The sequence below is a fragment of the Mixta theicola genome (assembly GCF_002895925.1).
GTDB lineage: Bacteria > Pseudomonadota > Gammaproteobacteria > Enterobacterales > Enterobacteriaceae > Mixta > Mixta theicola.
In genome coordinates, this window is sequence record NZ_NWUO01000002.1 from 341,904 (window position 1) to 457,246 (window position 115,343).

Sequence of the window (115,343 nt, forward strand, 5' to 3'; positions counted from 1 at the left end):
TTAATCAGCATCGGTTCGATTTCGGGATCGTGACCGCGCCAGTCGTGATACAGCTGCTTAAGATCGCTGCTGTTGCCACGCGACAAAATCATATCGCGGAAGCGCTGACCGTTTTCACGCGTCAGGCCGCCGTGCTCTTTAAACCAGGCAAAGCCGTCATCCGCCAGCATCTCGGTCCACAGGTAGGCGTAATAGCCAGCGGCATAGCCGTTGCCCCAGATATGCTGGAAATAGCTGGAGCGATAGCGCGGCGGCACCTGCGGCAGATTAACCTTATCCTGCGCCAGCGCCTCCTGTTCGAAAGCATCGACATCCGGCTGCGGCTGTGCGGCGCTGAGGCTGTGCCAGTGCATATCCAGCAGCGCCGCCGCCAGCAGCTCGGTCATGTCGTAGCCTTTGTTAAACTTATCCGCCTTCAGGATTTTATCGTGCAGCGCCTGCGGCATCGGCTCGCCGCTCTGGTAGTGCCGGGCAAAATGCTTAAACACCTTATCGTCGCTGGCCCAGTGCTCATTAAACTGTGACGGAAATTCCACGAAATCGCGCGGGGTTTCGGTGCCGGAAAGGCTCGGATACTGCTGATCGGCAAACATCCCGTGCAGCGCGTGACCAAATTCATGGAACAGGGTGATCGCATCATCCCACGACAGCAGCGCAGGCTGACCCGCCGCCGGTTTGCTGAAGTTGGCGACGTTATAAATGACCGGCCTGGTTCCCAGCAGCTTCGACTGATCGACGAAGTTGCTCATCCACGCCCCGCCGCCTTTGTTATCACGCTTAAAGTAATCGGTATAAAACAGCGCCAGCGATTTGCCATCCTTATCAAAAACCTCATAGACGCGCACGTCAGGCTGATACACCGGCAGATCATTACGCGGCTTAAAAGTCAGCCCGTAGAGCTGGTTAGCGGCATAAAACACGCCGTTTTCCAGCACGTTGTTCAGCTCGAAATAAGGACGGATTTGTGATTCATCGAGATCGTATTTTGCCCGTCGCACCTGCTCGGCGTAAAAGGTCCAGTCCCAGGGGGCCAGTTTGAAGCCGCCCTGCTGCTGGTCAATCACCGCCTGAATATCAGCCGCTTCGCGCTGCGCGCGCGCCGTGGCGGCCGGGACGATATTGCGCATAAAGCCGAGCGCGGCCTGCGGGGTTTTCGCCATTTGATCCTGCAGTTTCCATGCCGCATAACTGTCAAAGCCCAGTAGCTGCGCCTGCTGCGCCCGCACCACGGCCAGACGCGCAATCAGCTGGCGCGTATCGTTAGCGTCACCCTTTTCCGCCCGCTGCCACGAAGCGTTAAATAACGCTTCACGGGTCTGGCGATCCGCCAGGCTCTGCAGTTCCGGCTGCTGAGTGGTGTTTTGCAACGCCAGCAGCCACTGATTTTTCAGGCCGCGCGCCCCGGCCGCTTCGGCGGCGGCAGCGATTTCGCCCTCGCTCAGCCCGGCCAGCGCCGCCTTATCTTTTACCACCAGGCCGCCCGCTTTGGTGGCCGCCAGCAGACGGTTGGTAAACTGGGTGCTGAGCGTCGCCGCTTCCTGATTCAGCGCCTTGAGTTCGGTTTTTTGCTCGTCGCTCAGGCTGGCCCCGGCCAGCTGAAACGACTGCCAGATAACCTCAACCAGACGACGCGATTCCGCATCCAGCTGTAGCTTATCGCGCTGCTGGTAAACGCTGTCGAGGCGCGCAAAAAGCTGGCTGTTCAGGTGGATTTCATCGTCCAGCGCCGCCAGTTTGGGCGCGGTCTCTTCATCGATTTTTTGCAGCTCGTCGTTGGTATTAGCGGAGGTCATGGCGCCGAAAACGTTAAGCACGCGCTTCAGCAACAGGCCGCTTTTCTCCAGCGCCACATAAGTATTTTCAAAGGTGGGCGGCTGCGGATCGTTCGCGATACGCGCCACTTCCTGCTGTTTCTCACGGATGCCCGCTTCAATCGCGGGAAGATAGTCGCTGTCCTTAATACGATCGAAAGGCGGTGCCTGAAAAGGCAGCGCGCTGGGCTGACTAAAGGGATTCTGCTGTTCGCCGGACATGGTCTTCTCCTGATCGTGGTTAGCCGTCGCACCGGCTGCCTGAGCTGCTCCGCTCAGCGCCAGGCCAATGGCCAAAAATAACACCGATAACCGCATATCCTTATTCTCCTGTTCCTTGCCTGTAAAGCAGAATCATAAGCGCAGTTAACCGATGGTGCCAGCGTTCTGCGTCTGCTGGTAAACGGCGATAATTTCCGCCGCGATCGCTACGGCAATTTCCGCAGGCAGTTTGCCCTTAACCTGCGGCAGCCCGACCGGGCAGCGCAGGCGCGCCAGCTGCTGCTGGCTGAACCCTTTGCCGCTCAGACGATATTCAAAGCGCTGACGTTTAGTGTTTGAACCAATTACTCCGGCGTAACGATAATCGTCGCGGCGCAAAATTGCCTCACACAGCGCCAGGTCGAGCGGATGATGATGCGTCATCACGACAAAATAGCTGCCTGGCGGCAGCTGCCGCACATAATCCACCGGCTCCTCAACCTGGCAGGCGGTGACGCCAGCGGGCACCTGGGCAAACTGCCCGGCACGCTGATCGATCCAGTGGATGTGACAGGGTAACGTCGCCAGCAACGTAACCAGCGCCTGCCCTACGTGACCGGCACCGAATACCGCAATCTGCGGCTGGATGTACAGCAGCGGCTCAAACAGAATGGTCGTGGCGCCGCCGCAGCACTGCCCCAGCCGGGCGCCGAGACTGAACTGCTCGCTGTGCAACCCTGCGCGCTCCTGCTTCAGCAGGTTGCGCGCTATCTCGATACATTGAAATTCCAGATGTCCGCCGCCGATGGTGAAAAACTGCCGATCCGCCGTGACGATCATTTTACTGCCGCGATCGCGCGGCACCGATCCGCGCTCGTTGAGTACCGTAATCAGCACGCAAGACTGACGCTGCGTCCGCAGCTGCTGCAGCGTTGCAACCCACTCATGTGGCAGCATTATTTTCTCCCGTCAGCCTGTCAACTGCCCAAAATACCCTTTCCGGCGTGGCGGGCGCGTCCAGATGCGGATGCAGGCGATAGTCAGCCACGCTGGCTATTGCGTCCTGTAGCGCGCTCCAGACGGAAATAGCCAGCATAAACGGCGGCTCGCCGACCGCCTTTGAATGAAATACCGTCTGCTGCGGGTTTTTACGGTTCTCCAGCAGCGTCACCCGTAAATCGGCGGGTACATCGCCAGCCGTGGGGATCTTGTAGCTGGCCGGGCCGTCGGTCATTAACCGTCCCTGACTATCCCAGACCAGCTCTTCGCAGGTTAGCCAGCCCATGCCCTGCACAAAGCCGCCTTCGACCTGGCCCACATCGATAGCCGGATTCAGCGAGGCGCCGACGTCGTGCAAAATATCCGCGCGTAGCAGGCGATATTCGCCGGTTAACGTATCGATCAGCACTTCGCTACAGGCCGCGCCGTAGGAGAAATAATAAAAAGGCTGACCGCGCCCCGCCTCCCGATCGTAATGAATGCCGGGGACGCGATAGTAGCCGGTGGCCGAAAGCGGCACCTGATTCAGCCAGGCCAGCTGCGCTACCTGACTAAAGGTAAAATGCTGCTGCCTTACCCGCACGATGCCATTGCTGAAGCTGACCTCCTGCGCCTGGCACTGGTGCAGGCGACACAGCATGTCGGTCAGGCGCTGGCGCAGAATTTCCGCCGCGTGCTGGGCGGCCTTGCCGTTAAGATCGGTGCCGCTGGAGGCCGCTGTTGGCGACGTGTTGGGCACCTTACCGGTATCGGTGGCGGTAATGCGGATGGTACTTATGTCGATCTGTAATACTTCCGCCACGATTTGCGCCACTTTGGTATGCAGCCCCTGTCCCATTTCGGTGCCGCCGTGGTTCAGCTGAACGGTGCCGTCGGTATAAATCAGGATCAGTGCGCCGGCCTGATTGAGAAAGCTGGAGGTAAAAGAGATGCCAAATTTCACTGGCGTCAGCGCCAGGCCGCGTTTCAGGATCGGGCTGGCGGCGTTAAACTGCCGCACCGCTTCCCGACGCGCCTGATAATCTGCGCTCTGCTCCAGCTGTGCGGTGATTTCATCCAGCAGGTTATCCTCAACCCGCTGATGATAATGGGTAATATTGCGTGTCTGCTGACCATAATAGTTACGCTTACGCACCGTGAGCGGATCCAGCCGACGATGGCGCGCAATGGCTTCGATAACCTGTTCAATCGCCACCATACCCTGCGGCCCGCCAAAGCCGCGATAGGCGGTGTTGGAGGCCAGATTGGTGCGGCAGCGATAGCCGGTGATGCGCGCATCGCCAAGATAGTAGGCGTTATCGGCGTGAAACATGGCGCGATCGACAATCGACCCGGAAAGATCGAGCGAATAGCCGCAGTTGCCTGCCAGCTCGATATTCACGCCGCAGAATACGCCGTCATCATCAAAGCCCACGTCATAGCGCACAAAGAAAGGATGACGTTTACCGGTAATGCGCATATCGTCGCGACGCGCCAGACGCATTTTTGCCGGTCGTCCGGTTTTATGCGCCGCCAGCGCGCACAAACAGGCGACGCCCGCCGCCTGCGTCTCCTTACCGCCAAAACCGCCGCCCATTCGCCGCATATCGATGGTAACGTTATTCATTCCGACGCCCATTACCGAAGCGACCAGCTTCTGGACTTCGGTCGGGTTTTGCGTCGATGACCAGACCTGAAATGAACGATCTTCACCAGGCGCGACCAGCGCAATCTGGGTTTCCAGATAAAAGTGCTCCTGTCCGCCAATATGAAACGCACCCTGAATGCGATGCGGCGCACGCGCCAGCGCCGCATCGGCGTCGCCGCGCTGATGTACATGCGGCTCCTGCACAAAATGGCGCTGCGCCAGCGCCGTTTCCACATCAAGAATCGCCGGCAGCGGCGCGTATTCAATGCGGGTGGCTTCTGCGCCCAGCCGCGCAGCCTCTTCGCTTTCGGCCGCCACAACCAGCACCATCTGCCCGACATAATATACCGTGTCGCGGGCCAGCAACGGATCGCCCGGCTCCAGCGGACCAATATCCAGCTCGCCGGGCACGTCGCGCCAGGTCAGAACCTCAATAACGCCGGGGATCGCATAGCAGGCGGCGGTATCGATATGCAGGATGCGCGCGTGCGCCTGCTCACTCAGGCGCGGGCAAAGATGCAGCAGGCCGGGAAAGGCTAACCGGTCATCAATATAGTGCGCTTCGCCGGTGACGTGCTTTTCTGCGCTCTCGTGTTGCTGATGGCGACCAACGCCGTTCTGCATACCGGCCAGATACTGCGCCTCCAGAACCTCTTGCTTAACCGGCGGACGATTATGAGACATAGCGGGATACCTCGCTTACGGCCAGTTCGCCGTTCAGCTGATGGAAATAGCGGCGCAGCAGGTTTTTCGCCAGCTGCATACGCCAGGCGGCGCTGGCGCGCGCATCGCTCAGCGGCTGAAAATCCTGTTCCAGCGCCCGGCAGGCGTTTTCCAGCGTGGCCGGTGAAAGAGGTTGTCCGATAAGCGCGGCTTCGCAGGCCGCGGCGCGGCGCGGGGTTTCCGCCATGCCGCCAAACGCCAGGCGCGCCCCGCTAATCACGCCGCCAGCATGTTTGATATTGAAGGCGGCAAACACTGCGGAAATATCATCCTCGCGCCGCTTTGAGACTTTCCAGGCGCGAAACTCAGGTGACAACGTCACTTTAGGAATATGGATGGCGCGAATAAACTCGCCCGTTTCCAGCGCTGTGCGGCGGTAGCCGAGAAAGAACTGACTGAGCGGCAGCTGACGCAGCCGGTCGCCCTGCTGCAAAATCAGCGACGCCTCCAGCGCCAACAGCATCGGTGAGCAATCACCGATCGGCGAGGCGTTGGCGATGTTGCCGCCCAGCGTGCCACGATTGCGGATCTGTAATGAGGCAAAGCGCTGCAGCATTTCACTAAATTCCGGGATGCTGGATCGCAGGCGCTGCTGACAAACGCTGAGCGGCACGGCAGCACCGATAACGATCGCATCCGGCGTTTCCTGCCAGTGCTGTAGCTCCTCTACCTTTTCCAGCGCAATCATCAGCGGCAGCTTTTGATACTGCTGGGTAATGCGCAGCGCGACATCCGTACCGCCCGCCAACAATACCGCCTGCGGATTTGCCAGATAAAAACTCGCCAGCTGCGCGCAGGTTTTCGGGATCACGCAGCGGCTGTTATTTGTGACAACGTCACCTGTTGACTGTTGCTGCAGCGCCTGCAAACGGGCAACGGTTTCCTGCTCGCGCTGGCTGAAGCTGTCAACTTCCGGCTGCTCGCAGGCGATACGCGCCGCTTCGATAATGGGCCGATAGCCGGTACAGCGGCACAGGTTTCCTGCCAGCGCGCTTTCCGCCTGCTGACGATCCCAGCCGCAGCTGTTTTTTTGCAGGACAAACAGCGACATGACAAAACCCGGCGTACAGAAGCCGCACTGCGAGGCGTGGCTGTTGACCATCGCCTGCTGCACGCTATGCAGCCGATCGCCCTGCCGCAGATCCTCCACGGTGATCAACTGTTTGCCGTCCAGCGCGCCGATTGGCAACAGACAGCTGTTAACCGTTTCATAGCGCATCTTGCCATCCACTACGCTGCCCAGCGTAACGGTACAGGCGCCGCAGTCGCCAGAGGCGCAGCCCTCTTTAGTGCCGCGACGCCCTTTTTGCTGACGAAGATAGTTCAGCACCGTGGTATTCGCATCAATCTGATGCTCGCTGACCCGCGTCTGGTTGAGCAAAAACTGAATCATACCGCCGCCTCCTCGCCTTGCCGATGCCAGGCACGCTGGCCGTTTACCCAGGTTTCGGCGATAGTGCGATCGTCGCCAAGCGTCATTAACACAAACAGCTTTTCCCAAATATCGCGGCTGTTTTGCCAGCGCATCCTCTGCAGCGGCGTAGCCGTTGGCTGCAGCACGACGAAATCCGCCTCTTTGCCGGGCATAAAGTTACCGATTAGATGATCCAGGCTTAGCGCCCGCGCGCCACCCAGCGTGGCGTGATAAAACGCTTCGCTGGCGTGCAGCTTATAGTTTTGTAGCTGATTCACTTTGTAGGCCTCGCCCAGCGTTTGCAGCATGTTAAAGGTAGTGCCCGCGCCTATATCCGTGCCGATCCCGATTTTTATCTGCTGCTGCCAGCTGCGTTGTAAATTAAACAGCCCGCTCCCAAGAAACAGGTTCGAGGTGGGACAAAAGGCGATGGCGGAATCGGTTTGATGCAGGCAGCGCCACTCTTCCGGCTCCAGATGTAAGCAGTGGGCGAAGACGCTGCGCGGGCCGGTCAGCTGATACTGATGGTAAACGTCGAGATAGTTCGCCTGCGCCGGGAACAGCTTTTTCACCCACTCCACCTCCTGTGGGTTTTCCGCCAGATGGGTATGGATCCAGGTATCGGGAAATTCCTGATGCAGCTGCGTTACCTTTTCCAGCAGCGCCGGCGATGAAGTGGGCGCAAAACGCGGCGTCAGCGCATAACCCAGGCGGCCGCGTCCGTGCCAGCGCTGGATCAGCGCGCGCGTTTGCTGATAGCTTTGCTCCGGGGTTTCCAGCAGATAATCCGGCGCGTTGCGATCCATCATCACCTTACCGGCGATGATGCGCATGGCGCGCTGTTCTGCAGCCTGAAACAACGCTTCGACCGATTCAGGATGCACGGTGCCGAAAATCAGCGCGCTGGTGGTGCCGTTGCTTAGCAGCTGCTGTAAAAAGAATGCGGACATTGCCGCCGCGTGCCCGGCTGAATGGTATTGCTCCTCAACGGGGAAGGTGTAGTTTTCCAGCCAGTTCAGCAGCTGCTCACCAAAAGCGCCCACCATTTCGGTTTGCGGATAGTGAATATGGCAGTCGATAAAACCGGGAACGATCAGTTTTCCGCGCCGATCGAGGATGAGGCACTCCGCTGGCAATGCGTCTTTTGCCTCCGGCCAGGGGCGCAGGCTGACGATCTTCCCCGCTTCGATCAGCAGCAGGCCATCCTCGATATAGCGCGCCCGTTGCTCGATCTCCTGCGGATCGCTGGCCGTGGCGGTAATATCGAAAAAGCTGCTGCGAATAGCATAGTTTTCAGGGGCTGGCATAAAGCTTCCTTAATCCAAATTATCGTTATGGCAGGTGAGCAGACGTTTAGCAAATTGCAAGAGTTATGCCAGCATGGGTTACCGTTAAATTCCCTCTAAATCAGTTTGTTAACGTTAATTTTCCGAAACAAAAGCGACTTAAACGATTGCGCAACCGCTTGCCTGGCCTAAGGCAGCTAATATTTCATCCACGCTGCCGGTCATGGGCAAAAAACGTCCGGGTTGTCGCCCTGAGCAGGCAAACTTTTGGTGCAGAGCGCACCAGCGCGGTGCTTTTTTCTTATCATTAACCGGTACTGGGCAGTAGCAGAGTGAAGTGCTATGGTGATCGGACTGGAAAATCTGTTGAGGAACAGTGAGATGATCATTTTTGTTACCGGCGCGACCGCCGGTTTTGGTCAGGCTATCGCCCGTCGTTTTATCGCGGCAGGACATAAAGTTATCGCCACCGGACGCCGTCAGGAACGCCTGGATGCGCTAAAGGCGGATCTGGGAGAAAACCTGTATACCCTGCAATTCGACGTGCGTAATCGCGCCGCGATTGATGCCGCGCTGGCGACTCTGCCCGACGACTGGCAACAGATCGATATTCTGGTCAATAACGCCGGGCTGGCGCTGGGCGTTGAGCCTGCGCATCAGGCCAGTATTGAAGACTGGGAAACCATGATCGATACCAATAATAAAGGGCTGGTTTATATGACCCGCGCGCTGCTGCCTGGCATGGTCGAGCGCAATAGCGGCCATATTATTAATCTCGGCTCGGTAGCCGGGAGCTGGCCTTACATGGGCGGCAACGTGTATGGCGCAACCAAAGCGTTTGTTCGTCAGTTCAGCCTGAACTTACGTACCGATCTGCACGGTACTGCGCTGCGCGTGACTGATATTGAGCCCGGCCTGGTGGGCGGCACCGAGTTTTCCAACGTACGCTTTAAAGGCGATGACAGCCGGGCGGAAAATGTCTATACCGGTACTACCGCCCTGACGCCGGAAGATGTCACCGAAGCGGTGTACTGGGTGGCGACGCTGCCAGCGCATGTGAATATCAATACGCTGGAGATGATGCCGGTCAGCCAGACAACCGCCGGGCTGAAAGTCGCCAAAGAGTCCTGATGCGCCGACTGACGCCAGACTGATGCAGAAACCACAAGGTTACTGGCGTCAAGCCCGATCGCCCCGATCGGGCTTGACGCGACGCGTTCAGCAGACTGACGCCGCCATCGGCCACATTTATCTCGCCGCCGACAACGCTACGCTTTTCCCCAGCCCGCCACGATAATCAACATGCCGCAAAAGGCGACCGCCGCGCCCAGCCAGTCCGTATAGCTTAAGCGTACGCCCTCCACCCAGCGCAACCACAGCAGCGCCGTAACCACATAAACGCCGCCGTAAGCCGCGTAAACGCGCCCGCTGGCGGCCGGATGCAGCGTCAGCAGCCAGACAAATGCCGTCAGGCTCAACGCCGCCGGAACCAGTAGCAGCGCCGATGCGCCCTTTTTCAGCCATAGCCAGGGAAGAAAACAACCCACAATTTCCGCGAGCGCGGTAAGAAAAAACAGCAGCGTGGTTTTGATCATACAAAGCTTTCTCAAAGCTAAACGAAGCGCCTGGCTCGCTGGTGAGTAAACAGACGGCGATGGTATACTAAAACCAACGTTACCTCATGGCAGGTTGCCATGAAAGATAAGGAACCGATGATGCAAATATTATCTAAACGTCTGGCTGCCGCCTTGCTCCCGTTTACGCTGTTCAGCGCCCTGGCGCTGTCGCCCGGAGCGGTACAGGCTCGCACCGATCGTGTGATTATTGAGAACGGAAACAACGCGTTAAGCAATGAGGAAGCGCGTCAGAATAAAGAACAGTGGGACGACACGCGTATGCTGCGCAAAAAAGTGAACAGCCGCGTCGAGAAAGAGTTTGATAAAACCGATCGCGCTTTTGATACCCGCGACGAATGTGAAAAAAGCTACAACGTTAATGCCTATTGGGAAGCCAATACCCTGCGCTGTCTCGATCGGCGCACCGGACGCCCCGTCACGCCCTGATCGCGCTTTACTGCTATAGTTACCGCTGGTTTTATTGCAAAAGGATGATGTGATGAGAGCGAAGAAGTGGATATTAAGCGCCCTGTTGGTTGCTGCTCCGCTGGCGGCCCAGGCGTCGTGCGAGTCGGTAAAAGCGGATATTAGTCAGAAGATCATTAATAACGGCGTACCTGAATCAGCTTTTACGCTGGATATTGTACCTAACGATCAGGCTGACGCCGCCGGTGGTCAGGTTGTTGGGCATTGTGAAAACGATTCACAGAAAATTGTCTATAAACGTATCGGCGTTGACGGTGAAACTAACGTGCCTGCCAATGCTGGCACCACGCAGGACGCGCCAGCTTCATGAGAGTCCTCAAGGCGCCCTTCCTTGGCGCCTTTTATTTAGTGGCCTTATTCCGGTCGGTGCCGCGGCATGGTCCAGGCGATAAACAGGCTGCTAACGGCAATGACCAGCGACACAATAAACACCCAGTGCAGCGAAGCGGCGATTTGCAGCGTCATCTGATGCAGGGTGCCGCCGTCTAACGCCTGCCGCCGCTCCGGCGACATAATTTGCTGCACCGGGTCCTGAGCATCAGGCAGGCGCAGCAGCAAATTATAATTTAACACCGCGCCCATAATTGCCGTGCCCAGAGCCGATCCCAGCATTCGGCTGAACATAATCGAAGCGGTGCAGATACCGCGAATAGCAAAATCGGCGCTGTTCTGGACCGATACCAAAAACGTGGTACTGGTCATCCCCATTCCTGTGCCGATCACGAAGGCGGCAAAGCCCGCCCGCAGCAGGCTGCTGTTGGCATGCAGCGTCAGCAGCAGCGCGGTGCCTGCGATCAACAACAGCGCGCCCAGCAGGGCGGTAAAGCGATAAGAGGTATGCAGCATCAGGCGCCCGCTAAGCGTACTGGCGAGCGGCCAGCCAATCGACATCATCGCCAGCGCGCTGCCCGCCTGCAGCGGCGAACCGCCGTTGATGCCCTGAATCCAGGTGGGCAAAAAGGCGCTGATGCCCATCATCGCCGCGCCGATGATTAAGTTTCCCGCGTTACCGGCAACAATGACCCGACTCCGCCAGATGACCAGCGGAAACAGCGGGGCCGCGGCGTTTTTTTCATGGCGCAGCAGAATAAAACCGGCGATCAGCGCCACGGCTAAAAACAGCAGCAGCCAATATCCCAGCGCTTCCGCCTGAAGCAACGCAACCAGCAGCGCGCTAACGCTCAGCATCAGCCAGGCGCTGCCGGAAACGTTCAGTCGTTGCGCCGACGGCTGTTGATGCGCCGGTAGCCAGCGCGTCAGCATCAGCATCGAGATAATCCCCAGCGGTACGTTAACCCAGAAAACCAGCGACCAGCTGAAATGTTGCACAATCCACGCGCCGGTAAGCGGGCCGATAATCGCTGAAATCCCCCAGACGCTGGACAGCCAGCCCTGAATACCGGCCCGCTCGCGAGGGGAATAAATATCCGCAACGATGGTAGAGGCGAGCGGCATAATCGCCCCCGCGCCCAGCCCCTGAAAGGCACGGAACAGAATAAGCCAGGTCATGCTGTGCGCCATCCCGCACAGCACCGAACCGAGTAAAAACAGCGAGGTGCCGATCAGAAACATGCGCCTGCGCCCCCAAATATCCGCCAGCCGTCCGTAGATCGGCACGCTTACCGCCTGGGTTAGCAGGTAAATGGAAAAAACCCAGCTAAACTGCGAAAAGCCGCCCAGCTGGGCAATAATGGTGGGCATCGCCGTGGCGACAATGGTGACTTCGATCGCCGCCATAAACATCGCCAGCATACAGGCGATTAAAATCCAGTGACGGTGCGCGACCGTCTGATGTTGAGCTTCTGACATGTTGTTCCTTCCTGTTAATGCACTAAGCGTAGCCCACCGCGTAACGCAGCGTGCATGCCTTTTAGTGACGTTGTCACTAAAAGTTTATTCGGATGCCTGCTGACCAGAAGCCGCTAAACGCGCGCTCTGCAGGCCCGCCAGGCAAAAACTATCCTGCTGGTTTTGCCGCTAAAACTGGCGAAGCCGTCTGAGCGCTGCTATAGATTTAAGACGCCACGTTTATTTTTGCTGATAAAGGCGTAAAAATCAGCAATTTATCTTTATCGTCCGGCTGCGCTGGCGGGAGCCTGTTTCTCCCGGCGTTATGCCCACGGATTAATATAACAATTGAGCCATCCTTCAGGGATGCGCTTCAGGTAATCACCAGGAGAACCCTGTTCATGCACTTTTCCTCCGCGATTAAGCGAATCATTCTGGTGCTGCTGGTCATGGCGCTGGTGGCTGCGCTGTTGGTTTACGGTGTCGGTCTTGATGTGATTAAAACGCGCCAGGTCGATTTAATTTATCTTGGCAGGCAACATCTCTGGCTGGTGGGCTGGTCAATGCTGTTCGCCCTGCTGGTCGGCATTCCCAGCGGTATTTTGCTCAATCGCCCTTATATGCGCCGCTGGGCGGAATATATCATGCAGATCTTTAACGTCGGCAATACGCTGCCGCCGTTGGCGGTGCTGGCGCTGGCAATGGTCGTGATCGGTATCGGCGACCGTCCGGCGATTATCGCCCTGTTTCTTGCTTCGCTGCTGCCCGTCGTGCGCAACACCTACGCCGGGCTGATTGGCGTGCCGGAATCGCTGCGGGAAGCCGCAAACGGCATCGGCATGACGAAAGCGCAGCGGCTGCGCCAGGTCGAACTGCCTAATGCCTGGCCGGTGATCCTTTCCGGTATCCGTATCGCGATGGCCATTAACGTCGGCACCGCGCCGCTGGCGTTTCTTATCGGCGCCAGCAGCTACGGCGAGCTGATCTTTCCCGGTATTTACCTTAACGACTTTCCCGTCCTGATTTTAGGCGCGGTCGCGACGGCGCTGTTTGCGCTGATTCTGGATATGCTGCTGGCGGCCCTGGGTCGCTGGCTGAGCCCGCACGCGCTGTAAAAGGAGCCTTATGATTATCCCTAACCTGACACGCGCGCTGCTGGCAGCGCTGATGCTCTGCCTTGGCACCGCGCAGGCTGCGCCGATTACTCTGGCCACTAAAGGCTTTACCGAACAGCATATTTTGTCGGCGATGACCACGCTGTGGCTGAATAAAAAAGGCTTTCAGGTGATCCCTAAAACCAATATCGCCGTTTCGATCGGACGCAGCGCCATGCTGAACAAGCAGATCGATATGACCTGGGAATATACCGGCTCCTCGCTGATTATTTTTAATCATATTACTACGCCAATGTCCTCAGAGCAGGCTTATCAAACGGTGCGGCGGCTGGATGGCAAGCTGGGTCTGGTCTGGCTTAATCCGGCGCCGATGAATAACACCTACGCTTTTGCCATGCAGCGTAAGCGGGCCGAAAAAGAGCATATCACCACGGTTTCTCAGCTGGTGGCACGTATTGAACAGATCCGTAAACAGGACCCGGACCATAACTGGATGTTAGGGCTGGACCTGGAGTTTGCCGGCCGCTCCGATGGCCTGAAGCCGTTGCAAAAAACCTACGGGCTAACGCTCGATCGCCCGCAAATCCGCCAGATGGATCCGGGCCTGGTATATAACGCCATTCGCGACGGCTTTGTTGACGCCGGACTGGTATATACCACCGACGGCCGGGTAAAAGGTTTCGATCTGCAAATCCTGAAGGATGATAAGCATTTTTTCCCCAGCTATAACGTGACGCCGCTGGTGCGTAAAGAGGTGCTGGAGGCGAATCCAGGCCTGGCGGAGGCGCTCAATCAGCTTTCCGCGTTGATCACCGATGATGCCATTACCGAACTCAACAAACGGGTCGATATCGATCATCAATCACCGCAGCAGGTCGCCCGCGATTTCCTGCGGTCTAAAGGCATGCTGTAAGGAGACGCTATGGATACGATTCATTATATGATCGGCAACTGGCCTCATCTCGTCGCCCTCACCTGGCAGCACCTGTGGCTGGTACTGGTGGCGGTCGGCTGCGCCATTCTGGCCGGGGTGCCGCTGGGCATTTTAATTGTGCGTTTTAAATGGCTGGCGACCCCGGTGCTGGGCGTCGCTACGATTGTGCTTACCATTCCGTCTATCGCTCTGTTTGGCCTGATGATCCCGGTTTTTTCGCTGATCGGTCAGGGCATTGGCGTGGTTCCGGCGATTACAGCGGTGTTTCTCTATTCCCTGCTGCCGATTGTGCGCAATACCCACACCGCGCTGGAAAGCTTGCCGCCTGGGCTGCGCGAAGCGGGCCGCGGTATCGGCATGACCTTCTGGCAGCGCCTGCGCTGGGTGGAAATCCCGCTTGCCCTGCCGGTTATCTTCGGCGGCATTCGTACGGCGGTGGTGATGAACGTAGGCGTCATGGCGATTGCGGCGGTAATTGGCGCTGGCGGCCTGGGCCTGCTGCTGCTGGACGGCATCAGCGGCAGCGATATTCGCATGCTGATCGCCGGCGCGCTGCTGATCTGCTTTCTGGCAATAATTCTTGACTGGCTGCTGCATCGCCTGCAGCTGGTGCTGACACCGAAGGGGATTCGATAATGATAAAGCTGGAAAACCTGACTAAAACTTTCACCCAGAAAAATGGCACGGCGCTTAACGCGGTGGATAATGTCAGTCTGCATGTACCGGCTGGAGAAATGTGCGTGCTGCTTGGCCCGTCCGGCTGCGGAAAAACCACCACGCTAAAAATGATTAACCGTTTGATCCCGGCGACCAGCGGCAAAATTACCATTAACGGTGAAGATACCAGCACCCAGGATACCGTTACCCTGCGGCGCAATATCGGCTATGTGATTCAGCAGATCGGTCTGTTTCCTAATATGACGATTGAAGAAAACATTACCGTGGTGCCACGAATGCTCGGCTGGGATAAAAAACGCTGCCGCGATCGCGCCTGCGAGCTGATGAATATCGTGGCGCTCGATCCGCACAAGTTTCTGCACCGTTATCCGAAAGAGATGTCCGGCGGACAGCAGCAGCGGATTGGCGTAATTCGCGCGCTGGCGGCGGATCCGCCGGTGCTGCTGATGGATGAGCCTTTCGGCGCGGTCGATCCGATTAACCGCGAGGCGATTCAAAACGAGTTTCTTGAAATGCAGCGCCAGTTAAAAAAAACCGTGATGCTGGTTAGCCACGATATTGATGAAGCGTTAAAGCTGGGCGATCGCATCGCAGTATTCGGACAGGGAAAAATCGTGCAGTGCGCCACGCCTGATGAGCTGCTGGCGAAACCGGCCAATGAGTTTGTCGGCTCTTTTGTCGGGCAGGATCGTACCCTGAAGCGGCTGCTGCTGGTGCAGGCTGGCGATGTCACCGACCAACAGCAAACCTTTACCGTTAAGCGTGCCACGCCGCTGTCGGAGGCTTTTGCCATTATGGATGATAACGATATGCGCTCTGTGACCGTGGTGGATAACGATGACCGCCCGCTGGGCTTTGTGAAACGGCGTGAAGCGCGCGGTGCCGGTGGCCGCTGCGAAGAGAAACTGCACAGCTTTACCGTGACCGGCAAGGCGGAGGAAAATCTGCGCGTGGTGCTGTCAAAACTCTATGAACACAATCTGGTGTGGATGCCGATTGTGGATGAGGAAGGCCGCTACAGCGGAGAGATTTCTCAGGATTATATCGCTGATTATTTGAGTTCAGGCCGTACGCGGCGCGCGCTCAGCCGCTAAACAAAATACGCGCCCGCAGGGCGCGTCAAAAAGCAGCGTTGCCTGCGCGGCGCATTTTCCCGGCGGCTCAGGCAACGGCCTGCGGCGGGAAAAGCGCCGACAGGTCGATATAGCCTGCCAGTTCGCGTTCTTCGGCGCGTGGCAGATAAGGCAGCTCGCCTAACAGCGGCGTCGGGATTTTCTCCTGCAGCACGTCGATAATTTCCGCGTAGTGCGCCAGCCCCGGATTGATTCTGTTCGCCACCCAGCCCAGCAGCGGCAGGCCATCGTTAATAATCGCCTGCGCGGTCAGTAAGGCATGGCTGATACAACCCAGCTTAATGCCGACCACTAACACTACCGGCAGCTGTTCCTGAATAACCCAGTCAGATAACGGACGCAGATCGTTCATCAGGCTGCGCCAGCCGCCGGTGCCCTCAATCACTACCACGTCAGCCTGCGCGTCTAATAACTGCAGGCCGCTGCTCAGGCGCGCATAGTCAATCGTTTCGCCGCGATGGGTACTGATTTCATCTTCAAGTAGCGTCACGGGATTGATCGCTTCATAAGGGACATCAAGCGTGGAGGCGCGATGCAATACCAGCGCATCTTTATTGCGCAGCCCGTCCGCCGTTATCTGGCTGCTTTTTGCTACCGGTTTATAGCCCACCACGGCCGGATGCGTTTCCGCCAGTTTTTGCATCAGGGCGCGTGTAACCACTGTTTTACCGACGGCGGTATCCGTACCGGTAACGAAAATACGACTCAGCATAGCAACACTCCGGCAGGCTGACGGCCTGAAATAGTTAAACTTTAATCATCGGTTTGTGTCGCACAGTGTAGGAAATCGCGCTTTTGCACAGCTTGCGTTAGCGCAATTTTTTAGTGATAACTGATATTAGATTAGCCCTGTAACAGTTTGATAAGTAATTCACCGTTGTACATGGCATTTTTTACCAGCGCGGCGCCGGGCATCGTGCCGACGTTAGGGAATTCCGTGGGTTCGACATGAATATCGGCGCTGTAGGCCGGCAGCGCCTGCTGACGAATTGACGCGCCGATTGCCGGATAAAGCACATCGGCGGCGCGGTTAAGCGGTGAACCAATCAGGATTTTTTCAGGATTAAACAGATTGACCATAATGGCCAGAATGCGCCCGACGCTGTTGCCAATACTTGTAATGATATTGCGTGCCAGCGGATCGCCATTCAGCGCCGCATCACACAGTGATTCAACCGTCAGCGGCTGATGATGCAGGATGGAGCTGAGAGAGGTCTGCATACGCTGCGAAGTCAGTTCCAGAATACTGCCGATGCTGGCCACCGTCTCCAGACAGCCATGATTGCCGCAATAGCACTGCTTACCGTACGCATCCACCTGAGTATGCCCAATTTCGACCAGCGAACTGCGGCTGTTATGCAGCAGGCGTCCGCCGGTAATCACGCCCGCGCCGACGTTATCATCAATCACGATTTGGATAACGTCGCTGGCCCCGCGCGATGCGCCAAACAGCGATTCGGCGATGGTCCATGCGCAGACATCATGCTGAATATAAACCGGCAGGCCGGTATGGGCGGCCAGTTCAGGCCCCAGCGGCATATCAGCGACGTGATAAAAAGGCATGCGATGAACCAGCCCCTTGCCGGTGTGAATAATGCCGGGCAAGGTAATGGCTATGGCGGTCAGGCGTTCAAGCTGGCGCTGATGGCGGATAAAAAACTGGTCGATTTCGAAGATAATGCGGTTTAACAGCGGCGTGTCGCTTTGAACAGGCAGCGGCCGGGTCTCTTCGGTAACCAGCACGCTGCTGAGATCGCGTAGGGCCAGGGTGATTTCACCGTTGCCGATACGAATAGCCAGGTAGTGCCAGGCAACGGTATCCAGAATCAGGCCGACCGCTGGCCGACCACGGCTGCCCGGTTCCTGATACTCCGTTTCCTGTACCAGGTGCGCTTCCAGCATTTCACGCACGATTTTGGTGATGCTGGCCGGTGCCAGTTGAGCCCGCCGGGAAAGCTCAATACGCGATATCGGGCCAAATTGATCGATCAGGCGATATACAGCCCCAGCGTTTGTCTGCTTGATCTGGTCAATATGACCAGGTTGACTGTCCGCTATCACTACCCCTGCTCCCACTTATTTTCGCGCTTCAAAATAAACCTGCTCAGGCTATGGTGGATGAGATATTAAGGGGCGTCAACTATTTGATTCGGTATGTGATTTACTGCACAAAAACAACGGATTTACCCTACCGGGGATTTTCTGCGGCGACGCTCACCTCTTCACGCAGTAACAGCGCTTTCATCTGGGACATTACCGCCGTGATTTCCCGCTGGCGCGACCAGACCAGCCACATTTCCGACCAGGCATCGGCCTCTTCCAGCGGTAACCACACCACGCCGTCCAGCTGCGTACGCCGAAAAGAGGCGGGCAAGATGGATATTCCCAGTCCGGTGGCGACCAGCCCAAGAATGGTCATCGCCTCGCCCACTCCCTGGGTAATATAAGGCTGGATTTGATAACGGTGCAGCAGCGCCATCGTTTCGCCATACAGCGCGGTGCCGCTTTGCGCATCGAAAAAAACAAAAGGCTCATTGCCCAGGGTGGTAACCGAGACGCTTTGCTGACGAGCAAGGGGATGCGCATGATGCACCACGCAACAAAGCGGTTCGCGCAGCAGCAACTGCCAGGCGAGCGTATCGGGTAGCGGCGTATTGCGCATGACGCCGAGATCTAATCGGCCATCGCTTAAGGGCGTTAGCTGTTGCCGGGTATTTATCTCTTGCATCTGAATATGAACCTGAGGAAAACGTTGACGAAAGGTAAACAGTGCATCAGAAACAGCGGTAATAAAAGGAGCCGATGAGGTAAAACCGATGCGGATTTCGCCCTCTTCTCCCTGATGTAAACGCGCGGCGCGGCTGGCCGCCTGCTCGACGTCTAATAAAATAGCACGCGCATCCTGCAGGAACTGACGTCCGGCAGCGGTTAGCTGGACGCTACGGTTGGTACGCGCCAGCAATGTTGCGCCAATTTGCTGTTCAAGCTGCTGGATTTGCTGGCTCAGCGGTGGCTGGGAAATGTTCAGCCGCAGCGCAGCGCGCCCAAAATGCAGCTCCTCCGCAACGGCGATAAAGTAACGTAGATGACGCAGCTCAATATTCATATTTAATAAGTATCAATCCAGATAATTAATATATTAGACAGTATAATCCGCCCGTTCCACAATTAAGCGGTTGAAGTTTAAATAAGGAACCTTTGTGGAACGCTCATCCCAGAGCGCGACGTTACCTGCTGACAGGGTTCAGCGCGTCTCGCCCGCTGTCGTAAATAAAAATCTCTATATCAAACGCGGCACGCCGCAGTTTATGCGCGTAACGCTGGCGCTGTTTTCAGCGGGACTGGCCACTTTCGCCCTGCTCTATTGCGTTCAGCCTATTTTGCCGGTGCTTTCCCAGGAGTTTGGCGTATCGCCAGCGGCAAGCAGTATTTCGCTTTCCATTTCAACCGCGTTAATGGCGCTGGGGCTGCTGTTTACCGGCCCGATCTCCGATGCGGTAGGCCGCAAGCCGGTAATGGTCATTGCACTGCTACTGGCGGCGATTTGTACCCTGATTTCCGCCACCATGAACAGCTGGCATGGCATTTTAATTATGCGTGCGCTGATTGGTTTATCGCTGAGCGGCGTGGCGGCGGTAGGCATGACCTATCTGAGCGAGGAAATTCATCCCAGCGTTATCGCCTTTTCGATGGGCCTGTATATTAGCGGCAACTCAATTGGCGGCATGAGCGGCCGTCTGCTGAGCGGCGTCATTACGGATTTTAGCTCCTGGCGCATGGCGGTGGCTTTTATCGGCTGCTTTGCGCTGGCCTCGGCGCTGATGTTTTGGAAAATCCTGCCCGCCTCACGTCACTTCCGTCCTGCCTCGCTAAAACCCCGCAGCCTGATGATTAACTTTCGTCTGCACTGGCGCGATCGCGGTTTACCGCTGCTGTTTGCAGAAGGCTTCCTGCTAATGGGCGCATTCGTTACGCTGTTTAATTACATTGGCTATCGCCTGCTAAGCGCGCCCTGGTTTCTCAGTCAGGCAGTTGTCGGCCTGCTGTCGGTGGTCTATCTGACCGGTTCATGGAGTTCACCTAAAGCCGGGGCGATGACGGCCCGCTTTGGGCGCGGCCCGGTGCTGTTTTTCTCAACGGCGCTGATGCTGGGCGGCCTGCTTATTACTCTTTTCAATTCACTGTGGCTGATTTTTCCGGGAATGATGCTGTTTACCGCCGGATTCTTTGCTGCCCATTCCGTCGCCAGCGGCTGGATTGGCCCACGCGCGCGGCGCGCCAAAGGACAGGCTTCTTCGCTTTATCTGTTTAGCTATTATGCGGGCTCCAGCGTGGCTGGCACGCTGGGCGGCGTGTTCTGGCACGCGTTTGGCTGGCCGGGCATTACGGCATTTATTGCGGTAATGCTGTTGTTAGCGCTGCTGGTTGCAGGTCGTCTGTACCTTAAGAAGCTGTAATTCATCCAGGCCGCCATTGCGCGGCCTTTTTTCTGCCTGACTGATGATTTCTTCGTTGCTGAATTGTGGTTTATAGAGTTAAATAAGTATGTTGTAACTAATTACGGGATCTGACAGGCCGTTTACCAGGAGTCGCCATGAGCCGCTACGATTTAGTTGAAGATTTGCGTCAGTGCGCTAATCAGCTTGATAAGGAACTTAGCGTTTTACAACAGCAGTTAACCTCACTGCCGCTGTTGGTTGGCCGGGTGTTTTCATTACCGCCGGTAGCAAAAGGCGCGGAACACGATCCGATTACGCAAATCAGCGTTACCCAACATTTGGGAGACGAAGCGCGTCAGCTCGCTCTGCAACATTACTGTCGTCTGTTTATCCAGCGTCAGTCAGAGAATATCAGCACCAAAGCCGCAGTACGGTTACCCGGCGCGCTCTGTTTTGAGGCCGACAGCCACCAGCATGCCCTTCTCCACCAGCAGGTTAATAAAATTAATCAGCTAAAGGCGCAGCTGGAACAGATTATTACCGTTGAGTCCGGGCTGCCAGGCGAAGCGCGCTTTGAGTTTGTGCATACGCATCTGCGTGGCCTGTTGACGCTGAACGCCTACCGCGCCATTACCCTGCTGGATGCGCCGGATAGCGTGCGCTTCGGCTGGGCCAATAAACACATTATTAAAAACGTAACGCCGCAGGAGATTGTCGATAAGCTGGAAAAAAGCCTGAAGGCGGGACGCGCGCAGGCGCCCTGGACACGAGAGCAGTGGGCAGAGAAAGTACAGCAGGAACTGATCGCGGTGCAGTCGCTGCCTGCAGGGGCAAAGCTGAAAATTAAGCGGCCGGTTAAGGTGCAGCCGATAGCGCGCATCTGGGATAAAGAGCAGCAAAAACAGACGCAGCTGGCCTGCCCTTCACCGCTGCTGGTGCTGTGCCCGGATCGTCAGCAGGTGCCGGTATTAGGCGAGCTGTTAAATTATGATGCGGAAAATATTAACCATCGCTATAAGCCGCAGGCGGAACCGCTGTGGCTGTTAATTCCCCGGCTACATCTTTATTGCGATCGGCCGGTAGGTACGGCATAACAGAACGAAAACAAACCCGTGGGCGAAGGCGAATAAAGGAAAGCGCAGCGGCTGAATTATGCTAAGCGTAAACACGGGAAAACGGGGCCATCAGGCCCCGCTGCATAACTTACTGTTTCATGCTGCCAACCATTTCTTCCGGTCGAACCCAGGCATCAAACTCTTCTTCCGTCAGATAACCCAGCTTCAGCGCAGAAGCTTTTAACGTCAGCCCCTCTTTATGCGCCTTTTTCGCAATTTCAGCCGCTTTGTCATAGCCGATATGGGTATTCAGCGCGGTCACCAGCATCAGCGACTCATTCAGCAGCTGCGTGATACGATCGCGGTTCGGCTCGATGCCAACGGCACAGTGATGATTGAAGCTGTCCATACCGTCCGCCAGCAGACGAATCGACTGCAGGAAGTTGTGGATGACCATCGGCCGGAAAACGTTCAGCTCAAAGTTACCGGAAGCGCCGCCAATGTTAATCGCCACATCGTTGCCCATTACCTGGCAGCAAAGCATGGTCATCGCTTCACACTGGGTCGGGTTAACTTTACCCGGCATGATAGAGCTGCCCGGTTCATTTTCCGGAATAGCGATTTCACCGATGCCGCAACGCGGGCCGGATGAGAGCCAGCGTACGTCGTTGGCGATTTTCATCAGCGAGGCCGCCAGTCCTTTGAGTGCGCCGTGCGCATGCACCAACGCATCGCAGGTTGCCAGCGCTTCAAACTTATTCGGCGCGGTAACAAACGGCTGTCCAGTCAGCGCGGCCAGTTCCTGCGCGACGCGCACCGCATATTCCGGATGCGTATTCAGCCCGGTGCCGACGGCGGTCCCGCCCAGCGCCAGCTCGGCTACGTGCGGCACGCTCTGCTCGATATGTTTCAGGTTATGTTCCAGCATTGCCACCCAGCCGGAAATCTCCTGACCAAGCGTCAGCGGCGTGGCGTCCTGCAGATGCGTACGGCCAATTTTAACGATCTCTTTAAAGGCTTCCGCTTTAGACTGCAGCGTTTGCTTCAGGATATTGAGCTGCGGAACCAGGTTTTCACGCAGGGCGATCGCCGCCGCCACGTGCATGGCGGTAGGGAAAACGTCATTGGAGCTCTGGCTTTTATTCACATCGTCATTGGGATGCACCAGGCGCGACATACCGCGCTCGCCGCCGAGGATCTCGCTGGCGCGGTTGGCCAGCACCTCGTTCATATTCATATTGGTTTGTGTGCCGGAGCCGGTCTGCCAGATAGCCAGCGGGAATTCAGCGGCGTGCTTTTCGGCCAGCACTTCATCCGCAGCCTGAATAATCGCCTGCGCTCTCTCCTGCGCCAGCAGGCCCAGATCGCCGTTAACTTTAGCGGCGGCGCGTTTGGTTAACGCCAGCGCATGCACCAGTTCGGCAGGCATTTTTTCTGTAGAGATGCGAAAGTGTTCCAGCGAGCGCTGCGTCTGCGCGCCCCACAGTTTATCAGCCGGTACATCAATAGGTCCCATTGAATCTTTTTCAATGCGGTTGGCTGCCATTACTTCTCTCCTTTAGCACAAACATATGATTTAAAAGGCCCTGACCTGTGCGTATCCAGCACAGCGGGCGTGGGCCATAGTGTGACATACAATAATTTAACATTATGCGAGCCAATCGTCCTTATTTGACTTGCATCCTGGTTTCGAAAACGCTTTCTGCTTTAATACCTGCGGTCAGCCGCCAGTTAAAAGGAGTCATAATGTTTAAGCTTCACAATTCGCTGCAAAACTATGCATGGGGCAGTAAAACGGCATTAACCGAACTGTATGGCATTGAAAACCCAACGCAGCAGCCCATGGCCGAGCTATGGATGGGCGCACATCCTAAAAGCAGCTCAATGATCGAGGTAAACGGAGAGCTGCGTTCGCTACGGGACCTGATCGAGGCGGATAAGCCGGGCCTGCTGGGAGAAAAAGTGGCGGCACGTTTTGGCGAGCTGCCCTTTTTATTTAAGGTGCTGTGCGCCGAACAACCGCTGTCGATTCAGGTTCATCCGGGCAAGCCCGCCGCCGAGGCAGGATTCGCGCGTGAAAACGCCGCGGGCGTTCCGCTGAGCGCGCCGGAGCGCAACTATAAGGACGCCAACCATAAGCCCGAACTGGTTTATGCCCTGACCCCTTTCCTGGCGATTAACGGTTTCCGTCCGCTTGCTGAGATCATTGCGCTGCTGCAGCCGGTTGCCGGTGCGCATCCGGCCATCGCCCATTTTTTGCAGCAGCCGGATGAGGCCAGCCTGGCCACGCTGTTTTCCTCTCTGCTCTCATTACGGCAGGAAGAGAAAAAACGCGCGATTGATATTCTTAAGGCTGCACTGCACGCACAGGAGGGCGAGCCCTGGCAGACCATTCAAAATATTGCCGAGTGGTATCCTGATGACAGCGGGCTTTTCTCGCCGCTGCTGCTTAACGTGATTGAGCTACAGCCGGGCGAAGCGATGTTTTTATTCGCTGAAACGCCGCACGCCTATTTACGCGGCGTGGCGCTGGAGGTGATGGCTAACTCAGATAATGTGCTACGTGCCGGATTGACGCCGAAACATATTGATATTGCCGAACTGATGGCCAACGTGAAATTCACGCCACGCACCACTGACAGCCTGCTTACCGAGCCGGTGCTGCATAACGATACCCGCGATTTCCCCGTTCCGGTCGATGACTTCGCCTTCGCTATTCATCAGCTAAACGCCACGCCGATTACGCTTAGCCAGCAGAGCGCGGCGATCCTGTTCTGTATTGAAGGCGAAGCCCGGCTGACGGGCCAGCAGCAGCTGACGCTCAGGGCAGGCGAATCCTGTTTTGTCGCCGCCGGCGAATCGCCAATAGCGGTTTGCGGTCATGGACAACTTGCCCGGGTTTACAACCTGCCAGGCTGACGGTTACGCCTGTAAATGCTATGATTATTCAATAAATTAATATCAGGCATTGATACCGGGAAAAGGATGAAACGATGAATAAGACGAAAATTGCGGTTGGCGTTGTAGTCGCGCTGGGAGTGGTCTGGACGGGCGCGGCCTGGCTGACGGGCAAGCAGATCGAAAGTCACATGGATCAGATAGTGCAAAACGCGAATGCGCAGTTGACGAAGCTTGCGCCGGACAGCCGTCTGAAAGTGAGTTATCAGAACTATCAGCGCGGTCTGTTTACCAGCCGTACGCAGCTGGTCGTGCAGGCCAGTTCGCAAACGGAAGATAATGCGCTGCTGAAGCCGGGTCAAAGCGTGGTGCTTAATGAAACTATCGATCACGGGCCTTTCCCTTTCGCCCAGCTGAAAAAGTTTAATCTGATCCCCAGTATGGCTTCGGTACACAGCGAACTGGAAAATACCGCCGCGTTGAAAAAACTGTTTGAGCTGACCAAAGGTAAATCGGTAATTGATGCGGATACGCGTATCGGCTACAGCGGCGCAACCGCCTCGGCGATTCGTCTGCTGCCGCTTGATTATCAAAACGGCAAAACCGGCGAGCGCTACGCCTGGAACGGCGGCACGCTGGACATCGACAGCGACGCCGACGGCGATCGGGTAAATTTCGACACCAATATCGACAGCGTGGCGTTGACGGTAAGAAACGAGGAAAATCTGCCGGTTCTGTTCACCCTGAACGGCATTAGCCTCGATGGCAAAACCTGGCTCAGCCCGCAGGGCGTACGCATTGGCGATCAGCATTTCAACCTGAAAAAGCTGACCACGGCGGTTAACGGCCAGGAAGCGGCGACGCTGGCAGGCATGGACATTAAAACGAAGTTTGATGCCAGCGGTAATACCGTTGCCGGCCAGGTGGATTACGTTATCGATAACGTGACGCTGGAAAAACACAGTTTTGGTTCCGGCAAGATGACCCTGAAGCTGTCGCAGCTTGATGGCCAGGCACTGAAAACGGCCTCAGATAACTATCGCAGCCAGATGCAGGCGTTGATCAATCAGCCCGGCATTCAGCAGGATCCCGTGCGTTATCAGGAAGGCGTACGTCAGATCCTGGCCGCTAACCTGCCGCTGCTGCTGAAAGGCGATCCGGTGATATCCGTGGCTCCGCTAAGCTGGAAAAACGATAAAGGGGAAAGCACCTTTAATTTGGCGGCGCATTTTAAAGATCCCGCTACCGCTCAGGGCGCAGCGCAAACCCCTGCCGAAGCGCTAAGCCGTATGCTGAAAACGCTGGATGGCAAGCTGGTAATTAATATGCCGATGGCGACCGAAATGATGAAGCAGGTGGCAATGGCGGAAGGCTATCAGGAATCTGAGGCCGATAAGCTGGCTGAGCAGCAGGTTAAAGGGCTGGCGGCGATGGGACAGATGTTCCGTCTGACGCAACAGCAGGATGATAACATCGTGACCAGCCTGCAGTTTAACGGGTCTCAGGTGACGATGAACGGCGAAAACATGCCGCTCGACGGCTTCCTCTCCCGTTATATGCTGGGCGCGCCAGCGGAAGCGCTGCCGGAGTAAGGCTAGCGCGCCGAATTTAACTCTTGCCAGGGCGACATTATGTCGCCCTTCTTTTTTTGCATCAGTGGCATTATTTTGCGCACTTCTTCTCAACCGTAAAAATAAATAGTTGCGTTCACTGGCTTATTTAATAACTATGCATTTCCATCCTCAGGATTGAGGTTACTTTCTGTTTAGCAGAAATAATAAAAAAGGAATAGCAAGTGAAAATAATAGCATCGATATTATTAGCTTTCTCTCTTTCCGCCTGCACCATTAAACCTTGTCCGTTATTAGATAAGCAAACTTCCGAACGGCTTGATGAGATAATCCAACAGCAGGTTATTCCGGCGCATAATAAAGCGCCAGGAGAAAAAATAGCCGATATTTCCGCAGCCTTTCTCGGTACGCCTTATCAGGAGAATACGCTAATGGGATCGGACAGCATCCCGGAGCAGCTGGTAGTAAATTTCAACGGCGTTGACTGTTTTACCCTGTTAGATTATGTCGCCGCGCTCAGCCACGCCAGCAGCCGCAACGACTTTTTCACTCAGCTGCGCCTTACGCGCTATCATCAGGGCCAGGTCAGCTTTACCCAGCGCAAACATTTTTTCTCCGACTGGTTTAGCCTGCCGCCAGTGAATGCGCGTGATATTACCGATAAGCTTAATACGCCTACCGTTATGGTAATTAAACAGCTTAATTTAAAAGCCGACGGCGTTTATTATCTTCCTGGCGTGCCGGTGACTCCTCGAACCATTCATTATATTCCGACTAATAATATTAATAAGGCGACATTACAGGCGCTACAAACCGGCGACTATCTGGGGATCTATTCGCCGCTGACGGGCCTGGATGTTTCTCATACGGGGATTGTGATTAAAAAAGATAACCAGGTCTGGTTACGCAACGCCTCTTCTTTGAAAATAAATAATAAGGTCGTCGATACGCCGCTGCTCTCTTATATTAAGTCGCGTCCGGGAATTGTCGTCGCCCGTCCGCTATAGCGCCAGCCCGTATCGTTTTAGCCTGCGGGCTGGCGATTTCAGGTTAGCCCGCTACGCGCTGGCGAATACGTTGTTTCTCTTCTTCGCTCAGGAAGGCGATGGTCAAACCATTTTCCTGAGCGGTACGAATATGCTCAGCCGACAGGCCAGCCTGCGGTGCGGCAACCTGGTACTCATGCGCAATTTCGATGCCCTGCACGGCCGGATCGTCGGTATTCAGCGTCGCGAGAATGCCGTGATCGAGGAATTTCACCAGCGGATGATGGGCAAGGTGCGCCACGGTACTGGTCTGAATATTTGAGGTCAGACAGGACTCAATACCAATGCGATGCTCGGCAAGGAAATCCATCAGCGCCGGATCTTCCACCGCCTTAACGCCATGTCCGATACGTTCAGCGCCCAGCTCACGAATCGCCTGCCAGATACTTTCCGCCCCGGCGGCCTCACCGGCATGTACCGTAACCCGGAAGCCCGCGTCACGCGCCCGGTTAAAGTGGCTAAGGAATTCACTACCGGGGAAGCCCAGCTCATTACCGGCCAGATCGACAGCGGTAATGCCGTCACGATGCGCCAGCAGCCCTTCCAGCTCATTCAGGCAGGCTTCTTCGCCAAACGTACGGCTCATAATACCAATCAGACGCACATCAATATTGTGCTGCTGGCAGCCAGCGCGCACGCCATCAATCACCGCTTCCACCACGCCGGCAATCGGCAGATTGTGGTTCATCGCCATGTAGCCTGGCGAAAAACGCAGCTCGGCGTAATGGATCCCGGCGCGTACGGCATCCTCAACGTTCTCCAGCGCTACGCGACGGCAGGCTTCCAGCGAACCCAGCACCTTCACGCCCCAGTCAAGTTTTTGCAGAAAACTCACCAGGTCCGGCTGGTTTTCTACTACCTGCACATGGGGACGCAGCGCCTCAAGGCTGTCGGCTGGCAGAGCAATATTAAATTCACGTCCTAAATCAAGGATGGTGGCTGCGCGGATATTGCCATCAAGGTGGCGATGAATATCGGTAAGCGGAAGGCGGGCGGCGATCATATGCACTCACTTTTAATCTTTAAGGTAAGGTGCAGAGTAGTATAAAAATAAGTTGCGCAACTATGCCAGATAATTGCGCAAGATGTTAAACCAACTGCTGATTAAATGGGCGTTGGGTAGTCCCGCGGCGTTTTTACTCCCCTGCTCGCTTTGGCAGCTGCCAGGTCTCCTGCGCCACCAGCGCGTCATGCGCGTCCTGGCTGCGGCGGCGAAAATCGCTGGGGCTGACGCCGACGCGTTTACGGAATACGCGGGAAAAATAGAGCTGATCGTCGTAACCCACTTCCCGGCCAATGGAAGCGATCGGTTCCTGAGTGGTTTGCAGCAGCAGCTTGGCGCGGATCACCCGCTGATCTTCACGCCAGCGCAGCAGATTCACCCCCATCTGTTCGCGAAACAGGTGCGCCAGCCGAGACGGCGACAGGCAAACGTGCTTCGCCACCGCCTCAATTTTTAGTTCGCCAGCCAGGTTGTTGGTAACGTACTGGCAGGCTTCAATAATGCGCGGATCGCGAATTTGCTGATGGGAACGCGGATCTTCTTCCACCGCCCGCAGCAGCAGCCGCTCCAGCAGATTCATCGCCAGCTCTTCGGCAAAGCGCCGCCCGGAATTATGGGTCTGTTCAATGCTGGCGAACAGGCGATCGAACTCGCCGCGCAGCGATTCCGACAGCCGCAGGCGGCCCACGCCGTTGGTTTCATCCTGCCAGCGCAGCCAGTCATGCCAGTAGGCGCGCGGACGGAAATAGATCCAGCGGTGATACCAGCAGTCGCTTTCCGGCGCCCGGCCATAATAATGTGGCGTTTTAGGCTGAAACAGCAGCATTTCGCCTGGCTCGCAGTCGAAAGAGACATCACCGTCAAATACCCGGCCCCGTCCTTTTATCGTCAGGTTGATAATGTAGCCTTTCATGCCGTGCGGACGATCGATACAGAAATCGAGCGCACCACCGGCGCTAATCGGCGTCAGCCCGGCCACCAGCCAGGCATTAAATGCATAGCCCGGCAGCAAAGGGTTGGGCTGTGACTCAATCGGTTGACGATGATACATAATATTCCTCGTAGCGAAGCGTCAGAATAGCGGGCAACCGTCAGGCTGCCCGCAACGATCAGGCCACTTTATGGCTCTGTTTGTAGCGGTCAAAAATTACCGCGGCCAACAGTATCAGACCGCGCACCACATACTGTGAGAAAGGTGAGATATTCAGAAGATTCATCGCATTCTCAACGGTACCGAGGATCAGCACGCCCGCCACTACGTAAGAGATTTTGCCAATCCCGCCTTTCAGCGATACGCCGCCCAGCACGCAGGCAGAGATAACGATCAGCTCATAGCCCAGCGAAGTCATCGGCTGCCCGCTGGTCATACGCGAGGCAAGAATGATCCCGGCTGCGGCAGAAACCAGCCCGGAGAGGATAAAGATGATGATGCGGGTACGCACCACCGGCACGCCCGCCAGGCGCGCCGCCTCTTCGTTACCGCCGATCGCCAGCGTATTGCGGCCAAAGGTGGTTTTATTCAGCAGAAAACCGAAGATGATCATGGTGCCAATGGTCAGCCAGATCGGCGCCGGCAGGCCGAACCAGTTGGCGTAGCCCAGCGCGAAGAAACGTTCATCCTCAATGCCCACCGCTTTGCCGTCGGAGAAGATATAGGCCAGGCCGCGCACAATCTGCATGGTCGCCAGCGTGGTAATCAGCGCGTTGATTTTCAGCTTAGCGATCACAAAGCCGTTAACAAAGCCGCAGGCCATGCCCAGCAACAGCCCGGCGCCGATGCCCAGCCACAGGCTTTCGGTCATATTAATCACCACGGCGGTGGTAACGCCCGCGCAGGCGATCACCGAGGCGACGGAGAGGTCAAAGTCGCCGGAGGCGAGGCAGAACAGCATACCGCACGCCACCATGCCGGACATCGACATCGCCAGACCCAGCCCTTTCATATTGATAAACGAGCCAAAGTTAGGAATAAACAGCACGCAGGCGATAAACAGTACGGCAAAAACCACCAGCATCCCGAAGTTATCCCAGATACGGCCCAACCGTAAACCGGAACGCGCTACCGGCGGCGTATTTGAAGTCGTGGAAGACATAGCATTACTCCTGCATCAGGCCACGGCGGCCGTCTGTTGCGTATTTTTCGGCATGGCAAGGCTCAGCGTTAGCTGCTCCGTTGCCTCATCATGTAACAGTTCACCGGCGATCTCGCCTTCGCGCATCACCAGAATACGATCGGCAAGGCCCATCACCTCCGGCAGATCGCTGGAGGCGAACAGCACGGCAATGCCCTGCTGCGCCAGCGCATAGATCAGGTTGTAGATCTCATGTTTGGCCCCGACGTCGATCCCGCGCGTCGGCTCATCCAGCAAAATGACCTTCATCTCCTCGGACAGCCAGCGGCCCAGAATCGCCTTCTGCTGGTTGCCGCCGGACAGGTTCATAATCAGCTGATCGGCGCCGGGCGTTTTGATATTTAACGAGCGGATATGCTTATCGGCGTTCTGCGATTCCCAGCGATGATCGATCAGGCATCCCGCCGTCAGGTTATTACGCCGGGCGGAAATATTGATATTATCGCGCACCGAATGGACCGGAATGATGCCGTCAGCTTTGCGATCTTCCGGGCAAAGCATGATCCCGGCGCGAATCGCGTCTGAGGGCTCGCTGATCGCCAGCGCTTTGCCATCCAACAGCACGCGCCCCGCCTTCAGCCGCGTGGCGCCAAACAGCCCTTTCATCAGCTCGCTGCGTCCGGCGCCGACCAGGCCAAACAGCCCCACGATTTCGCCGGCGCGTACGTTGAACGATACCGGCTTTCTGACGCCAACCGCATGGACGCCGTCCAGCTGTAGCCTCACCGGGCCATGCTCACGCGGCGCGTAGCCATAAACATCGCCCAGATCGCGCCCAACCATCGCCTGCACCAGCATGTCGTGACTGGTATTCGGCATATCGTCAAAGGTGCGCACGTAGCGCCCGTCTTTAAACACGGTAATCGCATCGCTAAGCGCAAAGATCTCTTCCATACGATGCGACACATACAGCACCACGCGCCCTTCCGCGCGCAGCTGATGAATAACGCGGAACAGCTGCTCGATTTCCCGCGCCGACAGCGAGCTGGTTGGTTCATCAAAGGCGATAATTCTGGCATTGCGCGCCAGCGCCTTGGCGATCTCCACCATTTGCCACTGCCCAAGCGACAGATATTTCAGCGGCGTATCGGGATCGATATCCATCCCTAAGTTTTTCAGCTGTAGCCCCGCCTCATAGCGCAGCAGCTTACGGTTGACCAGCCCGCCACGCTGCGGCAGCTGGCCGAGATAGATATTTTCCGCAATGCTCATTTCCGGTACCAGGTGCAGCTCCTGGTAGATAATGGCCACCCCGGCATTCAGCGCGTCGGTGGTATGGCTGAAGCTCACCGGCCTGCCCTGAATCTGAATTGCGCCGCCGCTGGGCTGATAGCTGCCGCTAAGGATTTTCAACAGCGTCGATTTACCGGCGCCGTTTTCCCCCATCAGCGCGTGCACTTCGCCTGCGCGACAGCTAAAGCTAATATCCTGCAGCGCCTTCACGCCGGGAAAAGTTTTACTGATGCCATGAAACGACAGAAAGGCTGAATCAGTGTTCATGGTGTCTCCGCTTTGCCTGTTCACTGTGAACGCCGGTTAACCGGCGTAAGATGATGACAACCTGCCGGCATAAAAAATGCGGGCCGGCTTACCGGGCGAGGTTCGCCGCCCGGTAATGACTCAATGCCTTACATCAGCCCTTTTTTCGCCAGTTCCGCCTTGAAGTTATCGCGGGTAATCAGCACCACATCCGTTACCTCGGTGAATTTCTGCGGCTCATGATTGTTGGTTACCCAGTCGTGCAGCATCTGGATACTTTTATAGCCATGCACATCGGGGCTTGGCAGCAGCGAGCCGTAGAAGCCGGTCGCCTGGCCTTTAGAAAGTTCACTGATGGCATCCACGCCGTTGATGCCGATACCGATAACATTGGCCGCCTTAAAGCTCTGCCCTTCGGTGGCACGCACGCCGCCAAGCACGGTGTTATCATTCATGCCGACGATCAGCCAGTTCTTCACTTCCGGATGCTGCACCAGCAGCGAGTTAGCGGCATCAAAAGCGCCGGGAATATCATTAGATTTGGTGGGAACCTGATAGATCTGTTTTTCCGGGAAACCGGCCGCCTTCAGCGCATCGATTGAGCCGGAAGTGCGGCGGCGCGCGGTATCCAGTTCGTTAGCCGTGATCGCCATTACCGCGGAGGTTTTCACATCCCAGCCGCGCTTTTGCATCTCTTTATACAGTTCCTGGCCCTGACGCTCGCCGATTTTGGTGGCCGCCATCATGACCAACGGCACGCTATCCATCGGCTTGCCTTTGGCGGTTACAAACTGATCGTCCACCGCAATCACTTTCAAATCGTAGCTGCGCGCTTTTGCCATAATCGCCGATCCCAGTTTGGGATCGGGCGTACAGATAACAAAGCCCTTCGCGCCGCTGGCCGCCAGGCTGTCGATAGCGTTCAGGGTTTTTTCGCCGTCGGGCACCGCGATCTTAATCACCTCAAAGCCCAGATCTTTGCCCGCCTTATCGGCGAACTTCCATTCCGTCTGGAACCACGGCTCTTCCGGTTGCTTAACCAGGAAGCCCAGTTTCATCGTCTCAGCGATAGCGGATTGTGACATAACGGCAGCCAGCCCGATGGCGGCTAACGCTTTAGTGAATTTGTGCATGTTGTTCTCCGGCGCAGTGTAATTTTTTCGTTGTGCGTAACGAAACGGTGTAAACGATACCAATCGGATTAAAAACGTTTTGAAAACGATAAATCAGGTAATTAGCTCGATGATTGTGCGTTACCTGAACAAACGCTGGGCTAGTTTTAGCGGGAAATGCCGTACGAAATGTAGAGCGGTATCACATAGCAAAACTATGACAAATTAATCCATAAATTCAGCAATTTTAACCGGAGGTTAACTTTTGATCGGCTTCACATAACCTGTAACGATGACAGAAAAATGCATATATGCAGCTGGCAAGGGCTAACCGAAAAACCGCCGCGCTTTTTAGTGTTAAAGCCTGCGATTGTTCATTAACAGGAGAGCCCGAATGCGTGCTGGTGCCATAACGATTGGTCTGGACTTTGGCAGCGATTCGGTTCGCGCCCTGGCAGTAGACTGCCAAAGCGGCGAAGAACTACAAAAAGAGGTGGCGCCCTATACGCGCTGGATGGCCGGTCAGTACAACGTGCCGCAGGCCAGCCAGTTCCGTCATCATCCGCTGGATTATATTGAAGCGCTGGAAAAAGCGATTTGCGGCGTGGTGGCGCGCCTGAGCGACGAACAGCGCGCCGCCGTCGTTGGCATTGGCGTGGATTCTACCGGCTCGACGCCGGCACCGATTGACCGTGACGGTAACGTACTGGCGCTGCGCCCTGAATTTGCTGATAACCCCAACGCGATGTTTGTACTGTGGAAAGATCACACCGCGATTGAAGAAGCGGAAGAGATTAACCAGCTCTGCCGCAGCGGCCAGTTTGAAGACTACTCACGCTATATTGGCGGCGTGTACTCCTCTGAATGGTTCTGGGCCAAAATTCTGCATGTATCCCGTGCCGACGCCGCCGTGCGCGACGCCGCCGTTTCCTGGATTGAGCTGTGCGACTGGGTGCCTGCGCTGCTAAGCGGCACCACCGCTCCGGCGGCTATTCGACGCGGACGCTGCGCCGCCGGTCATAAATCATTGTGGCATCCCAGGTGGGATGGCCTGCCGCAGGCGGCGTTTTTCGACGCGCTCGATCCAATATTGACCCAACAGCTGGATTACCCGCTGTTTACCGACACCTTTACCGCTGAGAAGCCGGTCGGCACGCTGACGGCGGAGTGGGCGCAGCGCCTCGGCCTCGCTACTTCCGTGGTGCTGTCCGGCGGCGCGTTTGACTGCCATATGGGCGCGGTTGGCGCCGGTGCCCAGCCTTATACCCTGGTAAAAGTCATTGGCACCTCCACCTGTGACATTCTTATTGCCGATAGCGAACGCGTCGGCAGCCGCGCGATTGAGGGGATCTGCGGCCAGGTTGACGGCAGCGTCACGCCGGGCGTTATTGGCCTGGAAGCGGGCCAGTCCGCCTTTGGCGATATGTACGCCTGGTTCAGTCGCCTGCTGAACTGGCCGCTACAGCTGGCCGCGCGTCAGCAGCCCGCGTTAAAACCACAGCTTGACGCGCTGTCGCAGGATCTGCTGCGCCAGTTAACCGATGCCTGGGTGGCGGATCCGCAGCTCGATCATCTGCCGGTGGTGCTGGACTGGTTTAACGGTCGTCGCACGCCGTTTGCCAACCAGCGACTGAAAGGCGTGATTACCGATCTTAACCTGGGCACCGATGCGCCCACCCTGTTCGGCGGCTTTATCGCCGCTACCGCCTTTGGCGCCCGCGCCATTATGGAGTGCTTTGAACAGCAGCAGATCCCGGTAGAAAACATCCTGACGCTGGGCGGCATCGCCCGTAAGTCCCCGGCCATTATGCAGGTGTGCTGCGATGTGATGAACCGACCGCTGGATATTGTGGCGTCCGATGAGTGCTGCGCGTTGGGCGCGGCGATCTTTGCCGCAGTGGCGGCGGGCGTTTATGAGAGCGTCCCCAGCGCCCAGCAGCAGATGGCCAGCCCGGTAGAAAAAACGCTGCAGCCCGACGCCTCACGCGTGGCGCGCTATCAGCAGCTTTATGAACGTTATCAACAGTGGTGTGCGACAGCTGAACCGAACTATGCCGCACGTCCCTCTTCCGCTATTTAAGGAGTTTTTATGCAACAGTTTGATTCGCTGAGCGTGTGGTTTGTGATTGGCACCCAGCATCTGTATGGACCGGAGACGCTGCGTCAGGTCGCCGATCATGCGCAGCAGGTGGTAGATGGGCTGAACCGGGAAGCGGGCCTGCCGGTAAAACTGGTACTGAAACCGCTGGTGAAAAGCCCGGACGAAGCGCTGGCGCTGTGCCGCGACGCTAACCATGACAACAGCTGCATCGGCATTATTACCTGGCTGCACACCTTCTCGCCGGCCAAAATGTGGATTGGCGGCCTGTCGGTGTTGACCAAGCCGCTGCTGCAGTTCCATACCCAGTTTAACGCGGAAATTCCGTGGGAAAGTATGGATATGGATTTTATGAACCTGAACCAGACGGCGCACGGCGGCCGCGAGTTCGGCTTTATCGGCGCGCGCATGGGCCTTTCCCACAGCGTAGTTACCGGCCACTGGCAGGAGAGCCAGAGCCATCAACGCCTTGGCAAGTGGATGCGCGGCGCGGCAGCGCGTCACGCCAGCCAGCAGCTAAAAGTGGCGCGCTTCGGCGACAATATGCGTGAGGTGGCGGTAACCGAAGGCGATAAAGTCGCGGCGCAGATCCAGTTTGGCTATGCGGTTAACGGCTGGGGCGTGGGCGATCTGGTCGATGTCATTAATCAGGTAAGCGATGGCGACGTTAACGCGCTGATTGATCAATACGAAAGCCAGTATCGGTTTAGCGCAGTCGCCGCCGTTAACGGCGAGAAACGTCAGAACGTGCTGGATGCGGCGCGTATCGAACTCGGCATGAAACGTTTCCTCGACGATGAAGGCTGTCGCGCTTTTACCACTAACTTCCAGACATTGCACGGCATGACGCAGCTGCCGGGCCTGGCGGTTCAGCGCCTGATGGCGCAGGGTTACGGTTTTGCCGGCGAAGGCGACTGGAAAACCGCCGCCCTGCTGCATATTTTCAAAGTGATGGCGGGCGATCGTCCTGGCGGCACCTCATTTATGGAAGATTATACCTACCATTTCTCGCCGGGTAACGAGCTGGTGCTGGGTTCGCATATGCTGGAGGTTTGCCCGTCTATTGCGAAAGAAGAGAAGCCGCTGCTGGACGTACAGTTCCTCGGCATCGGCGGCAAGGCCGATCCGGCCCGCCTGATCTTCTCAACGCCTGCTGGTCCGGCGGTGAACGCCAGCGTTATCGATATGGGCGACCGCTTCCGCCTGCTGGTGAACGTGGTGGACGCTATCGAACAGCCGCAGCCGTTGCCGAAGCTGCCGGTGGCTAACGCTCTGTGGAAAGCGCAGCCATCGCTGGCGACAGCATCTGAAGCCTGGATCCTTGGCGGCGGCGCGCATCATACCGTCTTCAGCCAGGCGCTGGACGCGGATGATATGCGTCTGTATGCCGAGATGCACGGCATCGAAGTGATGGTCATTGATAATGACACCACGCTGCCCGCCTTTAAGGATGCGCTGCGCTGGAATGAGGTTTATTACCGTCTGAACCGCTAGATTCGTCAACTGAGCACGCAGCCGCATCATCGATGCGGCTTTTTTATTGTCGCTCTTTGAATTAAGTCACCAGGGTGAGCAAGTAATATAATTTGCTGGTGATGCAAATATTTTTAACGTGATGACTGGCTAAATAAAAGGATTTTTACCATCGTAAGCTAAGGCAAGCTATACCCCTTATTTCGCATTGACTCCCCTGCGTTCACGATTTGGGTGCGCTGATATTTTACTTTGTCTTTTTATTGCAGCATATCCTTCCGCTGAAGTGGAATGTATGTAAATGCTCTTGCCGTTAAACAAACTATTAATTTCAACATTTATTAAATAATTGAAAATATCTCAAATTATTAATTCCCTGTATGAAATAAGACGAAATTAACTGTGCCGAATTAACGGGACAATCTTCCTTATTAGCGTTTAGCAGACCATCAAAATACCGCTCTTCATTTATTTGCCCTGTTGACTGCCTACTGGTACGTTGCGGAGCGGGGATAAGTTATTACCTCTACAGTATGTTGTAACTAATAAGCGAACTTAAAAAGCGCCCCGCCCAGAACGGTATCCTTTAGGCGGTAATCAGCCGTTAGATACCCTTCAGGCACGAGGCGCCGCTGCTACTGCTCCAGCCTGATACGCTTCACCGGCGCATTCTGCTGCCGATCCCATATTACCGTCAGCAGCCGCTGCAGCGCGATAAAGGCAAACAGCAGAATGCCGATAGCAATTTTGGTCCACCATGAACTCAACGTTCCGTCAAAATTGATCCAGGTCTGGATTAGCCCCTGAATCAGGACGCCGAACAGCGTACCCAGCACGGTGCCTACCCCGCCGGATAGCAGCGTGCCGCCAATCACCACCGACGCGATCGCATCCAGCTCTACGCCCATTCCCGCCAGTGCGTAGCCTGCCGAGGTATAGAGCGAGAAAACAATCCCTGCCAGCGTCGCCAAAAATGTGGACAGCATATAAATCTTCACCGTCGTGGCGCGGGTTGAAATGCCCATCAGCTGCGCCGAATGCATACTACCGCCGATGGCATAAACCTGATTACCAAAGCGGGTGCGATGCGCCAGCATAATCCCCACCACCACCACCATCAGCATGATTAACGCCATCAGGCTCAGGCGTCCTCCGCCCGGCATTTTCCACGCCAGGCTGGAAAGCATGCTGTAAAGCGGATGATCGATAGGCAGAGAGCTCTCCGCGATCAGATAGCTACAGCCGCGCAGAAAAAACATGCCCGCCAGGGTGATAATAAACGCCGGGATCTTCAGCGCATCGATCAGCCATCCCATCAGCGCCCCGAAAGCGGCGCCCGCCAGCAAAATAATGCTAAACGCCAGCCAGGGGGAAAGATGCAGATCGCCAATCGCTCTGGCCAGGAAGACCCCGGTAAAGGCGATCACCGCGCCGACTGAGAGATCGATCCCGCCGGAGAGGATCACAAAAGTCATCCCGACGGCGATAATGCCGAGAAACGCATTATCGGTAAGTATATTGCCAATCACGCGGGTGGAAGCAAAGCCGGGAAACTGCGTCAGACAAAACAGGTAGCCCGTGATAAACACCAGCAGCGTAATCATTAGGGGTAAATGACGTTTAAACATTTTTGCCTCGCCGTTTCAGTAATTGCAGAAAACGCGGCGACTGCAGCAGCAGAACCGCCATCACCACCACCGCCTTGACCACCTGATTGAGCTCCGGCTGAAAGCCGGAAAGCAGGATGCCGGTGTTCATCGCCTGAATAATCAGCGCGCCCAGCAGCGACAGCAGCAGATTAAAACGTCCGCCCATTAGCGAAGCGCCGCCGATCACCACGGCCAGAATGGCATCCAGTTCCAGCCACAGTCCGGCATTGTTGGCGTCGGCACCGCGAATATCCGCCGCGACAATCAGCCCGGCCACCGCCGCGCACAGCCCGCTGATAACATAGGCAGACATCACCACCAGCCAGCCGTTGACGCCGGCGTTGCGCGCGGCGCGCAGATTAATGCCCACGGCTTCGATAAACAGCCCAAGCGCGGTTTTACGCGTCAGCAGCCAGACCAGCAGCGCCACGATCGCGGCGATCCATACCGGCACCGGCAACAGCCCAAACGCGCCGCTGCCGATCCAACCCAGCGCATCGCTGTCAAAGGTGACGATTTGCCCCTGGGTAATCAGCTGGGCGATACCGCGCCCGGCCACCATCAGGATCAGCGTGGCGACAAACGGCTGGATTTTCAGCAGCGCCACCAGAATGCCGTTCCACAGGCCGCACAGCGCGCCGCTGCCCAGCGTAACCAGAATAACCACCGGCAAACTGTATCCTGCCACCGTTAAGGTTGCCGCCGTGGCACCGGCGATGGCCATAATCGCGCCAACGGAAAGATCGATGCCGCCGGTGGCGATCACCAGCGTCATGCCGATGGCCAGCAGCGCAACCGGTACCGCGCGGTTAAGAATATCGATCGGGCTGCCAAATAGCCGTCCATCCTGCAAATGCAGCACAAAAAAATTATGCGCCACCAGGCTATCGATCAACAGCACCAGAATCAGCGCTGCCAGCTGCGGCATACCGGGCGGGAATTTACGCTTCTGCATAGCGGGCTTCTCCGATAATACGTGGCCTTCAGGCATGTTGAGCTCCTCCATCCGCAATCGCGCTGACGATCGCCGCCACCGACAGTTTTTCCAGCGGGATTTCCGCCACCTGCTGTCGATCGCGCAGGATCACTACGCGATCGGCGTAGCCCACCAGCTCTTCCAGCTCCGAAGAGATCACCAGCAGCGCCAGCCCATCGGCGCAAAGCGACTCGATCAGGCGAATAATTTCCGCATGCGCGCCCACGTCAATGCCGCGCGTCGGCTCATCAAGGATCAAAAACTGCGGCCGGGTTACCAGCCAGCGGGACAGCAGCACCTTCTGCTGGTTGCCGCCGGAAAGCAGCTCGACGGGCTGTTCCTCGTTGGGAGTACGAATACCAAGCTGACGAATAAAGCGCTGGGCGATCTCGCTCTGTTCACGTTTGCTAAGCGGACGCAGCCAGCCCCGCTGCGCCTGCAGCGCAAGAATGATATTTTCCCGCACCGAGGCCGCGCCAATAATGCCGTCGGTTTTACGATCTTCGGGACAAAATCCCATGCCAAGCCGCGATGCCTGCGCCGGGCTGCGTATATTTTGCTTTTTACCGCGGATCGTCGCCGTGCCGCTGTCGGGCCGTCGAATGCCAAACAGGACTTCCGCCGTCTCGGTACGGCCAGAACCCAGCAGCCCCGCCAGCCCCACGGCTTCGCCCGGACGCACCTGCAGGTTAAACGGCTCAATGGCACCCTTTTTGCCGTAGTGTTGAAATTCCACCACCGGTTTTTCGCTGCGCAAGGTGCGCCCGGCACGCTGCAGCGCGGTTTGCAGCAGGTCGCGTCCCAGCATCAGCTTAATCAGCTCCAGCTGCGACAGCGTATGGGTTTCACGGGTGGCGATATATTGCCCGTTACGCAGCACGGTGATGCGATCGCAGACGCGATAAACCTGATCGAGAAAATGCGTCACGAAGATCAGGCTCATGCCTTTAGCCCTGAGCTGATTCATCAAGGTAAACAGCATTTCTACCTCGCTGGCATCGAGGCTGGCGGTAGGTTCATCAAGGATCAGCACCTGAGCAGAAAGGTCAACCGCGCGACAGATAGCGATGATTTGCTGCATCGCCACGGAATAGTGACCAAGCGGACGATTAACATCCAGTTCAAAGCCATAACGATTAAGCAGGCTGCGGGCGTCGTTGACCATCGTCTTACGATCGACCATTCCGAAGCGCTTAGGCTCGCGCCCGATAAACAGATTATCCGCCACTGACATATTCGGCAGCAGGTTCACCTCCTGATAAACGGTGCCGATCCCCGCCTGCTGCGCCTGAGCAGTATTGCGCGGCGTTATCGGCTGGCCGTTCAGTACAATCTCACCGGCGTCACGCTGATAAACGCCGGTCAGCACTTTAATCAGGGTAGATTTCCCCGCCCCGTTTTCGCCCAGCAGCGCCATAATTTCCCCGCGCCGCAGGCTGAAAGAGACATTATCCAGCGCCTTAACCCCAGGGAAGAATTTGCTGACGCCACGAATATCCAGCAGCCGATCTGTTTGCTCGTTCATAATGCGCCTCGGTAAATAAAAAGGCCGGCGCAGGCGGCAACGCCTGGCCGACGACAGCGGTTAAGCGCGGCTTAATAGCCCATATCTTTTTTCTTATCGAGTTGGCTTTGCGCATCGGCAGGCAGCCAGAGCCTGGTAACGGTTTTTATCACTTTCGGCGGCACGGTGCCGTTCTGCTTAAATTTCTCCAGCGCGTCAAATGCCGGGCCAGCCATATTTGGCGTTAGCTCAACGTTGGCGTTGGCTTCGCCTGCCAGCATCGCTTTATAAATATCCGGTACGCCATCAATTGAGCCGGTGAGAATATCTTTCCCCGGTTTTAACCCGGCTTCTTTAATAGCCTGAATCGCGCCGATGGCCATATCGTCGTTATGCGCATAAACCATGCAGATATTTTTTCCGTTATTTTCCGCCTTAATAAAGCTTTCCATTACCTCTTTACCTTTGCTGCGGGTAAAGTCGCCGGACTGCGAACGAATTATTTTGATATTAGGCGTACTGGCGATCGCTTCGGTGAAGCCTTTTTTACGATCGATCGCCACGCTGGCCCCCACCGTTCCCTGCAGCTCCACGACGTTACAAGGTTTGCCATTCATTTGTTTTACCAGCCAGTCGCCGATCAGCCGCCCTTCCAGCACGTTGTCCGCCGTGACCACTGACATATAAAGTGATTTATCTTTCACTACGATGGCGCGGTCGAGCAAGAATACCGGGATCCCCACATCCTTCGCTTCTTCCAGCACCGGCTCCCAACCGGTTTGCACCACCGGCGCAATAAAGATGGCATCCACGCCCTGCGCGATAAATGAACGTACCGCCTTAATTTGGTTTTCCTGTTTCTGCTGTCCATCGGCAATTTTCAGGGTAATGCCGCGCTTCGCCGCCTCGCTTTTCGCTACGCTGGTTTCAGCAGCACGCCAGCCTGATTCAGAGCCAACCTGGGAAAAACCAACGGTCATATCTGCCGCCAGCACCGGTGCGGCGAGCGCAGAGCTCACCATGGCTGAGATAAGTAAACGCTTCCACATAGTATTTATTCCTCTGGTGGGATTCAGATGTTCAGGTACAAAAGCCATTACAGCCTGGCGGATTCGGCTACGGCAGATTTCGACATACTTCACAAAATGCAATTAATTAAAAGGGTTACCTGTTTTCGGTTTGATAATTATGTGTAGTTAATATGGAAAAAACGCCTGAATTTTGTTAGCGCACCTGTTAAATAACTGTAATAAAGAGAAGCGGTTAGCGAGTCTGCGTTTTGGAACCGATTACAAGGACGTGTAAACTTTAGCCATCACCGTTGCCGTCAGATTCTTCCGGTTAAATAATGGATTTGTGATGATTCGCACAATGCAGAACCCTGTGCTTTTTAAAGAAAATGTTAAGGATTTGGGCTCGCATGCCTGTAATGTAAGGATAGCGAAATTTGTTGTGACAAATCCTGTGTCACTTTTCCCTTACCTGACAACCTTACAGCCCAATATTATTTGATGAGAAAAATCCCAGCAGCCGGTTCATTTTTCGATATACTCTTATGCGGAATCGTTTGCTCAGGCAGAGAAAGGCGATAAAAGGCTAAATCTAAATCTTAACTCTTTCTGAACAGCGCTATTTTCTGATTTTAACTATTTTTTACCCGGCGAGATCTGGACAGATGGCGCGGCCTCTCTATACTGAGTCGCTCAATCTTCTTTCCATTATTATGGTTATTATGACAGCGCAAGATTACCTGTTGAAATTTCGTAAAGTGAATACCTCAGAAAGCCTGGAAAAATTATTCGATCATCTTAATTACTCGCTGACTGACGATCGGGAATTAATGAATATGTACCGCGCTGCCGATCATCGTCGGGCGGAACTGGTTTCCGGCGGACGGCTGTTTAATTTAGGCGAAGTGCCTAAATCGGTTTGGCGCTACGTGGTTTAATCCTGCCTGTCTCCTTCCGCTTCTTTCCCCTATAATGCCCGCTCCAACAGGCGTGATTCGCTTGGGCAACGCCTGTCTCACGCCGCCGTTTGTCCTGTAAGGAATGTATGATGTCGTTAACTTCTTCCGCGCCGCTTCCTGGCGGCTGGCTGCTGCTGCCGCTCGCCTGGCTGATTTTAACCCTGTTAACCAGTGCGTTGGTGGTGGTGATGTATATTAGCGCCCTGTTTACTCCCGCGTGGCGCGAACTGCTGTTCAGCCACGATCACGCATTTCTGCTGCAGTGGGGATTATCGCTGGCGACCTCGCTGGCCGTCTGGTGTTACAGCGCCTGGGTAACATGGATTTTCTGTTTGCGTTCGCGCCGCCTGCCGCGCCATTACATTATCTGGCTGCTGTTGACGGTACTGCTGGCGTTAAAAACGTTTGCGTTTTCTCCGGTAGCCGACGGCGCAGCGGTGCGCTCTTTGCTGATCGCGCTGCTGGCGGCGGCGGTGCTGGTGCCCTATTTCAGGCGCTCCCGGCGGGTGAAAGAGACCTTTATCGCGCCGTAAACGCTGCCAAAATCTCCATAAATTTAATCCTGAGTGCTTTTGCTGATTTTTTAACGGCGCACTGCCGTTGTGATAGCGCCGGGAATATTTGATAATAAGCGGCTTTTATGACTCCGGGCGAAACGATGACCGATTACCTGCTTCTTTTTGTTGGCACCGTGCTGGTGAATAACTTCGTTCTGGTGAAGTTTCTTGGCCTTTGCCCTTTTATGGGCGTCTCCAAAAAGCTGGAAACGGCGATAGGCATGGGGCTTGCGACCACTTTCGTTATTACGCTAGCCTCGATCTGCGCATGGCTGGTGAACCACCTTATTCTGTTGCCGCTGGATCTGGTCTATCTGCGTACGCTCTCCTATATTCTGGTGATTGCGGTTACCGTACAGTTCACCGAAATGGTGGTGCGTAAAACCAGCCCGGCGCTTTATCGCCTGCTGGGTATTTTTCTGCCGCTGATTACCACCAACTGCGCGGTACTGGCGGTGCCTTTGCTGAGCGTTAACCTCAACCATACCTTTTTGCAGGCGGCGCTGTACGGCTTCAGCGCTTCGCTGGGCTTTTCGCTGGTAATGGTGCTGTTTGCCGGAATACGCGAGCGTCTGGTGCTGGCTAATGTGCCGGCGCCGTTCAAAGGTTCTTCTATCGCCCTGATTACCGCAGGCCTGATGGCGCTGGCGTTTATGGGCTTCTCCGGTCTGGTGAAATTCTGATGACCGCTATCTGGATAGCTATTATTGCAATTAGCGCCCTGAGCCTGATTTTTGGCGGGCTGCTGGGCTACGCTTCACGCCGCTTCAAAGTGGAAGCGGACCCCATCGTGGAACAAATCGATAATATCCTGCCGCAGAGCCAGTGCGGACAGTGCGGCTATGCCGGCTGTCGCCCTTATGCCGAAGCGGTTGGCAACAATGGCGAAGCGATCAATAAATGCGCGCCCGGCGGCGAGCAGACCATGCTGAAGCTGGCGGGGCTGCTGAACGTTGAGCCGCAGCCGCTGGATGGCGATGCCAGCGCCAAAGAGCCGGTACGTACCGTCGCCTGGATTGATGAAGCCAACTGCATCGGCTGCACCAAGTGCATCCAGGCCTGTCCGGTTGATGCCATCGTCGGCGCTACACGCGCCATGCACACCGTGCTGAGCGATGTTTGCACCGGCTGTGATCTCTGCGTCGCCCCCTGCCCGACCGACTGTATTGAAATGCGTCCGGTTGCCACCACGCCAGCCAGCTGGAAATGGGATCTGCAAACTATCCCGGTTCGGGTTATTCCTGTGGAACATCATGCTTAACCTACTGAATTTATTGCGTAAAGATAAGGTCTGGAACTTCGACGGCGGCATTCATCCGCCGGAGATGAAAACTCAGTCAAACGGCACGCCGCTGCGTCAGCTCCCGCTGGCGGACCGCTTTATCATCCCGCTTAAGCAACATATCGGTCACGAAGGTGAACTCTGCGTTAAGCCGGGCGATAAAGTGCTGCGTGGACAGCCGCTGACCTTTGGCATCGGCCGCATGCTGCCGGTGCATGCGCCCACTTCCGGCACGGTAGAGGCGATCGGCCCTCATATGACCGCGCACCCGTCCGGGCTGGCTGAAATTTCCGTCTTTATCGTTCCTGACGGCGAAGATCGCTGGATTGAACGCCAGACGCTGACGGATTATCGCCAGCTGTCGCGTGAAGAGGTGGTGAAACGTATTCATCAGGCGGGCGTGGCGGGCCTTGGCGGCGCGGGCTTCCCTACCGCGACCAAGCTGAAAGGCGGGCTGAACACCACCCGCACGCTGATTATTAACGCCGCCGAGTGCGAACCCTATATTACCGCCGACGATCGGCTGATGCAGGATTGCGCCGATGAGGTGGTGGAAGGCAGCCGTATTCTTGCCTGGGTTCTGCAGGCGGAGCGCGTGCTGATCGGCATTGAAGACAATAAGCCTGAAGCGATTGCCGCCCTGAAGCGTGCGTTGGGCGGCAGCAACGATCTGCAGCTGCGGGTGATCCCCACCAAGTATCCTTCCGGCGGTGCGAAGCAGTTAACCAAAATTCTTACCGGCAAAGAGGTGCCGCACGGCGGACGCTCGTCCGACATTGGCGTGCTGATGCAGAACGTCGGCACCGCGTATGCGGTTAAGCGCGCCATCCTCGACGGCGAACCCTTAACCGAGCGCGTCGTTACGCTGACCGGTGAAGCGGTGACCAGGCCCGGCAACGTCTGGGGCCGTCTTGGTACGCCCGTCAGCCATTTACTGCATCAGGCGGGTTTCCAGCCGCAGCCGCAGCAAATGGTGATTATGGGCGGCCCGCTGATGGGCTTTACCCTACCCGCGCTGGATGTGCCGGTGGTCAAAATCACCAACTGTCTGCTGGCGCCTGCCGTCAGCGAAATGGGTGCTCCCCAGCAGGAGCTCTCCTGTATTCGCTGTAGCGCCTGCGCCGATGCCTGTCCGGCCGGTCTGCTGCCTCAGCAGCTTTACTGGTACAGCCAGGGTGCCGATCACGACAAAGCGCGTGCTTACCATATTGAAGACTGCATTGAATGCGGCGCCTGCGCCTGGGTTTGTCCCAGCAACATTCCGCTGGTGCAGTATTACCGTCAGGAAAAAGCCGAACTGCGCGCGATCGATCTGGAAGCGAAGCGTACCGCCGAGGCGAAAGCGCGTTTTGAAGCGCGCCAGGCGCGTCTTGAGCGCGAGAAGCTGGCCCGCGAAGCGCGTCATACCCAGGCGAAGCGCAGCGTAAGCGCCAGCGAGCAGGATGAAATCGCCGCTGCGCTTGAGCGCGTGAAGGCCAGGAAAGCCGCCGGGCCTGTCGAGGTACAGGCGGGACAGGAACCCGACAATGCTGCAGCGATTGCCCAACGCGAAGCGCGTAAGGCGATGGCGCGCGCCCGTCAGGCGGAAAAACAGGCTGAAACCGAGCCGCTGTCGCGTCAGGCTGGCGATCCGCGTAAGGCCGCGGTAGAAGCCGCTATCGCCCGCGCGAAGGCGAAAAAAGCGCAGGCAGCAGAGGCGCAGAACGAGACGAATACGGAAAACCATAGCGTACCGGCAACCGATGCTACCGCGCCAGCCGCCGAGCCCGCTGCACCGGTCGATCCGCGTAAGGCCGCGGTGGAAGCCGCTATCGCCCGCGCGAAGGCGAAGAAAGCGCAGGCAGCAGAGGCGCAGAACGAGACGAATACGGAAAACCATAGCGTACCGGCAACCGATGCTACCGCGCCGGCCGCCGAGCCCGCTGCACCGGTCGATCCGCGTAAGGCCGCGGTGGAAGCCGCTATCGCCCGCGCGAAGGCGAAGAAAGCACAACAACAACAGCAGCAACAGCAGCAACAGCAGCAACAGCAACAGCAGCAACAGCAGGCGGACACGGACACCGATGCGGAAGAGCGTCGTAAGGCTGCCGTTGCCGCCGCCGTTGCCCGCGCTAAAGCGCGAAAAGCACAGCAGCAGAGCCTTGAGGATTAAATGTTTCGTATTGCAAGTTCCCCTTATACACACAACCATCGCGCCACCAGCCGCATTATGCTGCTGGTGCTGCTGGCAGCCGTACCGGGCATCGCCGTCCAGTGGTATTATTTTGGCTACGGCAATCTTATCCAGATAGCGTTGGCTACGCTGACCGCATGGGGCACCGAGGCGGCCATTTTGCATCTGCGCAAGCAGCCGGTATTGATAAATCTTAAAGATCACTCCGCCCTGCTGACCGCCGTACTGCTGGGCATTAGCCTGCCGCCGCTGGCGCCCTGGTGGCTGATCGTTATTGGCACCGCCTTCGCCATTATTATCGCCAAGCAGCTGTACGGCGGACTGGGACAAAATCCGTTTAATCCGGCGATGATCGGTTATGTGGTACTGTTGATCTCCTTCCCGGTGCAGATGACCAGCTGGCTGCCTCCGCAGGCGCTGCAATCCGTTACGCCCGGCCTGTTTGATTCGCTGAGCATGATCTTCACGCATCACACGCTGGCAGGCGATACCATGCAACAGCTGCAGCTGGGCGTGGACGGCATTAGTCAGGCGACGCCGCTGGATAATTTTAAAACCGGTCTGCGCGCCAGCCATAGCGCCGGGCAGCTGCTGGCTCAGCCGATTTATAGCGGCGTTATTGCCGGTCTCGGCTGGCAGTGGGTTAACGTAGCTTTCCTGCTGGGCGGGCTGTTTCTGCTGGTGAAGCGCACTATCCGCTGGCATATCCCGGTGAGTTTTCTGCTTTCCCTGTTGGTCTGCGCCACGCTGGGCTGGCTGTTTTCTCCGGCTACTCTGGCGTCGCCGATGATTCACCTGTTTTCTGGCGCCACCATGCTCGGTGCGTTTTTTATCGCTACCGACCCGATTACCGCCTCCACCACCAACAAAGGCCGCCTGATCTTTGGTGCGCTGATTGGCCTGCTGGTCTGGCTGATCCGCAGTTTCGGCGGTTACCCGGATGGCGTCGCGTTTGCGGTGCTGCTGGCGAATATCTGCGTACCGCTGATCGATTACTATACCCAGCCGCGCGTTTACGGCCACCGCAAGGAGTAAAGGATGCTGGATACCATACGTAAAAATGGCGTAAGGCTGGCGCTGTTTGCTGCCGTCACCACCGGCCTGACGGCGGTGGTTAATACGGTTACCCGACCCACGGTCGAGCATCAAACTGCGGTTCAGCAAAAAATTCTGCTGGATCAGGTGGTGCCGCCAGAGAACTACAATAACGTTATGCAGCAAGAGTGTTACGTTGTCACGGATAGCGCCTTAGGCAACGATAAACCTCATCGTTTATATATCGCGCGCAAAGACGATCGTGCGGTCGCGGCGGCGCTTGAGACTACCGCGCCAGACGGTTATTCTGGCGCGATTCAGCTGCTGGTCGGCGCAGATTTCCACGGCAAGGTGCTGGGCGTGCGGGTGGTTGAGCATCATGAAACGCCGGGCCTTGGGGATAAAATCGACCTGCGTATTTCCGACTGGATTACGCGCTTTAGCGGCGTTCAGCTGCGCGGCGCGCAGGATAACCATTTCGCAGTGAAAAAAGATGGCGGTGATTTCGATCAGTTTACCGGTGCGACCATCACCCCACGCGCAGTGGTTAACGCGGCTAAACGCGCTACGCTGCTTATAGAAACTCTGCCAGAGAAAATTTCTGCGCTACCCGTTTGTGGAGACGCTAATGAGTGAAGCTAAAAATTTATTAATCGGCGGCCTGTGGAAAAACAACTCCTCGCTGGTGCAGCTGCTGGGCCTCTGTCCGCTGCTGGCCGTGACCTCCACCGCCACTAACGCGCTGGGGCTGGGGCTGGCGACCACGCTGGTGCTGACGATTACCAATAGCGCGATTTCCGCCTCACGCCGCTGGGTGCCGTCGGAAATCCGTATTCCTGTTTACGTGATGATTATCGCCTCGGTGGTGAGCTGCGTGCAGATGCTGATTAACGCTTACGCCTACGGCCTTTATCAGTCGCTGGGGATTTTTATTCCGCTGATTGTCACCAACTGCATTGTGGTGGGCCGCGCTGAAGCGGTCGCCTCGAAAAGTTCTGTTCCGCTGTCGGCGCTGGACGGTTTTGCTATCGGTATGGGCGCAACCTGCGCCATGTTCGTGCTGGGCTGCCTGCGTGAAATTATCGGCAACGGCACCATTTTTAACGGTGCCGATCAGCTGCTGGGTGGCTGGGCGAAAGTGCTGCGTATCGAAGTGGTGCATTTCGATTCGCCCATGCTGCTGGCGATGCTGCCTCCGGGCGCGTTTATCGGCCTCGGCATGCTGCTGGCGGCAAAATATGTCATCGATCAGAAAATGAAGGCGCGGGCCGCAGCGCAGCAAAGCCTTGTGCCGGGCTCAGCCGGGAAAGCGGTGTGAATAAAGAAAAACGTTATCAGATTCTGTCACGACTGCGGGATAACAATCCTCATCCGACCACCGAGCTGCATTTTAACTCGCCTTTTGAGCTGCTGATTGCGGTGCTGCTCTCCGCGCAGGCGACCGATGTCAGCGTGAATAAGGCGACGGCCCGGCTGTATCCGGTCGCTAATACGCCCGCTGCGCTGCTGGAACTCGGCGTGGAGGGCGTAAAACAGTACATTAAAACCATCGGCCTGTTTAACAGCAAAGCGGAAAATGTGATTAAGACCTGCCGTATTTTGCTGGAGCAGCATCAGGGCGAAGTGCCGGAAGATCGCGCCGCGCTGGAAGCCCTGCCCGGCGTCGGTCGCAAAACCGCCAACGTGGTGCTGAATACCGCCTTTGGCTGGCCGACGATAGCCGTCGATACCCATATTTTCCGCGTTTGTAACCGCACCAATTTTGCGCCAGGCAAAAACGTTGAGCAGGTAGAAGAGAAGCTGTTAAAGGTGGTGCCCGCCGAGTTTAAAGTGGATTGTCATCACTGGCTGATTTTACACGGGCGCTATACCTGTATTGCCCGTAAACCGCGCTGCGGCTCCTGCCTGATTGAAGATCTGTGCGAGTATAAAGAGAAGGTCGATCTCTGACGACGGCGGCCGGAGCGCCCAAAAAAACCGATCGGCTTTCATTTATGCGGCGCGGCGGTAATTTATCCGCCGCCGGGCGCTATTGTCGGGCGTAAATCTATTGGTAAGAGAACCAGAAATAGATCTGCCCGGTTATAGCGGAAAGCAGATTATTAACGCTATTCCGGATCGCTTGAAGCCCTGCGCAGTTCCTGCATTTAATTCGTTAATCTGCCGCTTTAGCCGGGCATAATATATTTTTTTCCGGCTTTTACAGTTTAATAATTCATCAACGCTTATTTTTCTTCTTAAATTATTATGTTAAAGCGTGATCCCGCTCACGCCACAAGCGTTATCAATTAAGCCAGTTACGCAAGTTGTTATTAACATTCATAAAAATGCCCAAAAGCCTCTTATTTCAGCGAATTATTCTGTATTATTCGTCATTTTTCATACGTCGCACGGCCAAACAGGTAACCAGAAAACAATCGCCCTTTTTCCCGCTCCTGCCCGGTTAAAATGACATATTATTCCATCAATAAAACATCAAACAGCACTTAACACTATTTAACAAGCTAAACTCTTACCGTTAACCCTGATGAACGGCCTGTGGATAGCAAATAAAAAAACACTTGCCACTGGTGGCGGGATAAGAGAAATTAACCGCCGTTTTTTCAGATTTAATTACAGAACCGTGCGCGGGTTTCGCCAGCGACGCGGTCTTATTTCCTGGTGAAAATCAGGTTGAAACAACAGAGGTAACAGTGTCTACAGCAAACAAACACACTGATGAGGCAACCAGCCTCAATGCGTTCAAACAGCCAAAAGCGTTTTATCTGATCTTTTCTATCGAACTTTGGGAACGTTTCGGCTACTACGGCCTGCAGGCCATTATGGCGGTCTACCTGGTTAAACAGCTGGGTATGTCCGAATCTGATTCCATTACGCTTTTCTCATCGTTCAGCGCGCTGGTTTACGGCCTGACCGCCATTGGCGGCTGGCTGGGCGATAAAGTATTAGGCACCAAACGCGTGATCGTGCTCGGCGCGCTGGTACTGGCGGTAGGCTACAGCCTGGTTGCCTGGTCGGGGCATGACGTGTCGATGGTTTATATCGGCATGGCCACCATTGCTATGGGTAGCGGCCTGTTTAAAGCCAACCCGGCTTCCCTGCTTTCTACCTGCTATGACAAAGACGACCCGCGTATCGACGGCGCCTTCACCATGTTCTATATGTCGATTAACGTGGGTTCGCTGGTTTCCATGATGCTGACGCCGTGGCTGGCGGCTCGCTACGGCTGGAGCGTGGCCTTTGCGCTTTCAGTGGTCGGCCTGGCGATTACGGTCATTAACTTCCTGCTGTGTCAAAAGATGGTGAAGGAGTACGGTTCTAAGCCCGATTTCGCGCCGCTGCATATAGGTAAACTGCTGGCAACGCTGGTAGGCGTGGTGGTGCTGATTTCTGTCGCGACCTGGCTGCTGCATCATCAGTTTATTGCCCGTATCGTGCTGGGCGTGATTGCGCTGGGCATCATCCTGATCTTCGCGAAAGAGGCGTTCGCCTTGCAGGGCGCGGCACGTCGTAGAATGATCGTCGCCTTCCTGCTGATGGTAGAAGCGATTGTGTTTTTCGTTCTCTATATGCAGATGCCGACCTCGCTTAACTTCTTCGCCATTCGCAACGTGGAACACACTATTCTGGGTATCGCTTTCGAACCTGAGCAGTATCAGGCGCTGAACCCGTTCTGGATCATGGTTGCCAGCCCGATTCTGGCCGCCGTCTATAACAAAATGGGCGATCGCCTGCCGATGCCGCATAAATTTGCTATCGGTATGGTCCTCTGCTCCGGCGCCTTCCTGGTGCTGCCGCTGGGCGCCAGCTTTGCGAATCAGCTGGGCATCGTATCCGTTAACTGGCTGATCCTGAGCTATGCGTTGCAAAGTATCGGTGAGCTGATGATTTCAGGCCTCGGCCTGGCGATGGTCGCTCAGCTGGTGCCGCAGCGTCTGATGGGCTTTATTATGGGCTCCTGGTTTTTGACCACCGCCGGTGCCGCAATGATTGCCGGTAAGGTTGCTAACCTGATGGCGGTGCCGGAAGGCATCAACGATCCGCTGCAGTCACTGCATATCTACAGCGATGTGTTCCAGAAAATCGGTATCGCCACGGCGATTATCGCCGTGCTGATGCTGCTGACCGCGCCGATCCTGAATCGTATGACTATCGATCATGACGCGCCTAAACAGCCGTAAGCGCCTGGCGTAACGCACAAGAAAGCCGTCCTCGTGACGGCTTTTTTTATTCTTTTTTCCGCTGACATTTAAGGATGCCCGCAGTAGGATGTTGCTCATCCCCGCATGCAACAAGGAGCATTGTATGAAACTGTTCAGTAAAGCCGGCGCCTGTTCCCTCTCCCCCCATATCATCCTGCGTGAGTGCGGCCTTGATTTCACTCAGGTGAATGTCGATTTAGCCAGTAAGAAAACCGAGCGCGGTGAAGATTACTGGCAGATTAATCCCAAGGGGCAGGTGCCAGCCCTGGAACTGGATGACGGCACTCTGCTCACTGAAGGCCCGGCTATCGTGCAATATCTGGCCGATCTGAAACCCGATCGCCAGCTGCTGGCGCCAGCGGGAAGCCTGACCCGTTACCATACGCTGGAGTGGCTAAATTATATCGCCACCGAGCTGCATAAAGGCTTCACTCCGCTGTTTCGCCCGGATACGCCTGAAGGATTTAAGGCACAGCAGCGCCAGCAGCTGGAACGTAAATTCCGCTATATCAATGATGAGCTGCAGGATAAGCAATGGCTGGCAGGTACGCGCTTTAGCGTGGCGGACGCCTATCTGTTTGTGGTCTCGCGCTGGGCAAAAGCGGTGCAGCTGGACCTGAGCGGCCTGGATGCGTTGTCGGCCTGGCAGGCGCGCGTAGCCGAACGGCCGGCGGTGGTCGCCGCGCTGAAGGCGGAAGGACTGGCCTGATGCCAAACGGGACGCCATCGCGTCCCGTTATTCTTTGCACCCAGCGCGACAAGCGCGGATTACAGTTTCTCAGCGGCAAAGTGCTGCTGAGGCTGCGCAATACGATCCTGTGCCGCCACCAGCTGCAGCTCATATTCGCCCATTTCATGGGTTTTCAGCATCACTTCATACACCGCAGCAGTGATATGCTCCAGCGACTGCTTCAGCGTCTCGCCCTTCAGCAGATTCACCAACAGCAAGCCACTGGTTAAATCGCCGACGCCTACCGGCTGCCTGACGCCAAAATCGATCAGCGGACGGCTGATATGCCAGGCTTCCTGCGCGGTGACCAGCAGCATTTCAAAGCGATCGCTACGGCGTCCGGCGCGCGCCAGATGCTTAACCAGCACAATTTTTGGCCCTTGCGCAATCAGCTGACGTGACACTGTCACCGCTTCTTCCATCGTCGCCACGCTGCTGCCGCTCAGCATTTCCAGCTCCAGCAGGTTAGGCGCGATAATATCGCTGGCAGGCAGCGAGGATTTGCAGTGAAACTCCGCCACGCCCGGCGCCACGATGCAGCCCTTTTCAGGATGGCCCATAACCGGATCGCAGAAGTACCAGGCGTTGGGATTGGCCTGTTTGACCTGGCGAACAATCTCCAGAATCTGTTCGCCCTGTTCGGCGGAACCGAGATAGCCGCTCAGGACGGCGTCGCAGCTTTTTAAGCGATCAATATCGGCAATGCCCTTAACGATGTCGGTCAGATGCGAGGCCGGCATTACGGTGCCGGTCCAGTGCCCATATTGCGTATGGTTAGAAAACTGGACGGTATTTAACGGCCAGACGTTCGCGCCCATGCGACGCATCGGGAATTCCGCCGCGCTGTTGCCAGCGTGGCCAAAAACTACGTGAGACTGAATAGCGAGAATATTTTTCATAGTAAACCTGCACAGCCTTGCCAAAAAATAAGGCCGGTCGAACCGGCCTTTTTACGCTTATTTCCAGCACACCAGACAGTAGTGCTTTTTACCGCGACGCAGCAAAGTATAGCGGCCAAACAGCTTATCGCCGTCGCTGAAGCGGTATTCCGCATCAGACTGTTTTTCACCGTTAACCGTGACCGCGTTAGAATTGATCATGGTGCGCGCCTGGCCGCGTGACGGCACCAGCTCCGCTGTAACCAGCGCCTGCTGAAGATCGGCTTCGGCATCCAGCATAATGGTCGGCATGCCATCCTGCGCCAGCTGCTCGAAATCCGCTTCGGTCATGGCGCTCAGGCTGCCGGAGAACAGGCTTTGCGTAATACGCTGGGCGGCGGCCAGCCCCTCTTCGCCATGCACCAGACGGGTGACCAGCTCGGCCAGTACATATTGGGCGCGCGGCGCTTTACCGCTGTTCTTATCTTCTTCTTCCAGCGCATCGATCTCTTCAATGCTCATAAAGGTGAAGAATTTCAGGAAGCGATAAACGTCCGCATCGGCGGTATTGATCCAGAACTGATAGAATTTGTACGGGCTGGTTTTCTTCGCGTCCAGCCAGACCGCGCCGCCTTCCGTCTTACCAAATTTGGTGCCGTCAGATTTAGTGATCAGCGGCACGGTCAGGCCAAACACCTGATTTTGATGCAGACGACGCGTCAGATCGATGCCGGAGGTGATATTGCCCCACTGGTCAGAGCCGCCAATCTGCAGCGCCACGCCATAGCGTTCGTTCAGGCAGGCGAAGTCATAGCCCTGCAGCAGATTGTAGGAGAACTCGGTAAACGAGATGCCCTGATCTTCACGGTTCAGACGCTGCTTCACCGCCTCTTTGTTAATCATCTGGTTAACAGAGAAGTGTTTGCCAATATCGCGCAGGAAGGTCAGCACGTTCATGCTGCCGAACCAGTCATAGTTGTTAGCCGCAACCGCGCTGTTTTCGCCACGGTCGAAATCCAGGAACGGGGCGACCTGCTGGCGGATTTTTTCTACCCATTCATTCACTGTTTCAGTCGTGTTCAGCTTGCGCTCTGCCGCTTTGAAGCTGGGATCGCCAATCAGACCGGTAGCGCCACCCACCAGCGCCACCGGCTTATGTCCTGCATCCTGGAAACGTTTCAGACAAAGCAAAGGTACCAGATGGCCCAAATGCAAGCTGTCGGCGGTGGGATCGAAGCCGCAATAGAGAGCGATCGGCCCTTGCGCCAGTCTCTCTGCTAACGCATCCTCGTCCGTTACCTGGGCTATCAGGCCCCGCTCTTGCAATTGTTTAATCAGGTTACTGCTGGTCATTAAAGACTCCATGTTGTAACGACTGCACCTATGCTGGTACACAGCTTTCCGCTGACGTGCGGAGAAATGAAGCGTATAGAATAAAGCGCCGTTGCCGCCAGCGCCAGCGCCTCAGGCGGTTATTTAGTGAATTCAGGGCGCCAGCCGATCGATTTTCCAGCGCTCACCGTCGCGCTGATAGAAAAAGCGATCGTGTAGCCGGTTTTCGCCGCCCTGCCAGAACTCCATTGCGTCAATTTTTATCCGAAACCCGCCCCAGAAGCTGGGCAGCGGCACTTCGCCCTGACTGAATTTCTGTTTCAGCTCAAGAAATTTACTTTCCAGTACGCCGCGCGCTGAAATGCGGCTCGACTGCTGCGAAACCCAGGCGCCAATTTGACTATCGCGCGGGCGGCTGTGGAAATATTTCACCACCTCCAGCGTCGATAGTTTTTCCACCTCTCCCAGCACCATGACCTGACGCTCCAGGAAATGCCAGGGAAACAGCAGGCTCACGCGCGGGTTATTGGCCAGCTGCTGCGCCTTCCGGCTGCCAAGGTTGGTATAGAAAATCATGCCGCGCTCGTCGTAATGTTTGAGCAATACGATGCGCTGATAAGGTTGCCCCGTGGCATCGACCGTCGCCACGCACATCGCGGTGGGGTCAGGCAGCTGGGCATCACAGGCCTGACGCAGCCACTGTTCAAATAACGCCAGCGGCTGTTCGGGCAGATCGTTACGACGCAGGCCGCCGCGAGTATATTCACGGCGCAAATGGGCAATCTGTTGCAAACTGTCGTTGTCACTCATAAGGATCCCACCATAGCAAAGGGGGGCCGCTATTGTGCTATTCCCCCTGATAATATTCAACGCGCCTGCGTTGTCTGCAGCTGGCAATCATTCACGATAACGCGCTGATTGCGTTCAATAAAGGCGCTGTCGCCCCTGGACCAGAAACTGTAGGTGCCATCGCTGTAGCGCACGCCGGAGGCGGACACCTGTTCGGTTAGCATCAGCGGCTGGCCGTCCATGATTAAATGCGCCTGCTGTTGCGCGATTTTTACCGTCAGCGGCAGCGTGCCGCACAGATAGTGTAGCGTCTGCTCATCCTGCTGGCGTTTGCCAAACAGGCCGCAGCCGGCCAGCAGCAGGATCGGGAGCAACGTTAGATTTTTGCGCATGTTATCTCCTTGCGATATGTCACAATAGCGGCCGATTGGCCGGATAAATAGCGCCCAGCACGCTGGCTTCACGGGCGCCGGTAACCGAGGGCAGATTGCCCGGCAGCCCGGATAAGGTGCGATAAGCCAGCCAGGCGAAAGCGAGCCCTTCCATATCATCGCCATTAATCCCGACTTTATCAGTCGTCGAGACTTCAGTGCCGGCTAACAACGCGGCCAGACGCGCCATCAGCAGCGGATTACGACAGCCGCCGCCGCAAACCAGCAAACGATCGCAGCCACCGCTCAACAGCACCTGCTCGCTGATGGTAGCCGCCGTCAGCTCCAGCAGCGTTGCCTGCACATCCTGCGCAGCCACGGCTGGAAAGCGGCCGAGCTGCTTTTCGATCCAGCCAAAGTTAAAATATTCTCTGCCGGTGCTTTTGGGTGCCGGCAGCGCAAACCAGCCGTCACTGAGCATCTGCTTTAATAGCGGCAGAATGACCTTTCCGCTGCCTGCCCATGCGCCATCCTTATCATAAGGCAGACCCTGATGACGCCAGATCCACGCATCCATGAGCATATTGCCAGGGCCGGTATCGTACCCGCCTGGCGCTCTGCCGGGGATCAGCACGGAAAGATTCGCGATACCGCCGATATTCAATACCATTCGACGCTCCTGCGGATGCATCAGCAGCGCCTGATGAAAAGCGGGCACCAGCGGCGCGCCCTGCCCGCCCAGCGCCATATCGCGCCGACGAAAGTCGCCGACCACGGTGATGCCGGTCGCGGCGGCAATCTGGTTATTGTCGCCTATCTGCAGCGTGTTGGGCGCATCGCCATAAGGCTCATGCCATACCGTCTGGCCGTGACAGCCGATAGCGTTAATAGCATCGGCGCTCAGGTTTTGCTGCTTCATTAGGGTTAACACCGCTTCGGCAAACAGACGGCCAAGACGCGTATCCAGCTGCCCCAGCTGCGACAGCGTCAGGTTTTGTCCCTGATTGATCGCCAACAGCTGCTGGCGTATCGCCGGCGGCAACGGATGACAATAGCTTGCCTGTTGTGCCACCATCTGTTCATCAATCACGGCTAACACCACATCCACGCCATCCAGGCTGGTACCGGACATCACGCCAATATAGCGTCCCGATTTCATCATGCGACCTTACTTCCGCTATGGAAGAATATTCAAACAGCCCTCAGCCTGGCAAAAAAGGCAGGGTAATTCTATGATTAATTGTTGTTTTTTATGTACGACCCGACGCTTTTACATTCAGCATATGTTTTTTTGCTGGCATAATTGAATCTTTGTTTATCCGATACGGTCTATGCTCAGCCCTCGTCTTTTTTCATTATTTTAAAACAGGCGCAGGTTCTGCCGTATAATTAGGTCATCTGTGGCTGTCTTTTTGTTGCAGTCAACAATCATGAAAGGAGCTTTATAATGATGAAGCGTTTATTAGTTGTGGCGCTGGCAGGCATGACGCTGGCAGGCTGTGCTAACACGGATACGCTTTCCGGTGACGTGTACAGCGCTAACGAAGCTAAGCAGGTGCAGAGCGTGAGCTACGGGACGCTGGTATCCGTTCGCCCGGTTAAAATTCAGGGCGGCGATGAGAATAACGTTATCGGCGCTATCGGCGGCGCGGTACTGGGCGGTTTCCTGGGTAACACGGTAGGCGGCGGCACCGGTCGTAGTCTGGCTACCGCCGGCGGCGCGGTACTGGGCGGCGTAGCCGGTCAGGGCGTACAGAGCGCGGTGAATAAAGCGGACGGTGTGGAACTGGAAATTCGTAAGGATGACGGCAACACTATTATGGTGGTACAGAAACAGGCCGCCAGCCGTTACTCCGTAGGTCAGCGAGTGGTACTTGCCTCAAACGGCAGCCAGGTTACCGTTTCTCCGCGTTAAGGCTTGCTCATTAAAAAACCGACGCAAAGCGTCGGTTTTTTAATCCTGCATCACTCACTTTTCTTGTGCAGTTCAGCGATGTTTTTCTCCAGGCGCGCGATAAGCGTAATCAGCTGATCGACTTCGCGTTTCGAAATGCCCGCTAAAATATCATCACGCGTGGCATCGATCACATGTTCCACTTCTTCGATGACAGGCTCCGCCGCTTTCGTCAGTTTGATGCGTTTCGCCCGCCGATCGTTAGCGCAGGTACAACGCATAATCAGCCCTTTCTCTTCCAGCTGATCTAACGTACGCACCAGTGAGGGCTGTTCAATACCGATAGCTTTAGCCAGCTGAATTTGTGACTGATGCGGGGGTAATTGATGAATGTTATGCAACGTAACCCAATGAGTTTGCGTCAGTTCCAGTGGTTTAAGACGTTGATCGATCAGCGCACGCCAGATGCGCACTAAGCGTGCTAAATCCGTTCCTAATGGCGTATCCAATTTCATCTCCTTATAATTAGCTTGCTAGCAATCAAGCGTGATTTTAGTCTATTTTGCGAGTTTAACGGGCAAAATACAAATTCAGCACGCTGTGTAAAGGATATTCGTTCCTGATGCAAACACCTTGCATCTCTGTGTAATTGAGGATGGCTCTGTTGGCGTATCCTGCTGTTTAGCAATCTTTTTCAGATTTCCGCCCATGCAGCCAGGCGTTACTTACCCAGTTAAGTACCGAAAACGCAGGAGCCAGAGGGCTATCAATTGGGCGGGTAAGTTGGCTACCGCCAATTTTGCTTTGACCGCTCACGGTTGATTTCGTCACGGCCGATCGGCGCGTTGAACGGCCTTTCGAACAGACATTACGCCATAACGTACGGAATATTCCGATACGCGCGCACCGGTAATCATGCCGGGATAGCAAGTTAGATCAATGGGTAACGTCTCAAAGAAGCGATAAAGCGTGCTGAATGGACTATTGATAAGCAAAACTTTGGTGTTTCCCCGGCAAGGGGCCGAGGTAAAAATTGCCCGATCCGCAGATCGGGCATGGCATTACCTGCTGCAGGAGAAAGCTTACTTAATGACGCCGCAGGCGTAACGTGCGCCACCGCCGCCCAGCGGCTGCGGATGATCGCTGTGATTATCGCCGCCCATATGGATCATCAGCGCCTTACCGGAAATTTCACTGATTTTTTTCAGGCGCGGCGCCAGCACCGGGTTACTGGCTGTGCCTTCGGCGCTAACGTACAGCGCCGGGAGATCGCCCAGGTGCCCCTCGCCCCAGGGGCTAAGATGCTTACCGCTATTCTGCGGATCAAAGTGGCCGCCCGCCGCGCCCGCCGGCACGGTTTTCCCCTCGGTAGTCGCGGGCTCGCAGCTGCCATTAGCATGGACATGAAAGCCATGAATGCCCGGCGGAAGTTGCGTAAGATTTGGCGTAAACGTCAGTCCGTAGGCCGTTTCATCGATTTTTACCGTGCCAACGGATGCGCCAATACCCTCTTTGGTCACGCGATGCAGCGTGACTTCTTCACTGGCCGCCTGTGCGTAGCCGCATATCAGCAGCGTCAACGCTGCCAAACCGTAATATTTCATCCAACCTCCTGCAGATTAATGTCAGCTTGCCTCTATAGCCTGGAAGGAAAATCAGGATTTAGCCGAATACGGCAGCGTTTCTTTGCGTTTATTTACGGCACGTCATAGCCCAGCGCGGCTTTGCGAATGCGGAACCACTGCTGGCGGCTAAGCTGGATGGCACCGGCTTTTTGTACGGCGCGCACCCGCTCAATTTTTCCCGAACCGATAACCGGCAACGGCATGGACGGCAGGCGCATGATCCAGGCATAAGCCACCTGCTCCATCGTTTCGGCCCCCGTCTCTTCGGCAACGGCCTGTAGCTCAGCCCGCAACGGCGCAAACTTCTCTTCGCTGAACAGACGACCGCCGCCGAGGCAGGACCAGGCCATCGGCTTAATCCGCAGCTGCTGACACTGATCGAGCGTACCGTCTAATAGCGTTCCCTGATAAAGCGGGGAAATTTCGACCTGGTTAGTCACCAGCGTAAACGGCAGACGTGACTGTAAGAGCGCAAACTGCGACGGCGTAAAGTTGGAAACGCCGAAATGGCGCACTTTACCGCTCTGATGCAGCGCGCTAAAGGCTTCCGCTACCTCATCCGCGTCCATTAACGGATCGGGCCGATGTATCAGCAGCAGATCGAGATAGTCGGTAGAGAAATGGCGTAAGGTGGTTTCCGCACTGCGGATAATATGGTCGCCATCGGTAATATAGTGGCCAAGCGTATGTTCTGGCCTGGCGGTGGTGGCGATGCCGCATTTGCTCACCAGCTCCATCCGGTGACGTAGCGAGGGTTCCAGTCGCAGCGCCGCGCCAAAAGCGGCTTCGCACTGATAATCACCATAAATATCCGCATGATCAACGGTGGTAATGCCCAACTCCAGATGCTGTTCAATAAACCCCGTCAGCTGCTGCGCGGACATTTGCCAATCCATTAACCGCCAGTAGCCCATCACCAAACGGGAAAACTCTGGCCCCTGCGGCGCGATACGCACTCGTTCTGTCATTTTTTTACCTTTGCGACTAACGTTTCAGGCCCGCAGTATACGCTGTCGTCAGAGAAAAAAAGGGGGAAATATCAAAACAGTGACGGTTGTTGGGGTTCTTCGGGGGGAGACGGTTTTTCGCTGCGATGCAGGCGTAACCAGCGCTGCCGGCAGAGGCGCAGCACTTCGCGCTTGCGTGCATCGCTGTATTGCATCCAGTTAAAGCGCTCTTCACGGCTGCGCAGGCAGCCACGGCAGTATCCGCGCTCATCTGACTGACAAATACCGCGGCACGGGCTTGGCACCGGGAAAAATTCAAGCTGCTCTGCCACATCGCCTCCTGAGTAAACGCCTTCTTTCATTCAAGCCATCTTCAGGCTGGAGCGCAAGCCTGGTTCAGAAAATTCATATTATTCGTCAGTAAACGAGCGTTGGACATTTTCGGTCAACTGTCGCTTTATTAAACTTACGTTAAGGTTTTACTAAGCTTTTAAACCTAAGCTGTATAAAACCTTCAACTTTTATATTGTTTATACGAATGCTAAAAAAAATACGCTGTAGTGAATCTTTATTTCTTATCGGTTGCGCACTGTTTTTTACCTTTATCCTTAATGCTCAGTTTATTGTCCGTGCGGCAGAAAGCACTCCCCGGACTCATCTGCATGACTATCTGTTTCTCGCCTCGATTCCGCTGGTGCTGTTTTGCGCCTTTATGCTGATATTTAACCTGTTGGCTTTGCCCTGGATCCGCAAGCCGCTGCTGATTATTTTGCTGCTATGTGGCGCGGCGGCAAATTACTTTATGTATAGCTTCGGTACGGTTATTGACACCAATATGGTGCAAAACGTCTTTGAAACGGATCTGCAGGAGGCGACCGCCCTGCTTAGCCTGCGATACGTGCTGTGGCTGCTGGTGCTGGGGATTATTCCTGCGCTGATAATAGCCGTAACGAAGATTAAGGCGACGCGCCCGTGGTGGTTCGCCCTGGCGATGCGGGCGATATGGTGTATCGGCTCCGTCCTGATTATTTTACTGATCGCCGCCCTGATGTATAAGGATTACGCCTCTTTGTTTCGTAATAACAAAGGGTTGGTAAAAATGGTAACGCCTGCCAATGTGGTAAGCGGCGTCATTAACTATGTTGATAACCGCTGGCTGCAGGGCAGCAAAGAACTGGTGCGCATAGGTCAGGATGCCCATAAAGGTCCGCTGATTAAAGCCGCCGAAAAAAAGACGCTGGTCATTTTCGTGCTGGGCGAAACGGCGCGGGCGGAAAATTTCTCGCTCGGCGGCTACAGCCGTGAGACAAACCCTAAGCTAAAACAGCAGAACGTCATTTACTATCAGCACGCCAGCTCATGCGGGACAGAAACCGCTATTTCAGTGCCCTGCATGTTTTCAGGCATGCCGCGTTCGCAATATAACGCCAACCTGGCGCGACATCAGGAAGGCCTGATGGATGTGCTGGCGCATGCGGGCGTCAACGTGATGTGGCGCGAAAACGATGGCGGCTGTAAAGGCGCCTGCAACCGTATTCCGCATACCGATATGACATTATGGAAACTGCAGAATATTTGCCGCAGCGACTACTGTCTGGATGAAGCTCTGCTGCACCGTTTATCGCACTATATTGATGGCGTTAAGGATGACTCGGTGATTGTGCTGCATCAGATGGGCAGCCATGGCCCCGCTTACTATTTACGCTATCCGCCCGCGATGCGGCAGTTCACGCCAACCTGCGACAGCAAACAGATTCAGGATTGCAATCATCAGGCGCTGGTGAACACCTATGACAATACGCTGCTGTATACCGATTCCATGCTGAGCGACACCATCGATTTGTTAAAATCTTATCAGGATCGCTTTAACGTGGCGCTGATTTATCTCTCCGATCATGGCGAATCGCTGGGCGAGCACGGTATGTATCTGCATGGAACGCCTTATCTGTTTGCTCCCAGCCAGCAAACGCATATTCCTTTTCTGCTGTGGCTCTCTTCCGATTACGCCCGTACTTTTGGCGTTAACGAATCCTGTCTGCGTCAGCATGCGCAGCAGGATGAGATTTCGCAGGATAATGTTTTCCATACGCTGTTAGGGATGGTCAACGTTCAAACCGCTCTCTATCAGCCGCGGCTTGACCTGCTGAAAACCTGTCAGGCGCATTAGGGTTGCATTAGACCAACCGGTCTATTACCCTGAGCGTCATGAGTAAAACGACCCGACATGATACCCGTGAACAGCTGCTCGCCATCGGCGAGCAGCTCTGTTTGCAGCGCGGCTTTACCGGCATGGGCCTGAGTGAACTGCTCAGTCAGGCCGGCGTGCCGAAGGGATCGTTTTATCACTATTTTCGCTCTAAAGAAGCCTTCGGCGTCGCCATGCTGGAGCGCTATTTCAGCGCTGTGCGTCACAGTATGCTGATATGGTTTGATGCGCCACTGCCGCCGCGCCAGCGCCTGCTGGATTATTATCGCCAGGCGGAACAGCGCTTTCGCGAAACCGGTCATATTGAAAACTGCCTGGCGGTTAAAATTTCCGCCGAGGTTTGCGACCTGTCAGAAGAGATGAGGCTGGCGCTGGAACAGGGCACCGCCGCTCAGATGGCGATCCTGACCACGACGCTGCGCGTTGCCGTTACGCAAGACGAACTTCGCCTGAGCTGTTCACCCGACGTCATGGCGCAGACGCTTTATTCGCTCTGGCTCGGCGCCAGCCTGCAGAGCAAAATATGGCGCGATGGCAGTGCATTAACCCATGCGCTACAGGCAATTTTACAGCTGTTGCCGGAGAGCTAAATTAAAAAAAACCGTTTTCAAGACGACTGGTCTACTCATTACCGGCGCCGGTTTTCCCGGTTGGAAACAGGCGGCTATACTAAGCTTTTTTGACCGTTATCGGATGATAACCCCCCTTTGGAGACTATTATGCGCTTACTTCATACTATGCTGCGCGTTGGCGATATGCAGCGTTCCCTTGATTTTTATACCCGCGTGCTGGGCATGCGTCTGCTGCGCGAAAGTGAAAACCAGGAATATAAATATAATCTGGCGTTTGTTGGCTACACCGACGAAAGCGAAGGCGCGGTGATTGAGCTGACCTATAACTGGGGCGTTGATCAATACGATCTCGGCAACGCCTATGGTCACATCGCTCTTGGCGTGGATGATGTCGCCGCCACCTGTGAAACCATTCGTCAGGCGGGCGGCAAGGTTACCCGCGAAGCTGGCCCGGTCAAAGGTGGCAGCACCGTTATCGCCTTTGTAGAAGATCCGGACGGATATAAAATCGAACTGATTGAAAATAAACACGCCGGCCACGGCCTCGGCAACTAAGTTTTGGGCGCCTGCAGGCGCCCTGCTTTTTCCCGCTGCTGCAACCCCTGCCGAAATTTGCCATAATGCGCGCTGCATTTTTTCGCCAATGAGATCCTGATGTCTGAATCGAAACAACTGAACGCGTTATCTGACCGCTTCCGCGGGTTTTATCCGGTGGTGATTGATATTGAAACCGCCGGATTTAATGCCAGAACCGATGCACTGCTGGAAATTGCCGCCGTTACGTTGAAAATGGATAACGATGGCTGGTTACAGCTCGACCAGACGCTGCATTTTCACGTAGAGCCTTTTGAGGGCGCGATTCTGCATCCGGAGGCGCTGGCGTTCAATGGTATCGATCCTGATAATCCGCTGCGCGGCGCGGTTAATGAATATGATGCGCTGCACGCTATCTTTAAGCAGGTGCGCAAGGGCATGAAAGATCAGGGCTGCAACCGTGCCATCGTCGTGGCGCATAACGCTAATTTTGATCACAGCTTTATGATGGCCGCTGCCGAGCGGACCGCGCTAAAGCGTAACCCTTTTCATCCGTTCGCCACGTTTGATACCGCAGCCCTGAGCGGGCTGGTCGTCGGCCAGACGGTGCTGGCGAAAGCCTGTAAGGCGGCGGGCATCGCCTTTGACGCCAGCCAGGCGCATTCGGCGCTGTACGATACCGAGCGCACGGCAGAACTGTTTTGCGAACTGGTAAACCGCTGGAAACGCCTGGGCGGCTGGCCGCCGCTGCCGGTCGCCGAACAGCAGCCCGCCGATGCACAGACCACCGACAGCGAATAACGTCATCGGCAAGCGTAAAAAAGGGCGCTCAGTGCGCCCTTTGCTGTGTTAAGCGGGATGAAAACTTATTCCGCTTCTTTATATTTTTCCGCCGTTTCTTTAATCAGCGTCTGCAGTTCGCCGCGCTGGAACATTTCAATCACAATATCGCAGCCGCCAACCAGTTCACCATCAACCCACAGCTGCGGGAAGGTCGGCCAGTTAGCATATTTCGGCAGTTCAGCACGAATGTCGGGGCTTTGCAGAATATCCACATAGGCGAAGCGCTCACCACAGGCAGAAAGAGCCTGAACCGTCTGCGCAGAAAAGCCGCAGCTTGGTAACTTTGGCGAACCTTTCATATAGAGCAGAATCGGGTTTTCTGCGATCTGGCGCTGAATTTTTTCAACAGTACTCATAATTGCCTTCCTTAAATAGCATGCTTCGTGTCTATTGATTGTAGCGACTGTAGCGGGTCGCTGAAAACGACATTTTCTGTAAGGTTAAATAACGCAGGTTATTGTACCGTGTCGTCAGGCCAAAATAACGTCAGTCAGGGGGATTTTATTCGCCGATGATTAATACCTGGCAATAACTTTGCTGAGTTAAGCGCCTGTTTATGCTTATTTTTACATCTATATGCATTTAAATTTTACTTCACTGAAAAAGGCTTTATCTTTTCGGAAAAAGTTCGATTAGAATTGGCCTCCAGGAATCTGCCTCTGTGGCAGAAATAAGATTAACCTTGCGCTATCACTGCGCTTTGAGTGTAACCACACCATGCGTTTATTGATTACGCTTTTTATGCTGGTCGTTGCCCAACTGTTTTTTAACGTTGCCCAGGCGTCGCCGCAGGCGCCGGTTAAGGCCAGTCAGCATAAAGTTGATAAAAAAACCGCTCGCGACGACGATCGACGTAAGCGTCGGCCGATAAAAACGGCCAGTAAAAAACCCCGTCCGGTCAGCGTTGAAAAAAACAAGCTGAAGAAAAAAAGCAAGACTGCTGCCGTAGCCACAGCCAGCGCGAAAAAAAGCCGCGCATCGGCGAAAACAACCGCCAGCGTGAAAAAAAACAACGGCAAAAATAGCAAACAGCGCTATGGCCGCCAGCGTGGCGATAAAAAAACGGCGCAGATCGCTAAGCGCGGCGGGCCGCTGGAAATGAGCAAGGCGCACCGTGAACGCTATCAAAAAGCGCGTGAAACGGCGATGAATAAGCTGATGAGCCAGTTAGGTAAGCCTTATTTATGGGGAGGAACCTCGCCCCATACTGGTTTCGACTGCAGCGGTCTGGTCTGGTACGCCTACAAAGATGTGGTGCGATTTAAAATTCCCCGTACCGCGAATGAAATGTATCACCTGCGCGATGCGGCCCCGATTAACCGTGAAGCGCTGGAAAAAGGCGATCTGGTGTTCTTCCGCATTAATAACCGCGGCGCGGCCGATCACGTTGGCGTTTATCTGGGCAACGGCCGCTTTATTCAGTCACCGCGTACCGGTAAAGATATTCAGATTAGCCAGCTTGACGATGATTACTGGCAGCGGCACTACGTTGGCGCGCGCCGCGTAATGACGCCGCGTACGATCCGCTAACGCTGTTGCGCAACAAAAAAGCCTGGCATAAGACAGGCTTTTTTATTCTTCGCGCTGCGATCAGTGCATTACGGCGGTGAAGCTAAACGCAATAATCATCAGCAATGCCACAACCGTGGTGCCTATTGATAGTTTTAGATCCGTATTCATCCATCCCCTCCTTTAACCACACAAAAAATAGCGGTATAGATTTTCCCATACTCCCTGGTAAAAATCTCGTTTTCTTTGCGCCAGCTTGATAGAATCCCCGCCTTGCGTTGCGCAACGACGAAAAACCACCGTTGCTGACCCTTTTTTAAAGACGTCCCGCCCGTCAGACGTACCTCAGCCTGCATAATGACAACCTATACGCGCGCTGAATGACACTATGTGGGACGCAAACGATTAACATCAGCCTTATCAAACTATTACGATAGGCGCAGGAGTATCTTTTTAATGGCAACAATCAAAGATGTCGCGAAGCATGCCGGCGTTTCCACCACGACGGTATCGCACGTCATCAATAAAACCCGTTTTGTCGCGGAAGAAACCCGTGAGGCCGTGTGGGCAGCCATCAAAGAATTACACTATTCGCCCAGTGCCGTCGCGCGCAGCCTGAAGGTTAACCACACCAAATCGATCGGCCTGTTGGCAACCTCCAGCGAAGCGCCCTATTTTGCTGAGATTATTGAAGCGGTGGAAACGCGCTGTTTCGCCCGTGGCTATACCCTGATTTTGGGCAACGCCCATAACGATTTACAGAAGCAGCAGGCTTATCTGTCAATGATGGCGCAGAAACGCGTGGATGGTCTGTTAGTCATGTGCTCTGAGTATCCTGAAGCGCTGCTGAAAATGCTTGAGGAAAACCGCAATATTCCCATGGTGGTGATGGACTGGGGCGAATCCCGTGGCGATTTTACCGATACCGTGCTGGATAATGCTTTTAAAGGCGGCTATCTCGCCGGACGTTATTTAATAGAGCGCGGCCATCGCGACATCGGCGTGATCCCAGGACAGATGGAGCGCAACACCGGCAGCGGACGTTTTGCCGGCTTCCTGAAAGCGCTGAATGAGGCCAGCATTCCGGTACACGATGAGTGGATTGTGCAGGGAGACTTTGAGCCAGAATCTGGCTACCGCGCCATGCAGCAAATCCTGGCGCAAAAGCAGCGCCCTACCGCCGTTTTCTGCGGCGGGGATATTATGGCAATGGGCGCGATTTGTGCCGCGGACGAGATGGGGCTGCGCGTGCCGCAGGATATTTCAGTCATCGGTTACGATAACGTGCGCAACGCCCGCTATTTTACGCCCGCGCTGACCACGGTACACCAGCCGAAAGAGCAGCTGGGCGAAACTGCCTTTGATATGCTGCTGGACCGAATTATCAGCAAACGCGAAGAGCCGCAAACCATTGAGGTTCATCCCACGCTGATTGAACGTCGCTCCGTCGCCGACGGCCCGTTCCGCGACTACCGCCGTTAACGCGACGGCTCAGGAAAACCGCTTTCCTGAGCCCGTTACTCTTCACGCAGCCATTCCCGGTTGATGGTTTCCGTATCGCCAAGATAGTCCAGCAGCCAGCGCAGCGCGGGTGAACTACTTTGCTCCGACCAGCTAACACAGCAGGGGCTATCGGGGAAAGGCGCCGGTAGCGCCAGCTCCGTTAGCTGACGCGCTTTAAGCAGCGGCGCGGCAAAGTGACCGGGCACCATCCCCACACACAGCCCGGCGCGCAGGCAGTCAAACGCGCTTTCCCAGTCAGGCACCACCAGACGGCGCTGATTATCCAGCGTCCAGGTGGTACGCCGCGGTAACGCGCGCGAGGTATCCTCCAGCACCAGCGACGGCCAGGGGCGAATATCATCATCCTCCAGGCGGGTAGTGACGCTGGCTAAAGGATGATCAACGCTCACCACGCAGCGCCAGTTGAGCGCGCCCATATCGCGAAAGGCAAAGCGTCCCCCAACCGGAATCGCCTGCGTTGCGCCAATCGCCACATCAACCCGTCCGTCCGCCAGGGCATCCCAGACGCCGTTGAAAACTTCCGGCGTAATCAGCAGTTCCATATCCGGGAAATGCCGATAAAAATCGAGCACTAGCTGGCGGGTACGCTGCGGCTTAACAATGCGATCCACGGCGATACTCAGCTGTCCGCGCCAGCCGTTCGCTACCTGCTGGCACTGGCGACGCGTGGCGAGCATTTTTTTGATAACAGCCCGCCCTTCACGAATAAAAAGCTCCCCCGCTTCCGTCAGCACCACGTCACGATGACGGCGCTCGAAAAGCGGTACCGCCAGCCAGGTCTCCAGCTGACGGACGGTATAACTGATGGCAGAAGGTACGCGGTGTAACTCTTCCGCGGCTGCCGAAAAGCTTCCATTGCGTGCTACGGCGTCAACCACTTCCAGTGCATATTCAGACCACATTTTTTGCCTGCAAAAATTTTGATATCAAACGGCAAATTTTAGCGTTTCACATTAAGAAAAACATCCTTTACCCTCGCGCCGTCTGTTCACCTGCTTATAAATGAGAAAGAGATGTCTGGTTCAAAAGGATTTATGCTCTATCTGGCGCTACTCAGCACGCTGGGTTTTCTGGCCACCGATATGTATTTGCCTGCGTTTACCGCCATGCAGGAAAGTTTTCATACCTCTGCTGGCGTGATTAGCGCCAGTCTGACCGTCTTTTTGGGCGGCTTTGCCTGCGCCCAGCTCCTGTGGGGCCCGCTTTCCGATCGTTTTGGCCGCCGGCCGATACTGCTGTCTGGCCTTACGCTGTTTGCGCTGGGCTGTGCGGGCATGCTGTGGGCGGATGAAACCTGGCAGATGCTCACCCTGCGCTTTATTCAGGCGGTTGGCGTCTGTTCTGCGGCGGTGAGCTGGCAGGCGCTGGTGGTGGATCGCTACCGGGGCGCGCAGGCTAATCGGGTGTTTGCCACCATTATGCCGCTGGTAGCCCTGTCGCCAGCGCTGGCACCGCTGCTGGGTGCCTGGCTGCTCAGCCATTTTTCATGGCGCGCGATTTTTCTGGCGCTGTTTATCGTCACGCTACCGCTGCTGTTTGCCACGGCGAACCTGAAAAAAACCGCGTCCGCTTCCGATCCATCACGTCAACGCAGCGGCTTTTTCCGCCTGCTGGCGTCTCGTAGCTACAGTGGTAACGTGCTGATTTACGCCGCCTGTTCGGCCAGCTTTTTCGCCTGGCTAACCGGCTCGCCTTTTATCCTGCACGATCTTGGCCTGAGTCCCGCTGATATAGGCCTGAGCTATCTGCCGCAAACCGTCGCGTTTCTGGTGGGCGGCTTTGGCTGCCGTTCTGCGCTTCAGCGTCGTAGTGGTCGGACGCTGCTGCCGTTCTTGCTTGTTTTTTATGCACTAAGCGTTACCGCGCTGTTTATGGTATCGATTAGCGACCGGGTTACGCTATGGGGACTATTAATTCCCTTTTGCGGCATGGCGCTGGCGAATGGCGCGATTTATCCCATCGTGGTGGCTAACGCCCTGCTGCCGTTCCCGGATGACACCGGCAAGGCCGCAGCTCTGCAGAACTGCCTACAGCTGGGCCTGTGCTTTTTTGCCAGCCTGGCCGTCTCCTCCTGGCTGCGCCATCCGTTACTGACCACCAGCTCGGTCATGCTGGCGACCATTTTTCTGGTCGCGCTGGGTTATGCGTTGCAGTACGCTGCGCGCGGCAGCGCAGCGGGAACTAAAAACGCCGCTAATTCCCCCCTTCCTGATTAAGCGTCGGCGGGCGCTTATATGGTTAGCAAACTAACCATTAGCCGTTGTATATTGCCTTGCGGAAGAATATACTCCTTGCAAGGCAGTGACTTATAATAATCAATGTGCTTTTTCCCCGGCCAGGCTGCACTTTTTCAGGCGCCGACATCGTGCTGGCCAGGACTTTCATTCAGCTTCAATCCTCTGCTTAACGTCGGATATCGGGCACACGGTCTTCCGTGAGATTTCTCACAATCCTGAGAAATTGACTATTCTGTTTCTCAGGTTCGTATCACACAGGTGATGGAGAAGCTATGAGTTCATCGTGCATAGAAGAAGTGAACCTGGAGGAAAACCATTGGTATCGTATCGTCCATGAAATGTTGGAAATGGCTGATATTGAGATCAACGGTAATCGCCCCTGGGATATTCAGGTAAAAAACCCTGATTTTTTTAAACGTGTTTTGCAGGAGGGATCCCTCGGCCTTGGCGAGAGTTATATGGATGTCTGGTGGGAGTGCGAACGGCTTGATATGCTTTTTCATCGCGTATTAAAGCACAAGCTGGATCAACAGCTTCCTCATCATTTCAAAGATACTTTACGTATTGCGGCGGCGCGGCTGACGAATTTACAGTCGAAAAAACGCGCGTGGATGGTCGGTAAAGAGCATTACGATTTAGGTAACGATCTTTTTTCGCTGATGCTTGATCCCTTTATGCAGTACTCTTGCGGCTACTGGAAAACCGCACAAACGCTGGAAGAGGCGCAGCAGGCTAAGCTAAAAATGATCTGCGAAAAGCTACAGCTGAAGCCGGGCCTCAGGGTGCTTGATATTGGCTGCGGCTGGGGCGGCCTGGCTGAGTTTGCCGCTCGTCATTATGGCGTTACGGTCGATGGCGTTACGATTTCTGCCGAACAGCAGAAAATGGCGCAGCAGCGCTGCGAAGGGCTTGACGTTAATATTCTGCTGCAGGATTACCGCGATTTGGATGGCCAGTATGACCGCATCGTTTCCGTAGGCATGTTTGAGCACGTCGGTCCCAAAAATTACGCTACCTATTTTAACGTGGTCGATCGTAACCTGAAGCCGGATGGCCTGTTCCTGCTGCATACTATCGGCGCGATTAAAACCGATATGAATGTCGATCCGTGGATTGATAAATATATTTTCCCCAACGGCTGTTTGCCGTCGGTACGTCATATTGCCGAAGCCAGCGAACCGCATTTTATTATGGAAGACTGGCATAATTTCGGCGCCGATTATGATACGACGCTAATGGCATGGTATGAACGTTTTCAGCAGGCCTGGCCGCAGCTGGCAGAGAAATATGGCGAGCGCTTTAAACGTATGTTCACCTATTATCTGAACGCCTGCGCCGGCGCGTTTCGTGCGCGTGATATTCAACTGTGGCAGGTCGTATTCAGCCGCGGCGCCGAAGGCGGATTGCGCGTACCGCATTAACGCTATGCCGCGCTAACAGAAAACAGGCAACCGGGTTGCCTGTTTTTTTATGCTTGCTTACTGCCCGCCGTTGTTTTGCAGCGTGGCCGCCAGCGCCGCTTCGCGCTGTGCCAGCACGCGTTCAACCGTATCAACAATCGCCTGCGTATGCGGATCGATTTCAATATTAACCCGCTGCCCCAGTCTTTTGACGCCCAGCGTGGTACGCATCAGCGTCTCCGGGATAAGATGCACGCAGAATTTCGTTTTGGTCACATCGCCCACGGTCAGGCTGATGCCATCAATACCGATAAAGCCCTTGTGAAGGATATATTTCAGCAGCGTGCTGTCCTGCGGTTTAAACCAAACTTCACGATTATTTTCTGCGTTGATAACCTTGCTGATTTCAGCCGTGGTCATAATATGGCCAGACATTAAATGACCGCCAATTTCGTCGCTGAATTTCGCCGCACGCTCAATATTTACCACGTCGCCCGGCTGCAGATCGCCAAGATTGGTAATGCGCAGCGTCTCTTTTACCAAATCGAAGCTGACCCGATCGCCATTAATTTCGGTAACGGTCAGACAGCAGCCGTTATGCGCCACCGAAGCGCCCAGTTCCAGGCCTGGTAATAACGCCGGCGGCATTTTAACAATATGAGTGCGAAAGTTAGTTTTTTCTTCAATGGCAACCACCTCTGCGGTGCCCTGCACAATTCCGGTAAACATAGATCGGCCTCAGTCAGTTTTTACTGATATTAACATACTCTCCACCGCAGAGCAGACCAGCAAAGGCGCGAAAAGCGTCGCCCACGAGCTATAAAATGCGGTTTCCTTCATAGTCTGATGTCGTTATGATTCTGCACCAGCGTTGTGCAACATTATCTATTCTTTATTATCTTCTCCCTCTGGGCGTTATTTATTCATTTCTCAAAACATAAAAAGGTGTATACGTGCAGAAGTATCTGACAGAAGCGCGTCAATTATTGGCTCTTGCCATTCCGGTTATTCTGGCGCAGGTCGCGCAAACGGCTATGGGCTTTGTCGATACCATTATGGCGGGCTCGGTTAGCGCGACGGATATGGCCGCCGTTGCGGTCGGTACCTCAATTTGGCTGCCCGCTATATTATTCGGTCACGGGCTTATTTTGGCCTTAACGCCGGTCGTGGCGCAGCTTAACGGCTCCGGACGTCGTGAGCGTATCGCCGGTCAGGTGCGTCAGGCTTACTGGCTGGCGGCGCTGGTCTCGGTGCTGATTATGATGGTGCTGTGGAACGCCGGTTATATGATCCACGCGATGCATGATATCGATCCGGCATTAGCCGATAAGGCGGTGGGCTATCTACGCGCGCTGCTGTGGGGCGCACCGGGCTATCTGTTTTTCCAGGTCGCCCGTAACCAGTGCGAAGGGCTGTCAAAAACCAAACCCGGCATGGTGATGGGCTTTATCGGTTTACTGGTTAATATTCCGGTTAATTACGTCTTTATTTATGGTCACCTGGGCATGCCTGCGTTAGGCGGCGTCGGCTGCGGCGTCGCGACGGCATCGGTGTACTGGGTGATTTTTATTATCATGCGGCTGTGGGTGCGACGAGCGCGCTCCATGCGCGATATTACCCTGCCCGGCTATTTCAGTCCGCCAGACTGGACGGTCCTGAAACGTTTAGTACGCCTTGGGCTGCCGGTAGCGCTGGCGCTGTTCTTTGAAGTCACCCTGTTCGCCGTGGTCGCCCTGCTGGTTTCTCCGCTGGGCATCGTTAATGTCGCCGGTCATCAGATTGCGCTTAACTTTAGTTCGCTGATGTTCGTCCTTCCGCTTTCGCTGGGCGTAGCGACGACGATTCGCGTCGGCTTCCGCCTTGGTCAGGGCTCGGTAGAGGCGGCAAAAGTCGCGGCCTGGACCGGTCAGGGCGTGGGCATCATGATGGCCGCCGCAACGGCGCTGTTTACGGTTAGCTTTCGGGAGCAGATCGCCCTGTTGTATAACGATAATCCGCAGGTCGTTGCGCTGGCCGCGCAGCTGATGATGCTGGCCGCCATTTACCAGTTTTCTGATTCCATCCAGGTGATCGGCAGCGGCATTCTGCGTGGTTATAAAGATACGCGTTCGATCTTCTTTATTACGCTGGTGGCTTACTGGGTGATTGGTTTACCCAGCGGCTATCTGCTGGCGCTAACCGATTGGGTGGTATCGCCAATGGGTCCGGCAGGATTCTGGTGCGGTTTTATCCTGGGGTTAACCTCAGCGGCGATAATGATGCTGTGGCGTATTCGTCGGCTGCAGAAATTACCGGCTGAACTGATCCTGAGCCGCGCGGCGCATTAAGGTAAAGGCCCGTCGCGTCTAAAAAAACGGCGGGTCGCGCAGTTGATGGGCAGTTGCGCAGAAAATTGTATGTTTCTGCTTGCCAGCGGTGAACAGTGTCGCTAATATTCGTCCCCGCCGTCACCCAAGACGGCAGATGCGTTCTTAGCTCAGTTGGTTAGAGCACCACCTTGACATGGTGGGGGTCGATGGTTCGAGTCCATTAGAACGCACCACTCTTCTTTTCCGTTTTACCCTTCTCTTTATTCTCCCCAACTAACGCCGTCATTCACGCTTATTTTTTATCTGCGCTACGCATAAAAAGGCCGCTATTTTCCGTCTGATTTATTCCTCGCAAAAATTCTTTTCAGAAGATTCTACAGCCATAAACCCGTACGTTATCAGAACTTTCCTGGTATACAGCCGGCGTTCTGTCTGGTTAAAAACGGCGAACCCGGCTGCGGGTTATATCTGGCGCAGGGGCTAAAAAGCGTTGCCGCAACGTGACTTTCCTTGATCCCACACCAGCTGTATCCACGCTTTTTGATTGGTTTTCGTATACTTAGCGTCTATAATATTGCCCGGTGTTTCACTTGAATGGTTTCAGCCAATTGACGTGCCCTTACCTACATTCACAACCAGTTGCGCAACTCGTCCACAGGGGCCACGGAACATCATCGCTCAACTTCCTCTGCACGCTTCATATCTGTCACCTATTCTTAGTTTGTATCGCAGTCCGCTCACTGAGCATGAATATTTCCCCGATGCACCGGGCATCGACCTCAAACCTTAATCATCCATCACAACTTACAGATAACTTGTCATGAAAAAGACCAAGATCGTTTGTACTATCGGCCCTAAAACTGAATCTGAAGAGATGCTGACCAACCTGCTGGAAGCGGGCATGAATGTTATGCGTCTGAATTTCTCTCACGGTGACTACGAAGAGCATGGTCGCCGTATCGCCAATATCCGCGCCGTTATGGAAAAAACCGGCCATCAGGCGGCTATCCTGCTGGATACCAAAGGCCCGGAAATCCGCACGATGAAGCTGGAAGGCGGTAACGATGTTTCGCTGAAAGCGGGTCAGACTTTCACCTTCACCACCGATCAGTCAGTAATTGGTAATAGCGAACGTGTTGCGGTGACCTACGCTGGCTTTGCTGCCGATCTGAAAATTGGCAATACCGTACTGGTTGACGATGGCTTGATCGGTATGGAAGTAACTGAAGTTACTGAAAGCAGCGTAGTTTGTACCGTGCTGAACAATGGCGATCTGGGTGAAAACAAAGGCGTTAACCTGCCGGGCGTTTCCATTCAGCTGCCTGCGCTGGCGGAAAAAGATAAGCGCGATCTGATTTTCGGTTGCGAACAGGGCGTGGATTTCGTGGCGGCCTCTTTTATTCGTAAGCGCTCAGACGTACTGGAAATTCGCGAGCATCTGAAAAAGCACGGCGGCGAGCATATCCAGATCATTTCCAAAATCGAAAACCAGGAAGGTCTCAATAATTTTGATGAGATCCTTGATGCTTCTGACGGCATCATGGTTGCCCGTGGCGACCTCGGCGTGGAAATTCCGGTTGAAGAAGTGATTTTCGCGCAGAAAATGATGATCAAAAAATGTAATAAAGCACGCAAAGTGGTGATTACCGCCACCCAGATGCTTGATTCCATGATCAAAAACCCGCGCCCTACCCGTGCGGAAGCCGGCGACGTCGCGAACGCCATTCTTGACGGTACGGATGCGGTAATGCTTTCTGGTGAAAGTGCCAAAGGTAAATACCCGCTGGAATCGGTACGCATCATGGCGACCATCTGCGAACGTACCGATCGCGTGATGAAATCGCGTATTGATACGCTGAACGACAACCGTAAGCTGCGTATCACCGAAGCCGTGTGCCGTGGTGCAGTAGAAACCGCCGAGAAGCTGGAAGCGCCGCTGATTGTGGTCGCGACCGAAGGCGGTAAATCAGCGAAGTCCGTGCGTAAATATTTCCCGGATGCCACTATTCTGGCGTTAACCACTAATGAAATTACCGCACGTCAGCTGCTGCTGAGCAAAGGCATTGAAGCGCGCGTGGTAAACGAAATTGCTTCTACTGATGATTTCTACCGTATTGGTAAAGAAATTGCGCTGGAAAGCGGTTACGGTCAGAAAGGCGATGTAGTGGTAATGGTATCCGGTGCCCTGGTGCCAAGCGGAACCACAAATACCGCGTCGGTTCATGTACTGTAAATAATTACAGCTCTGCTGATAAAAGCGCCGAACAGGCGCTTTTTTTTTATTTTGCCGTAACCGTTATTCCTAAAAATTCCAATTGAAAATAACAATAAAATCTGCCTTTCAGGCAAGATAAAATCAATTAAATCTGACTGTTTTGATTTATTTTTTGGCATTATTGCCCTAACAGATGTTTCTTTGAGCGAACGAACAAAATTAAGCATGTTCTCATCAAAAATTTATTCTCATACCAAAAAACTTTGTGTAATACTTGTAACGCTACATGGAGATTAACTCAATCTAGAGGGTATAAATAATGAATCGTACTAAACTGGTACTGGGCGCGGTAATTCTGGGTTCAACTCTGCTGGCTGGTTGCTCCAGCAACGCTAAAATCGACCAGCTGTCAAGCGACGTTCAGACTCTGAACGCGAAAGTTGACCAGCTGAGCAACGACGTGAACGCAATGCGTTCTGACGTACAGGCTGCTAAAGATGACGCAGCTCGTGCTAACCAGCGTCTGGACAACCAGGCTCATTCTTACCGTAAGTAAGAGTACTGGTGTAATAAAAATGGTGCCTGATGGGCACCATTTTTTTGTTCTTTTTTTGCTAAACGTCGCTGTAATCCTTTCTCAGCTTTTTCCCAACGTAGCGCTGTTATTTCCTGCCGCCTGCTCTTGCGCGCTTTCCAGCGCGTTCTGCGGCGCTATTTCGTCATTATTTACCGCTTCGCCCAGGTTAACCAGAACAGGCATGCCGGAACGTCGTTTTAGCGCCGCCTCAATTAATGCTTTATCGCTCTCCTTGTTGTTAATAAAGCGCTTCAGCACTTTGCTAAGCGGGAGCGGCATCGTTTGCGGATCATCCTGGTCATTATGGGATAGCGGCTGATGAACTTCGATATAGCGTTTACCGTCGGGCTCAATAGCGTACTTCACCGGCTGGTTGATAATTTGTACCCGCGTATCTTCCGGCACGCTGTTAAACAGTGCCGCAATATCATCAGGGCGCAGGCGAATACAGCCGGAGCTAACGCGCATGCCAATACCGAAATCGGCGTTAGTGCCGTGGATGAGGTAGTGGCCGCTGCCGTAGGCCAGACGCAGCGCAAACAGCCCCATCGGATTATCAGGCCCGGCGGGAAATACCGCCGGCAGCTTCACGCCTTCCTGCGCGTAGCGCTTGCGGATATTCGGGGTCGGCGTCCAGGTTGGATTAGGGATTTTTTGACTGATCTGGGTTACCACCGAAGGCGTCATAATCCCCTGCTGGCCGATGCCTATCGGATAGACGATCACCTTATTTTCCCCTTTCGGGTAGTAATAAAGGCGCAGCTCCGCCAGATTAACCACAATGCCCTCGCGTTTGGTATCAGGCAGCAGCATCTGTTGAGGAATGATGAGCTCGCTGTCTGCGGCGGGCAGCCAGGGATCGGTGCCGGGGTTAGCCTCCAGCATATTTAACAGGCCAATCTGATAGCGGGCGGCAATCGACTCCAGCGGACGCTTATCATTCGGCACCAGGGCCGTGCTGTTTTCGCCAATTAAGCGGCTATTTTCGGCAGGCAAAGGATATTCAGTGGCGCTGACCAGACGCGGTACTATGAGCGCGGCGCAAATTAACCAGCTGGCGAAAGGAAGGTGAACTTTCATGTAAGCTTCTCTCGTGATGAATAAAAAACACCCCGTTAACCGTAACGGGGCGCGAGAGAAGTGTAGCTTAGCAAAGCGTCTGCGCGCGGGTGCGGATAGTCCGAATCATCGCTTCCAGCCCCTGAGAACGGGACGGCGTGAGGTGCTGCGTTAACGCCAGCTGTTCAAACCAGGGACGCACATCAAATTCCACAATCTCCTGCGGCGTCATGCCCTGATAAAGACTAAATACAATCGCAATCAAGCCTTTAACGATGGCGGCATCGCTGTCGCCCAGCAGTTCGATGGTGCCGTCAGCGGCCTGTTGCATGACTATCCAGACCTGGCTCTGACAGCCGGAAACGCTGTATTCCGCCTGGTGAAAGGAATCAGACAATTCTGGCAGCCTTCCGCCCAGTTCAATTACGTACAGATACTTCTCTTCCCAGTTGGCGCAGCGGTTAAAATTGCGCACCAGCTTCTCTTTTTCTGGCAGTATCGCCATTCCTTCCTCCCTTGCCAGCCGGACGGCTTAGCCTCCCAGCAGGCGATGAATACGTGTCAGCCCGGCGGCAAGCCGATCGACCTCTTCTTCGCTATTATACATAGCGATCGATGCGCGACACATAGCGGGTACGCCGTAGTGTTTCATCAACGGCATCGCGCAGTGGTGACCGGTACGAATGGCAATCCCGTACCGATCGAGGAAGCTGCCGACATCATAGGCGTGATGGTTGCCCAGATTAAACGCGATCACGCCGGCACGCGCCTGCGGCCCATAAATTTTCAGGTCCGGCACCGAAGCGAGCTTATCCAGCGCGTAGCGCATCAGCAACTGCTCCCAGGCCTGAATATTATCCAGCCCCAGCGCTTCTACGTACGCCAGCGCGGCGCCCAGGCCGATAATACCGCCGGTATTGGGCGTTCCCGCTTCCAGGCTCCACGGCGCTTTGGCATAGGTGGTGCCTTCCGGCAGCACCACATGTTCAATCATCGAACCGCCGCCTTCCCACGGCGGCATCGCTGACAGCAACGCCTGGCGGCCATACAGAATGCCAGTGCCGGTCGGCCCATAGATTTTATGGCCGGAAAAAACGTAAAAATCGCAGCCAATATCCTGTACGTCTACCCGCTGATGCATAACGGCCTGCGCGCCGTCTACCAGCGTCACCACCCCTGCCGCCTTCGCCTGCGCGACCAGCGCTTTTACCGGATTAACGGTGCCCAACACGTTAGAAACGTGCGTAACGGCCAGCAGACGCGTTCTGCTATCGATAAGCGAAGCGAGCTGCATGCTATCCAGCTCCCCTTCCGTCGTCAGCGGCAGCACGCGGATGGTTGCGCCGGTACGGGCGGCGACCATCTGCCACGGCACGATATTCGCGTGATGTTCCATGGCGGTGATAATAATATTGTCGCCTGGCTGCAGCTGGCTGCCGCCCCAGCTGTTGGCCACCAGGTTAATGCCTTCGGTGGTGCCTTTAACGAAAACAATTTCTTCCGGCGAGGCGGCATTAAGAAAACGCGCCGCCTGGACACGCACGTTTTCCATATCCGTCGTGGCTGCGGCGCTGAGGGTGTGGATCCCCCGGTGAACCGCCGCATAGCCGTGCTGGTAAAAATGGCTTTCCGCGTTAATCACCGCCAGCGGTTTTTGCGCGCTGGCCGCGCTGTCAAGGTAGGCCAACGGCTGTCCGTTGACCTCGCGCGCCAGAATCGGGAAATCGGCCCTGACGCGTGCGAGATCAAAACTCATTGAATGCCTCCGGGAAAACGTTGCGCGATACGCTGCAGCACGCAGGCCTTCAGCGTTTCATCATCAATCGCTTCGGTCAGCTCTGCGGCAAAGGCGTAAACAATCATGCGCTGCGCCGCTTCTTCACTGATACCGCGCGCGCGCAGATAGAACATCTGCTCTTCGTCGATACGCCCTACCGTGGCGCCGTGGCTACATTTAACGTCATCAGCATAGATTTCCAGCTGTGGTTTGGTATCCACTTCCGCCAGACGCCCTAACAGCAAGTTGTTGTTGGTCATCTGACCATCGGTTTTAAGCGCGTGCTGTGCCACTTTAATCATGCCGTTAAACACCGCGCGTGCGCGATCGCGGACGATAGTTTTATGCAGCTGGCGGCTCTGGCAATAGCCTTTGTTGTGCTCAAGGTAAGTGCGGGTGTCGCATACCTCTTTATCTACCGGCAGCACCAGGCTGTTAATGACCAGGTTGCTGTTCTCACCGTTCAGCTGAGCACTGGTATTATGACGGCTCAGACCGGCGCCCAGCAGGAAGCTGTGGCTGCTGACGCGTGCGTCGCGTCCGGCCACGATATCGTTATGCGCAAAGTGGTAGCTATCGGCATTTTCAAACGAGAGCTTGGTATGGGTCAGCTGCGCATTGTCGCCGACCGTCATCGTCAGACGGGCGCCGGTAAAGTGCGGCTGCGCATTCAGGCTAACGTAATGTTCAATAACCTGCGCCTCGGCACCGTCTTCGATCTGCAGATGATGACGATAATGCACCGTATTCAGCTGCTGCTCCGCGCGTCCGCTGCTGATATGCAGCAAATAGAGCGGACGCCCGGCGGCTTTACCACGCGGCAGACGCAGCGTGGTCGCCTGTTCGGCGAGGCTTTCGGTCAGGTGCAAAAACACCTCCGGCTGAACAGGGGCGGTCAGGCTGCGTCTTTCCGTCGCGCTGGCCACCTGCACGTCAAAGCGATCGAACTGGGCGTCGCTCAGCACGGCATTAAAATGACCGTCAACGAACACCAGACGCACCGCATCCAGCGGCAGCGCCAGACGAGCGACATCCTCAGAGGTCAGCGCCGACGCTTCAGGCAGCACAAAGTGCTGGCTGAGCAGAGCGTCCAGCGGCGTATATTTCCAGTTTTCATGCTTGCGGGTCGGCAATCCGAGCCGCATCAGCTGCTGCCAGTGTTGCTGCGCCTGCAGTGAGCGCACGTCGCCGCGCGACTCAAACAGGTGGTGCCACTGCTGCAGCGCGTTTTCACTCCTGGTCGGTAAGCCAGCCATAGCCTTGCTCCTCCAGCTGTTTCACCAGCGTAAAGTCGCCAGATTTCACGAATTTGCCCTGATACAGCACATGCACGTAGTCCGGCTTGATATAGTCCAGAATGCGCTGATAGTGCGTCACAATGATAAAGGCGCGCTTGCCGTCACGCAGCGAGTTCACGCCGTTAGCGACAATTTTTAACGCATCAATATCCAGACCGGAGTCGGTTTCATCAAGAATGCACAGATCCGGCTCCAGCGCCGCCATCTGCAGAATATCGTTACGCTTCTTCTCGCCGCCGGAAAAGCCGACGTTAACCGAGCGGGTCAACAGATCTTCCGGCATTTTCAACAGGTCGATTTTCTCTTCGATAAAGTCCTGAAAGTCGAAACGGTCCAGCTCTTCCTGTTGACGGTATTTACGCACCGCGTTCACCGCCGTTTGCAGGAAAAACTGATTGCTGACGCCGGGGATCTCCACCGGATACTGGAAGGCCATAAAGATACCTTCGCCGGCGCGATCTTCCGGCGCCAGCTCCAGCAGATCTTTGCCTTTAAACGCCACCGAACCGCCAGACACTTCATACTCTTCGCGCCCCGCCAGCGTGGCGGAAAGCGTACTTTTACCGGAGCCGTTAGGCCCCATAATCGCATGGACTTCGCCCGGTTTTACTTCAAGATCCAGTCCGCGCAGGATGGCCTTATCTTCAATGCTTACCTGTAAATCTTTAATGCTTAACATGTTTTATCCTTCGCTTGCCGACAGGCAACGATGCATCGCGCTGGCATTAGCCAACGCTGTGTTCCAGACTAATGGCCAACAGCTTTTGCGCCTCAACGGCAAATTCCAGCGGCAGCTCAGAGAAGACATCTTTACAGAAGCCGTTAACGATCATAGAAATCGCATCTTCCTCGCTGATCCCACGCTGCAGGCAGTAGAACAGCTGGTCTTCGCCGATACGTGAGGTGGTCGCTTCATGCTCCAGCTGCGCGGTGTTGTTGCGCGTCTCAACATACGGGAAAGTATGCGCGCCGCAGTCAGGGCCAATCAGCATCGAATCGCACTGGGTAAAGTTACGCGCGTTAGTGGCCGTCGGCATAATCTTCACCAGGCCGCGATAGGTGTTCTGGCTTTTACCGGCGGAAATCCCTTTAGAGATAATGGTCGATTTGGTGTTTTTGCCGATATGAATCATTTTGGTGCCGGTATCCGCCTGCTGACGACCGCTGGTCAGGGCGACGGAATAAAACTCACCGATGGAGTTATCGCCGCGCAGGATAACGCTGGGGTATTTCCAGGTAATCGCGGAGCCGGTTTCCGATTGCGTCCAGGACATTTTGCTGCCCTCGCCTTCGCACAGCGCGCGCTTGGTCACGAAGTTCAGGATACCGCCTTCGCCTTCGCCGCCGGGGAACCAGTTCTGCACCGTGGAGTATTTCACCTCGGCGTTCTTGTGGATGATCACTTCCACCACGGCCGCATGCAGCTGATAGCTGTCACGTACCGGCGCGGAGCAGCCTTCGATATAGCTGACGTAGCTATCTTCATCGGCAACGAGGATGGTGCGCTCAAACTGTCCGGTTTTCGCCGCGTTGATGCGGAAATAGGTGGACAGCTCCATCGGGCAACGCACCCCTTTCGGGATATAGACGAAGGTGCCGTCTGAGGCGACGGCGGAGTTCAGCGCGGCAAAGAAATTATCGTTATGCGGAACCACGGTACCGAGATATTTCTTCACCAGCTCCGGATGTTCCTGAATAGCTTCGCCAAAGGAGCAGAAAATAATGCCCTGCTCCGCCAGTTTATGACGATAGGTCGTTGCCACCGATACCGAGTCAAAAATGGCGTCTACCGCCACCTCTTTCCCTTCACGCACCGGTACGCCGAGCTGTTCGAAGGCGTTTTCCACTTCCTGAGTCAGGTAGCTGCTGCCCGCCTGGCCGCCGGAGGATTGCAGCGCGCCCGGCTCTGACGCGCAGCTGTCATCGCAGTTGCCGCAGGAAGGGGCTGAGTAATAGCTGTAATCCTGATAGTCCAGCTTATCGTAATGGGCTTTCAGCCAGTGCGGCTCTTCCATCTGAAGCCAGGCTTCATAGGCTTTCAGTCGGAACTCCAGCATCCATTCCGGCTCGTTACGCTTGGCGGAAATCGCGCGCACCACCTCTTCGCTGATGCCGTGCGCCAGCTCATCGGTCTGCAGTTGGGTAAAGAAGCCTTCTTTATAGTTTTTGCGGCCACCTTCCCAGATTTGTACGTCATCTGATGCTTCACTGTTTCGGGACATAGCACTGTTACTCAACGCCAAAGCTCTCACCACAACCGCAGGCGTGTTGAGCTTTAGGATTATTAAATTTAAATACCTGATTCAGACCTTCGCGAACGAAATCCACCTGCGTACCGTCAATAAGGGGCATCGCCTGGAGCGGCACGTACAGCGTTGCGCCCTGATGAGTAAACAGCAGATCGTCCGCTACCGGCTCTTTCACCAGGTCCATGGTATAGCCGAAACCGGCGCAGCCGGACGACTTAACGCCCAGCCGGAGTCCTAAAACATGCGGATCGTTAGCGGCAAGCGCTTTGATTTGCTGCGCTGCGCTGTCAGTAAGGGTCAAACCCCTCCAGCTAAAATCATCTGGAGAGAAAGAAGCCGGATTTGCAGATTGCATTGTTTATTACCTCGCGATGCGATGCCTTACAGGCTTATCCCACTATGTTAGTGATAATGATAATTGCTTCAACCTCTTGTTTTGCAGGGATAAGCGCAAAATACGGTTTTAGAACCTGTTAACTAAGGATAGTCTCTGCCAGGCTGGATTGCGCTGACCATCATGGCGGGCATTTTCGCCGGGAATAATAGTTTAAAATCAAACGGTTAAAAAGTGCTACCTGAGTTAACCCGCAGCATCAGCTATTTTACGCTGATATAAGAAGGTTGGGATTGCTATCGCCGATTTTATCAACAGGCCGCATTAATCGATAAATTATTCCGCCGCGCCATTGCAACCTGACGCGACTTTATTGTGATAATGATTATCATTAATACATATCAGGTGAAGCATGCCGGCCGGATCTGGTAAGGCTCAGCGCCTGGCCGCGCCGGACCTTACCGAGGTGGTCAGCCGCGAGCTGCAGCAAAGACGATTTTCGCCATCATAAATCTCTATCTGCCAGACCTGATGCGTGCCTCCAAGATGCAGCGGCCGACAGCGGCCCCGCACCTCGCCTTCCCGTACCGCGCGCAGATGGTTGGCATTGATCTCCAGGCCAACCAGCATCTCATCATCCTGCGTGCAGAGATAACCTGCCATCGAGCCTAAGGTTTCCGCCAGCACGGCGGACGCGCCGCCGTGTAGCAGACCAAACGGCTGGCGCGTCCGCGCATCGACCGGCATTGTGGCTTCCAGCCCATCATCATGCAGCGCCGTAAAGCGGATGCCCAGATGTTCTACCATACAGCCGACGCCGCGCGCATTTATCTCCGCCAGGGTAACCTGTCGCTTCCAGATCGCCATTACATGAGCTCCAACAGCGCCTGCAGCGGATGGCGCATCCCGGAGCCTTCGATACGCTTAACCTGGCTGCGGCAGGAGTAGCCGGTGGCCAGGCAGCGCTGACGCGGCAGTTTTTGTAACTGCGGATGCCAGGAGAGCTCATAAATCCCCAGCGAATTATCCAGATTTTTCGCCTCATGTCCGTACGTTCCCGCCATGCCGCAGCAGCCCACGTTGATATTTTCCAGCCGCGCGCCAAAACGCGCAAAAATGGCGGCCCATTGTTCGGGCGTGGCGGGCAGCGTAGTAACCTCCGTACAGTGGGCAAACAGATACCAGGCTTCCCCGGTCTGCGGCTGTATCGCGCGTGGCGACAGCGCCTGATGCAGCCATTCATGCACCAGCTGAACGTGGAAATCGCCGCGTTTATCGCCCAGCGTCTGCTGATATTCATCGCGATAGCACAGCACCAGCGCCGGATCGACGCCCACCAGCGGCATCCCCAGCTGCGCCAGCCGGTTAAGGAAATCTGCGGTTTTTTGCGCGGTGCGGGCAAAGCGTTTCAGGAAGCCTTTAATATGCTGCGCTTTACCATTAGGCGAAAACGGCAGCAGTACCGGCTGATACCCCAGCTTTTCAATCAGGCGCACAAAGTCCGCCACCAGCTGCGCTTCGTAATAGCTGGTAAAGGGATCCTGTACCACCAGCACCGTTTTTTCCCGCTGGGCGGCGTCAAGTTTCTCCAGCTGTTCCAGCGTCGTTGTCGCCGCCGTATGGCCCGCCAGCTGCTGTTTTAGCGTGGGCGAAGAGAGCAGCGGCAGATCAACCATACCGATATGGCGCTGGCTCAGGGTGCGCAGCCAGGGCTGCCGCAGGAAGAAATTAAAGGTGCGCGGCGCGCGCGCCATCACCGGCGCATAGCTTTCTACCGCCGCCACCAGGTGATCGCTGAGCGGGCGCAGGTAACGCGTATGATAAAGCTGCAGGAAACGCGATCGGAACGCCGGAACATCAATTTTAATCGGGCACTGCGTGGAACAGGCTTTACAGGCGAGACAGCCGGACATCGCCTCTTTTACCTCATGCGAAAAGTCATATTCGCCTTTGCGCGCATACCAGCTGTTGCGGGTTCGGGTGATTAAACCACGCAGGCTAATGGCGGATTCCGGGATCTGCTGCTCCAGCGTCAGCGGATCGACGCCTTTCTCCGCCAGCAAACGCAGCCATTCGCGCGTCAGCGTGGCGCGCCCCTTAGGCGAATGAATACGGTTGTGGGTAATTTTCATCGATGGGCACATCGGGCTGCGCACGTCAAAATTAAAGCACAGGCCGTTACCGTTGCACTCCAGCGCGCCGCGCCACTCATTACGTACGACGAGCGGGATCTGGCGGTCATAATAGCCGCGCTTCACGCCATCGATCTGCATCATCGGATCATCGACGCCGAACGGCGTACAGATCTTGCCGGGGTTAAGCCGGTTCGCAGGATCGAAGGCCGCCTTGATACGGCGCAGTTCTTCATACAGCACTTCGCCAAAAAAGGCCGGACTGTACTGCGCCCGGAACCCTTTCCCATGTTCGCCCCACAGTAGCCCACCGTAACGCGCCGTCAGCGCGACCACTTCATCGGAGATCTGCTTCATCAGCATCTCCTGCTGCGGATCGCACATATCCAGCGCCGGGCGCACGTGCAGCACGCCGGCATCAACATGACCAAACATGCCGTAATTCAGGCCGTGGTTATCCAGCAGCGCGCGAAATTCGGTAATATAGTCCGCCAGATGTTCCGGCGGCACTGCGGTATCCTCCACAAAGGGAATCGGCTTGGCGCGACCTTTGGCATTCCCCAGCAGGCCTACGGCTTTTTTACGCATATTGTAGATGCGCTCTATCGCATCAATATCGTTACACAGCTGATAGCCGATCACGCCGCCCTGCTGCTGCGCCATCAGCGCATCGAGACGCTGGCACAGGGAAGCGACCTGGTTTTCGATCAGTTGACGATCGTCTCCGGCGAACTCGACGATATTAATACCCAGCATCTCTTTGCCCGGCACATCGGTAATTAACTCGCGCACCGAATGCCAGACAATATCCTCACGCGCCAGATTCAGCACCTTTGAATCAACCGTTTCTACCGACAGCGCTTTGGCTTCCACCATTAACGGTGCGTTACGCAGCGCCGAATCAAATGAGTCATATTTGATATTCACTAAACGGCGTACCGCAGGCAGCGGCGTAATATTCAGCTGCGCTTCGCTGATAAAGGCCAGCGTGCCTTCCGCCCCGCACAGAATGCGCGTTAGATCGAACGTTTGCAGATCGTCGCTTAGCACGTGACGTAAATCGTAGCCGGTAAGGAAGCGGTTCAGCGGTGGAAATTTTTCAGTAATCCGATCGCGCTGCTGGCGGCAGCGTGACAGCACGGTGTGATAGATACATCCTTCCGGCGTCTGCCCGGCGGCCAGCTGCTCCGCCAGCGCGACCGGCATGGCGCGGGTATCGATAATATCGCCGCCCAACACCACCGCCCGCAGCCCCAGCACATGATCGGAGGTTTTGCCATACACCAGCGAGCCCTGACCGGAAGCATCGGTATTAATCATGCCGCCCAGCGTGGCGCGGTTGCTGGTTGACAGCTCCGGTGAGAAAAAATAGCCGTAAGGCTTAAGAAAGGCATTGAGCTGATCTTTTATCACGCCCGCTTCAACCCGCACCCAGCCCTGCTCCGGGTTAATTTCCAGGATACGGTTCATATAGCGCGACATATCGACCACGATGCCCTGATTAAGCGACTGCCCGTTAGTGCCGGTGCCGCCGCCGCGCGGGGTAAAGATCAGACGGGCAAACTGCGGCATCGCCGCGACTCTGGCCAGCAGAGCGACATCGGCCGTTGAGCGTGGGAAAAGCACCGCATCCGGCAACAGCTGATAAATGCTGTTATCGGTCGACATGGTAAGACGATCGGCATAACTGGTAGCCGTATCGCCGGTAAATCCTTGTTGTTTAAGCGTGTCCAAAAATGAAAGCACCAGCTGCACAAGGCCTGGCGCCTGAGAAATCTGTGGGATCATTATCGGGTAACCAAATGTTGTGTATCGTTTGCGCTTGCTGTTTTATCTGCGAAATCTCGTTGTATCACATTTTTTTATGGCCCGCTGTTTTTTCAGGAAAGGTAAAAACTTCCGTTGCTTAACCCTGTCGCAACGTAAAGGAATCGCGCATTATTATGTGATGAGCGGCAACGGGCTGCTCATAATCGCAAGGCGCAAATTAAGGATCTTTTTTTCGTATGAGAAAACTGCGACAGGATATGGACTTAACCCAAATTCTATTCTCTTTGATGTTCATCCTGCTGATGATTGTTGCCTGCTTCTGGGTGGTGCAGCCATTCATTTTGGGATTTGCCTGGGCAGCCATGGTTGTTATTGCCACCTGGCCGCTAATGCTTAAGCTACAGGCTTTGCTTTGGGGACGGCGTACGCTGGCGATTATCGCCATGACGCTTATCCTGCTACTGCTGTTTATTATTCCCGTCGCGCTGCTGGTGAACAGCCTGATCAATAATATCGGGCCGGTGGTTGCCTGGGCGACATCAGGGAATCTTCATCCGCCGCTGCTGAGCTGGCTGAATGAGATCCCTCTGGTCGGCACGAAGCTGTACAGCAGCTATCACCTGCTGCTGGACGGCGGCGGCAGCGCCCTCATGGCGAAAGTACAGCCTTATGTCGGACGCACTACCGGCTTTTTTGTCGCCCAGGCGGGCCATTTCGGGCGTTTTCTGCTGCATCTGGGCCTGATGCTGCTATTCAGCGTGCTGCTTTACTGGCGCGGCGAACAGGTTGGCGATGGCATTCGCCACTTTGCCTTCCGCCTGGCGGGACGTCGGGGCGATGCGTCGGTGCTGCTTGCCGGGCAGGCGATCCGCGCGGTGGCGCTGGGCGTGGTAGTCACCGCGCTGGTGCAGGGCGTCCTGGGCGGGATTGGCCTGGCCGTGGCCGGCATCCCTTATGCCACGCTGTTGACGGTGCTGATGATTCTGTTCTGTCTGGTGCAGGCGGGTCCGTTACCGGTGTTGATCCCGGCGGTTATCTGGCTTTACTGGAGCGGCGATACTACGTGGGGCACGGTGCTGCTGATATGGAGCTGCGTTGTCGGTACGCTGGATAACGTGCTGCGTCCGATGCTGATTCGTATGGGCGCCGATTTACCGATGATTTTGATTCTCTCCGGGGTAATCGGCGGCCTGATGGCTTTTGGCATGATTGGTCTGTTTATTGGGCCGGTGATGCTGGCGGTCTCCTATCGTCTGGTTGCAGTTTGGGTGCATGAGGCGCCGATGCCGGCAGAAGATCCTGAAGATGTCGTTGAGGAACTGGCCGAACATGAAGAAGAAGTGAAGCAAGATACAGACTCCCGGTAACCCCTCCAGCCGGACAGTACGCGCTGTCCGGCGCATTTCCGTTCTGTCCGCCCGCCGAAATTTCATTAATATTGCTTAACTTTTCTTACCATTACCTCTTTTGCGGTGATGCCAGCGCGAAACTGATTACCAGTGGCACAGTTTTCGGGCCTTAATAGCCTGAACAGGCGCACAAAATATAACGAACGATTAACTAATAAGAGGATTCTTAAAGACTGGCAAGCCGTAGCTGAATACTATGAGTGCCATGTTTAGGATCAAACCTATGATTTTTAAACAACCTTTTTCCCCTGAGTAAAGTGAAGAATTGCTGTGTGTAGTCTTTGCCCATCCCATGTGATGGGCTTTTTTTTTGCCCTTTTGCCCAGTAAAAAGGCCGGAAATTCCGGCCTTTATAGATAAGTAACATTATTAAGGGATCTTTTACTTTATCTCAGCAAGACTGAGCCAGGTCTGCACTACCGTATCAGGATTAAGCGACAGGCTGTCGATGCCTTCTTCCATCAGCCAGGCGGCAAAGTCCTGATGGTCGGACGGTCCCTGACCACAAATGCCAACGTATTTACCCTGCTTTTTGGCGGCGCGGATAGCCATCGACAGCAGCGCTTTAACCGCCTCGTTACGCTCGTCAAACAGTTCAGAAACCACGCCGGAGTCGCGATCCAGCCCCAGCGCCAGCTGCGTCATATCATTTGAGCCGATAGAGAAGCCGTCAAAGTGTTCAAGGAATTGCTCCGCCAGCAGCGCGTTGGACGGAATTTCACACATCATAATCACCTTGAGGCCATTCTCGCCGCGCTTCAGACCCTGCCGCGCCAGTTCCTCAATCACCGCTTCGGCCTGCGCCACGGTACGCACAAAAGGAATCATAATTTCGACGTTGGTCAGCCCCATCTCATTGCGCACGCGCTTCACGGCTTCGCATTCCAGCGCAAAGCAGTCGCGGAAGCGATCCGCCACGTAGCGTCCGGCACCACGGAAGCCCAGCATCGGGTTTTCCTCTTCCGGTTCATAGCGCTCGCCGCCGACCAGATTGGCGTATTCGTTAGACTTAAAGTCCGACAGGCGCACAATCACGCGCTTCGGCGCAAAGGCCGCGCCCAGCGTGGCGATCCCTTCCGTCAGACGTCCAATGTAGAACTCCACCGGATCGTCAAAGCCTTTCATTAATTCACGGATTTTCTGCTGCAGCTCCGGCGTCTGCTGATCGAACTCCAGCAACGCTTTTGGATGCACACCAATCATGCGGTTAATGATAAATTCCAGACGCGCCAGGCCGACGCCTTCGTTAGGCAGGCAGGCAAAATCAAACGCCCGGTCCGGGTTGCCCACGTTCATCATGATTTTAAGCGGCAGCTCAGGCATTTTATCCACCTGCGAACTTTTTACTTCAAAGTCGAGCAGATCGTCGTAGACGTAGCCGGTATCGCCTTCGGCGCAGGAAACCGTCACTTTATGACCATCCTTCAGCCGATCGGTGGCGTCGCCGCAGCCGACTACCGCCGGGATGCCCAGCTCACGAGCGATAATCGCCGCATGACAGGTACGCCCGCCACGGTTAGTCACGATCGCCGCCGCTTTTTTCATAATCGGTTCCCAGTCCGGGTCGGTCATATCGGTGACCAGCACATCGCCCTTCTGGATACGGTTCATTTCGCTAATATCGTGGATGACCTTCACTTCGCCTGCGCCAATACGATGGCCAATTGCGCGTCCTTCGACCACAATCTTGCCTTTGCCCTGCAGCGTGTAACGCTCCATCACCTGCCCGTTAGAGCGCACGGTTTCCGGGCGCGCCTGAACGATATACAGCTTGCCGGTATGGCCATCTTTCGCCCACTCAATATCCATTGGACGCTTATAGTGTTTTTCAATTTGCAGCGCCTGATGCGCCAGCGCCTGCACCTCATCATCGCTGAGGCAAAAACGATCGCGATCCTGCTGCGGTACGTCTTCAATTTTTACCTGCTCGCCATGCGCCTGCGAATCGGCATAAATCATGCGGATTTTCTTCGAACCCATATTGCGGCGTACAATGGCAGGTCGGCTGGCCTGTAACGTCGGCTTATGTACGTAGAATTCATCCGGGTTAACCGCGCCCTGCACCACCATTTCGCCCAGCCCCCAGGCGGCGGTAATAAACACGACCTGATCAAAGCCCGATTCGGTATCAATGGTAAACATTACGCCGGAAGCGGCCTCATCGGAGCGCACCATGCGCTGCACGCCAGCGGAGAGCGCCACGCCACGATGATCGTAGCCCTGATGCACGCGATAGGAGATAGCGCGGTCGTTAAATAGCGAAGCATAAACATGTTTTACCGCGACCATAACAGCATCGAAGCCCTGCACGTTAAGGAAGGTTTCCTGCTGACCGGCGAACGACGCATCCGGCATATCTTCAGCCGTCGCCGAGGATCGCACGGCAAAAGAGGCCTCTTCATCATCGGCTGACAGCTGCTGATAAGCCTCGCGTATGGCCTCTTCCAGCGCCGGCTGGAAAGGTGTTTCTACAATCCACTGGCGGATCTGCTTACCCGCTTTAGCAAGTTCATCCACATCATCAATGTCGGTTTCATCCAGCAACGCATAAATACGCTGGTTAACGCCGCTCTGATCGAGAAATTGATTGAAAGCTTCCGAGGTGGTCGCAAAACCGTCAGGAACGGATACGCCAAGCGACGACAGGTTAGTAATCATTTCACCGAGAGAGGCATTTTTTCCTCCCACGCGATCAACATCGTTCATGCCTAACTGGCTATACCAGAGCACTAGCGGCATTTCGCCTTGATTGAACATTGGGACAATCCTTTTATGATAAATTTGAGGGGCACACGGAAAAATTGCGCTTATGACGCTTATTCAGCCTGGCACAAGAGAATGTAAAAGCGAAAGTGTTGAATCGTTAAAGCAGCGCAAAAAAAAGGTTTTAAGAAAACTCCGGCTATAATAAGGCGTTTGCGCAACAAAATTATTTTTTAATAAAAGCAATAAATTCAGTAAAATGTATTAATGTAACCGTTTTACCTGGTTTATTTTTTTGCGCAACGCTGGGCCGCCTGCTTTTATCCATTCATTCTCTTCAGCTAGGTTTATAGATAAATAAAAGCAGGAACGCTATTTCATTTACTTATGGGCTAAACGCTCAGTAAAAGCGCAAAGAATAAAATATTCAAATTAATAATTTTTGAAACTTTCATTTCATAAAGTATGCGAAATTGCTGATTGATTTTATTGTTGATTATCTGCCAGGCTCAGTTAACCCTGTAGAAGAGAGAATAAGTATGACGGCAGAACGCAGCGTTTTTTACATCTCTGACGGCACCGCTATCACCGCTGAGGTGTTGGGACATGCGGTTATGTCCCAGTTTCCGGTGATGACCAATAGCTTTACCCTGCCTTTTGTAGAAAACGTCCAGCGCGCGCAGGCGGTAAAAGCGCAGATTAACGCCATTTATCAGCAAAGCGGCCTGCGTCCGCTGGTGTTTTTTTCTATTGTTCTGCCGGAGGTGCGCGACGTTATTTTACAAAGCGACGGCTTTTGTCAGGATATTGTGCAGGCGCTGGTCGCGCCGCTACAGCAGGAACTGGGCATGGCACCCGCCCCGGTAGCGCACCGCACCCACGGATTAACCGCCAGCAACCTGGGTAAATATGACGCGCGCATCGCAGCCATCGACTATACCCTGGCGCATGACGACGGTATTTCGCTGCGCGGCCTTGACGAGGCGCAGGTTATCCTGCTGGGCGTTTCCCGCTGCGGTAAAACGCCGACCAGCCTTTATCTGGCCATGCAGTTTGGCGTGCGGGCCGCCAATTATCCGTTCATCGCCGATGATATGGATAACCTGAAGCTGCCGCCGGCCCTGAAGCCTTTGCAGCATAAGCTGTTTGGTTTAACTATCGATCCGGAACGGCTGGCGGCGATTCGTCAGGAGCGGGCCGAGAACACACGCTATGCCTCAATGCGCCAGTGTCGGCTGGAAGTGGGCGAAGTTGAAGCGCTGTTTCGTTCGCACCAAATCCCCTATCTCAACAGCACTAACTATTCGGTTGAAGAGATCGCCACGAAAATTCTCGATATTATGGGACTGAATCGCCGGATGTATTAAGCTGAGCTTCGGCACATATTATGCTCCAGGATACGCTTTTAACCCTTTCAGGCGGTTGAATTTACTGCTGGTTGGTTTATTGTGATCGCCATCACTTCCCGGCACTTCTGCCGCTGTGAAGAAATTATTTTGAGATCCCAATGAACAAAACTGATGAACTGCGAACTGCACGCATCGATACGCTGGTGACGCCCGCAGCGCTGGCGGAGCAGTACCCGATAAGCGAGGGTATCGCTGCCAATGTCACTCAGGCGCGCCAGCGCATCGCGCGTATTCTTGCGGGCGACGATCCGCGCCTGCTGGTGATTATTGGCCCCTGTTCGCTGCACGATCCGCGCGCCGCGCTGGAATATGCCGCTAAGCTCAAGGCGCTGCATGATAAGTATCATTCCCGTCTTGAAATTGTCATGCGCACCTATTTTGAAAAACCCCGTACCGTTGTTGGCTGGAAAGGGCTGATTTCCGATCCCGATCTGGATGGTTCGTTTCGCGTTAATGAAGGGCTTGCCATTGCGCGTAAGCTGCTGCTGGATATTAATGCGCTGGGCCTGCCTACGGCTACGGAGTTCCTTGATATGGTGATCGGCCAGTTTATTGCCGATTTAGTGAGCTGGGGCGCTATCGGTGCCCGAACCACGGAAAGTCAGATCCATCGTGAAATGGCGTCGGCCCTTTCCTGTCCGGTCGGTTTTAAAAACGGTACCGATGGCAATACGCGCATTGCGGTAGATGCAATTCGGGCGGCACGGGTAAGCCACATGTTCCTTTCGCCTGACAAGCATGGTCAGATGACCATTTATCAGACCAGCGGTAACCCTTCCGGCCATATCATTATGCGCGGCGGTAAAGTGCCAAACTATCATCCGCAGGATATTGCGGATGCGGCGGCCAGCCTGCGCGCGTTTGACCTGCCGGAACAGCTGGTGGTGGATTTTAGCCACGGCAACTGCCTGAAGCAGCACCGCCGCCAGCGTGACGTGGCCGAATCGGTCGCGCAGCAGATCCGTGACGGCTCGCGCGCCATTGCCGGCGTGATGATTGAAAGCTTTTTGCAGGAGGGTAATCAGCCGGTCGTTAGCGGACAGCCGCTTACTTACGGTCAGTCCATTACCGATCCCTGTCTCGGCTGGGAAGATAGCGAAGCGGTGCTGGCGCAGCTGGCCGATGCGGTGGATAGCCGTTTTAATTAAAAAACCGGTGCCTGTGCAGGGAGCGCAGGCCGATCGTAAAGACGCAAAAGACATCATCTCTGACAGCTCGGCCTGCGCCATCCCTGGCGCAGGACGCTTTACTCTTCTGCCTGCACTCCCCGCGCCTTCAGTTCAGTGCATATTTGTGAAAAATATCTTCTGGCTAAATTGCTTGTCCGCGGGTTAGCGGGTTAGCGGGTTAGCTGGAGCAGCTTACCTCGATTTTCTTGCCTTCATCCGGCGGACGCCGGGTTAAATCGGCATATTCCGGCGCATCGCTGAACGGATTACACAACGCCTGATGCAGATGTTTCAGCATGGTGATGTCATCCCGCTGTGCGCCTTCAATCGCCTGCTGAGCCAGATAGTTGCGTAAAACAACCGCCGGATTGGCTGCTTTCATTCGCTGTTGGCGTTCGGCGTCGCTGCGCTCATCTTTTAATAAACGCTGCTGATAACGCTGATACCACTGGTCAAACGCCGCCCGATCGATAAATTCGTCGCGCAGCGGCGAACGGCTCTCCTGCTGCTGCGTCTCGCTTAGCATACGGAAGGTGCGCGTATAGTCGCTTCCCTCCTGACTCATCAACGCCAGCAGTCCGGTGAGCAGCTCGTTGTCCTCCGCCTGCGGCGTTAAAAAGCCCAGCTTCGCGCGCATTTTTTCGCCCCACGCCGCTATCAGCGCCGGCTCGTACCGGCTCAGCGCCTGCTTAAGCTGCTCGGTGGTCATCAGGTCCGACAGCGCATGCGCCAGCCGGTTAAGATTCCATAAACCGATCGTTGGCTGATTATCAAAGGCGTAACGTCCCTGATAATCCGAATGATTACAAATAAAGCCTGGCTGATAATCATCCAGAAAACCGTAGGGGCCATAGTCCAGCGTCAGACCCAGAATTGACATATTATCGGTATTCATCACCCCATGAGCGAAGCCAACACTCTGCCAGGCGGCGATTAAGCGTGCGGTGCGCTCCACGACATCGTTAAACCACAGCAGATAGCGATCCGGCTGCGACTCCAGCGACGGCCAGTGATAATGGATAAGGTAGTCTGCCAGCTGCCGTACTTTTTCCGGTTCGCCGTTATAGAAAAAGTGTTCAAAATGGCCGAAACGCGCATGGCTTTCCGCGACGCGCAGCAGCATCGCCCCGCGCTCTTTGGTTTCACGATAAACCGGTTCATCGCTGGTCACAATGGTTAGCGCCCGGCTGGAAGGAATGCCTAAATGATGCAGAGCCTCAGAGGCGAGAAATTCACGTACCGTCGAGCGCAGCACGGCACGCCCGTCGCCCATACGCGAATAAGGGGTCAGGCCCGCGCCCTTTAAATGCCAGTCAAATTTTCTGCCGTCGGACAGCTGCTGCTCGCCCAACAGAATGCCGCGCCCGTCGCCCAATTGTCCGGCCCAGACGCCAAACTGATGGCCGCTATAGACCTGCGCCAGCGGCTGCATGCCAGGCAGCAGCGTTGCGCCGCTCCAGATGTCGGTTTTGTCCGCGCTGAACCAGCTTTCATCCAGCTCCAGCTCACGCGCCAGCGCCTCGCTATGGTAAAGCAGGCGGGCCTGTTTAAGCGGGGTCGGCTTCAGCGCGGTATAAAATCCGCTTAATTCATTATGCCAGGTGTTATTAAACTCCATGCTGCCTCCGTTTGCCGCAGTAGAGTTTAAGTGTAACCCTGATGTGAGGTCGTAAACAAAAAACCGCGTGGGCTATCAGCCGTGGCCGTCAGAAAAGCCGGGGGGCGGCTCCATCAGGGTGGCCAGTTCGCTATCCGGGACGGGGGGAAACAGCGCGCCCTGCATGCCGGTAAAGGCAAAAGGGGTGATTTTTTCCAGCGTGGCGAGATCGTCCACGCCCTGCACGATAAATTGCTGACAGTGATCGCTGACCTGATAAGCGATGGCCTTTAACATGGAATGATAAGAGGCGCGCTTTAGCGTCTGCTGCAAAAAATATTTATCCAGCCTGATACGGTGAAACAGATTATCGTAAACCGCTTTTGCGGGGGCTTTACCTGAGCCAAAATTATTCAGCGTTAATTTAAATTTGTCGCTGAGGTTGCTTAATAACGGGTTATCTTTTCCCGCTTTAAAGTCGGGAAAGCTCTCATTAAGCGCTAATTCCAGCGCCTGAAGCGGCTGCAGTTTACGTAGCAGGAATTCACTGGATAAAATGGTCTCAACCATTTCTTCATCCACGCTCAAAATTACTGCAACATTATTCTGCAGAAAAAAGTCGTGATAATGCTCAATAACGCCGATCTGCTTTTGTAACGTTTGCAAACGCTGTTCGCCGTCGAGCTGAGATAACAGAATATCCTGCGGCACAACAACCTTAAGAGAAGCATGCGTAAAGCTGGACAGCAAATCTACGGCAAGTAATCGACCATTTAAAGCATAAACAGGATTGAAGGCTGTATGAATAAAATAATCAGCAAAAACTGGAGTTGTCATTTTTTTAGCCATGAAAAGTGGCAATTTGGGCATCCTATACTAAGGAAAAACTACAATCAATAGTGTCCTTAATGACAGGCGGCGGCCCTTTTCGCTCTTTTTAGTACGGTAACTTACTGATACTGCAGAATATAACTCAAATTTACCTTTATGGCCGCTTATGTTTCTCTGCACCGCGCCATGCTAATAAATAAGATTTAGTGATAATTTCTGTTGATTCCGGGAGTATCTTACTTACAGGACAATTAAAAAGGCCGCTTATGTAAAGCCGAATTTTCATTCATTCCGGCGCTACATTTCCTGCTTATCATTTCATATTTTAAAAGCTGTTTAAATGAGCATTTTCTGAATCGATTGATGCTTTTCAACAGGTTAATCTTAAATTCGCCGCGCCTGCCAAAATACTTTTTGCCAGTAGCTGTTATCCAGCGAAGAACGGATTACGCCCTGGCTGGTAGAGGCATGAATAAACTGTTTATCACTGTCGTAAATGCCTACATGCAGACCGTTTTCTCCACGGCCCGTTTTAAAGAAAACTAAATCCCCCGGCAGCAGCTGATCTTTATCGATGCGCGTTCCGGTAACGGTCTGGGCGCGAGTGCTTCGCGGCAGCTGTAAATTAAAGCGATCGCGGAAGGTGAGATAAACAAATCCGGAACAGTCGACGCCGCTCCGGCTCAGGCCGCCGTAGCGATAAGGCGTACCGTGCCAGCGGCTTAGCTGGTCGTTCAGTTCAGCAATAACGGTGATTGAATCAGCAAGACGCCCGTCAGGCGGTGGCGCATGATGACTACAGCCGACAAGTAATACGCTAAGCAAGAGTAATACACCGATTCGCATAACCTGAGTCCTTCCTGTATGAGCGGAGCCGGGCTAACTGTAACGGTAACAATTAGCGCTGGCAATCATCTCAGCGCATCTCTTCAGCGATTAACCAGCTTTCTCCTTCTGACTGCAGCTTACGAAAGGCCAGGCCATACAGCGCGCGCAGCGTCTCAGGCTGCAGAACGGCCTCAGCACGCCCCTGCTGCATCACTTTTCCCTGCTGCATTAGCCAAACGCCGCGTGCATGACGCAGGCTATGGTTAAGATCGTGACCGCTGGTGATTACCGCGCCGCCCGCGCGACAAAAAGCCGCTAACTCGCGATCCAGCGCCTGCTGCTGCGCCACATCCAGCCCGGCGTAAGGCTCGTCCAGCAACAGTAGCGTTGCTGGCTGCACGGCGCCTGGCCAAACCTGCAGCAGCACCGCCATCAGCCTTACGCGCTGCCATTCGCCGCCGGAAAGTTGGGTTAGCGGTCGCGTAAGCTTATCGTGCAGCTGAAAAGCCGCTATCAGCCGTGATAACAGCGTATCCTGCCCGACCGTTGCGCCCGCCAGATGCTGCTGCAAATAGTGAAAAACCGCCATCTGCCCCGGCGGCGGCTGCTGCTGTGGCAGCCAGGCGCGCCGTCGCGCCAGCGATGCCCGTGGCCACGCTTCCAGCGGCCTGCCGGCAAGTCGCACCACGCCTTTGCCGGGCAAAAGCCCGGACAGGCGCGCCAGCAGTGAACTTTTACCGGCGCCATTGGGGCCAAGCAGATGGATTAGCTCTCCGCCGTTGACCTGGGCGCTAAAAGCCTGCAGGCGTCCCGGCACGGTCGCCTGCTCAATGGATAACAACATTACTTCGCCAGCGCGAGCTTAATACTTTCCATTACGATAGGATCTTCCGGCGTCATATCCGGCGCGAAACGCTGTACCACTTCACCGTGGCGACCGACCAGGAACTTCTCGAAATTCCATAAAATGTCGCCCTTCTGTTTAGGCGCCCGGCCTTTACTCGCCATACGCTCATAAAAGCCGCTATTTTCCGGTTCTACCGCTTCAGGACATGCTGCAATCAGCTGCTGATAAAGCGGATGGCGTTCAGGTCCGTTCACCTCGATTTTGCTAAACATCGGGAAGCTGACGCCATAGTTGGTGTTGCAAAAATCTCTGATCTCTTCGTTACTGCCTGGCTCCTGACCGAGAAAAGCGTTGCACGGAAAACCCAGCACATTAAAGCCGGATTTATTCCAGGCGCGCTGCAGGTTTTCCAGCTCTTTATACTGCGGCGTCAGTCCGCACCGGGAAGCCACGTTAACGATCAGCAGGACATCGCCTTTCCATTGTCCCAGCGTGGTCCGTTTACCATCCAGCATAACCAGTTCAGTATCGTAAATGCTCATGCGTGTTTCCTGTTTCGGTGTGTGATACAGCCCCTTAACGGTGCTGAGTGAGTAATAACCAAATAAACAGCGGCGCGCCCAGCGTAGCCGTTACTACGCCAATGGGTAACTCCGCTGCGGTAAGTACCAGTCTGGCAATGATATCGGCAGCAAGCAATACGGCGGCGCCAGCCAGGGCGCTGGCCGGTAACAGCATACGATGATCGGTAAGCCCGTTTAACCGCAGCAAATGCGGCACCACCAGCCCGATAAAACCGATCGATCCGGCCAGTGCGACGCTAACGCCCACCAGCCAGCCAATCGCCACCACCAGCAGGTTGCGCCACAGGAAAAGCGACAGGCCGAGCTGGCGTGCGCTGGTTTCGCCCAGCGCCAGTAAATTCAGAATTTTCGCCTGCGCGCTCAGCCAGCAGAGAACCGGCAGCAGCGCCAGCATCAGCCAGCGGTAGCGCCAGTCAATACCGCTAAAGCCGCCCATCATCCAGTACATCAGCTGGCGCAAATCGAGGTTGCTGCTGAAATAAACCACCCAGGTCATCGCCGCGCTGCAGATAATCCCCAGCGCAACGCCAGCCAGCAGCAGGCGGCTGTTGGAAAGATGACGACGGGCAAAACGCAGCAGGATAAGCGTGACCAGCAGCGCGCCGGCAATGGCGGCCAGGCTGAACGCCCAGAAATCGCCATTACCCAGCAGCACGCACAGCACCAGCCCAATGCCCGCCCCGTTTGATACGCCCAGCAGGCCCGGCTCCGCCAGCGGGTTTTCAAACAGCGCCTGCATTACGCAGCCCGCCGTCGCCAGCGAGGCGCCGACCAGCAACACGCTCAGCGTACGCGGCAGGCGCAGCTGCCAGACGAACAGCTTCCCCGCCTCGCTTAGCCAGCGGTCAGGCAGGATCCACTCTTCCCCGGCGCACAGGCTGATCAGCGTAATGCCCAGCAGGATGGCGCTCAGCCAGCCCAGCCAACGATAAGCGCGGCGATCCGCCTGACGGGAAAGTTCAGTTAGCAGCGTCATAGCCGTAGTTTTATAAGGAAAACAGAGATTTGATTGTAGTGGCTGAAGCAAAAAAAGAAAGGGATAAGACAAGCCGGGCGCTGTCGCCCGGCGTAATACGCTTAGCCATGCGGCTGAAAATCGGGGCGATGGCCTGCCGCGCCATGCGCATCATGATCCGCCGCCAGCCGATCGTTGTTGTGTCCTTCACGGTGCGCCATCGGCCTACCATGTGCAGGCTCCTGATGATGCGTTACCGGCTTTTTGCGATCGGATTGCTGACGATGCTCTTCAGGTCGATGGGATTGCCAGCCGTTGCCGTTCCAGTAGCCGCGCGGCCCTTTCTCCCCAATATGATGGCCGTGATGTTCCTGCCACCATTGCGGGGCGCGCCAGTCATAGCCATCCCAGTAGTAACCTCGATGATCGCGATCGCCAATATGGATCGTCACGCCGGCGGGCGTCAGATCAAACGAAACGGCAGCGCTGGCAGCAACAGGAAGCGCCGTCAGGATACTCAGCACTATGCCTGGAAGTAATGTTTTCATTTTCATCGGGGTAACCTCATCGTGTTTCACCCCCTGTTTATACTCCCGAAGCGCAGGCTGTCACTATCATCCTGAGACGATTTTCACCTTATTTGCCTGATACTTACGAATTCCTTACATTGTGATTGCTTTATGAAAAAAGCGGAAAAAAACTCCGTTTAGCCAGCCTGAGCAGCGGCAGTAAAAATCCGCCTTCATAGAAGGCGGCATTGATTTCGCCCTGGAAGGGCGTACCAAAAACCTTAAAAAGAAGTCTCTGCCCGTTCTGTTAGATTTAAACCTAAAGATAATAAGGCAAAGCCAAAATCCGTTGCTAACCACGTCCACAGGACGTGGTTTTAAGTTAGGAATAAAAAAGGCCGCACGGGGCGGCCTTTTATGTTGCTGACAGATCAGTCGTTTTTAGGGGAAGCGTTCTCGACGCGGCTTTTCAGCTTTTGTCCAGGGCGGAACGTTACCACACGACGCGCGGTGATCGGAATATCTTCACCGGTTTTCGGGTTACGTCCTGGCCGTTGATTTTTGTCGCGAAGATCAAAGTTGCCAAATCCAGACAGTTTGACCTGCTCGCCGTTTTCCAAAGCTCTCCTTACCTCTTCAAAAAACAGTTCAACCAGCTCTTTGGCATCCCGTTTACTCAGCCCCAGCTTTTCAAACAGGTATTCCGACATATCAGCTTTTGTAAGCGCCATAGGTTCAATCCCTCAAGGTTGCCTGGAATCGCTCTTTTAATGCCGCAACGCAGTTGGCGACGGTTGCGGCAATCTCGTCTTCTTCGAGTGTCCGGCTGGTATCTTGCAAAATCAGGCTTATCGCAAGGCTCTTAAAACCTTCGTTTACACCCTTACCACGGTACACGTCAAACAAGTTTACGCCAACTATCTGATTTGCGCCAACTTTCTTACACTCCGCAATGATATCTGCTGCCGGGACCGTTTCAGCCACCACAACGGCGATATCGCGACGGTTTGCCGGGAAGCGAGAAATCTCGCGCGCATCAGGCAGGACGCGGTCTGCAACCTTATTCCAAAGCAGTTCAAACACTAAGGTTCGGCCATTGAGATCCAGCTTGCGCTCCAGCTCCGGATGAATTACTCCGATAAATCCGATGCGTTCGCCCTGTAAATAAATCGCGGCGCTTTGCCCCGGATGCAGGGCCGGATTCGCTTCGGCGCGGAATTCAATGACATCCAGTTTGCCGGTCAGCTCCAGTACCGATTCCAAATCACCTTTTAAATCATAGAAGTCGACGGTCTGACGCGCCAGGTCCCAGTGCTCTTCGAAGCGGTTGCCGCTCAATACGCCAGCCAGCATAACATCCTGACGGATACCTAAATCTGCTTGTGTATCCGGCACAAAGCGCAAACCGCTTTCAAACAGACGTACGCGGCTCTGCTGACGGTTCTGGTTGTATACCACAGCAGAGAGCAAACCGGTCCACAGCGAGAGGCGCATCGCGGACATATCGCTGGAGATCGGGCTGGGCAGAATCAGCGCATCAACGCCTGGATGCAGCAAGGCCTGCACTTTAGGATCGACAAAGCTGTACGTAATGGCTTCCTGGTAGCCTTTATCCACCAGCAGGTTTTTTACGCGCTTCAGCGACAGCGAGGCTTCGCGATGCTGCGTCATAACCAGCGAGGCTTTAACCGGCACGTCCGGGATGTTGTTGTAGCCGTAAACGCGCGCCACTTCTTCAACCAGATCTTCTTCAATCGCCATATCAAAGCGCCAGCCTGGCGCTACCGCGCGCCATTCGCCTGCGCTTACGCTCACTTCACAGCCCAGGCGCTGCAGGATGTCGGTGACCTGTTCATCGGCAATATGATGACCAATCAGTCGATCCAGTTTTTCACGGCGCAGCGTAATGGTAGCGCGTACCGGCAGCTTATCCTGGGCGCTGGTATCAACAACCGGACCCGCTTCACCGCCGCAAATCTCCAGCAGCAGGCGCGTAGCGCGCTCCATTGCCTGTTGCTGCAGGGCCGGATCGACGCCGCGCTCGTAGCGATGGGACGCATCGGTATGTAAACCGTGACGACGGGCGCGGCCAGTAATCGCCAGCGGCGCAAACCAGGCGCATTCCAGCAGTACGCTGGAGGTTTCTTCATTAACGCCTGAGTGCTCGCCGCCGAAGATGCCGCCCATTGCCAATGGTTTATGGTGATCGGCAATGACCAGCGTATCGCTGTTAAGCTTCACTTCGTTGCCGTCAAGCAGCGTCAGCGCTTCATCCTGCTGCGCCATACGCACCACGATACCGCCATCAATGCGATCCAGATCGAAGGCATGCATCGGCTGTCCCAGCTCCAGCAGCACGTAGTTGGTCACGTCCACAACCGGATCGATAGAGCGAATGCCGCAGCGACGCAGCTTCTCTTTCATCCACAGCGGCGTGGCCGCCTTCACATTAATATTTTTTACTACCCGGCTCAGATAACGCGGGCAGGCATCGGTCGCGTCTACGCGAATCGGCAGCGTATCGCTGATGGTCGCCGGCACCGCGGCCATTTCCGGCGTATTGAGCGGCAGGCCATTCAGCACGGCCACGTCGCGCGCGATACCAATAATGCCAAAGCAGTCGGCGCGGTTTGGCGTGATGCTGATTTCGATGCTGTTATCGTCCAGCTGCAGATAATCACGAATATCAGCGCCGATCGGCGCGTCCGCAGGCAGCTCAATGATACCGTTGTGATCGTCGCTGATGCCCAGCTCGGAGAATGAACACAGCATGCCTTCTGACGGCTCGCCGCGCAGCTTCGCCGCTTTGATTTTAAAATCGCCCGGCAGCACGGCACCGACGGTGGCCACCGCCACTTTCAGGCCCTGACGGCAGTTTGGCGCGCCGCAAACAATATCCAGCAGACGCTCGCCGCCGACGTTGACCTTGGTTACGCGCAGTTTATCGGCGTTCGGGTGCTGACCGCACTCAACAACTTCACCAACGACCACGCCGTGAAAAGCGCCCGCGACCGGCTCAATGCCGTCTACTTCCAGGCCGGCCATCGTGATTTGTTCCGCCAGGGCCGCACTGTCAAGAGCCGGATTTACCCATTCGCGTAACCAGAGTTCACTGAATTTCATTGGATAACCTGCCCTTATTTAAACTGTTTGAGGAAACGAAGATCGTTTTCGAAGAAAGCACGCAGATCGGTCACGCCATAACGCAGCATGGTCAGACGCTCCATACCCATGCCAAAGGCGAAGCCAGAGTAAATCTCCGGGTCGATGCCGACATTGCGCAGCACATTCGGATGCACCATGCCGCAGCCCAGCACTTCCAGCCATTTGCCGTTTTTGCCCATCACATCGACTTCAGCAGAAGGCTCGGTGAACGGGAAATAGGAAGGACGGAAGCGGATCTGTAAATCCTCTTCGAAGAAGTTACGCAGAAAATCGTGCAGTGTGCCCTTCAGGTTGGTGAAGCTGATACCTTTATCGACAATCAGGCCTTCCATCTGATGAAACATCGGCGTATGCGTCTGGTCGTAATCGTTACGGTAAACGCGGCCCGGCGCGATAATGCGAATCGGCGGCTGCTGGTTTTTCATCGTGCGGATCTGTACGCCGGAGGTCTGGGTACGCAACAGGCGCGTGGCGTCAAACCAGAAGGTATCATGATCGGCGCGGGCCGGATGATGGCCGGGAATGTTCAGCGCATCGAAGTTATGATAGTCGTCTTCGATTTCCGGTCCGGTGACCACGGCAAAACCCAGCTCGCCAAAAAAGGCTTCAATACGATCGATGGTACGGGTGACCGGATGCAGGCCGCCATTTTCTGTACGGCGCCCTGGCAGGGAAACATCAATGGTCTCAGCCGCCAGACGTGCGTTAAGCGCGGCGGATTCCAGCGCATCTTTCCGCGCGTTAAGCGCTTCCTGCACCTGCTGTTTGGCTTCGTTAATCACCGCGCCTGCCGCCGGACGCTCTTCGGCCGGCAGTTCGCGCAGGGTGGTCATCTGCAGGGTCAGATGCCCTTTTTTGCCCAGATATTCGACGCGGACGTTATCTAACGCCGCAACGTCCTGCGCATGTTCAATGGCTGCCCTGGCATTGGCAACCAGCTCTGCGAGATGGGACATTGTTTCCTCTTCTTCCAGCCTAAGGCCGGGCTGTTTCAGGTGGGGACCAGAAGTCCATATCAGTTCGCGGCAAACAAAAAAGCCTCCACGAGGGAGGCTTTCAGTGCGATTTTTCGTTTCTTTTTTCGCGCACAAGCCCCCGGAAATCAGGTGCTAAAGTAAAAAAAGAAACGAAAAATAGCGTGCATGCTTGGTTTACCTTGTCGCTTGCGTTAAACGGCTCTATTGAAATGCCAGCAGGCGGAAAAGTCAATCTTTTGCTGCGGTTACATAAAATAAAAGAGGGAGCAAGCTCCCTCTTCCATCTGACTTACGCCAGAGCTGATTTCGCTTTTTCAACCAGTGCAGTGAAAGCCACTTTGTCGAATACGGCGATGTCGGCCAGGATTTTACGGTCAATTTCAATGGACGCTTTTTTCAGGCCATTGATGAAACGGCTGTAAGAGATACCGTTCTGACGCGCTGCAGCGTTGATACGCGCAATCCACAGCTGACGGAACTGACGCTTACGCTGACGACGGTCGCGGTAAGCATACTGACCAGCTTTGATAACAGCCTGGAAGGCAACGCGGTAAACACGTGAACGTGCACCGTAGTAACCTTTAGCTTGTTTTAAGATTTTTTTGTGACGTGCGCGAGCAATTACACCACGTTTTACACGAGCCATTTGAGCTCTCCTGTTCTATATTCTGATTGAAAAATTAACTTATGCGTACGGCAGGCAGGCAATAACCAGACCCAGATCGCCTTTAGACACCATGGCTTTCGGGCGCAGGTGACGTTTACGCTTGGTTGATTTTTTGGTCAGGATATGACGCAGGTTCGCATGCTTGTGCTTAAATCCACCTTTACCGGTTTTTTTAAAGCGTTTAGCCGCGCCACGGACAGTTTTAATCTTAGGCATTTATAAAATATCCACTTCGCATTGTTAATAAAATGAACCAGACAGGCGAATAAAAACCGCCCAGCGCGAACGCTGCGCGGCATTATTACTTGAAAGCCTACTGTTTCTTCTTGGGTGCGAGCACATGATCATCTGGCGGCCTTCAATCTTCGAAGGGAAAGATTCAACCACTGCCAGTTCACTCAGATCTTCTTTCACGCGGTTAAGCACTTCCATACCGATCTGCTGGTGCGCCATCTCACGACCGCGAAAACGCAGGGTGATTTTGGCTTTATCGCCTTCTTCCAGAAAACGAATCAGGTTGCGTAGTTTGACCTGATAGTCGCCTTCATCGGTACCAGGGCGGAATTTAATTTCCTTCACCTGGATAACTTTCTGCTTCTTCTTCTGTTCCTTAGAAGACTTGCTCTTTTCATAGAGGAACTTGCCGTAATCCATTATACGACAAACCGGCGGTTCGGCGTTAGGGCTGATTTCAACTAAATCAACGCCTGCTTCTTCAGCTTTTTCAATAGCTTCGCGTAAACTAACAATACCAAGCTGCTCGCCTTCGACGCCAGTCAGACGCACCTCGGTAGCACGGATTTCACCGTTAATACGATTGGGACGCGTCGGTTGAACTCGTTTTCCGCCTTTAATACCTTATTCCTCCAATTGATGAAGATTGCGGCTGCGTATTTCTTGCTGCAGCTTCTCGATCAGCACATCCACGTCCATAGACCCAAGGTCTTTACCGCGGCGGGTACGTACAGCCACTTTACCGGCTTCTACCTCTTTATCACCGCAAACCAGCATATAAGGGACGCGACGTAATGTGTGCTCGCGAATTTTAAAGCCAATCTTCTCGTTTCTCAAGTCTGCTTTTACACGAATGCCCGCATTCTGCAATTTTCGCGTTAATTCGTTGACATAATCAGACTGCCCGTCGGTGATATTCATCACCACTGCCTGTACCGGTGCCAGCCAGGTTGGATAAAAACCGGCGTATTCTTCAGTCAGAATACCGATAAAGCGTTCCATTGAACCCAGAATAGCACGGTGAATCATCACCGGCACCTGTCGTTCATTATTTTCACCTACATAAGAAGCGCTCAGACGGCTCGGCAATGAGAAGTCGAGCTGAACGGTGCCGCACTGCCATGGACGATCCAGACAGTCATGCAGAGTGAATTCAATTTTAGGACCGTAGAATGCGCCCTCGCCCGGCTGATATTCGAACGGAATAGCGTTCTCTTCCAGCGCCGCAGCCAGATCCGCCTCTGCGCGATCCCATAATTCATCGCTGCCGATGCGTTTTTCCGGACGGGTAGACAGCTTCACCACGATTTTTTCAAAACCGAAGGTGCTGTACATGTCGTACACCATCTTAATACAGCTGTTAACCTCAGCGCGTACCTGCTCTTCCGTACAGAAGATATGAGCATCGTCCTGGGTGAAGCCGCGTACGCGCATCAAACCGTGCAGCGCGCCGGAAGGCTCGTTACGGTGGCAGCTGCCAAACTCCGCCATACGTAATGGCAGATCGCGATATGATTTTAGACCCTGATTGAAAATCTGCACGTGTCCGGGGCAATTCATCGGCTTAATGCAGTATTCACGGTTTTCGGAAGCGGTCGTAAACATCGCTTCTTTATAGTTTTCCCAGTGGCCGGTTTTTTCCCACAGTACGCGATCCATCATGAACGGACCTTTGACTTCCTGGTACTGGTACTCTTTCAGCTTACTGCGAACAAACGTTTCCAGCTCACGGAAGATAGTCCAGCCATCGTTGTGCCAGAACACCATACCGGGCGCTTCTTCCTGCATATGGTAAAGATCGAGCTGCTTGCCAATCTTGCGATGGTCACGCCTGGCCGCCTCTTCCAGACGCTGCAGGTAGGCGCTCAGCTGCTTCTTATCTGCCCATGCGGTGCCGTAAATGCGCTGCAGCATCTTATTGCTACTGTCGCCACGCCAGTAGGCGCCAGCGATTTTCTGCAGCTTAAAATGATGGCAGAACCGCATAGTAGGCACGTGCGGCCCACGGCACATATCGACATATTCTTCATGGTGATACAGGCCAGGACGATCGTCATGGCTGATATTCTCATCAAGAATGATAGTTTTGTAGTTTTCGCCGCGTGCGGCAAATACGTCACGCGCTTCCTGCCAGCTGACTTTTTTCTTAACAACGCTATAGTTCGTTTCGGCCAGCTCATGCATGCGCTTTTCCAGCCGATCGAGATCTTCCTGGGTCAGAGTATGGTCAAGGTCGACATCATAATAGAAGCCATTATCAATAACCGGACCGATAGCCATTTTCGCGTTTGGCCAGAGCTGTTTCATGGCGTGACCCAGCAGATGCGCGCAGGAGTGACGAATAATCTCCAGACCGGCTTCATCTTTCGCGGTAATAATGGCAACGCTGGCGTCTTCTGCGATCGGGTCGACCGCATCTACCAGTTCACCGTTAACACGACCGGCGATACAGGCTTTTGCCAGGCCCGGACCGATATCTTGCGCAATATCCATCACGCTAACAGGACGATCGAAGCTGCGCTGACTGCCGTCAGGAAGGGTAATTACAGGCATTTCATATCCTTAATTGCAGTGGTAACCCACACGAAAGATTACATGCAAACATTGGTTAGAAGTTAATTTTCAACGGATTACCGGCCAAAACTAACCCACAGTTGTTAATTTGGTACGCAGCCTGGTACACATAGGCAAAAGTGACCTGGCCGGGTAATAGTTGAAGAGCGAACATCTTACACGCTAAAGAGATGATGTTAAACAAGTGTTTGCCCGGCGTTCGCCATGTCGCCGGGATTTTTATGGCTGCGGATGTCCAGGCTAATTCATGCCCCGCTTCGTTGCCGATTTTTATCCGATCGCAGACTTAACCGCATACAAAATGCACGGGGTAAAACAGGCAAGCAAAATGCCGGTAAAACCGCATATGCTGGTAAGCCTGACATCTGAAACGCTCAAATAGTCGAAGAGCGGGCTTTTAATTAAAATAAAATATTGCAGGGCGGTATATCCCAGAAAAAGCAGCAGGAACATAATCAGGCTTTTGAGGGTAAAATTTATCCACTCGTTTAAGCCCATTTTGTCATTTTGGTTAAACGCTTTTTTATAATCACGGAAAAATGCAGACATTTTCATCACAGTAACTTTTTAAACCGCTTTAAACTTTAACCTGAATAATTAAGTTAGTAAGCAAAAGTTTGTAACTTTATCGGAGCGTTAACGATCGGGTATATCTGTAAATAGGGCTTATGCCGTTATGCCGCCAACTAAAAATCCCCGGCGCAGGCGCAAAAAAACGGCCCACATTGGCGGGCCGTTAGCGCTTTTAGAAAGCCGGTTTGCTTACTGCTTTTTATCGCTACAGAGCCTGTCCCACAGCTCATTATGCGTATTAATCGCGCGTATAGTACGTACGTCCATCACTTCCGCATCGTTGCCATGCGTATAAATGGGCTGAAATAGCGTACAGGATGAATCGACGCTGGCGCGGTCAATCATCGAGGTTGTATTTCGACTGGCGCAGCTTGTCACGAGCAGCAGCGTCACTGAGAGCAACGTTAGACGTTTCCACATGTTTAGCCACCTTAATATTATCCGCCTGTTTTTGTGTACTCGCCTCGGCCTGTTGGGTTTGCAGCTGTGCCGCCGCTACGTCCGCACGAGCCTTCTCCTGCGTCTTGCCGATTTTTTTTCCACCGAAGTAAGAGCCTACAAACCCGATAATGATTGCCAGCCCTCCCAGTACCCAACTCCAGCCCCCGGACAATAACGATATTATCTCACTCATGATCAGGCCCTCCGCTTCAGCCAGCCTTACTTTAAAGCGTAGGCAGCAACCGCAGGCGCGCAACTCATTGAAATAATTTTTATCATTTGCGTTCGGATTTTTTTACCCCCTTCTTTGCCGGAAATGCCGTCACGGTCTACCTTCAATGACATAACTTTACGAAAACAGGGAAAAATCACAGGAAGTGGTGATGCAATGTCTTATGAGAGCACCCGATGAGCCAAAATACCTGCACGATTATCTACAACGGCGAACACCTGAGCGGTGAAGCCGACCAGCCGCTGATCGATTTTTTGCAAGCCCAGGGTAAAATCCTGCCCCACGTTTGCTATCACCCTTCCCTGCCTCCGCTGCAATCCTGCGATGTCTGTTGGGTGGAATATCAGGGCGAGCTGGTGCGCGGCTGTACGCTGCGTACTTATGATGGCCTGGACATATCCAGCCATCACGCTGAGGCGAAAGCGGCGCAGGAAGAGGGTATGGATCGTCTGCTGGCGCGCCATGAACTCTACTGTACCCTGTGCGAGCACAATACCGGCGACTGTACGCTGCATAACACCGTCGCCGATATGCATATCCCGATTCAGTATTATCCTTACCAGCGCAAGCCGTACCAAAAAGACGAAAGCAACCCGTTCTACACCTACGATCCCGATCAGTGCATCCTCTGCGGACGCTGCGTGGAAGCGTGTCAGAACGTTGAGGTCAATGAAACGCTCTCTATCGATTACAGCGCGGAACATCCGCGCGTGCTGTGGGACGGCGGCACCCAAATCGCCGGTTCCAGCTGCGTAAGCTGCGGCCACTGCGTCACCGTTTGTCCCTGCAACGCGCTGCTGGAAAAAACCATGCAGCCCAACGCCGGGCCGTTTACGGCGATGCCGGAAGACCTTAAGCGACCAATGATCGATTTAGTGAAGTCGCTGGAAAACACCGTTGGCGCGCCGCCGATAACCGGCATTTCGCTGATGGATATGGAGATGCGTCAGAAAGAGATCAAAAAAACCAAAACCGTCTGCACCTATTGCGGCGTCGGCTGCAGTTTCGAAATGTGGACGCGCGATCGCCACATCCTGAAAGTTCAGCCGGTGGCCGATGCCCCGGTGAATGGCATCTCAACCTGCCTGAAAGGGAAGTTCGGCTGGGATTTTGTTAACAGCCAACAGCGCCTGACGACGCCGCTTATCCGCGAAAACGGGCGCTTCCGTTCGGCCAGCTGGGATGAGGCGTTGGATCTCGTCGCGCAGCGGCTCAAAACGATTGCGGCGCAGCACGGCGGCGACAGTATCGGTTTTATCGGTTCCAGCAAGGGCAGCAACGAAGAAGCCTATCTGACGCAAAAAATAGCCCGTCTGATTTTTGGCACTAACAATGTCGATAACTCCTCGCGTTACTGTCAGAACCCGGCGACCGAAGGGCTGTTCCGCACCGTCGGCTACGGCGGCGACGCGGGCACCATTGACGATCTGCAGAAGGCCGATTTAATCATTATTGTCGGCAGCAATCTGGCGGAAAACCATCCGGTTATCGCCTCGCGTCTCAAGGCCGCGCAGAAACAACACGGACAGAAACTGCTGGTAGTCGATCCGCGCAAGCATGAAATGGCCGAGCGTGCCGACCTTCATCTACAGATCGAACCCGGCAGCGATAGCCTGTGGGCCTCGGCGATGTCCCGTTATATGTTCGAACATGGCTATGCGGACGAAGCTTTTCTGGCCGAAAAGGTCAATCAGGTGGATTCCTATCGCGCCTCGCTGGCGCCTTTTACCCTGGACTACGCCAGCGAGCAGACCGGACTGAGCGTTGAACAGATGATTAACGCGGCGGAGATGATCGGCCAGGCCGAACGGGTCTGTCTGCTGTGGGCAATGGGCATTACGCAGCACAGCCACGGCGCGGACACCAGCACCGCCCTCTCTAATCTGCTGTTGGTCACCGGCAATTATGGCCGACCGGGCACCGGCGGCTATCCGATGCGCGGTCACAATAACGTACAGGGCGCCAGCGACTTCGGCTGCCTGAGCAATATCTATCCCGGCTATGAAAAAGTCACCGACGCAGCGGTACGGGAAAAGTGGGCGCATGCATGGGGCGTTGCGCCAGAGGCGCTCTCCAACAAAGCCGGAGCGGATAACTATCTGATGGTCGAGCACGCGCACGAAGGTGCGTTGAAAGCGATGTATATCATCGGTGAGGAAACCGCCTATTCCGATTCGAACTCCACCAAAGTGCATGAGGCGTTCAGCAAGCTGGAATTTATGGTCGTGCAGGATATTTTTATGAGCCGCACCGCGGCTTTTGCCGATGTGGTGCTGCCGGGCTGCCCCAGCGTAGAAAAAGAGGGAAGCTACGTTAATACCGAGCGCCGTATTCAACGTTTTTACGAGGTGATGCCGCCGCTGGGCAACAGCCTGCCCGACTGGCGCATTCTTACCGATCTCGCCGCCCGTCTTGGTCATCCCTGGAACTATACGCATCCGGGAGAAATCATGGCGGAAGCCGCACGCATCGCCAACATTTTTGCCGGCGTGAGCTATCAACGTCTCAGCGGCTGGCAGTCGCAGCTGTGGCCGGTAAAACCGGACGGCAGCAGCACTCCGCTACTCTATACCGATGGCTTTAAGTTCCCCGACGGCAAAGCGGTGCTGTATCCCATTAGCTGGCAGCCGCCGCAGGAAATGCCGGACGACGAATACGATCTGTGGTTAAACAACGGCAGGATGCTGGAGCATTTTCAGTCCACCAATCAAACCGGGCGAGGCGGCCGTATGCTTTCGCTTTCGCCGAACGGATTTGTCGAAGTCAGCCCGCAGCTGGCTCAGGAGCGTCAGATCCATCAGGGCGACTGGGTGAGCATCGAATCGCGGCGTGGCGCGATGCAGGTGCCGGTGGTCATCAGCGAACGCGTAGCGGGCAACGTGCTGTTTATGCCGATTCACCACGGTAAGTCTGGCGTTAACAGCCTGACCGGCGAACATCACGATCCTGACGTTAACACCCCGGCATACAAAGAGATCGCGGTGAAAATGGTCAAGCTGGCGCATCCGCCGCTGGCAGAGCCGCTGCCGCGCCAAAACTTCCGCCACGGCAACCGTAGTCCGCTGGCGGGCCTGCCGATCGAAATCAAATGGCAGCAGGAGGGTTACACCCTTCCTCCTGAACACACTCAACATCCGGAGAAATTTTAATGGCTGAGCCTATAAATTATGATGTCCCGCCAACCAAAACCGAGCCTGATGCCCATGATGCGCTGCATGAGCTATTGCACAGCCTGCACCACCACGGATTTCTGCGCCTGGCCAACGATATGGTGTCAGCCAATACGCAGATTGCGAAGGTACTGGTGGAGGGGTTAAGCAAACCCGGCTCACAAAATGCGATGCAAAACCTCTCGGTACTGCTGATGGCGCTGTCCGATATTCCGCCGGGAGAGTTCCATAAAACTGTCTACGCGGTGAAGTCAGCCTTAAATGCGGTTAATCAGCATGCTGAAACCCAGCAGCAGCATGAGGTTGCGCCCGGCGTCAGCGGCACCTGGAAGCTGCTGCACGACGAGAGCTTATGGCACGCGGTCATGCCGCTGGTTGCCGGATTAAAAGCGTTCTCCAGCGCGATGGAACAGCCAGCCCCGGAAAAGCCCATCAGCGCCTTTAGCGGTAAAGACAGTCATGCCTGATGCGGAGCTGACGCTGCTGCTCTCCCGCGTCCAGTTTGCGGTGACCATCGGCCTGCATATTATCCTCGCCGGCTTCAGCTTTGGTCTGTCGATATGGCTGGTGGCGCTGGAGGGCGCATGGCTGTGGCGCAGGCAGCAGCGTTATTTAGATCTGTATAATTTCTGGCTGAAGATTTTTGCCTTAAATGTGGCGGTAGGCGTAGTTACCGGCGTGGTGATGGAATTTCAGTTCGGCACCAACTGGGCGCCGTTTATCGAACGCGTTGGCGGCCTTATCGGCCCGATGATGTTTTATGAAGTGCTGGTCGCCTTCTTTCTGGAGGCGGGCCTGATGGGCGTAATGATGTTTGGCATGGGGCGCATCGGTCCACGCCTGCATTTTATGGTAACCGTGCTGGTGGCCATTGGCGCGTTAATCAGCGTTTTTTGGATCCTGGCGGCCAATTCATGGATGCAAACGCCCGCCGGTTTTTTCCTTGACGAACAACATCGCTTTCAGCCGCAAAGCTGGATGTCCATTATTTTTAGCCCTTCTTTTCCCTGGCGCACGGCGCATATGCTGCTGGCGATGCTGATCGGCACCGCTTTTATGGTGGCCGCCGCCGGAGCCTGGCAGCTTTTACGCCACAACAATAATAGCCGGGCTCGCCTGATGCTGACCATAAGCCTGTGGCTGCTGCCTTTTCTGACGCTGACCCAGGCGGTAGTGGGCGATCTTCACGGTGAAAACACGCTGGAATATCAGCCGACAAAAATAGCGGCGATTGAGGGCGACTGGCAGCGTCCGCCGCCGGGCGAAGGCGAGCCGCTGCGGCTGTTTGCGCTGCCCGACAGACAACAGCAGCGCAATCACTGGGAAATCGCGATTCCGCAGATAGGTTCTCTCTATCTGCGCCGCAATCTGAGCGGACAGATTAAAAGCCTGCGCGAATTTCCCGCCGAGGATATTCCCCCGGTCGCGCCGGTATTTTTCGCTTTTCGCCTGATGGTCGGGTTAGGCGTTCTGATGCTGGCGGTGAGTCTGACCGCACTGATCCAGCGGCTGCGCGGACGCCTGTGGCGCTCTCGCTGGCTATTAAAAACCCTGGTATTAATGGGGCCGTCGGGCTTTATCGCTATGCTCTCCGGCTGGGTCGTTACCGAGATGGGGCGTCAGCCCTGGACCGTTTACGGCATGGTGCGCACTGCCGACAGCGTCTCACCCATCTCCCCGCATCTGGCGATCGCCTCCCTCTGCGCTATTTTACTGGTCTATGGCCTGGTGTTTACTATTGGGCTGCGCTATCTGTTGCATTACGCCAGCAAAGCGCCGCAGGCTGATGAGCCCAGCCCGGCGCAGGAGATGCAACCCAAAGGCGGAGGAGAAAAATGATCCCCCTGACGCTGGATGATATTTCTGCCGCCACGCTCGCGGTTTCGCTGTTGATGTATCTGCTGCTGGACGGCACCGATCTCGGCGTGGGAATGCTGCTGTTTTTCTTTCGCGACGATGAATCGCGCCGCAAGCTGGCAGTCAGCATTCTTCCCGTCTGGGACGCTAACGAAACCTGGCTGGTGCTGCTGGCGGGCGGTATGCTGACGCTGTTCCCGGCGGTCTACAGCACGCTGTTCAGCGCGGTCTATCTGCCGCTGTTTATTATGCTACTGGCGCTGATTGGGCGGGCGGTGGCGCTGGAGTATCGCGGTCACGTTAACCCACGCTGGCACCGCTGCCTCGATTTAACGCATGTTATCAGCTCACTGATCGCTACCTTTATTCAGGGCGCGCTGGTCGGTCTGGTGATTGCCGGTCGTACGCAAGAAGGACCGTTCAGCTGGCTGACGCTTTATCCGGCGCTGTGTGGATTCGGCCTGATTGCCGCCTACCTGCTGTGCGGCTGCTGTTGGGTCCAGTGGCGCATCGCAGGATCGGAACCTGCGCTGGCCCACCAGCTGGCCTGGCTGTTTTTAATCCTTAGCCTGGCGCTAATGATCGCAATTAATCTGCTGGACAGCAGCACGCTGTTACAGGCGTGGCAACGGCTACCGGGCAAGATTATCCTGCTGCTGATGGCGCTGACGCTGGCTGCGCTGCTGCTGGCTTTCTATCGGGAGCTGCCGCTACTGTCGCTTATACTGGTATTAACGCTGATCGCGTTGAGCTGGGCATTACTGATTGTCGGGCTCTATCCGTGGCTGCTGCCCGGTAAGCTAACCATTCAACAGGCGGCCGCCGCGCCGGCAACGCAGCTGTTTCTGTTAAGCGGCTATGGGATAATCCTGCCGCTCACGCTGGCCTATAACAGCTGGGCATTCTGGGTATTTCGCGCCAGGGTCCGTTAGCGCAACGCGAGGGTCATTAGCTGGCAGCCTGTTTGAAGGCGCGGGAGGCGTTAACTTCCCGCGCTTTAAATCGGTCTCTTCAGGGCTGCCAAAGGCAGCCCGTTTTTTACATCGCGTAAGAGAGCAGGATCTGCGTTTTGGTATCGGTATGATCCGGCGCGGACTCTGGCGGATTGTTATTCCAGGTCACGTTATAGGTAACCTTTAACGAGAAGTGCGCGTTAATCGCCACCTGCAGGCCGGTCTCCGAGTTAACCGTGGTGTTATCATTAAAGCTGCTCAGCACCGAAGCGCCCTGAATAAATTTCGCGGTATCGGTCAGCTGCCACTGATAGCTCAGCGCGCCGTAGCCCAGCGCCTGCGTCTCATGTCCGCCATCGTGGAAATCGTCATAACGCACGCCCGGACCAAATTCCATACGCAGTGAATGCACCGGGCCGTTCAGGATCTGACGACCGTAACCGGCAGCCAGCACGTCACGAGAATCATAGCCGTTAAAACGATCGCTAAGCCAGCTGGCCTGGCCGAACAGGTAATCGTTGTCGGTCATGTTATAGCGGGTACGTCCGCCAATCTGATACGTCTCGGAAGAGCGTTCATCATTAGACGAGGTATTCGCCGCGTTACCCCACAGGCTGTACGCGGTATTCGGCTGATACCATGTCATATTGGTCTGGGCCGTTAATGAAGAACTTTGGGTATTGCCGGTTTGCGCCAGGTAGCCCGCCGCCGCGTTGCCTTCAAAAGGTTTTTTAGCGGTGGAAGGATCGTCCATAACGGTAAAGACGGTGTTATCAGCCATAGCCTGGTGACAAAAAGCGCCGACAGAAAGTAATAGCGCAGCAGAATACCTGTTAAGCAAATTCATTTATTGTGATCCGTACGACAGTTTAAAAAAGAGAGAGTCTGAAGAGTTTTACGCTGTAAGCAACGTCATTTACCGTAAATTTTGTAAACAAGCGTTAAATAGCGCGAATACCTAAGCATCCAGAGGAAAAGGTGCTACGAATTGGATTTTTCTTATTAACGGCGCGCATTATAAAGGGTAAGCAAGCGAAACGCAGTACGGCGGAGAAAATATTTATTTCCCTTTAAAATCAAATAA

Annotated in this window: 104 protein-coding genes, 1 tRNA gene, 1 other RNA gene, 2 pseudogenes and 1 other annotated feature (1 of these 109 only partly in view); of the genes and pseudogenes, 46 read left to right on the forward strand and 62 right to left on the reverse strand. The window is 55.0% G+C overall.

The window, feature by feature from the left end; all coding sequences use genetic code 11:
• The 5 genes in view from dcp to guaD are tightly spaced (at most 48 nt apart) and all read right to left on the reverse strand, a layout consistent with a single transcriptional unit that may run on beyond the window.
• Positions 1-2,129: the 5' portion of a peptidyl-dipeptidase Dcp gene (dcp, locus tag COO59_RS04145; RefSeq protein WP_103058573.1), read on the reverse strand. 25 nt of this gene lie to the left of the window's left edge; 2,129 of the gene's 2,154 nt are visible here — the first part of the coding sequence; the start codon lies at positions 2,127-2,129; the stop codon falls past the left edge of the window.
• A gap of 48 nt (positions 2,130-2,177) precedes the next feature.
• A complete protein-coding gene (xdhC, locus tag COO59_RS04150; protein ID WP_103058574.1) occupies positions 2,178-2,969 on the reverse strand; it encodes a xanthine dehydrogenase accessory protein XdhC in 792 nt (263 codons plus the stop codon).
• The gene (xdhB, locus tag COO59_RS04155) at positions 2,956-5,322 is read right to left on the reverse strand and encodes a xanthine dehydrogenase molybdopterin binding subunit (protein WP_103058575.1); all 2,367 of its coding nucleotides are present in this window, start codon (positions 5,320-5,322) and stop codon (positions 2,956-2,958) included. Before xdhB ends, xdhC begins: the two co-directional genes overlap by 14 nt.
• Positions 5,312-6,754 (reverse strand): xanthine dehydrogenase small subunit, encoded by a 1,443-nt coding sequence (xdhA, locus tag COO59_RS04160; protein ID WP_103058576.1) that lies wholly within the window; start codon positions 6,752-6,754, stop codon positions 5,312-5,314. Before xdhA ends, xdhB begins: the two co-directional genes overlap by 11 nt.
• A complete protein-coding gene (gene guaD, locus COO59_RS04165) occupies positions 6,751-8,082 on the reverse strand; it encodes a guanine deaminase (RefSeq protein ID WP_103058577.1) in 1,332 nt (443 codons plus the stop codon). The genes xdhA and guaD overlap by 4 nt, the downstream gene beginning before the upstream one ends.
• Before the next feature lie 360 nt (positions 8,083-8,442).
• Here guaD and ydfG point away from each other — a divergent pair, with 360 nt between their 5' ends.
• Positions 8,443-9,192: a bifunctional NADP-dependent 3-hydroxy acid dehydrogenase/3-hydroxypropionate dehydrogenase YdfG gene (ydfG, locus tag COO59_RS04170; protein ID WP_103058578.1), complete on the forward strand. Its 750-nt coding sequence runs from the start codon at positions 8,443-8,445 to the stop codon at positions 9,190-9,192.
• 137 nt (positions 9,193-9,329) lie between these two features.
• Here the strand turns inward: ydfG and COO59_RS04175 are convergent, their stop codons facing one another.
• On the reverse strand, positions 9,330-9,656 hold the full coding sequence (locus COO59_RS04175; RefSeq protein WP_103058579.1) for a YnfA family protein: 327 nt from the start codon (positions 9,654-9,656) through the stop codon (positions 9,330-9,332).
• A 120-nt stretch (positions 9,657-9,776) separates the two neighbouring features.
• Between COO59_RS04175 and COO59_RS04180 the strand changes: the two genes are divergently transcribed.
• Together COO59_RS04180 and COO59_RS04185 are read left to right on the forward strand one after the other, a co-directional pair.
• Entirely contained in the window at positions 9,777-10,124 is a 348-nt protein-coding gene (locus COO59_RS04180; RefSeq protein WP_103058708.1) for a DUF1283 family protein, read from the forward strand.
• Positions 10,125-10,176: 52 nt separating this feature from the next.
• Positions 10,177-10,473, forward strand: a complete 297-nt coding sequence (locus COO59_RS04185; protein ID WP_103058580.1) for a DUF1161 domain-containing protein — start codon at positions 10,177-10,179, stop codon at positions 10,471-10,473.
• A 44-nt stretch (positions 10,474-10,517) separates the two neighbouring features.
• Here COO59_RS04185 and COO59_RS04190 read toward each other — a convergent pair whose 3' ends face one another.
• Positions 10,518-11,972, reverse strand: coding sequence for an MDR family MFS transporter (locus tag COO59_RS04190; RefSeq protein ID WP_103058581.1), 1,455 nt, complete (start codon positions 11,970-11,972; stop codon positions 10,518-10,520).
• 380 nt (positions 11,973-12,352) lie between these two features.
• On the opposite strand from COO59_RS04190, the gene COO59_RS04195 reads away from it, so the two are divergent.
• Genes COO59_RS04195 through osmV form a run of 4 tightly spaced genes read left to right on the forward strand, consistent with a single transcriptional unit; the run spans position 12,353 to position 15,772 of the window.
• Positions 12,353-13,066 (forward strand): ABC transporter permease, encoded by a 714-nt coding sequence (locus tag COO59_RS04195; protein WP_103058582.1) that lies wholly within the window; start codon positions 12,353-12,355, stop codon positions 13,064-13,066.
• A gap of 10 nt (positions 13,067-13,076) precedes the next feature.
• Positions 13,077-13,979: a glycine betaine ABC transporter substrate-binding protein gene (locus tag COO59_RS04200; protein WP_103058583.1), complete on the forward strand. Its 903-nt coding sequence runs from the start codon at positions 13,077-13,079 to the stop codon at positions 13,977-13,979.
• Positions 13,980-13,988: 9 nt separating this feature from the next.
• On the forward strand, positions 13,989-14,636 hold the full coding sequence (gene osmW, locus COO59_RS04205; RefSeq protein ID WP_103058584.1) for an osmoprotectant ABC transporter permease OsmW: 648 nt from the start codon (positions 13,989-13,991) through the stop codon (positions 14,634-14,636).
• Positions 14,636-15,772 (forward strand): osmoprotectant ABC transporter ATP-binding protein OsmV, encoded by a 1,137-nt coding sequence (gene osmV, locus COO59_RS04210; protein ID WP_103058585.1) that lies wholly within the window; start codon positions 14,636-14,638, stop codon positions 15,770-15,772. Before osmW ends, osmV begins: the two co-directional genes overlap by 1 nt.
• 67 nt (positions 15,773-15,839) lie before the next feature.
• Here osmV and bioD read toward each other — a convergent pair whose 3' ends face one another.
• The 3 genes from bioD to COO59_RS04225 form a co-directional block, all read right to left on the reverse strand.
• Complete coding sequence (bioD, locus tag COO59_RS04215; RefSeq protein ID WP_103058586.1) at positions 15,840-16,523, reverse strand: dethiobiotin synthase; 684 nt, start codon at positions 16,521-16,523, stop codon at positions 15,840-15,842.
• Between the two features lie 131 nt (positions 16,524-16,654).
• Positions 16,655-17,872: a sugar metabolism global transcriptional regulator Mlc gene (gene mlc, locus COO59_RS04220; protein ID WP_103058587.1), complete on the reverse strand. Its 1,218-nt coding sequence runs from the start codon at positions 17,870-17,872 to the stop codon at positions 16,655-16,657.
• Positions 17,873-17,999: 127 nt separating this feature from the next.
• Positions 18,000-18,917, reverse strand: a complete 918-nt coding sequence (locus COO59_RS04225; protein ID WP_103058588.1) for a LysR family transcriptional regulator — start codon at positions 18,915-18,917, stop codon at positions 18,000-18,002.
• A gap of 94 nt (positions 18,918-19,011) precedes the next feature.
• On the opposite strand from COO59_RS04225, the gene COO59_RS04230 reads away from it, so the two are divergent.
• Both COO59_RS04230 and tus read left to right on the forward strand, forming a co-directional pair.
• Positions 19,012-20,268 carry an MFS transporter gene (locus COO59_RS04230; protein ID WP_240614075.1) on the forward strand — a complete coding sequence of 419 codons (1,257 nt, stop codon included), beginning with the start codon at positions 19,012-19,014 and terminating at the stop codon, positions 20,266-20,268.
• Positions 20,269-20,405: 137 nt separating this feature from the next.
• Positions 20,406-21,344, forward strand: a complete 939-nt coding sequence (gene tus, locus COO59_RS04235) for a DNA replication terminus site-binding protein (RefSeq protein ID WP_103058589.1) — start codon at positions 20,406-20,408, stop codon at positions 21,342-21,344.
• Between the two features lie 109 nt (positions 21,345-21,453).
• On the opposite strand, the gene fumC is transcribed toward tus, so the two are convergent.
• Complete coding sequence (gene fumC / locus COO59_RS04240) at positions 21,454-22,851, reverse strand: class II fumarate hydratase (RefSeq protein WP_103058590.1); 1,398 nt, start codon at positions 22,849-22,851, stop codon at positions 21,454-21,456.
• A gap of 200 nt (positions 22,852-23,051) precedes the next feature.
• Here fumC and manA point away from each other — a divergent pair, with 200 nt between their 5' ends.
• The 3 genes from manA to COO59_RS04255 all read left to right on the forward strand — a co-directional run bounded on the left by manA (position 23,052) and on the right by COO59_RS04255 (position 26,781).
• Positions 23,052-24,224 (forward strand): mannose-6-phosphate isomerase, encoded by a 1,173-nt coding sequence (gene manA / locus COO59_RS04245; protein ID WP_103058591.1) that lies wholly within the window; start codon positions 23,052-23,054, stop codon positions 24,222-24,224.
• A 74-nt stretch (positions 24,225-24,298) separates the two neighbouring features.
• Positions 24,299-25,795 (forward strand): YdgA family protein, encoded by a 1,497-nt coding sequence (locus COO59_RS04250; RefSeq protein ID WP_103058592.1) that lies wholly within the window; start codon positions 24,299-24,301, stop codon positions 25,793-25,795.
• Positions 25,796-25,998: 203 nt separating this feature from the next.
• Complete coding sequence (locus tag COO59_RS04255; RefSeq protein WP_103058593.1) at positions 25,999-26,781, forward strand: DUF1460 domain-containing protein; 783 nt, start codon at positions 25,999-26,001, stop codon at positions 26,779-26,781.
• Positions 26,782-26,824: 43 nt separating this feature from the next.
• Here the strand turns inward: COO59_RS04255 and add are convergent, their stop codons facing one another.
• From add to COO59_RS04280, 5 genes are all read right to left on the reverse strand, one after another.
• The gene (gene add / locus COO59_RS04260) at positions 26,825-27,823 is read right to left on the reverse strand and encodes an adenosine deaminase (protein ID WP_103058594.1); all 999 of its coding nucleotides are present in this window, start codon (positions 27,821-27,823) and stop codon (positions 26,825-26,827) included.
• A 133-nt stretch (positions 27,824-27,956) separates the two neighbouring features.
• On the reverse strand, positions 27,957-28,874 hold the full coding sequence (gene araC, locus COO59_RS04265; RefSeq protein WP_103058595.1) for an arabinose operon transcriptional regulator AraC: 918 nt from the start codon (positions 28,872-28,874) through the stop codon (positions 27,957-27,959).
• A gap of 58 nt (positions 28,875-28,932) precedes the next feature.
• Complete coding sequence (gene araH / locus COO59_RS04270; RefSeq protein WP_103058596.1) at positions 28,933-29,916, reverse strand: L-arabinose ABC transporter permease AraH; 984 nt, start codon at positions 29,914-29,916, stop codon at positions 28,933-28,935.
• A 15-nt stretch (positions 29,917-29,931) separates the two neighbouring features.
• Positions 29,932-31,455: an L-arabinose ABC transporter ATP-binding protein AraG gene (gene araG / locus COO59_RS04275; protein WP_103058597.1), complete on the reverse strand. Its 1,524-nt coding sequence runs from the start codon at positions 31,453-31,455 to the stop codon at positions 29,932-29,934.
• A gap of 128 nt (positions 31,456-31,583) precedes the next feature.
• On the reverse strand, positions 31,584-32,567 hold the full coding sequence (locus COO59_RS04280; protein WP_103058598.1) for an arabinose ABC transporter substrate-binding protein: 984 nt from the start codon (positions 32,565-32,567) through the stop codon (positions 31,584-31,586).
• 373 nt (positions 32,568-32,940) lie between these two features.
• Here COO59_RS04280 and COO59_RS04285 point away from each other — a divergent pair, with 373 nt between their 5' ends.
• Positions 32,941-34,626, forward strand: a complete 1,686-nt coding sequence (locus tag COO59_RS04285; RefSeq protein WP_103058599.1) for a ribulokinase — start codon at positions 32,941-32,943, stop codon at positions 34,624-34,626.
• Between the two features lie 9 nt (positions 34,627-34,635).
• Positions 34,636-36,138, forward strand: coding sequence for an L-arabinose isomerase (araA, locus tag COO59_RS04290; RefSeq protein ID WP_103058600.1), 1,503 nt, complete (start codon positions 34,636-34,638; stop codon positions 36,136-36,138).
• Positions 36,139-36,752: 614 nt separating this feature from the next.
• Here the strand turns inward: araA and yjfF are convergent.
• From yjfF to ytfQ, 4 genes are all read right to left on the reverse strand, one after another.
• Positions 36,753-37,745, reverse strand: a complete 993-nt coding sequence (yjfF, locus tag COO59_RS04295) for a galactofuranose ABC transporter, permease protein YjfF (protein ID WP_103058601.1) — start codon at positions 37,743-37,745, stop codon at positions 36,753-36,755.
• The gene (gene ytfT / locus COO59_RS04300; protein WP_103058602.1) at positions 37,738-38,757 is read right to left on the reverse strand and encodes a galactofuranose ABC transporter, ATP-binding protein YtfT; all 1,020 of its coding nucleotides are present in this window, start codon (positions 38,755-38,757) and stop codon (positions 37,738-37,740) included. The genes yjfF and ytfT overlap by 8 nt, the downstream gene beginning before the upstream one ends.
• The gene (ytfR, locus tag COO59_RS04305; RefSeq protein WP_103058603.1) at positions 38,750-40,267 is read right to left on the reverse strand and encodes a galactofuranose ABC transporter, ATP-binding protein YtfR; all 1,518 of its coding nucleotides are present in this window, start codon (positions 40,265-40,267) and stop codon (positions 38,750-38,752) included. Before ytfR ends, ytfT begins: the two co-directional genes overlap by 8 nt.
• 71 nt (positions 40,268-40,338) lie before the next feature.
• On the reverse strand, positions 40,339-41,295 hold the full coding sequence (gene ytfQ / locus COO59_RS04310) for a galactofuranose ABC transporter, galactofuranose-binding protein YtfQ (RefSeq protein ID WP_103058604.1): 957 nt from the start codon (positions 41,293-41,295) through the stop codon (positions 40,339-40,341).
• A gap of 683 nt (positions 41,296-41,978) precedes the next feature.
• On the opposite strand from ytfQ, the gene ydgT reads away from it, so the two are divergent.
• From ydgT to gstA, 11 genes are all read left to right on the forward strand, one after another.
• Entirely contained in the window at positions 41,979-42,194 is a 216-nt protein-coding gene (gene ydgT, locus COO59_RS04315; RefSeq protein WP_157130207.1) for a transcription modulator YdgT, read from the forward strand.
• Positions 42,195-42,304: 110 nt separating this feature from the next.
• Complete coding sequence (locus COO59_RS04320; RefSeq protein WP_103058605.1) at positions 42,305-42,748, forward strand: DUF2569 domain-containing protein; 444 nt, start codon at positions 42,305-42,307, stop codon at positions 42,746-42,748.
• Between the two features lie 125 nt (positions 42,749-42,873).
• Positions 42,874-43,455, forward strand: a complete 582-nt coding sequence (gene rsxA / locus COO59_RS04325) for an electron transport complex subunit RsxA (RefSeq protein ID WP_103058710.1) — start codon at positions 42,874-42,876, stop codon at positions 43,453-43,455.
• The gene (rsxB, locus tag COO59_RS04330; protein WP_103058606.1) at positions 43,455-44,033 is read left to right on the forward strand and encodes an electron transport complex subunit RsxB; all 579 of its coding nucleotides are present in this window, start codon (positions 43,455-43,457) and stop codon (positions 44,031-44,033) included. Before rsxA ends, rsxB begins: the two co-directional genes overlap by 1 nt.
• On the forward strand, positions 44,026-46,206 hold the full coding sequence (rsxC, locus tag COO59_RS04335; RefSeq protein WP_103058607.1) for an electron transport complex subunit RsxC: 2,181 nt from the start codon (positions 44,026-44,028) through the stop codon (positions 46,204-46,206). The genes rsxB and rsxC overlap by 8 nt, the downstream gene beginning before the upstream one ends.
• Positions 46,207-47,262 (forward strand): electron transport complex subunit RsxD, encoded by a 1,056-nt coding sequence (gene rsxD, locus COO59_RS04340; RefSeq protein WP_103058608.1) that lies wholly within the window; start codon positions 46,207-46,209, stop codon positions 47,260-47,262.
• A 3-nt stretch (positions 47,263-47,265) separates the two neighbouring features.
• A complete protein-coding gene (gene rsxG / locus COO59_RS04345; protein ID WP_103058609.1) occupies positions 47,266-47,898 on the forward strand; it encodes an electron transport complex subunit RsxG in 633 nt (210 codons plus the stop codon).
• Positions 47,891-48,580 (forward strand): electron transport complex subunit E, encoded by a 690-nt coding sequence (locus tag COO59_RS04350; protein ID WP_103058610.1) that lies wholly within the window; start codon positions 47,891-47,893, stop codon positions 48,578-48,580. Before rsxG ends, COO59_RS04350 begins: the two co-directional genes overlap by 8 nt.
• On the forward strand, positions 48,577-49,212 hold the full coding sequence (gene nth, locus COO59_RS04355) for an endonuclease III (RefSeq protein ID WP_103058611.1): 636 nt from the start codon (positions 48,577-48,579) through the stop codon (positions 49,210-49,212). Before COO59_RS04350 ends, nth begins: the two co-directional genes overlap by 4 nt.
• A 743-nt stretch (positions 49,213-49,955) precedes the next feature.
• Positions 49,956-51,443: a dipeptide/tripeptide permease DtpA gene (dtpA, locus tag COO59_RS04360; protein WP_103058612.1), complete on the forward strand. Its 1,488-nt coding sequence runs from the start codon at positions 49,956-49,958 to the stop codon at positions 51,441-51,443.
• A 124-nt stretch (positions 51,444-51,567) separates the two neighbouring features.
• Positions 51,568-52,173, forward strand: a complete 606-nt coding sequence (gene gstA, locus COO59_RS04365; RefSeq protein ID WP_103058613.1) for a glutathione transferase GstA — start codon at positions 51,568-51,570, stop codon at positions 52,171-52,173.
• A 59-nt stretch (positions 52,174-52,232) separates the two neighbouring features.
• Here gstA and pdxY read toward each other — a convergent pair whose 3' ends face one another.
• The 5 genes from pdxY to anmK all read right to left on the reverse strand — a co-directional run bounded on the left by pdxY (position 52,233) and on the right by anmK (position 56,723).
• The gene (pdxY, locus tag COO59_RS04370) at positions 52,233-53,093 is read right to left on the reverse strand and encodes a pyridoxal kinase PdxY (RefSeq protein ID WP_103058614.1); all 861 of its coding nucleotides are present in this window, start codon (positions 53,091-53,093) and stop codon (positions 52,233-52,235) included.
• Positions 53,094-53,150: 57 nt separating this feature from the next.
• Positions 53,151-54,425 carry a tyrosine--tRNA ligase gene (gene tyrS, locus COO59_RS04375; protein ID WP_103058615.1) on the reverse strand — a complete coding sequence of 425 codons (1,275 nt, stop codon included), beginning with the start codon at positions 54,423-54,425 and terminating at the stop codon, positions 53,151-53,153.
• Between the two features lie 132 nt (positions 54,426-54,557).
• Positions 54,558-55,214 carry a pyridoxamine 5'-phosphate oxidase gene (pdxH, locus tag COO59_RS04380; protein WP_103058616.1) on the reverse strand — a complete coding sequence of 219 codons (657 nt, stop codon included), beginning with the start codon at positions 55,212-55,214 and terminating at the stop codon, positions 54,558-54,560.
• A gap of 56 nt (positions 55,215-55,270) precedes the next feature.
• Positions 55,271-55,585 carry an MliC family protein gene (locus COO59_RS04385; RefSeq protein ID WP_103058617.1) on the reverse strand — a complete coding sequence of 105 codons (315 nt, stop codon included), beginning with the start codon at positions 55,583-55,585 and terminating at the stop codon, positions 55,271-55,273.
• A gap of 19 nt (positions 55,586-55,604) precedes the next feature.
• Positions 55,605-56,723, reverse strand: coding sequence for an anhydro-N-acetylmuramic acid kinase (gene anmK / locus COO59_RS04390; protein ID WP_103058711.1), 1,119 nt, complete (start codon positions 56,721-56,723; stop codon positions 55,605-55,607).
• A 288-nt stretch (positions 56,724-57,011) separates the two neighbouring features.
• Here anmK and slyB point away from each other — a divergent pair, with 288 nt between their 5' ends.
• On the forward strand, positions 57,012-57,479 hold the full coding sequence (gene slyB / locus COO59_RS04395) for an outer membrane lipoprotein SlyB (RefSeq protein ID WP_103058618.1): 468 nt from the start codon (positions 57,012-57,014) through the stop codon (positions 57,477-57,479).
• Between the two features lie 50 nt (positions 57,480-57,529).
• On the opposite strand, the gene slyA is transcribed toward slyB, so the two are convergent.
• The 4 genes from slyA to COO59_RS04415 all read right to left on the reverse strand — a co-directional run bounded on the left by slyA (position 57,530) and on the right by COO59_RS04415 (position 60,392).
• Complete coding sequence (slyA, locus tag COO59_RS04400) at positions 57,530-57,973, reverse strand: transcriptional regulator SlyA (RefSeq protein WP_165786484.1); 444 nt, start codon at positions 57,971-57,973, stop codon at positions 57,530-57,532.
• A 567-nt stretch (positions 57,974-58,540) separates the two neighbouring features.
• On the reverse strand, positions 58,541-59,062 hold the full coding sequence (gene sodC, locus COO59_RS04405; RefSeq protein WP_103058619.1) for a superoxide dismutase family protein: 522 nt from the start codon (positions 59,060-59,062) through the stop codon (positions 58,541-58,543).
• Between the two features lie 92 nt (positions 59,063-59,154).
• Positions 59,155-60,051, reverse strand: coding sequence for an aldo/keto reductase (locus tag COO59_RS04410; RefSeq protein ID WP_103058620.1), 897 nt, complete (start codon positions 60,049-60,051; stop codon positions 59,155-59,157).
• A 71-nt stretch (positions 60,052-60,122) separates the two neighbouring features.
• On the reverse strand, positions 60,123-60,392 hold the full coding sequence (locus COO59_RS04415) for a DUF1289 domain-containing protein (RefSeq protein ID WP_165786485.1): 270 nt from the start codon (positions 60,390-60,392) through the stop codon (positions 60,123-60,125).
• A gap of 176 nt (positions 60,393-60,568) precedes the next feature.
• Here COO59_RS04415 and eptA point away from each other — a divergent pair, with 176 nt between their 5' ends.
• The 4 genes from eptA to rnt all read left to right on the forward strand — a co-directional run bounded on the left by eptA (position 60,569) and on the right by rnt (position 64,143).
• The gene (eptA, locus tag COO59_RS04420; RefSeq protein WP_103058621.1) at positions 60,569-62,197 is read left to right on the forward strand and encodes a phosphoethanolamine transferase EptA; all 1,629 of its coding nucleotides are present in this window, start codon (positions 60,569-60,571) and stop codon (positions 62,195-62,197) included.
• A gap of 38 nt (positions 62,198-62,235) precedes the next feature.
• Complete coding sequence (locus COO59_RS04425; protein ID WP_103058622.1) at positions 62,236-62,826, forward strand: TetR/AcrR family transcriptional regulator; 591 nt, start codon at positions 62,236-62,238, stop codon at positions 62,824-62,826.
• A 129-nt stretch (positions 62,827-62,955) separates the two neighbouring features.
• Entirely contained in the window at positions 62,956-63,363 is a 408-nt protein-coding gene (gene gloA / locus COO59_RS04430) for a lactoylglutathione lyase (protein ID WP_103058623.1), read from the forward strand.
• Between the two features lie 99 nt (positions 63,364-63,462).
• Positions 63,463-64,143 (forward strand): ribonuclease T, encoded by a 681-nt coding sequence (gene rnt, locus COO59_RS04435; RefSeq protein WP_103058624.1) that lies wholly within the window; start codon positions 63,463-63,465, stop codon positions 64,141-64,143.
• A gap of 65 nt (positions 64,144-64,208) precedes the next feature.
• Here the strand turns inward: rnt and COO59_RS04440 are convergent, their stop codons facing one another.
• The gene (locus COO59_RS04440; protein WP_205960846.1) at positions 64,209-64,544 is read right to left on the reverse strand and encodes a Grx4 family monothiol glutaredoxin; all 336 of its coding nucleotides are present in this window, start codon (positions 64,542-64,544) and stop codon (positions 64,209-64,211) included.
• 358 nt (positions 64,545-64,902) lie between these two features.
• On the opposite strand from COO59_RS04440, the gene COO59_RS04445 reads away from it, so the two are divergent.
• Positions 64,903-65,715 carry a C40 family peptidase gene (locus COO59_RS04445; protein WP_103058626.1) on the forward strand — a complete coding sequence of 271 codons (813 nt, stop codon included), beginning with the start codon at positions 64,903-64,905 and terminating at the stop codon, positions 65,713-65,715.
• A gap of 60 nt (positions 65,716-65,775) precedes the next feature.
• Here the strand turns inward: COO59_RS04445 and cydH are convergent, their stop codons facing one another.
• A complete protein-coding gene (cydH, locus tag COO59_RS04450; RefSeq protein WP_103058627.1) occupies positions 65,776-65,865 on the reverse strand; it encodes a cytochrome bd-I oxidase subunit CydH in 90 nt (29 codons plus the stop codon).
• 285 nt (positions 65,866-66,150) lie between these two features.
• On the opposite strand from cydH, the gene purR reads away from it, so the two are divergent.
• Complete coding sequence (gene purR / locus COO59_RS04460; protein ID WP_103058629.1) at positions 66,151-67,176, forward strand: HTH-type transcriptional repressor PurR; 1,026 nt, start codon at positions 66,151-66,153, stop codon at positions 67,174-67,176.
• A 35-nt stretch (positions 67,177-67,211) separates the two neighbouring features.
• Here purR and punR read toward each other — a convergent pair whose 3' ends face one another.
• Positions 67,212-68,120, reverse strand: a complete 909-nt coding sequence (punR, locus tag COO59_RS04465) for a DNA-binding transcriptional activator PunR (protein WP_103058630.1) — start codon at positions 68,118-68,120, stop codon at positions 67,212-67,214.
• Positions 68,121-68,231: 111 nt separating this feature from the next.
• Here punR and punC point away from each other — a divergent pair, with 111 nt between their 5' ends.
• Together punC and cfa are read left to right on the forward strand one after the other, a co-directional pair.
• Positions 68,232-69,434, forward strand: coding sequence for a purine nucleoside transporter PunC (gene punC, locus COO59_RS04470; protein ID WP_103058631.1), 1,203 nt, complete (start codon positions 68,232-68,234; stop codon positions 69,432-69,434).
• A 293-nt stretch (positions 69,435-69,727) separates the two neighbouring features.
• The gene (gene cfa / locus COO59_RS04475; protein WP_103058632.1) at positions 69,728-70,876 is read left to right on the forward strand and encodes a cyclopropane fatty acyl phospholipid synthase; all 1,149 of its coding nucleotides are present in this window, start codon (positions 69,728-69,730) and stop codon (positions 70,874-70,876) included.
• 57 nt (positions 70,877-70,933) lie between these two features.
• Here cfa and COO59_RS04480 read toward each other — a convergent pair whose 3' ends face one another.
• Positions 70,934-71,584, reverse strand: coding sequence for a riboflavin synthase subunit alpha (locus tag COO59_RS04480; protein WP_103058633.1), 651 nt, complete (start codon positions 71,582-71,584; stop codon positions 70,934-70,936).
• A gap of 224 nt (positions 71,585-71,808) precedes the next feature.
• On the opposite strand from COO59_RS04480, the gene COO59_RS04485 reads away from it, so the two are divergent.
• From COO59_RS04485 to COO59_RS04500, 4 genes are all read left to right on the forward strand, one after another.
• Positions 71,809-73,182 (forward strand): MATE family efflux transporter, encoded by a 1,374-nt coding sequence (locus COO59_RS04485; protein ID WP_103058634.1) that lies wholly within the window; start codon positions 71,809-71,811, stop codon positions 73,180-73,182.
• A 138-nt stretch (positions 73,183-73,320) separates the two neighbouring features.
• Positions 73,321-73,397 (forward strand) — tRNA-Val (locus COO59_RS04490).
• A 587-nt stretch (positions 73,398-73,984) separates the two neighbouring features.
• On the forward strand, positions 73,985-75,397 hold the full coding sequence (gene pykF / locus COO59_RS04495; protein WP_103058635.1) for a pyruvate kinase PykF: 1,413 nt from the start codon (positions 73,985-73,987) through the stop codon (positions 75,395-75,397).
• 301 nt (positions 75,398-75,698) lie between these two features.
• Positions 75,699-75,935 (forward strand): major outer membrane lipoprotein, encoded by a 237-nt coding sequence (locus COO59_RS04500; protein ID WP_002908860.1) that lies wholly within the window; start codon positions 75,699-75,701, stop codon positions 75,933-75,935.
• Positions 75,936-76,016: 81 nt separating this feature from the next.
• Here COO59_RS04500 and COO59_RS04505 read toward each other — a convergent pair whose 3' ends face one another.
• From COO59_RS04505 to ydiJ, 9 genes are all read right to left on the reverse strand, one after another.
• A complete protein-coding gene (locus COO59_RS04505) occupies positions 76,017-77,036 on the reverse strand; it encodes a L,D-transpeptidase family protein (RefSeq protein ID WP_103058636.1) in 1,020 nt (339 codons plus the stop codon).
• A 67-nt stretch (positions 77,037-77,103) separates the two neighbouring features.
• Positions 77,104-77,520: a cysteine desulfuration protein SufE gene (gene sufE, locus COO59_RS04510; protein WP_103058637.1), complete on the reverse strand. Its 417-nt coding sequence runs from the start codon at positions 77,518-77,520 to the stop codon at positions 77,104-77,106.
• A gap of 27 nt (positions 77,521-77,547) precedes the next feature.
• Positions 77,548-78,771, reverse strand: coding sequence for a cysteine desulfurase SufS (sufS, locus tag COO59_RS04515; protein WP_103058638.1), 1,224 nt, complete (start codon positions 78,769-78,771; stop codon positions 77,548-77,550).
• Positions 78,768-80,048: a Fe-S cluster assembly protein SufD gene (gene sufD / locus COO59_RS04520; protein WP_103058639.1), complete on the reverse strand. Its 1,281-nt coding sequence runs from the start codon at positions 80,046-80,048 to the stop codon at positions 78,768-78,770. The genes sufS and sufD overlap by 4 nt, the downstream gene beginning before the upstream one ends.
• Positions 80,023-80,769, reverse strand: a complete 747-nt coding sequence (gene sufC / locus COO59_RS04525; protein ID WP_103058640.1) for a Fe-S cluster assembly ATPase SufC — start codon at positions 80,767-80,769, stop codon at positions 80,023-80,025. Before sufC ends, sufD begins: the two co-directional genes overlap by 26 nt.
• 46 nt (positions 80,770-80,815) lie before the next feature.
• The gene (gene sufB, locus COO59_RS04530) at positions 80,816-82,312 is read right to left on the reverse strand and encodes a Fe-S cluster assembly protein SufB (RefSeq protein WP_103058641.1); all 1,497 of its coding nucleotides are present in this window, start codon (positions 82,310-82,312) and stop codon (positions 80,816-80,818) included.
• Between the two features lie 7 nt (positions 82,313-82,319).
• A complete protein-coding gene (gene sufA / locus COO59_RS04535) occupies positions 82,320-82,694 on the reverse strand; it encodes a Fe-S cluster assembly scaffold SufA (protein WP_103058642.1) in 375 nt (124 codons plus the stop codon).
• A gap of 414 nt (positions 82,695-83,108) precedes the next feature.
• A complete protein-coding gene (locus COO59_RS04540; protein WP_103058643.1) occupies positions 83,109-83,540 on the reverse strand; it encodes a hotdog fold thioesterase in 432 nt (143 codons plus the stop codon).
• Positions 83,540-86,593 carry a D-2-hydroxyglutarate dehydrogenase YdiJ gene (gene ydiJ / locus COO59_RS04545; protein ID WP_103058644.1) on the reverse strand — a complete coding sequence of 1,018 codons (3,054 nt, stop codon included), beginning with the start codon at positions 86,591-86,593 and terminating at the stop codon, positions 83,540-83,542. The genes COO59_RS04540 and ydiJ overlap by 1 nt, the downstream gene beginning before the upstream one ends.
• 218 nt (positions 86,594-86,811) lie before the next feature.
• Here ydiJ and ydiK point away from each other — a divergent pair, with 218 nt between their 5' ends.
• On the forward strand, positions 86,812-87,942 hold the full coding sequence (ydiK, locus tag COO59_RS04550) for an AI-2E family transporter YdiK (RefSeq protein ID WP_103058645.1): 1,131 nt from the start codon (positions 86,812-86,814) through the stop codon (positions 87,940-87,942).
• A 245-nt stretch (positions 87,943-88,187) separates the two neighbouring features.
• Positions 88,188-88,297, forward strand: an RNA gene (gene rprA / locus COO59_RS04555) — antisense sRNA RprA.
• 68 nt (positions 88,298-88,365) lie between these two features.
• On the opposite strand, the gene ppsA is transcribed toward rprA, so the two are convergent.
• Positions 88,366-90,741: a phosphoenolpyruvate synthase gene (ppsA, locus tag COO59_RS04560; RefSeq protein ID WP_103058646.1), complete on the reverse strand. Its 2,376-nt coding sequence runs from the start codon at positions 90,739-90,741 to the stop codon at positions 88,366-88,368.
• Between the two features lie 485 nt (positions 90,742-91,226).
• On the opposite strand from ppsA, the gene ppsR reads away from it, so the two are divergent.
• Together ppsR and COO59_RS04570 are read left to right on the forward strand one after the other, a co-directional pair.
• On the forward strand, positions 91,227-92,054 hold the full coding sequence (gene ppsR / locus COO59_RS04565) for a posphoenolpyruvate synthetase regulatory kinase/phosphorylase PpsR (RefSeq protein ID WP_133158587.1): 828 nt from the start codon (positions 91,227-91,229) through the stop codon (positions 92,052-92,054).
• A 140-nt stretch (positions 92,055-92,194) separates the two neighbouring features.
• Positions 92,195-93,244 (forward strand): 3-deoxy-7-phosphoheptulonate synthase, encoded by a 1,050-nt coding sequence (locus COO59_RS04570; protein WP_103058647.1) that lies wholly within the window; start codon positions 92,195-92,197, stop codon positions 93,242-93,244.
• A gap of 199 nt (positions 93,245-93,443) precedes the next feature.
• Here COO59_RS04570 and COO59_RS04575 read toward each other — a convergent pair whose 3' ends face one another.
• The 18 genes and pseudogenes from COO59_RS04575 to COO59_RS04650 form a co-directional block, all read right to left on the reverse strand.
• Positions 93,444-94,883 carry a protein adenylyltransferase SelO gene (locus tag COO59_RS04575; RefSeq protein ID WP_103058648.1) on the reverse strand — a complete coding sequence of 480 codons (1,440 nt, stop codon included), beginning with the start codon at positions 94,881-94,883 and terminating at the stop codon, positions 93,444-93,446.
• Positions 94,884-94,958: 75 nt separating this feature from the next.
• A complete protein-coding gene (locus COO59_RS04580; protein ID WP_165786486.1) occupies positions 94,959-95,699 on the reverse strand; it encodes an EAL domain-containing protein in 741 nt (246 codons plus the stop codon).
• A 378-nt stretch (positions 95,700-96,077) separates the two neighbouring features.
• Positions 96,078-96,539: a C40 family peptidase gene (locus COO59_RS04585; RefSeq protein WP_103058650.1), complete on the reverse strand. Its 462-nt coding sequence runs from the start codon at positions 96,537-96,539 to the stop codon at positions 96,078-96,080.
• Positions 96,540-96,609: 70 nt separating this feature from the next.
• Positions 96,610-97,365, reverse strand: coding sequence for a vitamin B12 ABC transporter ATP-binding protein BtuD (gene btuD / locus COO59_RS04590; RefSeq protein ID WP_103058651.1), 756 nt, complete (start codon positions 97,363-97,365; stop codon positions 96,610-96,612).
• Positions 97,365-97,910 (reverse strand): glutathione peroxidase, encoded by a 546-nt coding sequence (locus tag COO59_RS04595; RefSeq protein WP_103058652.1) that lies wholly within the window; start codon positions 97,908-97,910, stop codon positions 97,365-97,367. Before COO59_RS04595 ends, btuD begins: the two co-directional genes overlap by 1 nt.
• A 34-nt stretch (positions 97,911-97,944) precedes the next feature.
• The gene (btuC, locus tag COO59_RS04600; RefSeq protein WP_103058653.1) at positions 97,945-98,928 is read right to left on the reverse strand and encodes a vitamin B12 ABC transporter permease BtuC; all 984 of its coding nucleotides are present in this window, start codon (positions 98,926-98,928) and stop codon (positions 97,945-97,947) included.
• A gap of 101 nt (positions 98,929-99,029) precedes the next feature.
• Positions 99,030-99,455 (reverse strand): DUF2502 domain-containing protein, encoded by a 426-nt coding sequence (locus tag COO59_RS04605; protein ID WP_103058715.1) that lies wholly within the window; start codon positions 99,453-99,455, stop codon positions 99,030-99,032.
• Between the two features lie 392 nt (positions 99,456-99,847).
• Positions 99,848-100,147, reverse strand: a complete 300-nt coding sequence (gene ihfA / locus COO59_RS04610; RefSeq protein WP_103058654.1) for an integration host factor subunit alpha — start codon at positions 100,145-100,147, stop codon at positions 99,848-99,850.
• A 4-nt stretch (positions 100,148-100,151) separates the two neighbouring features.
• Positions 100,152-102,539 carry a phenylalanine--tRNA ligase subunit beta gene (gene pheT / locus COO59_RS04615; RefSeq protein WP_103058655.1) on the reverse strand — a complete coding sequence of 796 codons (2,388 nt, stop codon included), beginning with the start codon at positions 102,537-102,539 and terminating at the stop codon, positions 100,152-100,154.
• 14 nt (positions 102,540-102,553) lie between these two features.
• Entirely contained in the window at positions 102,554-103,537 is a 984-nt protein-coding gene (gene pheS / locus COO59_RS04620; protein WP_103058656.1) for a phenylalanine--tRNA ligase subunit alpha, read from the reverse strand.
• A gap of 72 nt (positions 103,538-103,609) precedes the next feature.
• Positions 103,610-103,734, reverse strand: a sequence feature (Phe leader region).
• Positions 103,684-103,725: pseudogene (gene pheM / locus COO59_RS21610) on the reverse strand (pheST operon leader peptide PheM). (Overlaps the previous feature by 42 nt.)
• A 113-nt stretch (positions 103,735-103,847) precedes the next feature.
• Positions 103,848-104,204, reverse strand: coding sequence for a 50S ribosomal protein L20 (gene rplT, locus COO59_RS04625; RefSeq protein ID WP_010616241.1), 357 nt, complete (start codon positions 104,202-104,204; stop codon positions 103,848-103,850).
• Positions 104,205-104,243: 39 nt separating this feature from the next.
• Positions 104,244-104,441, reverse strand: a complete 198-nt coding sequence (rpmI, locus tag COO59_RS04630; RefSeq protein WP_038626362.1) for a 50S ribosomal protein L35 — start codon at positions 104,439-104,441, stop codon at positions 104,244-104,246.
• A gap of 97 nt (positions 104,442-104,538) precedes the next feature.
• Positions 104,539-105,080, reverse strand: a pseudogene (gene infC, locus COO59_RS04635) (translation initiation factor IF-3).
• Positions 105,081-105,083: 3 nt separating this feature from the next.
• Positions 105,084-107,012, reverse strand: coding sequence for a threonine--tRNA ligase (thrS, locus tag COO59_RS04640; protein WP_103058658.1), 1,929 nt, complete (start codon positions 107,010-107,012; stop codon positions 105,084-105,086).
• Between the two features lie 291 nt (positions 107,013-107,303).
• Positions 107,304-107,582, reverse strand: coding sequence for a hypothetical protein (locus tag COO59_RS04645; protein ID WP_103058716.1), 279 nt, complete (start codon positions 107,580-107,582; stop codon positions 107,304-107,306).
• Between the two features lie 213 nt (positions 107,583-107,795).
• A complete protein-coding gene (locus tag COO59_RS20890) occupies positions 107,796-107,951 on the reverse strand; it encodes a hypothetical protein (protein ID WP_165786487.1) in 156 nt (51 codons plus the stop codon).
• Entirely contained in the window at positions 107,944-108,240 is a 297-nt protein-coding gene (locus COO59_RS04650; protein WP_103058659.1) for a hypothetical protein, read from the reverse strand. Before COO59_RS04650 ends, COO59_RS20890 begins: the two co-directional genes overlap by 8 nt.
• A gap of 215 nt (positions 108,241-108,455) precedes the next feature.
• Between COO59_RS04650 and fdhF the strand changes: the two genes are divergently transcribed.
• Genes fdhF through COO59_RS04670 form a run of 4 tightly spaced genes read left to right on the forward strand, consistent with a single transcriptional unit; the run spans position 108,456 to position 114,238 of the window.
• Entirely contained in the window at positions 108,456-111,428 is a 2,973-nt protein-coding gene (gene fdhF / locus COO59_RS04655; RefSeq protein ID WP_103058660.1) for a formate dehydrogenase subunit alpha, read from the forward strand.
• Positions 111,428-111,916 carry a hypothetical protein gene (locus COO59_RS04660; protein ID WP_103058661.1) on the forward strand — a complete coding sequence of 163 codons (489 nt, stop codon included), beginning with the start codon at positions 111,428-111,430 and terminating at the stop codon, positions 111,914-111,916. Before fdhF ends, COO59_RS04660 begins: the two co-directional genes overlap by 1 nt.
• Positions 111,909-113,288 (forward strand): cytochrome ubiquinol oxidase subunit I, encoded by a 1,380-nt coding sequence (locus COO59_RS04665; RefSeq protein ID WP_103058662.1) that lies wholly within the window; start codon positions 111,909-111,911, stop codon positions 113,286-113,288. Before COO59_RS04660 ends, COO59_RS04665 begins: the two co-directional genes overlap by 8 nt.
• A complete protein-coding gene (locus COO59_RS04670; protein ID WP_103058663.1) occupies positions 113,285-114,238 on the forward strand; it encodes a cytochrome d ubiquinol oxidase subunit II in 954 nt (317 codons plus the stop codon). Before COO59_RS04665 ends, COO59_RS04670 begins: the two co-directional genes overlap by 4 nt.
• 106 nt (positions 114,239-114,344) lie before the next feature.
• Here the strand turns inward: COO59_RS04670 and COO59_RS04675 are convergent, their stop codons facing one another.
• Entirely contained in the window at positions 114,345-115,106 is a 762-nt protein-coding gene (locus tag COO59_RS04675) for a DUF481 domain-containing protein (protein WP_103058664.1), read from the reverse strand.
• Between the last annotated feature and the right edge of the window lie 237 nt (positions 115,107-115,343).

Excerpts from the sequence above, each read along its gene's own strand:
- xdhC (WP_103058574.1), bottom strand. The coding sequence starts at position 2,969 with ATGCTGCCACATGAGTGGGTTGCAACGCTGCAGCAGCTGCGGACGCAG.
- xdhB (WP_103058575.1), bottom strand. The coding sequence starts at position 5,322 with ATGTCTCATAATCGTCCGCCGGTTAAGCAAGAGGTTCTGGAGGCGCAG.
- xdhA (WP_103058576.1), bottom strand. The coding sequence starts at position 6,754 with ATGATTCAGTTTTTGCTCAACCAGACGCGGGTCAGCGAGCATCAGATT.
- guaD (WP_103058577.1), bottom strand. The coding sequence starts at position 8,082 with ATGCCAGCCCCTGAAAACTATGCTATTCGCAGCAGCTTTTTCGATATT.
- ydfG (WP_103058578.1), top strand. The coding sequence starts at position 8,443 with ATGATCATTTTTGTTACCGGCGCGACCGCCGGTTTTGGTCAGGCTATC.
- COO59_RS04175 (WP_103058579.1), bottom strand. The coding sequence starts at position 9,656 with ATGATCAAAACCACGCTGCTGTTTTTTCTTACCGCGCTCGCGGAAATT.
- COO59_RS04180 (WP_103058708.1), top strand. The coding sequence starts at position 9,777 with ATGCAAATATTATCTAAACGTCTGGCTGCCGCCTTGCTCCCGTTTACG.
- COO59_RS04185 (WP_103058580.1), top strand. The coding sequence starts at position 10,177 with ATGAGAGCGAAGAAGTGGATATTAAGCGCCCTGTTGGTTGCTGCTCCG.
- COO59_RS04190 (WP_103058581.1), bottom strand. The coding sequence starts at position 11,972 with ATGTCAGAAGCTCAACATCAGACGGTCGCGCACCGTCACTGGATTTTA.
- COO59_RS04195 (WP_103058582.1), top strand. The coding sequence starts at position 12,353 with ATGCACTTTTCCTCCGCGATTAAGCGAATCATTCTGGTGCTGCTGGTC.
- COO59_RS04200 (WP_103058583.1), top strand. The coding sequence starts at position 13,077 with ATGATTATCCCTAACCTGACACGCGCGCTGCTGGCAGCGCTGATGCTC.
- osmW (WP_103058584.1), top strand. The coding sequence starts at position 13,989 with ATGGATACGATTCATTATATGATCGGCAACTGGCCTCATCTCGTCGCC.
- osmV (WP_103058585.1), top strand. The coding sequence starts at position 14,636 with ATGATAAAGCTGGAAAACCTGACTAAAACTTTCACCCAGAAAAATGGC.
- bioD (WP_103058586.1), bottom strand. The coding sequence starts at position 16,523 with ATGCTGAGTCGTATTTTCGTTACCGGTACGGATACCGCCGTCGGTAAA.
- COO59_RS04225 (WP_103058588.1), bottom strand. The coding sequence starts at position 18,917 with ATGAATATTGAGCTGCGTCATCTACGTTACTTTATCGCCGTTGCGGAG.
- tus (WP_103058589.1), top strand. The coding sequence starts at position 20,406 with ATGAGCCGCTACGATTTAGTTGAAGATTTGCGTCAGTGCGCTAATCAG.
- fumC (WP_103058590.1), bottom strand. The coding sequence starts at position 22,851 with ATGGCAGCCAACCGCATTGAAAAAGATTCAATGGGACCTATTGATGTA.
- manA (WP_103058591.1), top strand. The coding sequence starts at position 23,052 with ATGTTTAAGCTTCACAATTCGCTGCAAAACTATGCATGGGGCAGTAAA.
- COO59_RS04250 (WP_103058592.1), top strand. The coding sequence starts at position 24,299 with ATGAATAAGACGAAAATTGCGGTTGGCGTTGTAGTCGCGCTGGGAGTG.
- add (WP_103058594.1), bottom strand. The coding sequence starts at position 27,823 with ATGATCGCCGCCCGCCTTCCGCTTACCGATATTCATCGCCACCTTGAT.
- araC (WP_103058595.1), bottom strand. The coding sequence starts at position 28,874 with ATGTATCATCGTCAACCGATTGAGTCACAGCCCAACCCTTTGCTGCCG.
- araH (WP_103058596.1), bottom strand. The coding sequence starts at position 29,916 with ATGTCTTCCACGACTTCAAATACGCCGCCGGTAGCGCGTTCCGGTTTA.
- araG (WP_103058597.1), bottom strand. The coding sequence starts at position 31,455 with ATGAACACTGATTCAGCCTTTCTGTCGTTTCATGGCATCAGTAAAACT.
- COO59_RS04280 (WP_103058598.1), bottom strand. The coding sequence starts at position 32,567 with ATGCACAAATTCACTAAAGCGTTAGCCGCCATCGGGCTGGCTGCCGTT.
- COO59_RS04285 (WP_103058599.1), top strand. The coding sequence starts at position 32,941 with ATGCGTGCTGGTGCCATAACGATTGGTCTGGACTTTGGCAGCGATTCG.
- araA (WP_103058600.1), top strand. The coding sequence starts at position 34,636 with ATGCAACAGTTTGATTCGCTGAGCGTGTGGTTTGTGATTGGCACCCAG.
- yjfF (WP_103058601.1), bottom strand. The coding sequence starts at position 37,745 with ATGTTTAAACGTCATTTACCCCTAATGATTACGCTGCTGGTGTTTATC.
- ytfT (WP_103058602.1), bottom strand. The coding sequence starts at position 38,757 with ATGCCTGAAGGCCACGTATTATCGGAGAAGCCCGCTATGCAGAAGCGT.
- ytfR (WP_103058603.1), bottom strand. The coding sequence starts at position 40,267 with ATGAACGAGCAAACAGATCGGCTGCTGGATATTCGTGGCGTCAGCAAA.
- ytfQ (WP_103058604.1), bottom strand. The coding sequence starts at position 41,295 with ATGTGGAAGCGTTTACTTATCTCAGCCATGGTGAGCTCTGCGCTCGCC.
- ydgT (WP_157130207.1), top strand. The coding sequence starts at position 41,979 with ATGACAGCGCAAGATTACCTGTTGAAATTTCGTAAAGTGAATACCTCA.
- COO59_RS04320 (WP_103058605.1), top strand. The coding sequence starts at position 42,305 with ATGTCGTTAACTTCTTCCGCGCCGCTTCCTGGCGGCTGGCTGCTGCTG.
- rsxA (WP_103058710.1), top strand. The coding sequence starts at position 42,874 with ATGACCGATTACCTGCTTCTTTTTGTTGGCACCGTGCTGGTGAATAAC.
- rsxB (WP_103058606.1), top strand. The coding sequence starts at position 43,455 with ATGACCGCTATCTGGATAGCTATTATTGCAATTAGCGCCCTGAGCCTG.
- rsxC (WP_103058607.1), top strand. The coding sequence starts at position 44,026 with ATGCTTAACCTACTGAATTTATTGCGTAAAGATAAGGTCTGGAACTTC.
- rsxD (WP_103058608.1), top strand. The coding sequence starts at position 46,207 with ATGTTTCGTATTGCAAGTTCCCCTTATACACACAACCATCGCGCCACC.
- rsxG (WP_103058609.1), top strand. The coding sequence starts at position 47,266 with ATGCTGGATACCATACGTAAAAATGGCGTAAGGCTGGCGCTGTTTGCT.
- COO59_RS04350 (WP_103058610.1), top strand. The coding sequence starts at position 47,891 with ATGAGTGAAGCTAAAAATTTATTAATCGGCGGCCTGTGGAAAAACAAC.
- gstA (WP_103058613.1), top strand. The coding sequence starts at position 51,568 with ATGAAACTGTTCAGTAAAGCCGGCGCCTGTTCCCTCTCCCCCCATATC.
- pdxY (WP_103058614.1), bottom strand. The coding sequence starts at position 53,093 with ATGAAAAATATTCTCGCTATTCAGTCTCACGTAGTTTTTGGCCACGCT.
- tyrS (WP_103058615.1), bottom strand. The coding sequence starts at position 54,425 with ATGACCAGCAGTAACCTGATTAAACAATTGCAAGAGCGGGGCCTGATA.
- pdxH (WP_103058616.1), bottom strand. The coding sequence starts at position 55,214 with ATGAGTGACAACGACAGTTTGCAACAGATTGCCCATTTGCGCCGTGAA.
- COO59_RS04385 (WP_103058617.1), bottom strand. The coding sequence starts at position 55,585 with ATGCGCAAAAATCTAACGTTGCTCCCGATCCTGCTGCTGGCCGGCTGC.
- anmK (WP_103058711.1), bottom strand. The coding sequence starts at position 56,723 with ATGAAATCGGGACGCTATATTGGCGTGATGTCCGGTACCAGCCTGGAT.
- slyB (WP_103058618.1), top strand. The coding sequence starts at position 57,012 with ATGATGAAGCGTTTATTAGTTGTGGCGCTGGCAGGCATGACGCTGGCA.
- slyA (WP_165786484.1), bottom strand. The coding sequence starts at position 57,973 with ATGAAATTGGATACGCCATTAGGAACGGATTTAGCACGCTTAGTGCGC.
- sodC (WP_103058619.1), bottom strand. The coding sequence starts at position 59,062 with ATGAAATATTACGGTTTGGCAGCGTTGACGCTGCTGATATGCGGCTAC.
- COO59_RS04410 (WP_103058620.1), bottom strand. The coding sequence starts at position 60,051 with ATGACAGAACGAGTGCGTATCGCGCCGCAGGGGCCAGAGTTTTCCCGT.
- COO59_RS04415 (WP_165786485.1), bottom strand. The coding sequence starts at position 60,392 with ATGAAAGAAGGCGTTTACTCAGGAGGCGATGTGGCAGAGCAGCTTGAA.
- eptA (WP_103058621.1), top strand. The coding sequence starts at position 60,569 with ATGCTAAAAAAAATACGCTGTAGTGAATCTTTATTTCTTATCGGTTGC.
- COO59_RS04425 (WP_103058622.1), top strand. The coding sequence starts at position 62,236 with ATGAGTAAAACGACCCGACATGATACCCGTGAACAGCTGCTCGCCATC.
- gloA (WP_103058623.1), top strand. The coding sequence starts at position 62,956 with ATGCGCTTACTTCATACTATGCTGCGCGTTGGCGATATGCAGCGTTCC.
- rnt (WP_103058624.1), top strand. The coding sequence starts at position 63,463 with ATGTCTGAATCGAAACAACTGAACGCGTTATCTGACCGCTTCCGCGGG.
- COO59_RS04445 (WP_103058626.1), top strand. The coding sequence starts at position 64,903 with ATGCGTTTATTGATTACGCTTTTTATGCTGGTCGTTGCCCAACTGTTT.
- cydH (WP_103058627.1), bottom strand. The coding sequence starts at position 65,865 with ATGAATACGGATCTAAAACTATCAATAGGCACCACGGTTGTGGCATTG.
- purR (WP_103058629.1), top strand. The coding sequence starts at position 66,151 with ATGGCAACAATCAAAGATGTCGCGAAGCATGCCGGCGTTTCCACCACG.
- punR (WP_103058630.1), bottom strand. The coding sequence starts at position 68,120 with ATGTGGTCTGAATATGCACTGGAAGTGGTTGACGCCGTAGCACGCAAT.
- punC (WP_103058631.1), top strand. The coding sequence starts at position 68,232 with ATGTCTGGTTCAAAAGGATTTATGCTCTATCTGGCGCTACTCAGCACG.
- cfa (WP_103058632.1), top strand. The coding sequence starts at position 69,728 with ATGAGTTCATCGTGCATAGAAGAAGTGAACCTGGAGGAAAACCATTGG.
- COO59_RS04480 (WP_103058633.1), bottom strand. The coding sequence starts at position 71,584 with ATGTTTACCGGAATTGTGCAGGGCACCGCAGAGGTGGTTGCCATTGAA.
- pykF (WP_103058635.1), top strand. The coding sequence starts at position 73,985 with ATGAAAAAGACCAAGATCGTTTGTACTATCGGCCCTAAAACTGAATCT.
- COO59_RS04500 (WP_002908860.1), top strand. The coding sequence starts at position 75,699 with ATGAATCGTACTAAACTGGTACTGGGCGCGGTAATTCTGGGTTCAACT.
- COO59_RS04505 (WP_103058636.1), bottom strand. The coding sequence starts at position 77,036 with ATGAAAGTTCACCTTCCTTTCGCCAGCTGGTTAATTTGCGCCGCGCTC.
- sufE (WP_103058637.1), bottom strand. The coding sequence starts at position 77,520 with ATGGCGATACTGCCAGAAAAAGAGAAGCTGGTGCGCAATTTTAACCGC.
- sufS (WP_103058638.1), bottom strand. The coding sequence starts at position 78,771 with ATGAGTTTTGATCTCGCACGCGTCAGGGCCGATTTCCCGATTCTGGCG.
- sufD (WP_103058639.1), bottom strand. The coding sequence starts at position 80,048 with ATGGCTGGCTTACCGACCAGGAGTGAAAACGCGCTGCAGCAGTGGCAC.
- sufC (WP_103058640.1), bottom strand. The coding sequence starts at position 80,769 with ATGTTAAGCATTAAAGATTTACAGGTAAGCATTGAAGATAAGGCCATC.
- sufB (WP_103058641.1), bottom strand. The coding sequence starts at position 82,312 with ATGTCCCGAAACAGTGAAGCATCAGATGACGTACAAATCTGGGAAGGT.
- sufA (WP_103058642.1), bottom strand. The coding sequence starts at position 82,694 with ATGCAATCTGCAAATCCGGCTTCTTTCTCTCCAGATGATTTTAGCTGG.
- COO59_RS04540 (WP_103058643.1), bottom strand. The coding sequence starts at position 83,540 with ATGGCGATCTGGAAGCGACAGGTTACCCTGGCGGAGATAAATGCGCGC.
- ydiJ (WP_103058644.1), bottom strand. The coding sequence starts at position 86,593 with ATGATCCCACAGATTTCTCAGGCGCCAGGCCTTGTGCAGCTGGTGCTT.
- ydiK (WP_103058645.1), top strand. The coding sequence starts at position 86,812 with ATGAGAAAACTGCGACAGGATATGGACTTAACCCAAATTCTATTCTCT.
- ppsA (WP_103058646.1), bottom strand. The coding sequence starts at position 90,741 with ATGTTCAATCAAGGCGAAATGCCGCTAGTGCTCTGGTATAGCCAGTTA.
- ppsR (WP_133158587.1), top strand. The coding sequence starts at position 91,227 with ATGACGGCAGAACGCAGCGTTTTTTACATCTCTGACGGCACCGCTATC.
- COO59_RS04570 (WP_103058647.1), top strand. The coding sequence starts at position 92,195 with ATGAACAAAACTGATGAACTGCGAACTGCACGCATCGATACGCTGGTG.
- COO59_RS04575 (WP_103058648.1), bottom strand. The coding sequence starts at position 94,883 with ATGGAGTTTAATAACACCTGGCATAATGAATTAAGCGGATTTTATACC.
- COO59_RS04580 (WP_165786486.1), bottom strand. The coding sequence starts at position 95,699 with ATGACAACTCCAGTTTTTGCTGATTATTTTATTCATACAGCCTTCAAT.
- COO59_RS04585 (WP_103058650.1), bottom strand. The coding sequence starts at position 96,539 with ATGCGAATCGGTGTATTACTCTTGCTTAGCGTATTACTTGTCGGCTGT.
- btuD (WP_103058651.1), bottom strand. The coding sequence starts at position 97,365 with ATGTTGTTATCCATTGAGCAGGCGACCGTGCCGGGACGCCTGCAGGCT.
- COO59_RS04595 (WP_103058652.1), bottom strand. The coding sequence starts at position 97,910 with ATGAGCATTTACGATACTGAACTGGTTATGCTGGATGGTAAACGGACC.
- btuC (WP_103058653.1), bottom strand. The coding sequence starts at position 98,928 with ATGACGCTGCTAACTGAACTTTCCCGTCAGGCGGATCGCCGCGCTTAT.
- COO59_RS04605 (WP_103058715.1), bottom strand. The coding sequence starts at position 99,455 with ATGAAAACATTACTTCCAGGCATAGTGCTGAGTATCCTGACGGCGCTT.
- ihfA (WP_103058654.1), bottom strand. The coding sequence starts at position 100,147 with ATGGCGCTTACAAAAGCTGATATGTCGGAATACCTGTTTGAAAAGCTG.
- pheT (WP_103058655.1), bottom strand. The coding sequence starts at position 102,539 with ATGAAATTCAGTGAACTCTGGTTACGCGAATGGGTAAATCCGGCTCTT.
- pheS (WP_103058656.1), bottom strand. The coding sequence starts at position 103,537 with ATGTCCCATCTCGCAGAGCTGGTTGCCAATGCCAGGGCAGCCATTGAA.
- rplT (WP_010616241.1), bottom strand. The coding sequence starts at position 104,204 with ATGGCTCGTGTAAAACGTGGTGTAATTGCTCGCGCACGTCACAAAAAA.
- rpmI (WP_038626362.1), bottom strand. The coding sequence starts at position 104,441 with ATGCCTAAGATTAAAACTGTCCGTGGCGCGGCTAAACGCTTTAAAAAA.
- thrS (WP_103058658.1), bottom strand. The coding sequence starts at position 107,012 with ATGCCTGTAATTACCCTTCCTGACGGCAGTCAGCGCAGCTTCGATCGT.
- COO59_RS04645 (WP_103058716.1), bottom strand. The coding sequence starts at position 107,582 with ATGTCTGCATTTTTCCGTGATTATAAAAAAGCGTTTAACCAAAATGAC.
- COO59_RS20890 (WP_165786487.1), bottom strand. The coding sequence starts at position 107,951 with ATGATTGACCGCGCCAGCGTCGATTCATCCTGTACGCTATTTCAGCCC.
- COO59_RS04650 (WP_103058659.1), bottom strand. The coding sequence starts at position 108,240 with ATGAGTGAGATAATATCGTTATTGTCCGGGGGCTGGAGTTGGGTACTG.
- fdhF (WP_103058660.1), top strand. The coding sequence starts at position 108,456 with ATGAGCCAAAATACCTGCACGATTATCTACAACGGCGAACACCTGAGC.
- COO59_RS04660 (WP_103058661.1), top strand. The coding sequence starts at position 111,428 with ATGGCTGAGCCTATAAATTATGATGTCCCGCCAACCAAAACCGAGCCT.
- COO59_RS04665 (WP_103058662.1), top strand. The coding sequence starts at position 111,909 with ATGCCTGATGCGGAGCTGACGCTGCTGCTCTCCCGCGTCCAGTTTGCG.
- COO59_RS04670 (WP_103058663.1), top strand. The coding sequence starts at position 113,285 with ATGATCCCCCTGACGCTGGATGATATTTCTGCCGCCACGCTCGCGGTT.
- COO59_RS04675 (WP_103058664.1), bottom strand. The coding sequence starts at position 115,106 with ATGAATTTGCTTAACAGGTATTCTGCTGCGCTATTACTTTCTGTCGGC.